The organism is Chloroflexota bacterium (assembly GCA_026706485.1).
Lineage (GTDB): Bacteria > Chloroflexota > UBA11872 > UBA11872 > UBA11872 > JAJECS01.
Map to the genome: position 1 here is coordinate 1 of JAPOYR010000011.1, position 114,601 is coordinate 114,601.

Consider the following 114,601-nt stretch of genomic DNA (forward strand, 5'->3'; position numbering starts at 1 on the left):
AGGCGGGACCAGTGTCCCGGATGACACCGGAGCTACTGGTCGAGTCCCATTAGGGGCGCCCCTACAAGTACCTCAGACCTCGTGCCGGCAGCCCGTTTAGGGCAGGTTTGAAACCTGCCCCTACCGAACCCAGGGAGCCGCCCCGATTCGGGTACCCCACAAGACCGGATCGGGTGCCGAATGACCACGAGAATCCCGTGCGCCGCCGGGTCACATGAATGGTGGATTCCCGCCTTCGCGGGAATGACGGATGGGGTGTGAGGTTTCTCGAATGGGCAGGTTTGAAACCTGCCCCCACCGGTTCAGTTGTAGGGGCGGGTCTCAGACCCGCCCGTCCCCGACCTCGTCCACCGGGCAAAGCGACGTCGGTCGGCCTAGTCCGTACATCCCAGCAGCGCGCGCCGCACCGGATCGGTCTGGCGGGCGATGAACTCCGGCGTGTGGTGCCATTCGGGGCGCACGTCGTAGACCTGGGTGGACCACTTGTAGACCACCCACACCAGGCGGCGCGGGCGCGACGAGCGGTTGGGCATGGCGGTGTGCCAGATGTTGGTGTCGTTGATGAGGCACGTGCCCGCCGGCGCGGTGAGCGGCACCATGCCCGGCAGCGCCCGTGGCTGGTTGTCGTGATTGGCCCACGGGGGTGGACGATTCGGGTCCCTGTGACTGCCGGGCACCACCGCCGTCGGCCCGACCTCCTCGGTCACGTCGTCCAGGTAGATCGTGAGGCGCATGTAGGGTCCGCCGTCGCGGTGCCACAGCGTCGCGGCCGGCGAGTTAGGCGCCCGGTAGTTGCCCATCCCACTCGACAAGAGGACCACGTCGTGGTTTCGCGCCGCCTGCACGATCGGCAGCACAGTGGGCAGGTCCATGAAGTCCTCGAACAGTGGATCGAGCTCGAAAAAGCGGTGGAGGTCGATCGACCCGAAGCCCTTGACCGACGTCGACGCGCCGTCCACCACCGCCGACGGCACGTTTTCGTAATCGGCGATCAGCGCGTCGAAGCGCTCGCGAATCGGTTCCAGGCGCTCGGGGCTGATGGCGTTGGGCACCGCCGTGTAGCCGACGTGCTCAAGCCGCCACACGTGCATGAACAGCTCGTGCACGCTGGGAATGGGTTGCATCGCCGCTCCGTCTGCCGAGCGCATCGCCGTCGAACGCGGCCCCAGGATACGCCGCCGGGATGCACGCTATTCCCGCAGGCTGAGCACGGGCAGGTTTGAAGCCTGCCCCTACGCCAATCGCTCCAGGTCCACCGCGCGTCCCAGGCGCATGGCCTCGTAGAGTCCGTCGGCCAATTGCACGGCCCGCACGCCGTCGGCGCTGTTGGCCAGGGGCCGGCCGCCGCTGCGCACGGCGTCGATGAATGCGTCCAGCATCGCGGTGAGGCCGGCTTCCTGGTCCGGCGGCTCCGACGTCTCAGCCACGACCCGCTCACCTTCGAACACGCGGACTCCCGTCAGGTCGTTCCAAAGCTCGGCGCGGCGCGACCCGTCGTCCACCGCGCCCCAATAGGTTCCACCGTGGACGGTGCGCCCGAATTCGCCAACCACCACCTGCGCCACGCCGCCACTCGCAAACTTGATGGTCGCCGTCAGGGTGTCCGGCAGCCCCGAACGGCGCACGTAGCGACCGCCGGTTCCATAGACGCGCAGCGGACGCGAGCCGGACAGATAGGCGGCCATATCGAGCACATGGCTGCCGAACGTGCCGAGCACGCCGCCGTGCTCGGCCTCGCCCTCCCACCGGTCGGCCAGCGAGTCGACCGTGGCGCGCACCACAACCGACTGCGGTCCCGGCACCGTGGAGCGGACCAGAGCAACGCCCGGCGCCGCGCGCAACGCGAAGTCAACGCCGGCCACCACGCCCGCCTGGCGCACCGCCGCATGCGCGTGCAGCGCGTCGGGCAGCTTGGTCGCCAGCGGCGCCTCCACGAACACGTGCTTTCGGGCGCGGGCCGCCGCCGCCACCAGTTGCGCGTGCGAGTCGGGTCGGGTCGCGACCAGCACGGCCTGGACCTGGGTCCGGTGAAGCGCCCCGTCGACATCGTCGTCGGCCCTTGGGCCATCCAACTGGGCCGCCAGTTGCATGGCGGCCTCAAGATCACGATCGACGCACCACAGCAGCCGGCAGTCGGATCGCCGCGCCACCGCTCGGGCCAGGCGACCGCCCATTACGCCACACCCGATGAGAGCCAATTGCAAGGGACCCGCGGCGGCGCCCGCCATGGTTGTCACGGATTCGGGCAAACCGCGCGTAACGTCATGCCGGCGAATGGCGATCTATCGCGCGAGACATTCCATGCTCCACAGATTTAGATTTAACGTCGTACGCGCCCACCGCAGCCATTTCCTGTCGTATAGTGGACGCCACAATTCGACATAATGCCTAACCGCCTGATGCCCGACGGTTCCGAGCGCCTCGCCAGGCGTCTGCACCGCGCCGAAATCATAAGCCTCAGCGCCTCGTTGGCGGTCTTCGTCGTCATCGGCGTCATTGGGCTGTTCGTGTGGCGCAGCAACAGTGCCGAGCCTGTCACTGCCGCGCCTCAATCAACCCCCACCGTCGTGGCGCGTCCGGTCGCCACCGAGCCGCCGCCGGCGCCCACCGCGGCAACCCCCGCACCAACCGAGGCAGTCCAGGTGGACATCGAACCGCCCCCGGTCGCCGAACAGGTGGAGCAGCCCAATCCGCTCGACCTGATCCAGACGTGGCCCGGCGATCGGCCGTTCTCCCTGCTGCTGCTGGGTCTCGACCAGCGGCCCGGAGAGGCCAGCGGTCGCACCGACGCCATGGTGCTCACTCGAATCGAGCCGGCCAACAACTCCGCGGCGCTGATCTCCATCCCGCGCGATTTGTGCATCGCCACCTGCCGCACGGACCCCTACCGCATCAACTCCGTCTACCAGAATGAGGGTCCCGATGTCCTCCGACAGCGCGTGGGAGAAATCGTGGGGATCAAGGTGGACTATGTGATGGTCTTCGACTTCTACGGCTTCCGGCGGCTCGTCGACTTCTTTGGCGGCGTCGAAGTCGACGTGACCACCACGATCTACGACGAGAGCTATCCCAACGCTACCGACACCGGGTTCGAGCCCCTGTATATCCCCGCCGGCGTCAACCACTTCGATGGCGATATGGCGCTGCGCTACGCGCGCTCGCGCCATCAGGACGGGGCCATCGCCCGCGATCAGCGGCAACAGCAGATTCTCCTCGCCCTGCGGGATCAGCTATTGACCCCGCGCACGATCTTGCAGTGGCCCAACTTCCTGGAGCGCCTGCGCGACACCTTCAAGACCGACGTGCCGTTCGAGCTGGTCCCCTCCATGCTCAAGCTCGCGCTCTCGATCGACTCGTCGCGCGTGGTTCAGGGCGCGGTCGGGTTCGATCGCGGGCTATCGCGCACGGTTATCGCCGAAAACGGCGCCTACGTGCTCGAACCCAACGTGCCCCTCATCCAGGCCTACGCCGCCGAGCTGATCCGCAACGGCGAGGCCCTGCCGGCAATGGAAGGCACCGCCGCCAGTCCCGAATTCGCCGACCGGCAGCACCTGGAGCCGTAACGAGGGTCTAAGAGACCTCACGTCGTGGCAGGACGGTCGTTGGCCATTCGCGATGCGCGGCCACACGAACCCATTCCGAACGCCAGCCGCTGACCCCCATCCTGACCTTCCCCCTTCCAGGGGGAAGGGACCAGAACTGAGCCTCCCTAGCACCTCACTCCGGGGACCGGCGAGCCACGACGTAGATTTCGGACGGCTCATAGGCGACCTCTAGCGCCCGCCGCAGGATGGCCGCCACCCGCGTCAACTCGTCGCGCGTGTGCTGCAATTCGGCGCTCACCGCGTGCAGCGCCGCCTCCAGGTCCGCCGCGTAGCGCGACCGCGCCACGCGACCGCCCAGCCACCGCGTCACGCGGTCTTCGTCGGGCGGCGCGTTGCGATCCGGTGGCGGATCCTCCGTTATGTCAAGATCGCCGAGCGTTACCGGCAGGCCGCGCGCGGACGTTGGATTGACCCCGGACGCATGCACGTCGAGTCCCGCGTCCCGGCACAGGAACTCGAGCAACTCCAAGTCGTAAGGCCGCACGTGGGTCGGGTCCTTCCAGAACTCGTGCGCAATTGTCGGCAAGCTGCCCGGATTCGGCGTGGCCACGATCAACGATCCACCGGGGACCAGGCGGCTTCCGCCGAGCCGCACCAGCGCCGCGCCTTCGTCCACCGGAAAGTGCTCGATGACGTGCAGGGCGCTCACCACGTCGAACGTCTCGGGCGTCGCCTGCAGATAGTCCAGCGCCTCAGCCTCGATCACCCGGTGAGTCGCGGCGTGCGCCAGCATGGCCCTGTCCAGGTCGACGCCGTGGGTTTCCATTCCAGCGGCGGCCGCCACGTCCAGAAACTCGCCCCGACCGCAGCCGATGTCGAGGATTCGCCCCGCCGACGGGAGGAATTGGGCGTACCACGCGCGCGCGTCGCGGACCATCGCGGGGTCGAACCCGCGGAAGGCGTACCAGTCGGACGCCATCAGGACGTGTAGCGGTCGCGGCGCAAGGCGGCAGGTGAGAAGGTGAACATGGCAATCAGGAGCGAGGCGCGGTCCCGTCGCGACCGTACAATACTGGGCCGCTTGTCAGGTCACCGCCCGTGCGCAACGACGACGTCGAAATCTTCGCCATCGGCACGGAGCTCGTGACCGGGCTGATTCTGGACACCAACTCGCACTGGATCGCCGGCGAGGTGGCCGTGGCCGGGGGCGACGTGCGGCGCATCACCGCGCTGGCCGACGACTTTGACGCCCTCACGGCCGAGTTGCGCGCTGCGATAGCCCGCCGCGCTCGGGTAATCATCACCACCGGCGGCCTGGGCCCCACGCCCGACGACCTGACGGTCGAGGCCGTGGCCGAGCTAGCCGGCTGCGGCGTGCACACGCCCCATGAGGTGCTGGAGGACTACGCGCGCCGGCGCGGCATCAGCCTGGAAGAGGCCTCCAGCCCGCCGCGACTGAAGATGGGCACCGTCCCGGCCGCCGCTCGGGTGCATCTCAACCCGGTGGGTTGGGCGCCCTGCTTCATGGTGCCAGTCGAAGACTCCAGCATCTGGTGCATGCCGGGACCGCCGCGCGAGGTCCAGGGCTGCTTCAGCGCCCACATCAAGCCCGTCGTCGAGCACCTGTTTGCCGGTCAGTCCGCGCGGATGCGCGTGTTCATCGACGCCCACGAGTCCGAGACCTCGCCGCTCATGCAGTCGGTCATGCGCCGCATTCCATCCGCCTATCTCAAGGCATATGTCGGCATGTCCAACCCCGAGGGGCTGCCGGTCGACATCGTCGTGCGCAGCACGGACGGCGCGGCGCCCAATGAGCTGCTCCAGCAGGCCTACGACGAGTTCTGCGCCGTCGCCGCCGCGTCCGGCAAGACGGTGTCCCTGGAGGCGCCGGCCGCGTCGTAGTGGCGTCGCAGTAGACTGCCCGCGCCTGATCGAAACCCCGGTCGAGCTCACATGCAATCCCGCTGGTCCGACGACGACGCGCGAGGCCTCGACCCGATAGGTCTCAGGGTCTACACCTCGCGGCTGATCGGCGCGGAAGCGGCGCTGGTGCTGCACGGGGGCGGCAATACGTCCGTCAAGCTCGACGACCACGACCACCGCGGACGCCCCTGCCGCGCCCTGGCCATCAAGGGCAGCGGGTCCGACCTGCGCACCATCGAGCCCGGCGACTTCGCGCGGCTGCATTTGGACGACCTTCACGCATTGCGTGCGCGGTCGGAGATGTCGGACGACGAGATGCTGGCCTACCTCGCACGCAGCTCGCTCGATCCCGATGCCCCGCGACCGTCGATCGAGACGCTGCTCCACGCGTTCCTGCCCGAGGCGTGGGTCGATCATTCGCATGCGGACGCCGTGCTCGCGCTCACAAACCAGCCGGACGGCCACCGCCTCGTGCGCGAGGTCTTCGGCGACCGGGTGGCGGTGGTGCCCTACATCCTGCCCGGATTCAAGCTGGCGCAGCTCACCGCCGACGTGTACGACGCGAATCCCGGAGTCGAGGGCCTGGTGCTCGACATGCACGGGCTGGTGACATTCGGCGCGACGGCGCGTGAGTCCTACGAACGACACGTCGAGCTGGTGTCCCTGGCCGAGGTCTATGTGCGGCCGCACCTGCCGGCGCACGGAAGCACGCCCGGCGACGAGGCGGCCGCGGCCAAGCTGGCGCCGGTGCTGCGCGGCACGCTCTCGACCTCGAAGCGAGTCCTGGTGCGGTGTGACGGCTCGCCCCGCGTGCGTGCGTTCGTCGACCGGCCCGATCTCGAGCAGATTTCCCAGCAAGGCCCGGTCACGCCCGACCACGTGCTGCGCACCAAACGGCTGCCGCTGGTGCTGCGCGCCACCGATTCCGACGGCGTGGGCGCCGCCGTGGCGGGGTACCGCGCGGCCTACGAGGGCTACGCGCGCGAGCACGGCGGCGCCGACGCGTTTCAGCACGACTCCGCGCCGCGCGTGGTGCTCGTTCCCGGCATCGGCATGTTCACCACCGGCGCTTCCTGGCACGAGGCGGGCATGGTGGCGGACATGTACCGCCACAGCATGGATGTCATCGAGGCCGCCCGCGCCATCGGGACCTATCAGGCACTGCCGGCGGATGATCTCTACGACATGGAGTACTGGCCGCTCGAGCTCTACAAGCTCACTCGCGCGCCGCCGGAGCGGGAGCTGGCCCGGCGCGTGGCGCTGGTCACCGGCGCCGGGCGCGGCATCGGACGCGCCATCGCGCAGGCGCTCGCGGCCGATGGGGCGTTTGTCTTCGTCACCGATGTCGACCTCGACGCGGCGACCGCCGTCGCCGAAGGCATCACCGCCGACGGCGATCGAGCCCAGGCGCTGCAGTTGGACGTCACGTGCGAACGCCAGACGGCGAGAGCGTTCGAGGCCGTGGCCAGGAACGCGGGCGGCGTGGACATCGTGGTCTCCAACGCCGGGATCGCAGCCGCCGCGCCGCTTGACGACCTGGAGCTCGACACCTGGCAGAGCAGCCTGGACGTCAACGCCACCGGGCACTTCCTCGTCTGCCGCGCCGCGTTGCGCCAGATGCGAGCCCAGGGACTGGGCGGCAGCATCGTGCTCATCTGCACCAAGAACGCGCTCGATCCGGGCGCCGGATTTGGCGCCTACAGCGCCGCCAAGGCGGCCCAGCTTCAGCTCGGCCGCGTGCTCGCCGTGGAAGGCGGGGCCGATGGCATCCGCGTCAACATGGTCAATCCCGACGCCGTGTTCGAAGGCTCCGGGCTATGGGACGCCGACCTGCGGGCCGGGCGCGCCGCCGCGCACGGCGTGGCAGTGGAGGACCTGGAATCGTTCTACTCACGGCGCAACCTGCTGGGGCGGCGCGTGACGGGTCCAGACGTCGCCGCGGCCGTGTCGTTTCTCGCGTCGGATCGATCCGCCAAGACGACGGGGGCCGTCATCCCGGTCGACGGCGGGCTGCGGGGCGCGTTTCCGCGGTAGGGCGCACTGGCCGTTTCGGGAATCTCTCCGTTGCCGAGTCCTTTGGGCAGGGGCGACGCATGCGTCACCCCTAGGCGTGAGTGAACAGATGGGGGGAACTGGATTCCGGCCTCCGCCGGAATGACGGAGGGGTAGCGCAAGGGTTTCTCGATGGGAGAAAGTCACCGGCGGTGCGGGCGCCCACAAGGGGCGCCCCTACACGGGCATGCAAAGGCCGCTTGACGCGCAGGGCGCGAGTGAGCCTGCCTATGTATCCAGCCGGCCGTACGCTACTTGCCGCAGGCCCCCGCGGTGACGCCGGACCCGTCGGTGTTGAACGAGCTGCCGCAGCCGCAGGTCGTCTGGGCGTTGGGGTTTCGGACCGAGAAGCCGCGACCCATCATGCTGTCGATGAAGTCGATCTCGGCTCCTGCGATCAGGTGCGCCGTGTGCCCATCGATGTAGACCTCGACGCCGTTCGACTCGGCCGTGATGTCGGTCGGCTCCGGCTCGTGGGCGAGCGCCATGGCGTATTCATAGCCCGCGCAGCCGCCGCCGATCACCGCGACCTTGAGCGCGCCTTGGGTGTGTCCCCGCTCCGAGAGGATCTCGCCGAAGGCGCGCGCCGCGCGATCGGTGACCGCCACCGGCGAGGGCGGCGGCGGGGCAGCCATCGGCAGCCCGATCGGTTCGTCAGCCGGGCCATCCATCGGCAGCGAGATTCGGCCGTCGGTTTGCACTGCACTCATCGTGCGTCATTCCTCAATTGCAGGGCGTTTGCAGCCTTCCCCCGAAGCTAGCACGAGGGACGCTCGGCGGCGAGCCAAGCAGGAGTGTCGCAGCCCGGTCAAAGCCAAGACTACGCGCGCACAAGTCTCGGAAATGCGAATGCCAGGCGCAGGTCTTCTAGGATCACCTGTTACACCCGAACAGCGAAGCTGTGACTCGTTTCACGCGTGGAAGACCTCCCTCCATGACCTACGTCGAGGCCCTGCGCTGGATCTATGGCTTCGCCGACCTGGAGCGCGGCGTGGGCCACGCGGGCCGGGAGGCCTATGCGGCGGGCCCGGCGCGCACGCGGAGGCTGCTGCGCGCCCTCGGCGATCCACACCTCGGCCTGACCTGCGTCCACGTCGGCGGCAGCAAGGGGAAGGGCAGTGTTTGCACGCTGGTGGCGAGCGCGTCCGAGGCCGCCGGCCTGCGGACGGGCGCCTACACCCAGCCGCATCTGCATTCGTTCCGCGAACGCTTCGCCATCGACGGTCGCGCCATCGAACCGCAGGCCTTCGCCGACCTCTGTCAACGGCTCGCGCCCCACGTCGACTCCCTGACGGCCTCCCATCGCCAGGACGGTCCCTACTCGACCTTCGAGCTGGCCACCGTGCTCGCGCTGCTGTGGTTCGCGGAGCAGGAGGTTGACCTGGCCGTGATCGAGGTCGGGCTCGGCGGACGGCTGGACGCGACCCGCGTGATCGAACCGGCCGTGGTGGGCCTGACGACCATCGTGCTGGAGCACACGCGCGTACTGGGCGACTCGCTTGAAGCCATCGCGAGGGAGAAGGCCGGCATCATCAAGCCGCGAGTGCCGGTCGTCGCCGCCGCGCAATCCGATGAGGCGCTGGGAGTGTTCCGGGCCACGTGCGAGGCCCAAGGGGCTCCGCTGGCCGCGGTGGAACCGCTGGACTGGGAGGACGCGGCCTGGCACGAGGCGCGACTGCTGATGATGGTTCGCGCGCCCGACGGCGACGGCAGCCTGCCGGTGGGACTCGTCGGCCCGCACCAGCGTCAGAACGCCGCCGTGGCGTGGCACATCTGCCGTGAGCTGGCGGACCAGGGACTGTCGTTCGACCGCGGCGCCATCCGCGCCGGATTCGGCGCCGCGGCGTGGCCCGGACGGCTGGAGGTCGTGGCCGGCGATCCGCTGACCATTGTGGACGGCGCCCACACCCCGGAGGCCGTCGAGGCCGTCGTGACGGCGCTGCGAGAAGTCTTCGGGGTGCAGCGCGGTCCCGTGATCTTCGGTGCGCTGCGCGACAAGCGCGTGCCGGCAATGCTGGAGGCGCTGCGCGGATATGCCGCGCCGTTGATCCTGGTCGAGCCGGAGCACCCACGAGGTTGGGCGCCCGAGCGCATGGTCCGGCGATATCGGCTCACCTCGGAGATGGAAATCGCGCCGTCGGTCACGGCGGCCTTGCGTGAAGCGCGTGCGGCGCACCGGCCCGGCCAGGCCGTGCTCGCCACCGGCAGCCTGGCGGTCGCGGCCGACGTGCGCGCGGCCGCCGGCGTGCCGCATGAAGTCGACCCTGAGCCGTGGGCAGGGCCGTAGGGTGGAGGTTGGATCTGCTTCGCGCGTTGGTGACTTTAGGGTGGATTCCCGCCTCCGCGGGAATGACGGACCCGAATTGCCCGCGGCCGGTATTGTCCCAGGCCCTCTCGGCAGCCAAGCTGAGTGACGATGACCGGACACAGAGAAGGCGGGCGCCCACAAGGGGCGCCCTTACAACTCAGTCAGGCGTTAGTCGCCGTATGACCAGCGACGACGTGCGTCCGATCCGACGGCGTGTTGAGCAGGCCATCGAGCAGGCCGTCGCCGAAGGCGCGTTCGACAACCTGGCGGGAGCTGGACTCCCGCTCAAGTCGGAAACAGGAATCGTTCCAAACGAGTTGCGGGTACCGTTCAAGGTGCTGGAAAACGCCGGCATGGCTCCCGCCTGGGTGGAGCTGGCCGCCGAGATCGAGCGGCGTATCGACGAGTTCCGTGCGGCTCGGCACGACCATGATCGGCGAATGCGCCGGGCGTGCGCGCACGCGCTGGCGGGGACGGCCGGCGACTTCGCCGCGCGGTTCCGTGCCGCGGGCCACGCCCACCAGGAGCTGCGCGACGCGCTGGCAAAGGACGTGAGAGGCATCGTGCGCCTGATCGACCGGTTCAACACCATGGCGCCGGCCAGTGCGCCGCGATTCGGCTTTCTGGCGCGCGCCGAGCTCGAAGCCGTGGACGCCATATGGCCATGGCCCGCGCCGGGCGGCGACCGGGCGTGAAGCGGCAAGCCCGGGCACTCCTCGGTCGGCTCGTCGCCGCAATCCTCGTTCCGCCGTTCGGCGCACTCGCGCTTTGGCGCAGAGCGTTGGGAGTTGGAAGCGATCGCGGCGAGCCTCAGTCGGTGCTGCTGGTGCGACTCGACCTGATGGGTGACGTGGTGAACGGGCTGTCGGCCGCCCACGCGGCGCGGCAGCGGTGGCCTCGGGCGCACATCGCCTTCATGGCGCCGCCTCAGTGGCGAGCGATCGTGGAACGCTGCTCGGCGGTGGACGAAACGATCGGCCTTGATCCCGCGGTCGTCACGCATTGGCCCGCCTGCCTGAATCCGGGGCGCTGGTGGAGTCTGCTGCGAGCGCTCCTTGCCCTGCGCCGGCGTCGCTTCGACCTGGCCGTGAGCATCTACGGGCCGATTGCCGGGACGGTGGTGGCGCTGAGCGGCGCCCGCGAGCGCCGCGGCTACGAACGCGAGGCCCCGCCGTTCAGCTTCGACCGGGCCTTCGCCGGTGAACGGCGTAACGGCGGGCCGCACGAGACCGAGCTGGCGGCGCGCCTGATTGGTGACGAGCTTCCGCCCTGGCGCACCATCGACCGCACCGACGACCTTCCCATGCCGACGGCCCTGACCGGAGCCGGCCGGCCGCTGGTCGTGGCGCACGCCGGCGCGGCGCACGGTGACGCCAAGCGTTGGCGCGAGGAACACTGGAAACACACGCTGGCGGAACTAGCGGCCGGTGGTGCGACGGTCGCGCTCGTCGGGCTGGCTGGCGACCGCGCGCTGGCTCGGCGGCTGCAGGAGTCAGTCGATAGTCTGATCGACCTCACCGGCGAAACGTCGCTCGAATCGCTCATGGGCACGCTCCTGGCGGCGGACCTCGTGATCTCCACGGACAGCGGTCCGGCGCACCTGGCGCGGGCGCTGGGAACCAGAGTGATCGCCTTGCACGGGCCGACCGACACCGCCCTGCACGGACCCGGCGATCCCGCGTGCGCGGCCCTGCGCCTGGAGATGCCGTGCGGGCCTTGCTACGACTTCCGCCGCATGGCGACCTGCCAGTTCGGCGATACGCTCTGCATGGAATGGCTCCATCCCGACCGCGTCGTCGGCGCCGCGCGCTCGATGCTGCCCACATGAGCGGCGCACCCGCCGCCGAGACTCAGGCGCTTCAAGCGCTCGAGTTTCGCGTGCTCGGCACGCGCGTGCACGGCGTCGACCTGGGCCAGGCCACCGCGTGGATCGACGCCTGGGCGCAGGCGGGCGCGCGCGCGCACATCGCCACCGTCAACCCCGAATTCGTGATGCTCGCGCGCCAAGACGCCGAATTCAACGACCTGCTGGAGCGCACCCGGCTCAACGTGCCGGACGGGGTCGGCGTCGTGCTCGACGGACGCCTGGGCGGCGCGCGCGTCCCAGGCCGCGTAACCGGCGTGACGCTAATGCACGAGGCGATGCGGTTGGCCGCGGTCCGGGAGTGGCCCGTGGCGCTCGTCGGCGGCGCGCCGGGCGTGGCCGAGGCCGCCGCCGAGCGGCTGGTCCACGACGTGCCGGGACTGCGGCCGCCGCACACCTATGGCGGCGCGCGCGGACCCGAGGGCGACGCCGCGGCCCGGGATTTCCTGCGAGACGTGCGCCCGCGCATCCTTTGCGTCGGCTACGGCGCGCCGCACCAGGAGCTTTGGATCGATCGCAACGTCAGCTCGGACGCGGCGTGCGTGGCCATTGGCATAGGCGGGACGCTGGACTATCTGAGCGGCCGCGTGCCGCGCGCGCCGGCCGCGCTGCGATCGGTAGGCCTCGAATGGGCCTACCGGCTATGGCGGCAACCATCGCGCTGGCGCCGCATGCGGGTGCTGCCGGTCTTCGCCGCGCTGGCAGTCCGCGAGATTCTTGACCGCAAGACCAAGGACGCCGCCGAATGAGCCGCGTGGTCGTGGTCGGCAGCCTCAACCTGGACATCGTCATGCGCCTGCCGCGCATTCCGCGTCCAGGCGAGACCGTGCACGGCGGGCGCATCGGCCGCTATCCCGGCGGCAAGGGCGCGAATCAGGCCGTCGCGGCCGCGCGCGCCGGGGCGGCGGTGGCGATGGTTGGCGCCGTGGGTCGGGACGATGCCGGCGACGCGTTGCTCAGGTCGCTCGCCGCGGCCGGCGTGGATCGGGCCGATGTGCGCCGGAACACCGACGCCGCCACCGGCACCGCCATGATCGTCGTCGACAGCTCGGGCGCCAACGCCATCGCCTTGGCGGAGGGGGCCAATCTGGCCGTGCGGCCGGAGGACGCGGCGCGCGCGGTGACCGCGCACGATCCCGCCGTCGTCGCGGTCCAGCGGGAAGTGCCGGACGCGGCTGTTCGGGCCGCCCTGAGCCATGCGCCCGCGGGGGCCATCCGCGTGATGAATGCCGCGCCTCTGGAGCCGGACGCCATCCTGCCGCTCGACGTGATCGACTTGCTGGTCGTGAACGAGATCGAGGCGTCGGATTTGTTGGGATCGCCGGTCACGAGCGACGACGCGCCCGACGCCGCGCGACGCCTGGCCGCCGGCGTCACGCGGGGATGCGTGATCACGCTGGGCGGCGACGGCCTGGCGGCATGGGTGGACCGTCAGGCGCTGCGCCTCCACGCCCACCCCGTCAACGTCGTCGACACGACCGGCGCCGGAGACGCATTCTGCGGCGCCATGGCCGCCGCGCTGGCACTGGGCAAACCGATGCCGACCGCGCTCGCCTGGGGCAACGCCGCCGGTGCGCTGGCGGCCAGCCGGCCCGGCGCGCAGCCGTCGATGCCCACCCGTGCGGAGATCGCCGCGCAGCTGGCCACGTCCATCGTCTAGCCAGCAGTCACGGTCGCCATGGGGATGGTCTGAACGATTCTTCGCGATGGTGGTGTTCGCAGCCGTCACGCGGAGGGGTCAAACAGCCCCTCCGGCAGCGCCAGCCGTTGACCCCCATCCCAACCTTCCCCCTTCCAGGGGGAAGGCGCTCTAGCAGTGCTCTTCTGGAGTTCAGGCCGACGCCGGCGATGGCTCGACCTGCTCGCGGCGCGGCATCCAGGGCAGCACCGCCAGCACCACCAACTGCGCCAGCGCCATCCCGGCGAACGCCACGTTCAACCCCGCCGCGTCGCCGATGATGCCGGTGACGTAGTTCCCCACGGCGCCGGCGCCGAAGGACAGGCCGAGTACGACGCCGCTGGCCGCGCCCATGTGACCCGGCAGCAGCCGCTGCACCATCACGACCGTGGGCGTGAAACCGGCGCCAAGGAATGCCCCCATCACCGCGCCGAGCGGAATGTGCCACGGGCCGAAGGGCAGGAGCCCGAAGGCCAGCATCGCAGGAATCATCACCAGGGATGACACGGCGAGAATCCGGCGCACGCCGAAGCGGTCGGTGGAGACGCCGCCAGCGAAGGCGCCCACCGCGTGGCCGACCAGATACGCCGAAAGCACGATGCCCGCGCGCACGGGGTCCGGCCGGTCGGGCGACACGAAAACGGGGACGAAGGTCACGAGCGCGGCGTAGGCCCAGCCGCGCACCACGGCCACCAGCAAAAGTCCGACGAGCGCCGCCGAAATCCCACGAAACGCGGTCCGCCCCACGGCAACGCTGACGCTCGGCTGTTGCGGGGCCCGGAAGTTGCGCAGCGACTAGGCCATGAACGCCGACACCACCAGCACCGGCGCGAGCACCACCGGCACCCAGTCGGTGCCGCCGGCCTCCAGCACGCCGCCCAGGATCAGCGGCGCGACGGCGAACGCGGCGTGTCCACCCAGGAAAAACAGCGCAACGTTCGTTCCGGTATTGCGGCCCTGGGCCTCGTTGGCAATGGCCGCGCCCTGGGGATGAAATGCCGCGACGCCGACGGCAGCCACCACCAGGTACACCACCAGCAGCGGATAGCTGGGCGCAAACGCGGCCACGGCCACCCATACCGCAATCCAAGCGGGGCTGATCGATGCGAGCCAGCGCCGTCCCATACGGTCGCCGATGTAGCCGAACAGCGGCTGAATCACCGAGGTCGTCAAGGCCCAGGCGAGCGCCGCCAGACCGATCATGCCGTAGGACATCTCCAGCCGCACGGCCAGGATGGGATAGAGCATGCTCGGCCCCAGGGCGGAGAAGTCCGACGCGAAGTGGCCCAGCGCGACGGTGATCACGGCCTGCCGGCCGGCAAGGATTCGCGAGGCGGTTCGACCTTCGAGGCCTCGGCGCTACAGCCGGGACGGCCCCGTGACGGTGGTACATTCGCAGGCCAAGCGTACGCACCGTCGGCGCACCTCGCATGCCTCCCCCTGCCGCCGTTATGTCCAAGTGGGTCTATCCCTTCCGCGAGGGCGGCGAGTCGATGCGGAATCTGTTGGGTGGCAAGGGCGCCGGCTCGGCCGAAATGACCAAGGCCGGCATGCCGGTGCCGCCCGGATTCACCATCACCACTGCCGCGTGCCTGGAGTACTACGCCAACGACAAGGATTTCCCGGCGGGTCTTGACGCCCAGGTCGAGGTGGCGCTGGCCGAGGTTGAGTCAGCGGTGGGCCGGCGCTTCGGCGATCCCGACAACCCGCTGCTGGTGTCAGTGCGGTCCGGCGCGCGCGTGTCCATGCCGGGAATGATGGACACGGTGCTCAACCTGGGCCTGAACGCGGCGACGCTCGAAGGACTGATCGCCGCCACCGGCGACGCGCGCTTCGGCTGGGACGCCTACCGCCGCTTCATCCAGGGGTTCGGCTCGATCGTGCTGGGCGTGGAAGGTCACGCGTTCGAGAGCTGCATCGACGATCACAAGGCGCGGCTCGGCGTGGACCAGGACACCGAGCTCAGCGCCTCGGACTGGCAGGTGGTGGCGGACGACTTTCGCCAGATCATTCGCGACGCCACGAACGCCGAGTTTCCGGACGATCCGCGACAGCAGCTCGACCACGCCATCCGCGCGGTTTTCGATTCCTGGTTTGGGCGGCGCGCGGTGGACTATCGCCGCGTCCACGGGCTGCCCCACGACTGGGGCACGGCGGTCAACGTTCAGACCATGGTCTTCGGCAACATGGGCGAGACCTCGGGCACCGGCGTGGCCTTCACGCGCAACCCCAACACCGGCGAGCGGGAACTCTTCGGCGAGTACTTGCTGAACGCGCAAGGCGAGGACGTGGTGGCCGGCGTGCGCACGCCGACGCCGATCGCGACGCTCGAAACCTCGATGCCGGAGGTCTTCGGCCAGTTCGAGGACTACGCCACGCGGCTGGAGCAGCACTACCGCGAGATGCAGGACCTCGAGTTCACCATCGAGTCCGGCAAGCTCTACATGCTGCAAACGCGCGCGGGCAAGCGCAGCCCGGCGGCGGCGGTAAAGATCGCCGTGGACCTGGTGCGCGAGGGCGTGATCGATAAGACCACCGCCGTGCAGCGGGTGGAACCGGAGCAGGTGGGCGCGGTGCTGCATCCGCGCGTGGATCCGGCGCACTGGGACCATCCCATTGCCACCGGGCTCAACGCGTCGCCAGGCGCGGCACACGGGCGGGTGGTGTTCACCGCCGACGAGGCCGCGGAGCAAGCCAGTGCGGACCACCCGGTGATCCTGGTGCGTCCCGAGACCTCACCCGACGACTTTCACGGCATGGCCGTTTCGGCGGCCATTCTGACGGCGCGCGGCGGCGCGACCAGCCACGCGGCCATCGTGGCCCGCCAGCTCGGGATTCCGGCCGTCGTTGGCTGCGACGCCCTGCGTCTCGACCTCGACGCCAAGCAGTTCACGGCTCACGGCGTCACGGTGAATGCCGGCGACGTGATCACCGTCGACGGCACGGACGGCGAGGTGCTGACCGGCGCGCTGCCGCTCATCCCCGGCTCGATGACGCCCGAGCTGGAGGAGCTGCTCGGCTGGGCCGACGAGATCCGGCGGCTGAGCACCTGGGGCAATGCCGACACTCCGGAAGAGGCCGAGCTGGCCCGCGAGCACGGCGCGGAGGGCATCGGGCTTTGCCGCACGGAGCACATGTTCCGCGAAGGCGACCGCCTGCCGATCGTGCAGGAGATGATCCTGGCCGAGACCGTTGAGGAGCGACAGAAGGCCCTCGACCGGCTGCTCCCCATTCAGCGTGAGGACTTCGTCGGCATCCTGCGCGCCATGGACGGCTTTCCGGTCGTGATTCGGCTGCTTGATCCGCCGCTGCACGAGTTCCTGCCGGACCACGAACCGCTCGCCGCCGAGCTGGCGACGCTGACCGCCGACGACGCCGATCCGCAGCGCCGGGCGCATCTCGAACGCATGCTGCGCCGCGTCGAGGAGATCCAGGAAGTCAACCCCATGCTCGGCCTGCGGGGCTGCCGCCTGGGCATCCAGCAGCCCGAGGTCTACGAAATGCAGGTGCGGGCAATCATCGAGGCGGCGCTGGAGCTGAGCGCCGCCGGCCTGCAGCCGCGGCCCAAGATCATGATTCCGCTCATCAGCCACGTGAACGAATTGCGGAAGGTGGAGGGGCGGCTGCACGCAGTCGCGGACGAGGTGGTGCGCGCCAAGGGCGCCTCGGTTGCCTACGAGTTCGGCACGATGATCGAGGTCCCGCGCGCCTGCCTGACGGCCGGGGCGCTCGCGGAGGTCGCGGATTTCTTCAGCTTCGGCACCAACGACCTCACGCAGACGACCTACGGCATCTCGCGCGACGACGCGGAGGGCAAGTTCCTCATTGATTATGTCGAGTCGGAGATCCTGCCCGCGAATCCGTTCCAGGTGATGGACCCGGACGGCGTCGGGGCGTTGCTGCGGCTGGCCGTGGAGCAGGGGCGAGCCGCCGATCCCGACATCGAGATGGGCATCTGCGGCGAGCACGGCGGCGATCCGGACTCCATCGGGATCTGCGAGCAGCTCGGCCTGGACTACGTCAGCGCCTCGCCATTCCGCGTCCCCGTCTCACGCATGGCCGCCGCCCACGCGCGCCTGGCCGAGATCGAGAGGGATCGCTAGCTTCAACGGCGTGACCCAGAATCTCCAATCCGACCCGAATCGGGCGGCCTAATCCATGCCGAAGGTGCGGGACGCAATCCGGATGGTGGAGCGCGACGGCTGGAGCCACGTGGCCACGCGGGGGAGCCACCGACAGTTCCGACACCCGGTGAAGCCGGGCAAGGTCACGATTCCTGGCAAACCGAGCGACGACGTGGGGCCGAAGCTCTGGGCCAGTATCATGAGGCAGGCTGGCATCGAGAAAGAACGTCGATGAAGCTCACGTACGCTGTCGTCTTCGAGCAGACGCCCAACAACTACGCCGCCTACGTGCCGGACGTCCCGGGCTGCGTCAGCACCGGCAAATCGTGGGACGAGATGCTCGCGATGATCCGCGAGGCGCTGGTGTTTCACATCGAGGCGATTCTGGAGGATGGCGAACCGCTCCCGGAGCCGAGGATGTCCATCGACGAGGCCATTGCGAGCCACAGCGAACCGATCGCCGATCACGTGCTCGACTCCTACCGGGAGTTCGGCGAGCCCGCCCCCACGATCTCGACCCGGTTTGAGATGGTTGAGATCGAGGTTTCCGCCCCGCAGGCCGTTCAGGCGGGCTGACGTACGTCCGGCGCCGATCGTCGGCGGCTAGGGACTAGAATCTACGACGACCTGAGACACGCGTGAGGAGGCCGCGTGGCCTCGCCCGTTGAGGACATTAAATCCCGGCTCAATGCCGCCGAGGTCATTGGCCGCGACGTGCGGCTGCAGCGCTCGGGGCGGTACCTCAAGGGGCTGTGCCCGTTTCATCAAGAGAAGACGCCGTCATTCTTCGTCTTCGGCGATCGCGGCACGTTTCGCTGCTTCGGCTGCGGCGAGGGCGGCGACCTGTTCACCTACGTCATGCGGCGGGACGGCAGCAGCTTTCCCGACGCGCTGCGGCTGCTGGCCGGCGAGGCGGGGGTGGAGCTGCGCGCGCAGGACCGCGACCCCGAAGCCGACCGGCAACGGCGGAGCACTCGGGCCGCGCTGGATGAAGCGGCCAGCCTCATGCACCGGCTACTGCGCGAGTCGCCCGAGGCCACGGGGACGCGCGCCTATCTGGAGGAGCGCGGAGTATCCGAGCAGATGCTCACGACGTTCCGCCTGGGCTACGCGCCGGCGCGCGGCTCGCCGGTCACGAAGCACCTGCGCCAGCTGGGTACCGACGCGGAGGCGCTGAGCGCCACGGGCCTGGTCCGCGACGACGATGGACCGCCGCGCGACTACTTCTTCAACCGCTTGATCTTCCCGATCAGCGAGCGGCGCGGGGCGGTGATCGGGTTTGGCGCGCGGGCGCTGGGCGACGCAACGCCCAAGTACCTGAACTCACGGGAGAGCGACACCTTCCGCAAAGGCAACCATCTCTACGGCTTCAATCTGGCGGCGGACGCCATCCGGCGCGAGCGTGAGGCGGTGCTGGTGGAGGGCTACATGGACGCCATCGCGGCGCACCAGTTCGGATTCATGAACACCGTGGCATCCATGGGAACGGCACTGACCCACGAACAGGGTCGACTGCTCGCCGGATCGGGCGCGCAACGCATCGTCCTGGCGCTGGACGCCGACACCGCCGGAGCCGCCGCGACGCGCCGGGGCGTGGACGTGCTGCGCGACGCCGGTCGCGACGCTGCCGACGCGGAGGTGGACTTTCGCGGATTGATTCGACACGAGGCGCGGCTTTCGATCGATGTCGCCGTGGTCGAGCTGCCGTCGGGCGAAGACCCGGATTCCGTGATTCGTGCCGACACGACGCGCTGGCGCGCATTGCTCGAAGCGGCGGTGCCCCTGGCGGACTACTACTTCCGCTGGGCACTCGAAGAGCATGACGTGTCGTCGATCGTCGGGCGGCGTCGGGCGGTCGCCGACCTGACGCCGGTCATCACGGAGATCAACGAACCCGCCGTGCGAGCGCACTACTACGAGCGCCTCTCGCACGTATCCGGTGTGCCGGTCGAGGAGCTGCGCCGCGCGGCCCCGCGCCGTCAGCGCCGCATGGGCGCGGCTCCCGCAGCCGCCAGTCAGCCTGTCGACCGGGTGGAGGAAGGGTTGCTGGAACTGGTGCTCCAGGCGCCGCCCGAGGCGGCCGGCGCGGTCGCGGGACTGAACGCGTCGAACGTATCGGATCCGTCGCTGCGCTACGTGATCGAGGCCCTGGCGCGGAGTGCTGGAGAGCCCTTAAGCGACTCCTGGGAGTCAGTTCTCGAAGGACTCGATGACCAGTCGCGCGAGCAGGTGGAAGCCGTGCACGCCCGCGTGGCCGGTTTGCCAGCGCTCGAGGGCGAGGCGTTCGACAGCGCGCTGCAGGTCACGATACTGCGGCTGCGTGAGCGGCGCATCCTCGAACAGCTGCGAGAGGTCGGCGCGATGGACGACGGCGACGCCGCGGCCGCGCGCTCGCGCGAGTTGGGCGCGCAGAAGCGCAGCGTGGAGATGGCGATGCGCGAGCTGTCGGTCCTCACCCACGGACCGGCGCCATAGCGCCGCCGGCGCGGGACCTGGGTGCTACGCGGCGAGCGCCTGGTCGATCTGGCTCTTGATGTCCGCCTTGGGGCGAAAGCCGACGATGCGACCCACTTCGGCGCCGCCGCTGAAGATGATCAGCGTGGGAATGCCGCGGATGCCCAGTTGCATGGGCGTGTCCGGGTTCTCGTCCACGTCCATCTTGGCGAACGCCACCTGGCCGTCGTAGTCCTGCGCCAGCTCTTCGACCACCGGCGCCACCATCTTGCAAGGCCCGCACCACTCGGCCCAGAAGTCCACCAGCACGGGCGTTTCGGCATCGAGCACGGTCGATTGGAATTCAGCGTCCGTCACCGCCACGGGAGCCGCCATGTGATCCTGTCACCCTTCGCGTGCGCCACGAAATCGCGCGCCCGAGACTAGGAACGACGCCGTAGTCATGTCAACGGCAGATGACCCGCCGGGATCCGCGGCGGCCTCGGCGGTGGTGCTCGCCGGCGGCGCCAGCCGCCGCATGGGGCGCGACAAGCGGCTGTTGCCCTGGGGAACGGACGCCGACGGACGGCCACGCACGCTGTTGCAGGCGGTCGTCGACACGCTGGCGGCAGTCACCGACGACGTGATCGTGGTGGCGAATGACCGGCCCGATGTTGGGCGCGCCCGTGTGGTGCCGGACGCGATCCCGGGCTCGGGCAGCTTGGGCGGCATCCTGTCGGGCATCGAAGCGGCGCTGCACAAGCGTGTGTTCGTGGCAGCGGTCGACATGCCGTTTCTGAACGTGGCGCTCGTGCGCGATCTGCTGGACCGACTTGGGGGTCACGATGCGGTCGTGCCGGTCATTGGCGGCCGACCCGAGCCACTGCACGCGGTCTACGGTCCCGCCGTCGCAACCGCGGCCCGACGGCAGATCGCCCAGGGGCAGCTCAAGATCGCGTTGGCCTACGAAGGACTTGAAGTCGTGCGGGTGCCGGAGGCGGACCTTCGGCGGGTGGACCCGGAGCTGCGCTCGTTCCGAAACGTCAACACGCCGGAGGACTACACGGGTGCTCGGACGGATGCCGCATTGCCGAACACTGATATGTCATTCCGAGCGAAGCGAGGAATCTAGGGCGCGTGTCGCCTCAACCAGAGCGGCGGTACTACGTTTACATCATGACGAACCGCGTCAGAACGCTCTACGTCGGTGTTACCAACAATCTGGTGCGGCGGATGTACGAGCATAAGCGGAAGCTGGTGCCTGGCTTCACCAGCAAATACAACCTGACCTGGCTGGCCTACTATGAAGAGACTTCGGATGTTGCGTCGGCCATTGCGCGAGAGAAGCAAATCAAGGGCTGGCGCAGGCGCAAGAAGATCGAATTGATCGAGTCAGTAAATCCACGCTGGAGAGACCTGTCGATGGAATGTTTTGACGATGGTCAATCAAAGCTCTAGATTCCTCGCTGCGCTCGGAATGACAGGGTGGTGGGATCGAATGACAGGGTGGTGGAATTGGAATGACGGAGCCGCGGGAATTGACATGGAGGCAGGCGGACCATGATGGAATACGAGGGCTACCGAGCCGTAGTGACGTACGACAACGAGGTTGGGGTTCTTCACGGCGAGGTCGTCGACACGCGCGACGTGATTACTTTTCAAGGCACGTCGGTCCCCGAGCTTCGACAGGCGTTTCGCGAGTCGGTGGACGAGTACCTGAAGGTGTGCGCAGAGCGAGGCCGGACTCCGGACAAGCCGTTTTCAGGGAACGTCGCGCTTCGGCTCCCGCCTTCCGTTCACCGGGCCGCGACAGCCGCCGCTCGCTCCGCGGACCAGAGCTTGAACGCGTGGATCACGGAAACGATTTCGCGTGCCGCACGCACCACGTGACCGGCGATGAAATCGGCCGACCGCAGGCATCCGCAATCAACCGCGACATTAGGGATCAAACCTCGACGGCATCCCGGGCGCTCCAGGTGGGTCGAGATCCCAGGCTGCACGCAGCCTGGGCCACCGGGCCATACCAGATCGCCTAGTGCGCGATCCCCAGCTGGTGCATGCGGCGGTGGATGGCGTCGCGGGCGGCTAGGAGCGGGCGCTCCAGGTAGGCGGTGTGGTCCGGCTCGCCGTGGTGGTGGGTGACTGAGTCATCGGCTGGCTCGCTGCTTGCGCGGCGGCGGACGTAGCTGAGGTTGCCGTCGATCATGGTGAGCATGTATTCGGCGGTGGCGTCGTTCCACATGCGCCAATCGCCTCCGGTCGACACGTAGACCGGCGACGTGTGGGCGAATCGCTGCCGCTTCCAGCCGTCGAGGTAGTAGGGCGCGTCGTAGTAGTCCGCTCCGCCGGTGCGGGCCGCGAACCACGTGTGTCCGTCCGCGCGTAGCCGCTCGCTCAGCTCCAGCCGCCGAGCGCCGTCGGACGCCACGGTTTCGGCCACGACCCGGCCTTCCTGCACGATCTGCAGGTTGTAGATGGGCAGGCTGCCTTCCGCCCAGGCCTCGACGTGCACCGTGCCGCCGTTGCTTGGCAGATGCACCGTATCGCCGATGGCGTGGCCCTCGACGCTGAGCCCGATGAGCGGACCACTGGACATGAAGGTGCGTCCGGCGCTCATTTGCGCGCGCCAGGCGTCGTAGGTGAAGGGCATGTCCTCGGCAAGCTGGACGTAGGTGCGGTAGATGCCCACGGGCGTGTCCGTGGCCATCTTGTCGGTGCCGCCCACCAGCGGCAGGCGGTAGCCCGCGTTGAGATAGCGGTAGTACTCGTCGTGGTCGAAGGGAACCTGGCGACACATCTCCACGGCGTCGGCCAGCCCCAAAGCGATCAGGGCCACCGGGTCGCCATTGGGCCAGGGGAAGTGCGGCAGCACCACGGTGCCGCCCTGCTCGCGGCAGGCCTCGGCCCAGTGGGACATGGTGGTCTGCAGCGGGCCGCCCAGCTCGGCCTCGCCGGGACCGTCGGTGCACCAGGGCATGATCGGCTCGGTGTGGCCGAGCAGCGTGAGATGTCCGAGAAAGTGCTGCCGGTTCTCCTGGCCGAACGAGACGATGGTCTTGCCGTCGTCCGACACCTGGGGCCGCCCGGTGAAGTCGTCGGTGTTGCTGAAGTAGTGGCCCCACTGCGACTGGAGCACGTTGGCGACGTTGAGGTCCTCGCCCGCCGACTCGAGCACCGCGCCGTTGCCGGCCAGGAAGTGCACGTGCGTGTCGCCGCTGTACCAGCCCTGGGCGTTCATGTCGGTCCAGCGGCCGATGCGCAGCTCCAGGTCCCGCTGCCCCGGCTTGATTTCGACTTCCGTCCGCAACGGCTCGTACTCGAACCCCCGCGCGACATCCACGATCACCCGACCGCGCGGCAGCCAGCCCTGGCAGGCGCCGTCGACGTAGGCGTAAGTGACCTGGTCCATGCGCACATCGCCGAAAGCGTCGCGGCCCCAGGTCGAAAAGCCGGAAAACAGGTGCGGGTGGTGGCCGTAGGGCTGGTAGGGCACGCCCTCGGGCGAGCGGAAGTGAATGCGACAGGGCACTGGTCGACCGGTGTCGGCGTCGAGCACGCGCGTGTGCACCCAGTTGCGGCCCGATTCGGGCAGGCTGAGCCGGAGCCGCGGCGAGGCTTGCACCGTGCCCTGGGCCTGCAGATCGCCGAATCGCGCCGTGCCGAGCACCTCGTCACCCTGCGCCACGCTGACTTCGGCGGACGGGACCGCGCTGACCTCCGTATATGCGGGGCTCGAGGTGAGGTTGTCCGCCTCGCCCCAGCCCTTGTTGACCGCGTCCACAAAGGCCTCGGGGTCCTGCGGCAGCGGCTGGGCGTAGGTCGCCGAGCCCCGCTTGACCTGCACATCCAGATCGAATGGCTTCGCGGCGTCCTCGGGGCGCGTCAACTCGATCCGCACGGGACGGCGCGGCGCGCGCTCCAGCGGGTCTTCGTCGACGAAGCCAGCCGAGACGCCACCCAGCACCCACGGCAGCGGGCCGCCGCTGATTTCGATGCTCGCGATCGCGTGCTCGGGATGCGGGTTGCGCCACGTCCAGAGGAAGAACGACCGCAATCGTCCCGTGGCGACCTCCGTGATCCGCCGCTGCTGCTCGTCGTAGGGGCCTTCGTAGCGCGGTTGCATGCCGTCTTCGCCGTTGCGCTCGGCCAGATACGGCTGGCCGGGCCGCATCGAGAAATGGCGTGAAATCCAGCCGATTTCGAATCGATCGCGCAGGGGAACGTCGATTCGAGTTCCGTTTTCGTATTTGAACGTGTAGCGACCCACCTCGCCGCCGGGCGCTCCGCCGTGGGCGATGGCCGTGTCCAGCAGCGCGTGCGCAAACGTGAGGGTGTGTACGGCACGACCCACCGGCAGCGCTTTTGGCTCCGGGTGTCCGCCGGGACCGAACTGCGCAATAGTTCCGCGCGCCGGGTCGCCCACGGCGAACGCCAACCCGCGAAAGTCCTGTGCACCGAGCAAATCGGGCGTTTCGGGTCCGGCCACCTCGGCGGGAACGTTGCAGAGGTCAGCGATAGAAATAGGTTCGTAGGGATTCACGCGGCACTACCCCGGCGGACCGGCCGTTCGCATAGTGGCGGTCTGCCTCAGCCCCGGCAACCCAAGGCGCGGCGGATACACTGCCCACGCTGACAGACCGTCAGTCGCCTGCCCCTCGACCGGGCGGCGCGCGGCATCCCATGAGGGCCGGCCATGCACCCCACATTCGGCGTTCACTACGCGCTGGATACCAAGATGCCGATGCGCGACGGCGTGCAGCTTTCGGGCGACATCTATCTGCCCGACGCTCCCGGCCCGTTCCCGACGGTGCTGATTCGCACGCCCTACGACAACAACACGCCGGAAACGATTGCGTCGGCCCGCGCCTTCGCCCAGGACGGCTACGCGTGCGTGGTGCAGGACGTGCGCGGTCGCTGGGACTCGGACGGCGTCTACTACCCCTTTCACAACGAGGCGACCGACGGCTTCGACACCCACGAGTGGATCGGGCGGCAACCGTGGAGCAACGGCCGCATCGGCATGAGCGGCCCGTCGTATCTGGGACTGGTGCAGTGGCTCAGCGCGCCTCGGGGAAGCCAATTCCTTACCTGTCTCGCGCCGCGGGTGGTGTGCCCGGAGTTCCTCGGCGGTCTGGTGCGACCGGGCGGGGCCTTGCAGCTCACCACGGCGCTCACCTGGGGCATGCGCACCAACTCACGCACGGCACAGAGCATCGCGTTTCACAACTGGACCGAGGCGTTTCACACGCTGCCGATCAAAGACCTGGACCTGCGCGCCGGCCGACGACTCGACTTCTGGCACGACTGGCTGGAGCACGACCGCTATGACGACTACTGGGAGGAGATCAGCGTCTCCCACCGCTGGCACGAGATCCGCGTGCCGGCGCTGACCATGGGCGGCTGGTACGACCTCTACGCCGCCGACACGCTGGAGAACGTCAACAACCTGCGGCGTTTCGGGGCCACGCCGGAGGCGCGCCAGAGCCGCGCGATCGTCGGTCCCTGGCCACACCGCCTGGCCGAGTCCACGCGGCTCGGCGACGTCGACTTTGGCGTCGATTCGCTGGTGAGCCTCACGCAGCTCGAGCGGCGCTGGTTCAACCTCTGGCTCAAGGGCGAGGACGACGGCTTGAGCGAGGAGCCGCCGCTGCGCCTGTTCACCATGGGTGTCAACGAATGGCGCGACGAGCACGAGTGGCCGCTGGCGCGCACCGACTGGCAGACCTGGTATCTGCACTCGGAAGGCAGCGCCAACACGGCGCGCGGCGACGGCACGCTGACGACCGCGGCTCCGGGCGAGGAGCGGCCCGACCGCTACGTCTACGATCCCCGGTTCCCCGTGCAGTCGCTGGGCGGCACTACCTGCTGCACGCCGGAGATCGTCGCCTGGGGGCCTTACGACCAACGCCCCGTCGAGGCCCGGTCGGACGTGCTCTGCTACACGTCGGAGCCGCTGCCAGCCGATCTGGACGTCACAGGACCCATCACGTTGGTGCTATATGCCGCCACCGACGGCCGCGACACCGACTGGACGGCCAAGCTGGTGGACGTGTCGCCCAGCGGCTACGCCATGAACCTTTGCGACGGCATCGTGCGCGCCCGCTACCGCGACGGCATGGCGGAGCCGGCGCTGCTGGAGCCGGGGAGGGTCTACCGCTACGAGATCGACGTGGGCGTGACCAGCAACGTCGTCCGCGCCGGGCACCGCATCCGGCTGGAAGTCTCGTCGTCGAATTTCCCGTGCTACGACCGCAATCTGAACACAGGCAACGACCTCGCCAGCGACACCGAGATGCGCGCCGCCTCGCAGACTGTGCTGCACGCGCACTTGCATCCGTCGCACCTGCGGCTGCCGGTGATTCCCTCCTAATGACGCGGGCGGCCACGAGGGCCGCCCCTACACCGAATCGACGGTTTCGAATTCCGGCCCGCGTTCCGGATCGACGTGGCGCAGGCGAACACGTGCGCCCAGGGCACGCCCGGCATCCCCGATCAGTCGTCCCATGGTGCGCAAGCCACAATCCAGCTCGACGATCACGACCGTGTAGGGCGCTTCGTCGGCGTACCGCGTCGGGGGCACGTGGATGGTTGTCCAGACGGCGATCCGTCCGTCACCGGGAATCTCGTGCGGCTCCATGTCATAGCGCCCGCACGTGGGGCAGGCATCGCCGCGCGCCATAACCAGCCGACCGTCATGACGACAGCGATAGACCGTGAGCTGCGGCTGACTAGTCACGGGCGAGGATGTGCACGGTGGCCGCCGCGCCGCAGCCACCCATGCTGTGCGCCAGGCCGATGCGGGCGCCGGCGACCTGATTGGCGGCCTCGCCGCGAAGCTGCAGCGCGAGATCGTAGATCTGCCCGACGCCGCTCGCGCCCACCGGGTGGCCCTTGGCGATCAGCCCTCCGCTGGGGTTGACCGGCAACCGGCCGTCCACGGCGGTCTCGCCGGATTCCACCGCGCGTCCGCCCTCCCCGCGCGGAACCAGGCCGAGATCTTCGGTCGCCACCAGCTCCGCAATGGTGAAGCAGTCGTGCACCTCGGCCACGTCCACTTCACCGGGTCCGATTCCCGCCTGCCCAAATGCCTCGGACGCCGCGCGTATCGTGGCGGGAAACGATGTCAGGTCATCCATCCCGCTCAGCGCCACCGGCCCCGACCCCTGACCCGAGGCGAGAATGCGCACGCCGCGGCTGGTGTACTGACGCGCGATTTCCGCAGTGCAGACAACCGCCGCCGCCGCGCCGTCGCTGATGGGCGGACAGTCGAAGAGCCGCAGTGGCTCGGCGACAAAGCGTGAGCTGACCACCTCGTCTATGGTCGTCGGCTTCCGAAATTGAGCCTTGGGATTCGCCGCGCCGTTGTCGTGGTTCTTGACCGAGACGGCGGCAATCTGCTCCCGCGAGGTGCCGTACCGCGCCATGTGCGCCTGCATCACCATGGCAAAGGCTCCCGGAAACGTGAGGCCGGTTCGCATTTCGACGTCCTCGTCGCCGGCGGTGGCCAGCGCGGCGGTTACCTCGCCGGTGGAAATATTCGACATCTTCTCGACGCCGGCCACGAGCACGACATCATGAATGCCTGCGGTGACGGTCAGGTAGCCGTGCCGCAGGGCAATGCCCCCGGACGCGCAGGCGGCCTCAACCTTCGTCGCGGGTATGCCGTCGAGACCGAGACGCCGCGCGACGATGGGCGCCAGCGCCCCCTGGTCGGCCAGGCGCTCGCCGATGAAATTGCCCAAATACAGCGCCTGCACCCGGTCGCGCGGGATGCCGCTGTCGTCGAGTGCCGCGCGGCAGGCCTCGGTCGCCAGCTCGACAATCCCGCTGTCCGGCAGCTTGCCGAACGGAGTCGAGCCGACGCCGGCGATGCTTACGTCGTGCAATCCAGTCTCACCACTGCAACGGACCCAATATCGGTCTCTATCATGCGACCATACGCCTCCGAGATGGGAGTGACCACCGCCACGGCCGCGCACCTATGAGTCAGCTTTCGCCGGAAATCCTGTTCGACGTGCTGGTAATTGGCTGCGGGCCGGCGGGGACCCAGGCCGCGGTGAGCGCGGCGCACCAGATGCGGCACGTGGCGCTGATCGACGGCGGGGCCGTGAGCCTGCGCCGCGGCCGGCACTTCTGGTCGAAGTCGGTCGAGTTCGTGGACGCGCCGGTATTTCCGGGCATCACCGGACCGGCGTTCAACCGGGCGCTGAAAGAGTGGACCGAGGCACAGCCGGAACATGAGGTCACCATCGACGGCGAGTCGCGGTACATCGGCATTCGCCGCATCCCCGGCTATGTCACCGATATCGAAAGGGTCCAGGACGGCACCCTGGCAGTGACCATGTCGACGGCGATGCTGCCCCGCGACGGCGCGGCGCCACCCACGGAGACGGTCCGGGCGCGCACGGTGGTCGTGGCCTCGGGGTTCGAGGACGCCTGGCCCGACATAGAGATCGAATCTTCGGCGGAGCGGGCCTATGCGCGCTACGGCGTGGTGTTTCGATTTGCCGGCAATCACCGCGGGTGGCACGTCTGCGTGCGCTGCGACGGGCACCTGCACACCGACCAGGAACTCGCCATCGTCGGGGTGGGGGACTATATCTTCGACGTCGTGCACGGCGCGCAGGATTTCACCCACCGGATGACCGTGCTGACCAACGGACGACCCCACGGCATGTCGGACGCGGTGCTGGCGGAAATGGCGCGCCGGGGCGTGCGGCTCGAGACCGAGCGGATCGAAGCCCACATCGGCAGCGGACGGGACCTGCTCGGGCTGCGCCTGGCCGACGGCCGGGAGCTTTTCTTCGACGGATTCTTCGTGGACGAGGGTCTCGTGCCCAACGACGAGTTTCTGTCCAGGTTCTCGCCGCAGCATGACGATGAGGGGCTCCTGGTGTGCGACGAAGACCACTGCGTATTGGACGTTGACGGCAATCCCATCCCCGGCGTCTGGGCCTGCGGCGACATCGTTGCCGGCGAGCGCAATCTCATCGCGTCCGCGTTTGCCAGCGGGCAGGACGCGGGTCTGGAAGCCAGCGACAGCTTGCGCCGGTGGGCGCCGGTCAAATGAGCGAGGAGTTGGGTACGGACATGGACGCTTTCACCGTCACCACTGAGCAAATCGATCTGCCCCGCACCGCCACGCCGCAGGCGCGTCGCGTGGCCGTCGCCTGGCGCGGCCGGCCCATCTGCGCCTTCACCCAGGGCGTGCATCGTTGCTATCTGTACCCGTTGTATTCGCCCGGCGGCGTGCCGCTGACCGCGGAGAGTCCCGTCGACCATCCACACCACGACTCGATCACGGTGGGCGCAGACATGGTCACGGCCAAGTTCCCGCCGCTGACGCCGGCCATATCGCCGCTGTCCGAGTCCGGCACCTACAACCTCTATGCCAACAACGTGTTTCAAGGACGCTCGCCGGGCCGCACCTGGTCCGTGGACGTCAACGCGACCGAGCTGGCACCGGATCACTTGCGCGTGGTGCAGACGGTCGAGTGGCAGGGACCGGAGGAGTGGGGGGCCGCGGACGGCCGGCGCGTGCTCGCCCTGGAAACCAGGACCACGGACATCCGTCCCGGCGAGGTCGTCAACACGGTCGACATCCGGTCGCAACTGCGGCCCACGGAGTGGGACCTGACCATCGGGCCCACCCGCCACGCCTATTTCACCGTGCGCCTGGCCTATGGGATTCGGGTGGTCGACGGCGGCACGCTGGTCGACGCCGACGGACGCAGCGGAGGGGCGGCGATCACCAATTGCGCGTCAGCCTGGGTGGATGCGTCGGGTCCGGCGCCGCACAACGCCAGGGCGGGCCTGAGCATCCTGGGGCACGCCTCTACGGCGCACGTGCCCTGGGTGGCCTACGACTGGGGCACGGTCAACGTGAACCCGTTGGCCCGCGAGGCGGCCACCGTGCCGCGAGGCGACACGCTGGATCTTGGCATTCGACTGCTCGCGCACGACGGCGACGCCGTCGAGGCGGACATTGCAGCCCACGCCGCGACGTTCGCGGCCGAAACCGACGCCGGTGCTAGCATTTCGAGCGTGGCCAGCCGCCCCTAGGACGCCCCATGCTTGAAACGACGACGCGCGATGCGCTGGTCTCGGCGGACATTGAGCATCTGATCCATCAACTCACGCGCGCCGGTCACCACGCGCGCACGGGTCCGGTGATCGTCGAGTCGGCGAGCGGCGCCACCCTGCGGCTGGCCGATGGGCGGGAGATTCTGGACGGCACGTCGGGCCTGTGGTGCGTCAACGCCGGTCACGGCCGCGCCGAGTTGGCCGATGCGGCGGCGGATCAGATGCGGCGTTTGGCCTTTGCCCACACGTCAAGCGGGTTTTCCCACCAGCCGGCCATCGAACTGGCCGCGCGTCTGGCGTCGTTGACTCCCGGTGACCTTACCGCGGCCTACTTCACCTCCGGCGGCGCCGAGGCCAACGAGACCGCCTTCAAGTTCGCACGCTACTACTGGCGCTTGCGGGGACAGCCGGGCAAGGCGCTAGTGCTCTCCCACGTGCGCGGCTATCACGGGCTGACGCACGGCGCGCAGTCGGCCACCGGGCTCACCGAATACCACGGCACCTTTGGCGACCTGGCCGAGGGCTTCGACAAGGTGCCGCCGCCCTATCCCTACCGCTGGGAGGAGTACGCACCGGCCGACATCGACGCTGACGACATCGCCAGTGCCGTTGCCGTGGCGCGGCGGATCGAGGAGGTCGGGCCGGAGCGCGTGGCCGCCGTGATCATGGAGCCCGTGCTCGGCACCGGCGGCGTGATCGTGCCGCCGGACGGCTACTTGCGCGCCGTGCGCGAGGTCTGCGACCGGTATGACGTGCTCATGATCGCCGACGAGGTGATCACGGGATTTGGCCGCACGGGTACCTGGTTCGGATCCCAGCACGAGGACGTGGTCCCCGACATGATGACCTTCGCCAAAGGCGTCACCAGCGGCTATCTGCCCCTGGGCGGTGTGATGCTGCGGGAACACCTGCGGGACGCGATGCGCGACGCGCCGGGCGACCCGCCTCTCATGCACGTATTCACCTACTCAGGTCATCCGGTGCCGTGCGCCGTGGCGCTGGCGAATCTCGAGATTCTCGAGAACGAGGGCATCGTGGACGGCGTGGCGGCCAAGGGCCGCCGTCTGCGCCAACGCCTGGACGAGCTGCACGACCTGCCCGAAGTCGGCGAGATCCGGTCGGCGGGCCTGATGTCCGGCGTGGAGCTGGTGCGCGACGAGGACACCAGGGAGCCGTACCACGTCAGCGAGCGACCGACCGCCGTGGCCGCGGCGGCGCTGGAGCGCGGGCTGGCCACGCGCGCCCTGCTGGGCGGAACGATGCAGCTGGCCCCGCCGCTGATCATCAGCGACGAGGAGATTGATCGCGCGGTGGGAATCCTGGCGGAGTCCATCGTCGCCACGCGCTGAGCGGGCCCAGGTTTTACGATTCGCGTCATGGACCCAAATTGCCTGGCGCATGTGCTGACGGCTGGCGAACGGGATCGCTTCGACGCCGAGGGCTACCTGGTGGTCGAAGGCGCCCTGAGCGACGCGGAGGTGACAGCGCTCAACGCGGTGCTCGATCGGCTGCGCGACGCCGACCGGCTGGCATCACCCGAACGCTACGCGGGCATCGACCAGCGGGTGCTCCATCTCGGCTTCATCACACTCGATCCGGCCTTCATGGACCTGATCGACCATCCCCGGCTGTTCCCAAAGGTGTGGGGAATCCTCGGGCCGAACATCTATCTCTACAGCACCCATCTCATCATCACTCCGCCGCAGACCGACGAGTTCGACTCCGCGCGGGACACGCTCAACTGGCACCAGGATTCGAGCTGGATGGGCCGGGACATGCCCGAGATCGCCGTGCCGGCGCGCCTGTCGGTGAAAGTGGCGTATCTCCTCACCGATCACTCGCAGCCCGGCAGCGCCAACCTGTGGGTGCTTCCGGGCGCGCACACGCGGTCCTCCATCGACGTCCCGCCGGACGGTGAGGGCCAGCCCGCCGGCGCCATCCCCGTCTGCGCGCCCGCCGGCAGCGCGGTGATCTTCGACCGGCGGCTCTGGCACGACGGCAGCCCCAATGCCGCGCCGTGGTCGCGCCGGGCGCTGTTCTACGGCTATGGCTATCGCTGGATTCGGCGGCGCGACAAGGATGCAATGCCGGTTCCACCCGACTTGCTCGCCGATGCCGGGCCGATCCGCCGGCAGTTGCTGGACTACCCGAGCGAGGGCCACGAGCCGCTGCAATTCATCGGCGGCGAGTCGCCGCTGCGCGACTGGTTGCGGCAGCACGGTCAGCTTGCCTAGGGTTGATACGAGCCCATTTGGGCGCTCGGATGTCTGCGTCGAATCTGCAAATAGCCTGCATGGCCGGCGCATGCGCCCGACCTACGCTGACATGCCAAGAGGCACCGTCGATAGGCCCGATTCGACCGGGCCGATAGGAGTTTGGTGATGCGCGGAGGACTCGTGCGGTGGCTGGTCGTCGCCGCATTGCTTGGCGTGGTCATCGCCGGCGTGGCCTACCTGCTGGTCTTCATCACCGGCGGAACCGGCGAGGCGAGCGAGCCCATCAGCGCTCCGCAGCTGTCGTTGCCCGCCGCTACCGCGACCCCCGAACCTCCGGCACCAACAGCAACCGCCGCCCCAACGCCAGCCGCGACGGAAGACCCGACGCCGGTGGCAATGTCAGATTCCGAGCCGACGCCAACCGCGGCGCCCGAGCCGACCGCGACCCCGGCGCCGACGCCTGCCGCGACGGCAGCCCCGACGCCAACTGCGGCCCCCACGGCCACCGCGGCCCCGGCGGAGCCGGCGGCGGACGGCGTGCCCTCCGGTGCCGTCCTCTTTCGCATCGTGCCGGAGGAGTCGGAAGTCCGGTTCGAGATCGACGAAATCCTGCGCGGGGCCCCGACGCTGGTCGTTGGAACCACCAACCAGGTGGCCGGCGACTTCATCATCGACTTCGCCGATCTCGCGGCCTCGCAGTTGGGCACGGTGCGCATCAATGTGCGCACCCTGCGCACGGATGAGGAGCGGCGCGACCGCGCCATTCGCTCGCGGATCCTCGAGTCGGCGAGCGATCAGTATGAGTTCACCACGTTCGAGCCCGTGCGCTTGGAGGGGCTTCCCGGGTCGCTCGAGCTGGGACAGACCGTGCCGTTCCAAATCGTCGGGAATCTGGCCATCCGCGACATCACGCGCGAGGTCGTCTTCGACGCCGAGCTGACTGTGGTGTCCGCCGACCGCGTCGAAGGCACGGCGGTGACGACCATTCTGCGCGGGGATTACAGCCTCACGATTCCCAACGTGCCGTTCGTCGCGTCCGTGGACGAAGATGTGCTGCTGGGAATCAGCTTCGTCGCGGTGGCGGTCAGCGAATAGCACCCGAGGCCGCGATTGGGGGGTCGGCCCAATCCTGGCAAGCGTGTCGCAATCCGTTCGTGGCGAGTCCTTCGACAGGCTCAGGACAGGCTCGGTCGAACCACGACGGCGTCCTTCGACGCTGCTCAGAGCCTGCCCTGAGCTCACCGAAGGGACGAACGCGGACAACTCGTGGCGAGCTTGCCCCGAACTCGATACGGCAGCGAACGGACTACGAGTATTCTCGCGTGTGGAGACCATTGCAGAATCCAGCCGGACTTGGGAATGACCGGGCGCATCCTTTCCGCCCCAGGTTCAATGAGGGGTGGATTCCCGCTCCCCGCCTGCGCGGGGACAGGCTTCGCGGGAATGACGAATGGTTACGCAAGGGTCTCCACGTGCGTGAAGTGAATTCCGCAGTTGGTGGCAAGACTGAACGGATCTTCTCCTGGCCGACGAGAAACTGCCTCCCCCGCTACCGCGCAAGTAGAATCCGCGCATGCTTGCCAAGGTACATAGCTGCGCGCTGGTGGGCCTCGACGGCGAGCTCGTGGACGTCGAGGTCGACGTAGCCCAGGGACTTCCCGCCTACACCATCGTCGGCCTGCCCGACGCCGCCGTGCAGGAGGCGCGGGAGCGCACGCGCGCGGCGATTCGCAACAGCGGCGCCGTGTTCCCCAACCGCCGCCTCACCGTCAACCTGGCGCCGGCGGACGTGCGCAAGGTCGGACCGGTGCACGACCTGTCCATTGCGTCCGCCATCCTGGCCGCCACCGGACAGCTGGGCGATATCACCGAGAACCGCGCGGTTTTCCTGGGCGAACTGTCGCTCGACGGCGCCCTGCGGCACACCGACGGGATTCTGCCAATGGTGGCCGAGGCGCGCGCAGCGGGCATGGAGCGCGCGTTCGTTCCCGCCATGAATGGAGCCGAGGCGGCCGTGGTCAGCGGCATCGAGGTGCTGCCCGTGACCTCGCTGCAGCAGCTGATCGCGCACTTCAGCGGCTTGATCCGAATCGAGCCGCTGCCGGCCACCCAAACGACTGTCGATCGCTCGAGCTATCCCGTCGATCTCGCCGACGTGCGCGGACAGGCCCACGTGAAGCGGGCACTGGAAATCGCGGCCGCCGGCGCGCACAACGTGCTGATGATCGGTCCGCCCGGCGCCGGCAAGACGCTGCTGGCGCGCTGCGTGCCGTCGATCCTGCCGCCGCTGGAGCTGGAAGAGGCGATCGAGGTCACCAAGATCTACAGCGTGGCCGGCCTGATCCCGCAGCGGACCTCGCTCATCGCCGAGCGGCCGTTTCGCGCCCCGCACCACACCGTGTCGCACGTTGGTCTGGTCGGCGGCGGCGTGACCCCTCAGCCGGGGGAGATCAGCCTGGCCCACCGGGGCGTGCTGTTTCTGGACGAGTTCCCGGAGTTCAGCCGGCAGTCGCTCGAAGCCTTGCGGCAGCCGCTGGAGGACGGCACCGTCAGCGTCGTGCGCGCCAACTACTCGGTCACGCTGCCCGCTCGACTCATGCTCGTGGCGGCCATGAACCCGTCGCCCGGCGGCTACGCCGAAGGCGGCGACGGAAACTCCACTATGGCCGATGCCGCGCGGCGCTACCGTCGGCGCATCTCCGGCCCGCTGCTGGACCGCATCGACGTGTATGTCGAAGTGCCGCAGATCCCCTATGAGGACATGGCGGGCGGCGACCGGGGCGAGTCGTCCGAAGCCGTCCGCGAGCGCGTGGAAGCCTGCCGGGACATCCAGGCGGCCCGCCTCAATCCACACGATCTGCGGGTAAACGCCGAGATCACCGCGCGCCTGGTGCCGGAACTCTGCGAGATCGACAAGCGCGCCGAATCACTGCTGCGCGGCGCGCACGACCGGATGGGCCTAAGCGGGCGCGGGCATCACCGCACGCTCAAGCTGGCCCGCACCGTCGCCGACCTGGACGGCGCGGAGGTGATCGGGGCGGCTCACGTGGCCGAGGCGCTGCAATACCGCGCCCGCCTCGACGACACGTAGATTCAGCTCGCGGTGCGCCCGCCGCCGTTCGTGGTGAGCCCGTCGAACCATGAACGGCGCCCTTCGACGTTGCTCAGGGCGAACGGAGAAAACCGCTCCGCGTTGCTACGGAACTAGAACCTCGTCAGCCGCCCGCCACCTCGCGCAGCACGTCCTTCCGCAGCTTGCAGATCATGGTGTAGGCGGGATCGAACATGTTCCCCAGGTCGTACTCGACCATGCGGCCGAGCAGCAGGTGCGCCTCGCGGGTTGTCAGCCCGTAGTCCGCTTCGAGCCAGCGCACCATCTCGGACGTGGCGTGCTGCACGGCCTGGTCGAGCGGTCGGAGGTTGCCGGCCGTCATGATGTGGGTGTCGTTTTCGAAGTGCGGCCACTCGATAGTCTTGCCCTTGATGAGGTCCAGCGTGAAGGTCACGTCCAGGGGCACTTCCACGCCCGTGCCGTCCATCTCGCCGTCGCCCTGCAGGGCGTGACCATCGCCGGTGTGGAACAGCCCGCCGGGCGCGAACACGGGAAAGTAGAGCCGCAGCCCCTCGACCACGCCGTTGTAGTCCATGTTGCCGCCGAAGGTCCCGGAGGTGGCGGTCGAGATGTGCTGCCGTCCAGGCGGCGCCACCGCCACGCAGCCGATCATGGTCCGCAGTGGCAGCGCCACTTCGTGGATGCGGTTCCGCGCCGGCGTGGGCTCTCCCGCCGGCGCACGCTCGGGCGGCTGGAGCCGGACGGTGCCGGCCTCTTGGTCGATGTCCCAGAAGGATCGGTCGGCCTCATCGCTGAAGTCGGGCACGTCGTCGAACTCGAGCACGTTGGCCGCCAACGCCGACGAGCTGAATCCCCATGGGCGCGTGATGCGCACCTTGTCGAGCGTGACGACCAGCGTGTCGCCGGGCTCCGCGCCGGCGACCGCGAACGGCCCCGACTGCGGGTTTCCGCGATTGGCGACGGTGTTGCCATGCCGGTCGCCGCCGCGAGCGTCGACGGTGCTCGTGCGCACGCTGTCGCCCGGCTGGACCGTCAGCGGCGGCTCGTGCCAGCCAAAGGTGTTGTGATAGGTCGTGGGCTCGAATTCGTGATGCGCCATGTCGTGTTCTCCCGTCCGGGGGCAGGGCGAGGGCGGCGGCTCGCGGTCAGTTTCTCACTCGCGCGCCGAAGTGGCGCATGGCGCTGGCCGGCATGAGGATCCCCTTGCAGCCGGAACGGCGTCGCCGTCGAAGAACCGCCGAATCGGCCTGCCGCGGTCGGCAGTTGCCGGGACGCATGGGTGGTTTCAAAATTGGCCTCGGGTATTCGTGGTAAATCCGTCGTCCGCCGGGAGACGCAGCATGCGGCGACTTATCGGAGCGCTCGCTGGTGCGGTTCTGATTGGGACCGTGACGGCCGGGCTAGTTCTCGCCCTCAACTACGACGGCGAGGACTACTGCCAGGACTATCCGGCGTGGCCCAACGGGACCTATCTGGGTCAAATGCATCCGTACCACTCGAACTTCTACGCGGGATTCGCCGAACGTCGCGGGTTGGATCCGTGCGTGACCTGGGCTCAGAACCAGCGGGCTTCAGCAGCCCGCGGGCTGCGCGAGCTTGGATACACCGTTGTCGAGCCTCCGGGGGGCTCGCCGGCATTGACCTCGACACCGACGCCCGACCCCGCGCCGACGCCCCCGCCCGTGCCCGCGCAGACTGCGCATGCAACGACGACGTGGGTCTTGGACACGAGCGTGTACGACGAGGCCACGGGAGCCAAACGCTACATTGCCCTTGCCGCACAAAATCGGCGGGTCCTCGCGGTTCGTTGCCAAGACAACCTCATTGACACCATTGTCTATTTTGGCGAAGACGCGCATCTCTCAGGCGATATCAATGGTCTGGTGGCGACACAATGGAGATTCGACGCCAAACCCACGATTTCAGGCGTCTGGGGGACAGCGACGAACAAGGAGTTCATTTTCTCAGGCGCCGCCGTGGCGATGGCACGGCAGATTTTCGCAGCCAGCCGATTCCGCATTCAGGCCACCGACCTGCTGAGCGGCAACCAGTACCTTGCGGACTTCACCCTCGATGGGCGCAGCGATCCGAACCATCCGGTTCGGCGCGTTTTCGGCGAGTGCGGTCTCACTATCGGTGAGAGCTACGTGGGCGAGGCCTTCTGTCGGGACACGGCGGCCTGGCCCAACGGCACCTACCTGGGCCAGATGCACCCCTTCCATGCCGACTTTTACACGGGCTTCGCGGAGAGGCGCGGGTGGGAGCCGTGCGAGACGTGGGCAACCGACCAGCGCAACTCGGCGATACGCGGCCTGCGTGCGCTTGGGTATACGGTCTACAGGTAGCTCAACGAATCCCGCGGCGGACGATTGCCGAAGAATCCGTAGTCCCGGCGGCCGCCTGAATGGCTATGCGCTCTTGACCAGTATTCGTACTGCTCGAACTGCATGCGGGAGTGGGTCAGGGTGAGGGGGCGGCCGGTAGTCCTCTATGACGGCCGGTGCGCCTTCTGCCGCGTCTGCGCCAGAGTCCTGCGATGCCTCGACCGAGGCGACCGCCTTGACCTGTTGGACTTCAACCGTCCGGAAGCCGAAGCCCTCCTGGCACCGCTCCCGGCAGCGGAACGCCGCACCGCTCTCCACATCGCGGACACTGAGGGCTCGGTCCACTCCGCCGGCCCGGCGCTGCGCCGGGCGCTGGCCGAAGCCATCGGTCCAGGTGCGGAGCGGGTGCTCACCAACGCGGCGGTCGCGCCGGTGGTCGACGCCGCCTATCGCGTCGTTGCCGCACGGCGCCACCACCTCGGGTGGACCGAGCGGTTCACGCGCCGGCACGATGCGGGCAATTGACCCGTGGCGCCGGTATTGAGAGTGGACACGGCGCGGATATGCCCGGCCGGCAAGCGACCGGTACGCTACAGCCCAATTCCCGCCTGCCGTTCTCACTGAGGAGTCCCGCCCTTGAGTAATCGACTGAAGGTGATGATCACCGGCGCCACCGGCGTGATCGGGCGCACGCTGATGGAGGACCTGGACGGCGTTTTCACGCTCACCGGCACCTCGCGCCAGCCGCAGGACGATCCGCGGTTTCGGGTGCTGGACTTCGACGACATCGACGCGGTGGCCGAGGCGTTTGCCGGGCAGGACGCGGTGGTCCACATGCACGCCAAGTCGAACCACGACACGGACGAGCTGGAGCCGTATCTGCAGCCAAACGTCGTCGGCGTCTACAACGCCTACGAAGCGGCGCGGCGGGCCGGCGTGAAGCGCTTCGTGTTCGCCAGCTCGAACCACGCCACCGGCTGGTACGAACTCGTGGGCGAGCGTTGCGACGCAGAGTCCACGCCGCGTCCGGACGGCATGTACGGCGTCGCCAAGGTCTGGGGCGAGGCGGTGGGCCGCTACTACTCGGACCGCTTCGGGATGGAGGTCGTCTGCCTGCGCATCGGCAGCTATAAGTACCGCCTGAAGCCGCCGGAGTGGGACTCCGGTGCGCGCATCCTCTCCACCTGGCTGAGCGACCGCGACCTGGTCAACCTGGTGCGCCGCTCGGTGGAGGCGCCGGGCATTCGCTGGGGCATCTACTATGGGATTTCGGCCAACGCGCGCGCCTACTGGGACATCACCAATGCCGTCACCGAGCTGGGTTTCCGCCCCCAGGACAACGCGGAGGAATTCGCGGACGAGGTGCTGGCGAAGGGCGGCGAGTACGACCTCTGGGGCTACACGACCGAGGGGATGGTCTAAGGGACGCCCATGACCGAAAGCACGACGGCGACGCTGCCGGCGCGGCCCTTTGGGCGTCATTCGGACCGGGTGTCGATCATCGCCCTCGGCGGCGGTCACATCTCGCGACCAGGGGTAACCGACCAGGAAGCCGAGCGCATGATCCGCACGGCGCTCGACAACGGCGTTACCTTCTTCGACACGTCCTGGGACTATGCCGAGGGCCTCAGCGAGCGCCGCTACGGCCGGGTCCTGCCCGACCATCGCGACGACATCTTCCTCATGTCGAAGGTCTGCGACCGGACTCGCGATGGCGCCCTGGAGCAGCTCGACGAGAGCCTGCGCCGCCTGCGCACCGACTATCTCGACCTCTGGCAGTTCCACGAGATCAACTACGACAACGACCCCGAGTGGATCTTCGAGCCCGGCGGCGCCGTCGAGGCCGCCGAGATCGCCAAGGCCCAGGGCAAGGTGCGCTACGTCGGCTTCACGGGGCACAAGAGTCCGCACATCTTCAAGAGCATGCTGGCCGCCGACTACGAGTGGGACTCCTGCCAGATGCCGGTGAGCGTCTTCGACCACCAGTACCGCAGCTTCATTGCCGAGATTCTTCCCGAGCTGAACCGCCGCGGCATCGCCTGCATCGGGATGAAGTCGCTAGGCGGTAATGGGCAGTTCATCACCGAAGGCGGGCTGACGGCGCAGGAGCTGCGGCGCTACGCGCTGTCGCAGCCGATCACATCCCTGGCCTGCGGCGCGGTCACCCACGCCGATGTCTTGCAGGACCTCGAAATCGCCCGCACGTTCACGCCGATGACGGAGGACGAGCAGCAGGCGCTGCGCGATCGGGTGCGGCGCCAGGCCACCGACGGCCGCCACGAGTGGTTCAAGACCTCGACCTACTTCGACTCGCCCTATCACGCGGATGCCCACGGGTTCGGCAGCCACCTGAGGATTCCCCGCTTGCCGTGACGGCCGCGACAGTCCCTCGTCACCCCGGTGCCCCGGCCCCTCACCCCAACCCTCTCCCCATGGGAGAGGGAGTCGGACGCCGGAATGACGGAGGAGTACTCCCCGGCCTCCGTGTGCGAAAGTGAAGGGCGCGCTTGGCCAACTGGATGTGTCGATGACTGACGAGATCGACCGGCTGGTATGCGCGGTGGTGCACAACGACGACGCCAACCGCGTAAATCAGGCACTGGTCGACGAGGGCTACGGCGTCACCCGCATCACGGCGCAGGGCGGATTCCTGCGCCGGGGAAACGCAGTCTTCGTCATCGGCGTGGCCCAGTCGGCGGTCGACGCCGTCATCGACGTGCTGAAACGGAGTGCACACCAGGCAGCCGGTGCGGACGCCGGCGGCTCGGCCTACGGCATCGTATTCGTGGTGCGGGCCGGCCAGTTCGCGAGGCTCTGACGTGACCATGACCGCCGGCGGGAACGACCGCCTCGCCATCGCCGTGGTGCAGGACGCGGACGCGATGCGCCTATCCAACGCGCTCAACGACGCCGGATTCGCGCACACGCGGATTCCGACGCGCGGAGGATTCCTGCAGCGCGCAAGCGAGGCCATCATGGTGGCCTATTCGCACACACGCCACGAGACCCTGATGGAGCTGATCGCCAGCCAATGCCAGACCCGCAGCGAGATGCAGATCGTCTCGCTGGCCGGGGACACGATGCTGCTGGCGGAGCCGGTGGAGGTCGAGGTCGGCGGCGCCACGGTCTTCACGCTGGAGATCGAGCGCTTCGTCCGGCTCTAACCCGCGCGGCGCCTGGCGCATAATGCGCGCGCCGATCCGCACGCGAAACGCCTGATGACCGACCAAATCATCGACGTATCCGGGCACTTTGGCGCCGTGCCCTTCGCCCGCGCCGCGTGGACTCCGGCGGAGGTCGTGGACCGCGCGTCGGCCGTGGGGATCACTCACACCTACGTCACGGCGCTCAGCGGGATCTACCACGAGGCGGGCCTGGGCAACGCCGACGCCCTCGCCGCGGCCGCACGGCATGGCGAGCTGACGGCAGCCGCAGTGGTCGACCCGCGCTCCGGCAGCCGGGTGCTGGACCAGGTCGAGGAGTCGATTGACGCCGGCGTGCGGCTGTTTCGCGCGTTTCGCGGCGCGCAAGGCGCCTGGCCGCCGCACGAGGCGACGTTTCTGGCCGCCGCCCGCCGGATCGCCGACGCGGGCCTGGTGCTGATGGCCGACCTGGGCAACCCCATCGGTGAGCTGACGGAGTTCATGCACGCGCTGGGCGACCTGGATCTGACGATCGTTTTCGCCAACGTGGCCTACGCCACGCTGGGCGAGGCGCTCACGGTCATGCGGAGCGATCCCCGAGTCCACCTGGAGAGTCACCGGCTCTGCCGCCCCGACACGCTGGAGCTGATCGCGTCTGACGTGGGCGCCGACCGCGTGCTGTTCGGGACCTCCGGGCCGCCCTTCAACGCGCTGTCGGCGCTCAACCTGGTGCGACACGCCAACCTGCCCGAACCGGACCGCCGGCTCATCCTGGCCGGCAACGCGCTGCGGTTAATCGAAGGCCGCGAAGTGGCCGACCGGGCGACTCCCGGTCTTACGCCCAATCCGTTCGGCCCGCCCGTGCGGGGTCCCGAGACCGTGCCGATCATCGACATTCACGCGCACAACGGCGCCTGGCCGTACGCCGACGCCACCAGCCGCGACAACCACGGCATCACCACGCTCGAGCGGCTGATGGTCAAGTACAACGTGGAGCAGACGTTCGCCTCATCGGCGCTGGCCATCACCAACGACTTCCGCCGCGGCAACCGGGAGCTGGTGGAGAGAAGCCGTGGACGCGGCACCATCCGCCCGCTGGTGACGATCACGCCCCACGACGTCGCCGGATCGTGCGAGGAGATGGACCGGTGGTATCCCGAGCCGCACGTTGTGGGGGCCAAGCTGCACACACAGTTGTCCCGCGTGCCCATCGGCGATCCGCGAATGGCCGCCCTGTTTCAAGAGGTCGCCGCTCGTGGCAAACCTGTGGTGAATCACGTGATGGCGTTGGGCGGATTCGATCCGCCGACCGAAACCCAACAGGTGGACGGCATCGTCGAGCTGGCGGCAACGCATCCGGACCTGACCGTCGTGGCCTATCACGGAGGCGGTCTGGATTGGGAGCGGATGCTGGAGCTTGCCGCGCCGCTGCCCAATCTTTATGTCGAGTACGCCAGCTCGTGGCCGCAGGACAACCCGGTGCGCGCGGCCGTCGAGCGGCTGGGACCGAGTCGCGTGATGTTCGGAACGGACATGGACCTGCTCTCGCCGTCGCTCATGGTCGGGCTGGTAGACAGCGCCGGTCTCGATCCCGCCGCCTACGCCGCGGTGATGCACGGCAACGCGAGGCGGGTGTTCAGGCTGGGGCTCGCGAGGTCGCCATAAGGGCGAATGCGACGGGCGGCGTCGCGGCTATTGCGAATCGATGCAGCCTCGATATAAGCTTAGCCTAGCTTAGCTAAGGCAGGAGTATCGCCATGCAAGTCAACATGCACGAGGCCAAGTCGCAGCTCTCGCGACTCGGCGAGCGGGCCTGGGAGGGCGAAGAGGTCGTCATCGCGAAGGCGGGCAAGCCGTATCTGCGGCTGGTGCCCTTCCGGCCAGAGAACAAGCCGCGAAGGCTTGGCGACCTCAAGGGCCAGATCTGGATCGCTCCCGACTTCGATGAGACGCCCGAGGAAGTCATCAAGGCCTTCGAAGGCGACTTGTGAGGCGCCTGCTGATGGACACCCATGTGCTCCTGTGGGCACTTGGGGCCGAGCAAATGCTTGGAAACGACGTGCGTCAAGCCTTAACCGATCCGCGGAACGACGTATTCGTCAGCGCGGCTAGCGTCTGGGAAGTCGCTATCAAGAGCGCGCTCGGGAAGCTGCGAGCCCCCGAGCACTTGGCCGCGGCGGTTGAGGCAGCCGGATTCACCGAGCTTCCGGTGACGTTCATTCACGCCGAACAGGCGGGGAGCCTGCCCACGATTCATGGCGATCCGTTCGACCGGATGCTGGTGGCGCAGGCGCAGATCGAAGGGCTCACCCTGGTGACCGCCGACGCCAACATGCTGCGCTACCCCGTCCGCACGATGGCGGCGCGGGACGGCGTCTAGCAGCAAGCGATTTGCTGGAGCCGACGGTGGGATTCGAACCCACGACCTGAGCTTTACGAAAGCCCCGCTCTGCCAGCTGAGCTACATCGGCGAACGGAGAAAAGCCTAGCACTGGCACTCCAGCCGCCCCTTCGCAAGGTGTTGCACTTCGTTTGTGGACTTGGGGAATCCAGGCCGGTTGACTCCGGCCCCGCAACATCGACCCTGGACCCCGGCTTCCGCCGGGGTGACGGACCGGGAGGACTTGCGCCCCCTTGAAGGACGGGCTCGGTCAGACGCCCCAGACATCCCGCATGACCTGCCGCACGGCCGGCGGCCCTTCGATGGTGGCCACTTCGTCGGCGGCCACCTGCACGTCGGGCGGAGCGTGCGACATGGCGACGCCGCGGCCGGCCCATTGCAGCATCTCGATGTCGTTGCGGTCGTCGCCGACGGCTACGACCTCGGAAGCGTCGATTCCAAGCTCGCCGGCCAGCCAGGCCACGGCTTCCCCTTTCGTCCCACCGGCGGGCAGGGATTCCAGGCCTCCCGCACCGAGCCGCTCACTCCACCAGGACACCGTCGAGACGACCTCGGCAAGTTCCTCATTGATTCGGCGTTCGGCGCCGGCCACGGCTTCACGGTCGCCGAAGGCGAACACCTCGACGGGCGGCGCGGCAATTGCCGTGCTGGGCATGGGGCGAATGATCGGCAGCTTGGTCGACAGGTAGAGCCGCGTCGGGGCATGGGTCCACCACGCGCCGTCGCACAGGTAACGCTCGCCGGCGAAGGGAGTCTCGACCCAGATTCCGGCCATGCCCCAGTCTCGATAGACCCCGAGCACCGCAGCGGCGGCGGCGTGGGTCATGTGCCGGCCTCGCAGTACGTGCCCGTCGCTGACGCACCGTACGATGCCGCCGTTGTTGAGGACGGCATAGGCAGAGCCGGGAAGCTCGCGCACGACTTCGGCGGTGGCATATGTCCCGCGGCCAGTAGCGACGACAACCGTGACTCCCTGCGCGGCGACATCGCCGAGCGAGCGAATCACGTCTGAATCTGGTCCCACGCCGGGCCACGTCAGCGTGCCGTCCACATCGAGCGCGAGGAGTCGGGGGCGCAGGCTAGTCCTCATCGAACGCGTCGCCGCCATCGTCCAAGTCGGAAGCCACGTCCTCGAACTCGGCGTCGTCGGGCATTTCGCCGGCCTCCATGCGCCGCAACATGGGCTCGAATTCGTCGGGCAATGCTTCGCCCATCTCCTCGCTCATTTGGCGCGTCATGCGGGCGAGGCTGCGCGGATCGCCGGACTCCAGGCCTTCCATGGCGGCGTCCATACCCGAGAAATCTTCGTCGCCCGCGCCGTCGTCCGACGCACCGCTGCGGACGATGGTGACGCGCGACAGCAGGCGCTCCAGCCGATCCGAGCCGCAGTGGGGACACGGCGGATCCTGCACAGCGGCGAATGTCTTGAAGAGCTTGGTGGAGCGCCGCCGGCAGTCGGGGCAGCGGTAGTCAAAGACTGGCACCGGAGGGTGGAGGCCGCGCTGGAACAGCCAGCGCAGGGACGCCGCAAGTGTACGGCGCGCCGCAGTTTGCGGATGCCCGCGGTGCTAGGCTCGGTGCTGCAATTCGACCGCGCGAGCTCGTTCGAGCGTGCTGCCATGAGGCGTTGGGAGCCCAGCAAAGACTGGCGCCGCCGCCATGGCTTGCGAGCGCACACGGTCACGGCGCTGTGCCGCGCGGCCGCGCTTGTCATCCGTCCCGCGCCACCCGGCGTTCACGCGCTGCCGCCCTCGCCATTCTCCGCGGTCGTCATCAAGCCGCTGGCGCTAGGCGACGTGCTGCGGACGACCCCGTTCCTGCACGCCCTGCGCCGGGCTCATCCCGACGCACGGATCACCTATGCCGTCGGCGACTACGCCCGGCGCACGCTCGAAAACAATCCCCACATCGACGACATGCTGGACATGGGACAGCTCGGAACGCCACGCCGGTACGACGCGCAGGCCTATCTGGGTCTCGCCCGACGGCTTCGACAGGGCCGATTCGATGTGGCCGTGATCTTGGACCGCTCGCCGCTCATGGCGCTCTTGCCCTACCTCGCGCGCATTCCCTACCGCATCGGCCTCCACAACAAAGGGCGCGGGTTTGCGCATACCACGCGGGTCCCCATCGCCGACGACGAACACGAAGTCGATGCCTACCTGCGAGTCGCACGGGCCATGGGGATCGATACCAGCGACGTTCGCTGCCACTTTCGCCCCTCGGTAAGCGACGAAGCGGCCGCCGACCGTTTGCACCAAGAGTTTGGCGCCGCGCCCGGATCCCCGCTGGTGATCATGGCTCCCGGCGGCGGCTTGAATCCGGGCGCGGTGGACGTCTCGAAGCGCTGGACCGCGGCGGGCTATGCACATGTGGCCGACGCGCTGATCGAACGCCGCGATGCAACCGTGGTGCTGGTGGGCCTGCCGTCGGACGCCAGCTCCAATGCCGCCGTGCGCTCGGCCATGCACGAGCCGGCGATCGACCTGAGCGGGCAGACCGGGTTCGGACAGCTCGCGGCGCTCATCGGGCGCGGCGACCTGTTCGTGGGCAACGACTCGACGGCGGCGCAGCTCGCCGCCTGCGTGGGCACGCCGTCGGTCACCGTCTTCACCACGACAGAGCCGTGGGTCTATGGACCCTACGCCCCAAATGCGGTCTGGGTGTATCGCGGCAGCCCCACGAGCGGCTTGGTGGAGAGCCCGGACGTCGCCGAGGTGGAACAGGCGGCCCTGGACTTGTTGCCGAATCGGACCGAGGGGGCCGCAGGCTAGCCTCTCACGAGTCCGTCGCTGCCGCCCGACGCGGCGTAGCCCCCGATCCGACGCGATAGCCTGCCGTGCGTTCGGCCGCCATGGGCACGCCGTCGACGCGCCATTCGGCCACGGGCGGACCGCCCGCGAGGTCACGGCAAAGCTTGCGCAACGGACACCGGGGGCAGTCCGGCACTCGCGCCGTGCACACGGTGGCGCCGAGGTCCATGAGGCCCTGCCCGTAGTCGTAGAAGCGCCGGGCCGGCGTCAGCGCCTCGGCAAGCTCCGTCAGCCTGCGGGAATCGCGGTAAGCCGAGCCCTCGGCCGGGAGCCCGACGGCCCGGGTGTAGACCCGTGCAATGTTGGTATCCACCAGTGGCGCGCGTTTGCCGTTGCCGAAGGTGTGCACGGCAGCCGCCGCGTACGGGCCGAGGCCAGGAAGGCGCCGCAGTCCCTCGAGCGAATCCGGCATGCGGCCCCCGTGGTCCGCGACGACGACGGCCGCCATGGCCTTCAGCCACTTGCCGCGAATGTGATAGCCGAGCGGGTCGGTCAGCGCGCTGACCTCCTCGGCAGGCGCGCGATGAAGGTCCTCGATGGTCAGGTAGCGGCGCACGAACTCGCGGTATACCGGCGCCACCCGAGACGCCTGCGTTTGCTGGAGCAGCAGCTCGGACACGGCCACGTGGTAGGGATCGCGAGTTTCACGCCACGGCAGGTCACGCCGATGCGCGCGGTACCAGCGAATGAGGCGGTCCTGAAACGCCGTCCGAAATCGGCGTTCGATTTGCAGATGGCTAGTCACGGAACGCCCGCCTGATTCGCTATGCACATGCACTGTCGCTCCGCGAGCCGATGGTACGGTCAAAAGGATCGTGCGCCGCACGAGATTTCGATTCTCCAGCCCGCCACGCCATTGATCCGACTCCTGGCGCGCGCCCTCACCCCAATCGCCATCGGCATGCTGACGGTCGCCGCGTGCGGCGACGCGACGCCTGGGCCAGGCTCAGCCACAACCGCGATCGTGGTCGTGGCGCCGACGCCCGAGCCGCCCGTGGCGCCAACGACCACCGCCATCGCTCCTGCCTCGCCGTCGCCGCAGCCGACGGACACGCCGAGCGCCACCGCCTCGCCGGCGGCGTCGCCCACGGCCGCGACCCCGCCACCGGCGATCACGGGCACACCGACACCGCTGTCGACACCTGTGGCCCCAACGCCGGAGCCGACGGCCCCAGTTGACGTCACGCCGGCGGCCGGGGCGGCCACCCCAAATCCAGGACCCGCGGAACCCGTCCGGCTGCCCACTGCCGTGACCGACCTGCCCGGGGTCGAGCAGCGCGTCACATTCCTGCTGTTGGGCATCGACCAGGCAGACTCATTCGAGGGCAACACGGACGTCATCATGCTGGTCAGCCTGGACCCCGAGAGCGGTTCGGCTTTGGTGCTCTCGATCCCGCGCGATCTCTGCCTGGACACCTGCGACACGCACTCCACCCGCGTGAACGAAATCTTCAAGCGCCAGGGCATGGAGCCGCTTCAAGCGACCCTTCACAACATCACCGGCCTTCCCATCGACTATTTCCTGCTGGTGAACTTCTACGGCGTGGAACGCATCATCGATGCGCTGGGAGGCGTGAACGTCTGGTCGCCGCGCGAGTTTGACGAACGGTTCGTCTACCTGGACACCGACGAGGAGATTCGCCTGGTCCTGGAGCCGGGCTCGAACACGCTCAACGGTCGGGAGGCCGTCGCCTACGGCCGCTCGCGCAAGTACGACCCGGGGGGCGACTTTGCCCGCATTTGCCGCCAGCAGCAGGTGATGCGCGGCCTGCGTGAGCAGGCCTTGTCACCGGCGCTGATCGTGAACATCCCCGCCGTGCTCGAGGAGCTCGGCGGCGCGTTCCGCACTGACTTTCCGCTCGAGCAGCTCCCCGCGCTGGCCGACTTGGCCCTTCGGACCCCTCCGCAGCGGGTGCACTCGTTTGCCGTGCACAGCCGCGGCGGCGAGCTGCTGCAGTGGTTCACCGGCGAGGACGGAGCGTTTCTCCTCCGACCCGATCTGGTCTCGATTCGAGACTTTGTGGCCGACGCGTTCGCACGATCCTTGGAAACCCCGACGAACGCGGCCGGCGAGCCGGTCTTCATCGCCGACAACTGCGAGGCCTACTACCCGAGCTAGCCTTCGGCGGTCCCCAAGCGGGGAAAGTTCCGGGCCTCCCCGCTGCGCACGAAATCGGAATCGAGAAAAGCCGGCAACATCCGCCACGCACCGTCGGGGTACTTGCGGTTTCGCAAGGCATCGCCAAGCAGCCGCAGTTGCACCGAATCGCCGGAATGGGGCCAGCTCTCGAAGACGGCGTTTTGGAAGTACTGGCGGATCACGCCAGGCTCGGCGCCTGGAGCAATGATCGTGCCGGGGGCGCCGGTGTCCACACGCGCCTCCGTCCGCGGAGCGCCAAACGCCAGCGCGCCGCCGAATTGCTCGAAGAAGTCGAGAAAGCCCGTCACTGTGCCGTCGACCGCGAAGTTGGACACGCGATGACCCCACGTGCCCACGATCATGCCCTCCTGATCGGAAAACAGGGTGGGCTCGATGCCGAGATTGGGCGCGCCATCGAGACCGCCGCCGATGAGATCCCACGCGGGGCGGGAAAACACTTTCCGCTTGCCTGAAAAGGTGTCGAGGTTCCAGTCCATGACGCCGCGCTGGAACCACTGCGAGATGACGCCGGGCACTTCGCGCCAGGGATCGGACGTGGGATAGCCCCACCGTCGCAGGCCGCCCGTGGCTCCGAAATAGGTGGCGAAGCCCGCCGTCAGCAGTTCGCCGTCCAGCCGCACGCGCCAATCGGTCAAGCTGTGTTGCAGCGGTCCAGGCGCCGCGTCGTCCAGCGCGATCCCGACCGCCAGATCCTCGGCCTCCGGCGGCGGCGCCGTTTGGCTGAGCGGCGACTCGAACACCTGCACGCGGCTGTTGAGACTATCGGCGACGTATATCCGGCCGTCGTCATCCACGGCGATGCCCTGCGGGAATCGAAACTCGTTTTCCTCGACGCCTTCGCCGCCGAATCTCCCGACCAGTGCGCCGTCGGGCTCAAACACGGCCACGCGGTGGTCGGCTTCTTCGGTGACGTACAGCCGCTCCGCCTGGTCGACGGCCACGCCCACGGGGTTGCGGACCGCCGGCGCGGTTACGGCGAACCGCCAAAACTCCCCGGTCGAGCTGAAGACCTGCACCCGGTCCCGAAACGTATCGGCCACGTACACCAAGCCCGAAGGCCCAACGGCGATGCCATTCGGCGTGCTGAACTCTCCCGGCTCCTCGCCGCGGCTGCCCCACATGGCGACGAACGAGCCGTCGGGCCCGAACTTCTGGACGCGGTCGTTAAAGCCGTCGGCGACGTAGACGAAGCCGTCGGCGTCGACCGCGATACCGCGCGGCGCGTTGAACTGGCCCTCACCGCCGCCTTGACCGCCCCACTGGCTGCGAAACTCGCCGTCCCGCGTAAAGACCTGAATGCGTCGATTGCCGCCGTCGACCACGTAGAGCAGCCCGTTGGGTCCTAGCGCGACGCCTTTCGGCCTGGAGATGGACCCAGTGTCACCCTCCTCATCGACGAGAACCAGAAGCTCGAAGCCATCCGGAGAGATTCGGACGATGCGGCTGGCGCGTGAGTCCGAGGCGAAGAGAAACCCGTCGTCGTCGACGGCGACGCCCCACGGCGAGGAATCGCGGCCCACTCCACGGATGGCGGCAAGCGTGACCGCCAAGGGCTCGTCGTCGTCCTGCGCGGACACCGTTCGCACCGCCATTCCGGCCAGCGGCGCCAGCGCCAGGCCGGCAAGGAGCGTGCGTCGACCGAAGGGGCGAGGAATCATGGCGTGCGCGTGGGGCAGGGACGATTGGCTGCTGCCAGTCTAGCGGCGGCCCAACGCGCCAACCCGAGCTGATCCGCACCGTTCACGCTCATGGCTCTTGATTCCATCGGGGTTGCAGACGCACCGGTGTGACGGTCACATGAAGAACGGCGCCCGCAGCGGATTCATGACGCCGGGGCGCGTATGCTGCCGCGCATGAGATCCCGGCGCACCGTGGAGCGCGTTCCCATGCTCGCGTGGGAAAAAAGTCGCGCCGATTTGCGCAACGTTTTGCGTCCGAGCCGCGATGTATGTTCGGCGGGTCCGGACGTCCAAGGCAGCGGTCCTGCGGGAAGCTCGGACTCGCCTCCCTCCCCATGAGCCTGGGCGCCAACGGCATAGGATTCGTTGCCGTTGGCGCCCTGCTTGCTGTCGCGGCGACGGTCTACCTCGGGCTTCTGTCCGCGCGGCGCTTGACTCGACCGACCGCGCGCACGCAGGTCGCCGAACAGCGGCGGTTCGCGCGCAACGCCATCACGCCGGTTGCCGTCAGCCTGGCCGACCGAGCCCTGTTTTGGGTGTTCATGGTCGTCGTGCTCCGGTTCATCGGTCCGGAGGGCAACGGCCACTACGCCTTCGCGACGAATCTGCTGGCCTATTTCGCCGTCATCGTTGACTTCGGCCTCGGCACCCTGGTGACGCGCGACGTGGCCAGGGACGCGGCCGGACTGGAGCGCATCTTCCGGTCGGCTCTGGCCCTGCGTGCGCGGCTGCTGGCCGTCAGCATGCCCGCCATGGTGGGCATCGCCCTCATCTATTGGGCCGCCGGCGCCATTGACGGGCTGGCGTTGCTTACCACCGCGGTGCTGGCGCTCGGACTGCCGTTGACCGCGGTGAACCAGGCCTATGCGGCCGTCTATGGCGCCTGGGAGCGCATGGATCGTCGCGCGCTCGTGGTGGCCGGAACCTCGGCCTTGACCGCCGGCCTCGGTCTGCTGCTGCTTGCGGCGGGACTTGGAGTCGTGGGCGTTGCGCTCGCGGGGCTGCTCTCGAGTTGCGTCACCCTGATCGCGATTGGCCGGCCGGTCGGATTCGGGCTGCTGCGTCGAGCCTGGGGCGTTCCGCGGGACGAACTGCGCGGCCTGGCGCGAGATGCGCTGCCACTCATGCTGAACAGCCTGCTGGCCACTGCGTTCATCCAGATCGACATCCTCATCCTGCAGCCCCTGCAGGGCACGGCGATCGTGGGGCACTACAACGCGGCGTTCAAATTCCTCAATGCGCTCAACATCTTGCCCTCGGCCATCGTGCTTGCCGCCTTCCCGCTCATGGCCCGCGCGTCCGCCGACCCGGCGGAGCTGACGCGTTGGTTCACGCGCGCGTGGCGGATTCTGGCAACGGCGGCCGCGGCCGCCGTGTTGCTGCTCTTCGTCTTCGCCGAGCCGGTCGTCGAAACGCTGCTCGGGTCGGAATACCTCCCGCAAACCGCCACGGCGCTGGCGATCCTGATCTGGTTCCTGCCGCTGAGCTACCTCAACGGGACGTTGCAATACGTCGTGATTGCCTCGGACCGCCAGTGGCGGCTCACCCCGGTGTTTCTGATTGCCACGCTGTTCAATGTGGGGCTCAATCTGGCGCTCGTGCCCATGTGGGGCTTCGTGGCGGCCGCGGCAACGACGATCGGGAGCGAGGTCGTCCTGCTGGCAGGCCTGGGCTGGATCCTGCGCCGGGACCGGCTGCTGAGTCGCGTGCTCGAGCCGGGCGCGCGTCCGGCAGTGGCTGCCGCGGTGGCGGCAGTGGTGGCGGTGTTGCTGCGCGACCTGTCGTGGATCGGCACGGCGCTGGCGGCCATGGCCGCCTACGTCGCGGTGCTGTTCGTCATCGGCGGGCTTCGGCTTGCCGCAATCCGCGACTCACTGCGACTGTCTTGACACGACGACTCCCGAGAGGAGCGCCGTGCAACAGCTCGCCGGCCGAAGCGTCTGCCGTCAGCTCGGCCCGGCTCAACGTTGCCCGTCGAGTGACGGCGGCACAAAGACCGTCCGGCCGAGCCACAAGCCCTTTTGGCCGACATACGACCGCAGGGCGAATTCACCTAACACCGGCAAACCCTCGCCCTCGGGTCCCACAAAGCCCATGAAGGTCTGGTAAGTGCCGGGAGGCGCGTCGGCTGGAATCCAAAGCCCGGTTCGGACTTCGTGGATCTCGCCGGGCGACCAGGCCGAGGTGCGTTGCCCGGCAAAGTTCTGCGCGTGGAATTCCTTGGAGTAGACCGCGCCGGTCGGGCCTTCCACCCACACGCGGATCCGCAAGTCGTAGTCGACCGGCGCCGGCATCTCCAAGCGGATGCTGAATCGCATGCCGTCGCCGGCCTCCCGCGGACCCTGGTCTTTGCGATGGCCGGTGAACCACATTTCGGCCATCTCGAAGTCGTCGTTGACATTGATTTGACCAACGCGCTCTACGAAGTCGTAGACATGCGTCATGTACAGCTGGAGCACGCCGTTGCGGTAGACCTCGGAGCGCGCCTGCCACAAGTGGCGCGTGAGCCAGGTCTCCGTGAGATTCCGGGGATCCGCCTGCTCCAGCCCCGCCAGCACCACCCACACGCGGTTGTGGTTCCGAGCCGCCTGCCCCAGCTTGCGTTCGACCTCCAAGAAGTCCACGGCCGGCGGCACCTCGTCGGGGAGGAGCCAGACATCGACCTTATCCAGGAAGTCGGGGAAGTAGTGCCGCCAGAACCACCCCTGCCACGGACCGGCAAGCACGACGGCGTCGCGGAATTTCGTCTGGTCAATGCCGGGGCGCCCGGGCCGCGCGAGACTCTCGATGGTCGTGGTGATCGATCGGTAGTCGCCCCGCACGTAGTCGGTGAAATAGGCGCGACTCGCCACGACCGGCCCGACCAACACCACCAGCGCGACTCCCGTGGCGGCCAGACTCCGCAGCGGAATCCGCGGCGCGGCGTCGAATGCCGCGGCCACGAGCACGCCGATCGCAGGAATCGCCGGTAGGAGATATCGCGGCTGATAGGGCTTGTCGAAGATGAGCAACAGCGCGAGAAAGGCGACCACCGACGCCACGAATCCGATCACCAGCCCTCCGCGGCGGCGGATGACGACGGCGGCGACGCCGACCACGGCCAGCGCCGCGGCGCCGAGGGCAAATGCGGTCGAGAGCCGTCCGCTGCGGACCTCCTCCATGCCGACCAGTAGATCGAGCCAGGCCATTCGGCCAATCTCGACCAGCAGGCCGCGTGTGAGATCGCCGGTTCCAAAGGCCGGCAGGCTGTCGTGCAGCCCCCGCGCCAGGATCAGCCAGGGCAGCAGAACGGCCAGGCTCGCGGCGCCCACGGCGACGAAGACCAGCACGCGGCGCCGACGCTGCCGCCAATGCCAGGGCAAGGCCAGCACCATGGCGGCAAGCGCGATCGCCACGGTGAAGTCGATGTAGCTGCCCGCCGCGACGCAGACGGCCATCCCCAGCCAATCGCGACGCCGTCCGGAGCGCATGGCTCGCTCGAATAGCCAGAGCGAGAGCACGGCGAAGAGGGCCGCGGGTGCATACATTCGCGCCTCGCGGCTGAAGAACACCAGCAGCGGCGACGTGGTGACGACCACGGCGGCGACCACCGCCGGCCAAGCGGCGACATAGCAGCGGGCCAGGCGGTACGTCGCCGGGATCAGCAACAGTCCGAACGGGATCGAAAAGGCCCGCGCGATCGGCTCGGATTCGCCGAACCACCCAATCCACACGTGCAGCGCCAGGTAGTAGAGCGGGGGATGCTCAAACGGCGCCGCGGCCAGATCGGCCACGATATCGAGCAGGCCGGCACGCGCGTACCAGATGGCGGCGACCTCGTCGAAGTCGAAGTCGCCCAACCCCTCCAGGTTCCACAGGCGCAGGCCCGCCCCCAGCACCACGAGCAGTAGCACCGCTCGCTCGGGCGTGACCAGGGGCGCCATCCGCCGACCCCAGGTCGAGGCCGCGGCAGCCAGGCCGACGCTAGCCGCCGTAGGCATCGAGCGTCTGACGGGCGATGCGGCGCCACGAATAGCGGCGGGCCACGGCTTGTGATCCCGCCTCAAGCGTCGATCGGTACTCAGGGTCGTCTCGAACTCGAACCAGCGCCGCCGCCAGTGACTCGGGATCGCGCACCGGCGTAAACGCCACCTCGCCGGGGCGCACATCCAGCAGGTCGGGCCGCACGGGAGTCGTCGTGACGACAGGCAGTCCGTGAGCCGCGGCAACCATGAACGATCCACGGCGCGTCGAGAGTCCATCGTCATAGGGCAGCGCCGCAACGTCGCAGGCGCGCAGCCACCGCGAGATGTCGGGAGCCTCCAGGTACCCCGGTTCCAGCACACTCACGCCGGCAAACGTGGACGGCGGCACCGGGGCTGCCGCCCGCCGAGCGCCGATATCCGGGCCGGCGCCCCCGATCAGCGCGAGCCGCGCGCCGCATTTCGTTAGGGCCGGATTTCGCATCGCGGCCGCCAGCACTTCCAGCCCCTTCCCCGCCTGCCGGAAACCAAAGAAGCCGATGAGAAAGGCGTCCGCCGGCAGGCCCAGGTCGCGGCGAGCCTCGTCACGCGTTCCCAACGACGGTGGGGGCTCAATGGTCGGTCCCGCCGGAATGTACTGGGATCGACGCCACTCGCCCGGGATGCGAGCACTCACGCACGCGCGATCGAGGGCGTCGACGTAAATGCAGACGTCCGCCCAGCCGCGCAGCAGATCCACGACCCGTCGGCGCAACCGGCCCGCGCGGGGAAACACAAACGGCTCTGCCAGATCGTGAAACGTGACGACGACCAATCCGCCAAAGCCCATCAGGCGCAGCGCCCAGGGCATGAGCGGCGCTTGCAGCGCCGAGTCGAACGCCCCGGCCTGGTATTGAATATGCACGATGTCGTTCCGAAATCGCCGGACCAGCCGAAGAACACTGACGATTTGGCGGCACCAGGGATTCGGCGCCAGGCGGTAGACGCGGTCGACGGGACTGTCCTGCGACACGGCCTCGGTGGCAACGTAGGTCCGCGCGCCCAGATCCTCGAGCGACGAGCGCAGGCGGATCACGTGATCGGCAATCCCACCGCGGCGCGGTGGGAACTCGGCGGTGACGAAGAGAATTCGGCGCGTTGGCGCGGGCACTAGCGTCGACTCCTCGGTGAGACGCCGTCGGGCGGCACTGCCACTACCGGCGCCAGCCGAACCACTGCCACAGCGTGACGCGCGCGATGCGCCCAGCCTCGGCGCGCGGTGAGGGCGCACCGCGCCCCAGCAGCAACCGCAGGAGCTGCTCGGCCAGCCTGACAAGATTCACGAGGGCCACGAATAGGCGCAGAAACACGGCGAAGGGGCGCCCCCACATCTTGCCCGCAAACCGATAGCGACTCCGGAAGAAATTGCGCTCACGGGCCACAAGATCGCGTCCCGCCGACGCGCTGCCCACATGCCGCACCCGAGCTGTTTCCTCGACGGCGCAGATCCATCCAGCCGCCCGCAGCGCCCGGTGCAGATCGAGCTCCTCCGAATACATGAAATACCCCGCGTCGAATCCGCCGACATCGCGCAAGGCGCGCGCGCGGAACGCGAGACAGGCGCCGTCGAGCCAATCCGGGGGCGCGTCGGGCACGGCGGCGTCGCGATAGTAGGACCGCAGCACGGCCGAGCCTCGCAGCCAGCGCTCCAGCATCGTGCCGTCCGCAAGCGCGGCGCCGATGGAGGGAAACGCGCGGGCCGGCGAACGGCTGCTGCCGTCGGCGTCAAGGTGAACCGGACTCACGCACCCGAGGCTGGGGTCGGCCTCGAGGCGGGCTCGGACGGCGGCGATCGTCCCGCGCTCGATGATCGCGTCGGCGTTCAGGACCAGGATGGGATCGCCGGTGACAAGGCCGATGCCGATGTTTGCAGCGGCGCCATAGCCGATGTTCCGGTGGGTGACGTGCAGCGTCACCGCCGGAAACTGCGCGCGCACCTGTTCGGCGGTGCCGTCGCTTGACCGGTTGTCAACCACGATGACTTCGAGCTCGCCAGCACCGTCGGCCTGCAGCGCCTCGAGGCACGCGCCGATATGACCCGCCGATTGGTGCGTCACCACAACCGCGGACGCCCGCATGGCGTGGGTCAACCCGATGCGGCGCGGCGGCGCCAGCACCGGGCCAGTCCGCGCTGGAGGCGCCACTCGTATTCGGCCATCAGCAGCGCCAACTGCAGGCCCACCCAGCCGTCGCGATAGCCGTTGTATTCGACCAATCGGCGCCGGATTTCACGCAAGGGTTGCGCCACAACCGCCGTGCGGCGGCGGCGCACGCCGGCCCGGTACAGGCTATTTGCCTCCATCCGCGCGTAGCGCCGCTGCCGGCGGCGAAACTCGCGGATCGTGCGGTAGCTGTGGTGAACCAGCGGCGCCTCGATCACCCCGATGCTACCGTCGACGTCGGGCACTTCATGCACCGCGCGCTCGACCGGGTAACTCACACGTCGACGGTCCATCACGCGCAATTGATGGTCGGGCGCCCAACCGCTGCCGCGCATCCAGTGGCCAAAGATTCGATTCAGGCGCGGGACGTCGTAGGCCGCGTGGGCCTCGCGGCCCGCGCGGGCGCGCACTTCCGCGGCCAGCGCGTCGGACACACGCTCGTCGGCGTCGACGAAAAACACCCAGTCGTAAGCGGCGCGGGCCAGGGCGTCCTGCCGCTGGGCCGCGAACGTGGTGAAGCGGCGTTCGACCACGCGGGTTCCGGCCGGGGCGGCCGACGGCGTGCCGTCGGCGCTGAACGCGTCCAACACCAGGCGCTCGTCGCACCAGGCAAGCGTTCGCAGGCACGGCTCGATGTTGGCCGCCTCGCCCGCGGCGATCACGATTGCGCTCAGCGGCGCGGGGCGACTCACGATTCGTCGAGGGCCTCTAGCGCGCCGCGGACGCCAGTCACCGACCGGCCGGCGGCTTCATCCATGGCCGATCTTGCGCGCAGCCCCCAACGCATCGCCGCCAACGCCATCCCAGCCACCGGCGGCGGCGCGTGCGTGCGGTACCAGCGCACCCGGCTCCGGTAGAGCTGCGCCAGCATGCGATCCGGCTGTTCACTGGTGCTCGCGCCGCCGACATGCCACACCCGAGCCGCCGGCAGGTGCGCCACGCGCCAGCCGTAGTCCTTCAGCCGCCGGCAGAGGTCGATCTCCTCGCAATACAGCCAATAGTCGGGCGAGAAGCCACCGATCAAGTCGACAGCCAGCCGCCGCAGCAGCATGCAGGCGCCCAGCGGATGATCGATGTCCACGGGGACGCCATCCGCCGCGACGCGCCCGTTCAGACGCCCGCGCCGCAGCCACGCCGGCGCGGGCCAGGCGTCGATGGCCGCTTGCGCCACGCCGGGGAAGCGAAACGCCCCCTCCTGAGGCGATCCGTCGAGATCCCTGAAATCGGGGCCGACGCACGCGACATCAGGCGACGATTCGGCGTGCTTCACGAGGTGCTCGATGGCGTCGCCATCCACGAACACGTCGTCGTTCATGACGAGCACGTAGGCCGAGTCCGTGGCGGCGATGCCGTCATTCGCGGCCGCGCCGTAGCCGGGGTTGTCCGGGCGCGCGATGGAGGTCACCCACGGCCCGGCGTCGCTCACCGCCGCCAGCGCGGCGCCGTCGGCCGACGTGTCGACGAGCGCGATCCGCCCCGGCGGCCGCGAGCTGTGGCGCAGCGCATTGATGCAGCGGCGCGCTCGAGCGCCGCTGCCATGGGCCACAACGACCGCGTCAACCATGGACGGCCTCCCGAAGCCGCCGGGAGGGGCTTAGCGCAGCTCGGCGGTGGCGCCCACCTCGGCAAGCTTGGCGACGATCTGGTCGCCCTCGTCCTTCGAGACGCCTTCCTTCACCGGACCCGGCGCCGCGTCGACCACGCCCTTGGCCTCGCGCAGGCCCAGTCCCGTGATCTCGCGCACGGCCTTGATGACCTGGATCTTCTGCTGACCGGAAGACTCCAGGTGCACGGTGAACTCGGTCTGCTCCGCCTCGGCCGCCGCGCCGTTGGCGCCATCGGCCGCCGGCGCCGCGGCGATAGCCATCGGCGCTCCGGTGACGTTGTATTTCTCCTTCAGCGCCTCCACCAGCTCGCTGAGCTCGATCACCGTCATGGAGTCGATCGCGCTGAGAATGTCGTCCTTGCTGATCGTGGCCATCCGTCACGCTCCTTCCGCGTGTGGTTGCAGTTGTTCGACGCGTTCCTGCAAGGCGTAAACCAATCCGTGAATCGTGCCGGCCAGGGTGTGCACCAGGCCGGAAATCGGGCTTTCGATTGACCAAACCAACTCCGATTGCAACTGCTCGACCCCGAACAGCGAGGCCAGCCGCGCGATGCGATCGGTGTCAAGCGCCTGCCCTCCGGCCACACCGCCGCGAATCTCCATCTTGGGATTCGAGGCAGTGAATCCCCGCAAGGCCCGCGCGGTGCCAATGACGTCCTCGCCACTGAACGCGAACGCGGTCTGGCCGTGAAAAAACGGCTCCAGGTGCTCGGCGTTACTCTGGCGCGCCGCCAGGATCGCCAGCGAGTTCTTCACCACGCGAAACTTCGCGCCGGTTTCGCGCATTTGGCGGCGCAGCGCCTGCATGTCCGACACCGTGAGCTCGCTATATCCGGCCACGATGCTCAGCGGCGCGTCCGCCAGCGCCGACGACAGCGCGTCGACGATTTCGACCTTTTCGGCCTTGGTGGCCATGCGTGTCAACGTCCTTTCCTCGAATGACCTTGTGCCGCGGCGTCGGGCGGCGCGCCGTGACACGCGCCGCTCGCGTGGTCATTCGCGCCTCGGCGGGCGTCCCCAAGGGAGCTTATGCAGCGCACCCGCGGTCTTCGGCTGACGGCAAAGGGGTGTGACTGGTGGGCTGGGCGCCTCAGGCGGCCAGCGCGGCGGCCTCCTCGTGAATGCGGGACACGTCCATCGAGACGCCCGGTCCCATGGTTGTGGTGAGCGTGGCGGAGAGCAGATAGGTGCCCTTGGCCGCGGCGGGTCGAGCCTGGACAATGGCGTCCACGATCGCCGCGATGTTCTCCTTGAGCGCTGCGGCGCCCATCGACACCTTGCCGGCGCGCACGTGCACGTTGGCCAAACGCTCGACGCGAAACTCGACGCGTCCGGCCTTGAGGTCCTTGACGACCCGGCCCACGTCGTTGGTCACGGTGCCCGCCCGCGCGTTGGGCATGAGCCCGCGCGGACCGAGAATCCGCCCCAACGGGCCGATGATGCGCATGGTGTCGGGCATGGCGACCGCCGCCTCGAAGTCGAGCCACCCGCCTTGGATGCGCTTGGCCAGCTCGTCGGTGCCAATCTCGTCGGCCCCCGCCTCACGCGCTTCCTCGGCCCCATCGCCGGTGGCGAAGGCGATCACCCGGATCGACCGCCCCGTGCCGTGCGGCAGGGACAGCGTGCCGCGCACCTGCTGATCCTGGTGGGTGGGGTCCACGCCGAGCCGCATGTGCAACTCGACGGTTTCGTCGAACTTGGCGGGCGGAAACTGCACCAGCTGATCGACGGCGTCCGAGATCGAAAGCCTGGCCTCGGAGTCCACCATCTCCGCCGCCTGCCGGTAGCGTTTGCCGTGACGCGGCATGGCTAGCCCTCCACCAGCACGCCCATGCTGCGGGCGGTGCCTTCGATTACGCGCTCGGCGGACTCGACGTCATAGGCGTTGAGGTCAGGCATCTTGGTCTCGGCAATCTCGCGCAGCTGGCGCCGGGTGATGGTGCCGACCACTTCCTCGTGCGGAACGGCCGCGCCCTTCTCAACCCCTGCGGCCTTGCGCAGGAGATCGGACACCGGCGGCGTCTTGGTGATGAAGGTAAACGAGCGGTCCTCGTACACCGAGATCTCGACGGGTATCACCGAGCCCATCTGGTCCTTGGTGCGCTCGTTGTACTGCTTGGTGAACTCGACGATGTTGACGCCGTGGCTGCCCAGCGCCGGACCAACCGGCGGCGCCGGCGTGGCCTGCCCCGCGGCAAGCTGCAACTTCACAATGGATCGGAGCCTTCGCGCCATGGTGTCTCGAGCCTAGCCTCCGGCCCCGGCCACCGGGCCGCCGCTTTGCTTCTCCACCTGGAGAAAGTCCAGCTCGACCGGGGTTTCGCGGCCAAAGAAGGATACAAGCACGCGCAAGCGCTCCTTCTCGTCGAGCACTTCGTCCACGGTGCCGAAGAAATCTGTGAACGGGCCGTCGATGATCTTGACGCGCTCTCCGGCCTGGATGCGGACCTCGGGACGCGGGGTCTCGCCCTCCATCTGCTTGAAGATCACGTCCGCTTCCTCGGGCGGCAGCCGCGTGGGGCGATTGCCCGAGCCGACGAAGTTCACCACGCCCGGCGTATTGCGCACGACGAGCCACGACTCGTCGTCAAGCACCATGCGCACCAGCACGTAGCCGGGATACATCTTGCGCTTCACGCGGCGGCGCTGGCCGTGCTTGACCTCTTCGATTTCCTCGGTCGGCACGATCACGTCGAAGATCTTGTCCGAGGCGTCCATGGAGACTACGCGGTGCTCCAGGTTGTCCTTCACCTTGCCCTCGTAGCCCGAGTAGGTGTTGATCACGAACCAGCCGTCGTCCTCACGGGCGGCGGTCGTCACGGTCTTGGCAGGTTCAGGCGATGTAGCCACGACTATCCCCCTCTAGGCCACGACGACGTCGAACAGCTCGGCGAATACAAAGTCGGCCAGCCCGAGCAGCATCGCCATGAGCAGGCTGATGGCGACCACCAGTCCGGTGAGCCGGATGGTCTGCTCGCGGGTGGGCCAGTGCGCCTTGCGCAGCTCGGCGTAGGCGTCGCGAATGAACGCCCCGCCCGGAAGCCGCGCCAAGCGGCTGGGCGGCGCCGTGCGGCGCCGTGAACGGCCGCCACGGGCAGCCGTGCGGTTGGATTGTTCTCTAACGAGTCTCACGATGGCGTCGATGTTCGCGGCAGCGCGCGCAGTACTTGCTCAGCTCCATGCGATCCGGGTCGTTGCGCCGGTTCTTGCTCGACACATAGCCACGGCTGCCGCAGTCCGTGCATTCGAGCGTTATGACAAGTCGATCACCGCGTCGGGGCATCAGAGCGTTCCGCAAAGCCGGGAGGAACGATGCGCGTGCCCGGCCTCACCACGCGCACGCCCAAGGCACTGGCCAAGGGATAGCGCATTGTACACCGCTCAGCAGGGAGTTCGGTCGCACGGGAGCGGGCGACTTTGACATCTGAGCGCCGCATGGCGACGCAGCACCGGCGGGCGGCCTCGATGCGCCGCTTGACTTCCGGGGTGGATTCCCGCCCCGTATCGAGTACGGGGCAGGCTCTTCGCGGGAATGACGGACTCAAGGTGGTCCACTACCCGGCGTTTCGGCTCAGACGCGACAAGCTGGCCGCGGCCCTGGCGATGGGTACCATTTGGCGCGTCGCCGGCATTGCGGTGGTCGTCGAGATGGTGCGGTTCTCATGATGGCGCTATTTGGGGCAATCTTCGCCACGGTTGGCCTTGCCGCGCGCCTGATCGCCCGCGGCCTCTGGCGTGTCCTCGACGTCGTAGTGCAGGCGCTCGGCAACATCGCCCGCTACCTGATCCGCGTCCTCTGGTGGATCATCCGCGTCGGAGTGCCGGCGCTTGGGCGGGGCGCCCGCGCCTCCGGACGATTCGTCGGACCTCGATTGGTGTTCGCCTTCGCCCTGCTTGGCTACGGGACAGCCCGCGCCGGGACCTGGGTGCGGCGAAAGATCACCCGCGCGAACGACTCGCCATCACCCCCGACCGCATAGGGCAGCGGGCGCTTAGATCCCTCCGAACGCCCGCGCCTTGGCCTTGAGTGAGAGGTAGATGGCCTCGAGCGCCGGGGTGGGCACGCCGGCCTCGCGGCCGCGGCGGACCACCGCGCCGGTGAGGTATTCGAGCTCGACGCGGCGTTGGTGGCCGAAGTCGACCTGGAGCGAGGTCGTGTTGTCCGCCGGGGCGGATTGCAGCAGGGCCACCAGGTCGTCGCTGGTCGATTCCGGCAGATCGACGCCCAGCGCGCGCCCAACGGACGCCGCTTCGTTGAACATCAGGCGGTAGAGATCCTCCATGCCCTCGGTGGAAAGAATGTCGCCGAGCGGAAGCTGGCAGGCGGCGCTCATGCCGCCGTGGACCGAGAGCAACACGATCTTGCTCCAAAGGATCCGGGTGATGTCGTCGCTGACCTCGGTCTCGATGCCGCAGCCGCGCAGCGCCTCGGCGATGGTCTCCACACGGTCGGATATTCCGCCGCCAGGCTCGCCAATGGCCGCGCGCACCAGCGCGTCCTGGTACTCGATGACGCCGGGCCCGGCGATGTGGGCGGTGAGCCAGGTGGCGCCGCCGATGACGTGCTCGGCGCCCAGCACGGACGACAGCATCGGCACGCTGTCGATGCCGTTTTGCAGCGTGAGCACCGCGGTCTCTTCGCCAACGGCGGGGACCAGGAGCTCGGCGGCCGACTGGGTGTCGTAGGCCTTGACCGCGAACACGATGAGGTCGAACGTCGCCCCGGCATCCGCCGGCCGCTCGACGACGTCGACCGGGAGGAAGCGCCGCGATCCGTCTTCGCTGAGCATGCACAGACCGTGCTCGCGAATGGCCTCCAAATGCGCGCCACGGGCGACGAACGTCACGTCGTGGCCGGTATCGAACAGCCCGGCGCCGACAAAGCCGCCAACTCCGCCCGATCCCATCATCATCACGCGCATGCTGCGCTCCTTTTCTTACCGAGGTTTCTGTGTTGGCCGGTCAAGTGCGGCATTTGTGAAACACGGCCGTGACGGTTCCAGGTTAGGTGGGGGTGGATTCTCGCGTTTGGAGACTCTTGCAGGACTGGTCGACAGCCCACGCTCATGCGCCGGATCACCCTCACCCTAACCCTCTCCCTTCCAGGGAGAGGGGACCGGACTGGATTCCCGCCTTCGTGGGAATGACGGACGGCGGCGCGGAAATAACGGAGGGGTGCCGCGCCATCTCCCGCCACCGCAATTGAACGTCTGAGATTCCTCGCTCCGCTCGGAACGACAGGCTGGTGCGTGGTCGGAATGTCGGAGGGGTTGCGCGCAGGTCACTTTGCCGACTATCCCGAACCGTTGCCCACGGTCACCAGCGCCTCGGTCACGGGGCCTCGGCTTTCGCCGTCCACGCGGATTTCGGCCGTGAGAATGCGACGGATGTCCGAATGCCCCGGTGCCGTGGCCGTGAGCGTCAACTCGCCGCGGGCGCCGGCCTCGAGGTCCAGGGACTCAAATGCCTCGCTCGTGCGCCACCCATCGGGAGCCAGCAGCCGCGCTTCGAGCCGCACGGCTCGCTCGGCGTTGTTGCGGAGCATCAGACGATAGCTGCACGCCTCGCTGGGTTCGACGTGGCGCAGATAGGGAATCAACCGCGCCCACCAGAGGTCCACGCCCTCGTCGGCCGGTTCGTCCAGCAGGTCCCGCACCACGCGCTCCTTGCGGGCGATGAAGTCGCGGTACTCCGCCGCGCGCCGCGAGTCCCACGGGATCAGCTCGCGATGCCCCGGACAGACCAGATCGGGCTGCACAAGGTCCATTACGTCCGCGCAGCGACGATGCATCCACAGCTGCAAGCTGTTGCGCAACACGGTCGTCTGGTAGAGCTGCGCGGTCATGTCGCCGGTGATGCCGGGCGCCAGCTCCAGAAAGATGTTGTCGCCGGTGAACGCCACCTTTTGCCCATCGACGTGGGTGGCGAGGACCGAGTGGAACTCCGTCTGGCCCGGCGCGTGGTGGACCTCGAACTCGAATTCCTCCCACTGAAACCGCTCGCCGTCGCGCAGCTTGCGTTCGATCGGGATCGGGGTCGGCATCGTGCACGGCGTGCTGCACCAGCCGGCGGGGTCCTCAAGCACCTGCGCCACCTCGTCCAGCGCCCAGACGCGTGCGCCCTCGTGCCGCACCAGGTAGGGAATGCCCGCCGTGTGGTCGTCGTGGATGTGCGTGACGAGCACCATATCCATCTCGCGCACGCCGTAGGTATCCCTCAGCTCGTCGAGGTGGTGCACGACGAAGCGCATCGTGTCCCCGTCCTCACGTTCCTGAGCGACGCCCATGTGCGCGAAGAACGAGTGCCCGTAGTCGATGAAGCACGCTTTGCCGCTGTCGGACAGCAGCACGTAGAAGTTGGAGCAGGTGTGCGGTCCGCCCCAGAGCAGATGGCGCGACACCTGGATGAACTTCGGATCGGGCAGGAGGTCGAGCCCGTGTCCGCCGTCGCGGCCCAGAAAGCGCATCCCGGCGCCCAGCCGCGCCAACGCCATCAGCCGATCTTCCAATCGCGCGCAATCGCCGACCGGGTCCTCGATCAGGTCTCCGTGGGACGGCAGCGCCACGTCGGGCGCGTGCCGCCGCAGCGCCTGGAGCGACTCCAGCGTGAACAGCGCGCCCTGCTGATCGGCGTAGCCGTATTCCAGCGCGTGGTACTGATAGAGCACGCCGCCGGCGCATAGCAGGTCGCCGGTGAACGCCACGCGCCGGCCGTCGATTTGGCCGATGAGCATGCTGCTGCCGTGCGTGTGGCCCTTGGCCGGGATGATCTCCAGCTCAACGTCGCGCCAGGTGAACGTCTCGTAGTCCTCGAGATCGGCGTCGACCGCAACGCTCTCCGCCAGCGCGAAGAAGGTGTTGCGGTCGTTGTAGTTGTCGTAGACGCGCTTGTGCTGCCAGAAGAGCTCAACCTGATCGAAGAGATGCCGCTCGTGCTCCGGCACGGCAACCTTGGCGCCGTGGGCCTTGAGGCGTCCGGCGCCCCAGGACTGGTCGCGGTGGTGGTGCGTGTGGAGTACCCACTCGACCTGCCGCACGCCGATGTCTTCGAGGCGGTCGACCACGGCGCCCGATCCGGCGTCGATCAGAAGTCCCCGGTCACCCGCGGTCACGCAGTAGACATTGCAGGTGTCCGACCAGCGAAAGATGCGCGGGGAAATCTGGACCCAGGCCATGGACGCCTCAGTCAGCTTGACGCGGCGAGGGCAGCGTACGGGACGGCGGTCGCGACACGCGAATAGGCGGCGGCTTCAATACGTTTCTTGGAATTGGCCAGTGACGTAGAGTGCGAGCGCTCAACATCCGTTCGCCCTGAGCCGGCCAAATCGGGAGACGTGGTTCGACAAGCTCACCACGAACGGGGACTGACTCTCGCCACGAAGGGGATCTCGCCCCCGCCGAGTGTTGCTGTAGTCTGAACGGGCCAGCCAACCAGCCTTACCCACCATGCCTGAAACCGGCGCGATTGCCGTCTTCAACGGAATCCGAGAGCCTTTCGACCTGCGGGAATTCCCGGTTCCGGACCCGGAGCCGGGCGCGGCGGTGATTCGCATGCGGCTCGCCAACGTGTGCGGTTCCGACATGCACTACTGGCGCGGCGACACGGACCTGGTCGCGCGCGGCTTCAACCTCCCGGGCACCCTCGGTCACGAAGGCACCGGCGAAATCGCCAAGCTGGGCGCCGGTCTTACGGTGGATACCGCCGGGCAGCCGCTGCGCGAAGGCGACCGGGTGGTCTTCGGGTTCTTCCACCCGTGCCTGCGCTGCCCGAACTGCATGAAGGGACACACCTATGCGTGTCCGACGCGGCAGACCAATCGGATGACGCTGCTGGACGAATGGCCCTACTTCCGTGGCACGTTCGCCGACTACTACTACCTGTTCCCGAAGCACGCCATCTTTCGGGTCCCCGATCACCTGGATGACCACCTCATCTCGGGCGTGAACTGCGCCCTGAGCCAGGTGGTCTCGGGGCTCGACCGGGCCGGGCAAACGGTCAACGAAACCGTCGCGATTCAGGGCGCCGGCGGATTGGGCGTCTACGCGGCGGCCGTGGCCCAGGCGCGCGGCGCGGCCCGCGTGATCGTGATCGACGGCGTGCCGGAACGGCTGGAGCTGGCCAAGGCGTTCGGCGCGGACGAGACGGTCGACATGCGCGAGTTCGAGACTCCCGAAGCGCGCGTGGCCCGCGTCCAGGAGCTCACGGACGGCCTTGGCGCCGACGTGACCATGGAACTCGTGGGACATGCCGCGGTCTTCGCTGAGGGCGTCGCCATGACCGCGCCGGGCGGGCGCTACGTCGAAATCGGCAACGTCTGCGTCGGGCACACGGCGAGCTTCGATCCGTCGACCATCGTCTTCAAGAGCATCACGGTGCTGGGCGTGGCCCACTACCGCTGGCGGGACCTGAAGCAGGCGCTGGACTTCGTATCCCATAACGTCGACAAGCTGCCGTTCGACCGGGTGCTCTCCCACACCTATCCGTTGCACGAGATCAACGAGGCGTTTGAGCGCCAGGACGAAGGCCACGTGACCCGCAGTGCGCTCGCCCCCGGATCCTGATGCCGCTCAGCGCCAGGGGGTCACTAATCCCAGGCTGCACGCAGCCTGGGCCACCGGGCACTCGGCCTGGGCCACCGGGCATTGGGCCACTGGCCTGTCATTCCGAGCGCAGCGAGGAATCTATGGCGCTGCCCTTCGCCCTCAGCGGCTCCGGGTTGGACGACGGATGGACTCCCGCCTTCGCGGGAGTGACGAGGAACTTCTCAAACGGTCTCGCATGAGCGCGACTCAATGACGCCGCCCGAGCCCGACCTGCTCGACCAGGTGTTTCCGCTCGACACCGCCCGCGACGACGCCGGCGCGCTGGTGATCGGCGGCGCGAGCTGCGAGGAGTTAGCGAAAGACTTCGGCACGCCGCTCTACATCTACGACGAGGCGACGCTGCGGGCGGCCTGCCGGGGCTATACCCGCGCGCTGGCGGACCGCTACCCCGACGCCCTGGTGCTCTACGCCGGCAAGGCCTATGTCGATCCCACGCTGTTGCAGGTGGCGGCCTCCGAGGGCCTCGGGATGGATGCCGTCTCCTCGGGTGAGGTGCGCGTGGCGCAGGCGGCCGGATTGCCGCTGGAGCGCGTGGTGCTGCACGGCAACAACAAGCTGCCGCGCGAGATCGACCTGGCGCTGGAGGTTGGCGTGGGGCGCATCGTCGTGGACGCGCTGGAAGAGATCGAGATCATCGATGAGCTGGCGCGGCGGCGCGGCCTCACGGCGCAGGTGCTTCTGCGGCTCACGCCGGGCGTCGAGGCGCATACGCACGAGTACATCCGCACCGGCGCCGTGGACAGCAAGTTCGGGCTCGGTCTCGACTCCGGCGCGGCGGAGGAAGCCGTGGCGCGCGCGATGCGGGCGCCGAATCTTGACGTGATGGGGCTGCACGCCCACATCGGGTCCCAGATCTTCGACACCGAGCCCTACGCCGACACCATCAACATCACGCTCGACTTCGCCGAGCAAATGCGCGCAGCTCACGGACTGGACCTGCGCGACCTGAGCCCAGGCGGCGGCGGCGGCGTGCGCTACACGCTTGACGACGATCCACCCGACCCAGCCGACATCGTCGAGGCCATCACAACGACTGTGCTCGCGCGTGGGCTGGCCCACCCGCCGCGGCTGCTCATCGAGCCCGGACGGTCGATCGTGGCGCGCGCCGGAGTGGCGCTCTACGCCGTGGGCACGGTCAAGCACATCCCCGGCGTCCGCACCTACGTCTCCGTCGACGGCGGCATGGCCGACAACCCGCGTCCGGCGCTCTACCAGTCGAAGTACGCCGCGCTCCTGGCGAACCGGCCGGGCGACGGTTCACCCGAAACCCTGACGCTTGCCGGCCGCTATTGCGAGTCCGGCGACGTGCTGCTGCGAGACACCGTGCTGCCGCCGTTGCGCCGGGGCGACCTCATCGCCGTTCCCGCGTCCGGCGCTTACCACATGAGCATGGCCAGCACCTACAACATGGTCGGCCGGCCCGCCGTGGTGATGGTCGCCGAGGGTCAGGCCCGCCTCACCCGCCGCCGCGAATCCGACGAGGATTTGCTGGCGGTGTTTCCCTAAACCTGCCCGGTGGCCCGGGCTGCGTGCAGCCTGGGCCTTCTCACGTCCGCACGCTTCGCTAGCCCCACGTGTCGTCCCGGAGCGCCGTGGGACAAGCTGATGACCGCGATTCACCCAGAGACGTCGATCCACGCGACCGGTCAGCTATCGCAGCGGGTCGATGACCTCCAGGAACGGGAAGCGGTGGAAATGGGTGTCGCGGGTGCAAATGCGGCTGACGCCGTGCTCGCGCATCACCACCGCCGTGTGCAGGTCGTGCATCAGGTTGCCGCGGACGTCCGGCAACTCCGACAGCGTCTGCGAAAGGACCGCCTGGTGGCGGTCGGTTGGTCGCAGCAAGGCGAAGCCTGGGGAGTCCAGCACGACGTTGAGGAATCGCCACGCGTCACTCGGGCGCCACGGCGAACGGAGCACGCGCGGATGCGTGCTGACGCGCAGAAACTCGTAGCACACGTTCCACGTGAGAAAGGTTGGCGTCGGGTCGACTCGCCACTGGTTCAGGCGCTCCCGGCAGGCCGCGTGCGGTTCGGCCTCTTCGTCGGCCGCGTAGACAAGGACATTCGTGTCTACGGCGAGCACTCAGTCCTCGTCCATCGCCGCATATAGCTCGTCTCGGTTGGCGACATCGACCAGCGCGCCGCCACTGTTCCAGCGCGGCAGCTCCGGCAGCGCATCCCGCTCGACAACATACGGCGGCTCAGGTTCGAGCACCCGCATGATGCCGGCCTCAACCAGGGCCGTCATGGTGGTGCCGCGCCGCGCGGCCTCTTCGCGCAGACGGCGCATCACCGTGTCGTCGAGATTCAGCGTTGTCTTCACGTGGCAATCCCTGCGTCGTGGGTATATGGCAAACCATACCGAATATATGGCTATATGGTCAACCCGTGTTTCGCTTCACTTGTCGGGGCGGAGCGAGACCGGCTTATCCCGCCGCGTAGCCGTCCAGGATGCGCGCGGCGCTGGAGCGCCGCAGCTTGGACAGCGCCTGGGCTTGCAGCTGCCGGATGCGCTCGGCAGTGAGGCCGAGGCGGTTGCCGACATCGACCAGGCGCAGCGGCTCGCGGCCTCCCAGACCGAATCGCAGACGCAGGATCGTCCGCTCGCGCACGTCCAGCGTGGCCAGGGCGCGGTTGATGTCGGCGCAGAGGAACCTGGCGCGCAGCTCGTCGAACGGCTGCGGCGCAGGGTCCGCGTCGGGCGGCGTTGCCGACGCGTCATCGTCGCCAGTCGCGCTATCCAAAGAAATCGTGCGCCCGGCGAACCGGCGCAGCCGCGCCAGCTCGGCCGTGGGCAGCCCGACGCGGCGCGCCACTTCGCCGTCCTCGGGATCGCGGTGCAACTCGGCCCGCAACTCGTCCCAGATTCGCCGCGAGGTCGCCAGCTTGCGGTGCAGGTAGTCGGGAAGCCGCAGCGGCAGGTCAGCCTCGGCCGCCGCCCGCGCGATGGGTTGCTGCACCCACTGCATGGCGAAGCTGCTGAACCTGAAGCCGTGCCGCCAATCGAATCGCTCCACGGCGCGCATGAGCCCCGTGTTGCCCTCCTGGATGAGGTCGAGCAGGGGCGCGCGTCCGTCGGCGAAGCGACGCGCCACCGCCACCACCAGCCGCAGATTCGCGGTAATCATCTGCTGGCGGGCCCCAGGCTCATTGCGCTCGATGCGCTGCGCCAGTTCGACTTCCTCGCGGGCCGTGAGGCGCGGAAAACGGCCAATCTCGCTCAGATAGGCGCGCAGGCTCGACGCTTCGTCCAACTGGGCGGTCGGCCCTATTCCTCCATGTTGGGGGGACATTGGGAGCTTGTCGGCGCTGCCTCTCGGGGCCGGCGGATATTCGACGCGGCAAGTATACGCGGGGGCGCAGCGAACTAAGCCATGCTTTCGAGCTGCTTGACGGTGACTTCATGCCGCAGCGGCAGGCCGTTCAGGTGCCGCTCCAGCTCGTCGAGCATCGCGTCGGTCAGCCTTGAGCGCCGCTCGGGGGTGAGCCCCGCGACGTGGGGCGTCAGGAGCACCCGCCGCATCCCGAGCAGCGGATGGTCGGTCGGCAGCGGCTCCTGATCGAAGACGTCCAGGGCGCAGTCGAAGCGCTCCTTGGCCAGCTCGGCCACGAGCGCGTCGGTGTCCACGAGGGCCGAGCGCGCGTTGTTGACCAACACGGCGTCGTCCTTGATCAGCGCTAGCATCCCGGCGTCGATCATGTGGTGCGTCGAGGGCAACACGGGCGCGTGAATGCTGATCACGTCGCTGGTGCGCATCAGGTCCGGCAGCTCCAGCTTGTGCACGCCCAGCCGCTGGGCGTCGCTCTCGGTCAGATAGGGATCGGCCACCACGATCTGAACGTCGAATGGCCGCAGCAGCGGGATCAGCCGCCGTCCGACCTTGCTCGCGCCGACGATGCCGTAGCGCTTGCCGTAGAGCTCGCGGTCGACAACCGGGCCGATACCTCGCCAGCGGCCGGCGCGCATGGCGGCGTCGAATTCGCCGGTTCGACGCAGCAGCGCCAGCACCACGGTCAGCGTGTGCTCGGCGACGCCCATGGCGATGAAGTCGGCGGCATGGGCAACGCGCACGCCGCGCTCGAAGACCGCCGGGGGCGCCACACCGCGGATGGTGCCCGCCGCGTAGCAGATGATCTCCAGCTCCGGCGCGGCGTCCAGCAGGTGCTCGTCGTAGGCGCACGAGCCCCACGAGGCCAGCACAGCTGTCACCCCGCCAATGCGCTCTCGCACCGCCGCGGCGTCCCAGGCTCGGTCGTCGTCGTTGAACGCCACCGACTCGGCCATATCCCCAAGCCGCGCAAGCGCCTCAGGCGTTGAGATGCGCCGGAGCAGCGGTCGCTCGACCGTGACCAGCACGCGCGGCGCCGACATCGAGCCGCTCCTCGGTAGCTATCGCCCTGCGCTGGCATGATAGGCGCGCACCACGCAGTCCTGGCGGAGGCGCGGCACTCCCGATGCAAATCATCCTGTTCACCAAGTTCTTCGAGACGCTGGAACCGCAGGCATTGGGCGAGCACGTCGCTGGCCTGGGCTACGACGGGTTGGACCTGACCGTGCGCCCCGGATACCCGATCAATCCCGACAACGTGCGGACGACGCTGCCACCGGCGGCGCGACTGTGGGAAACGCTCGGCCTCTCGTGCCCAATGATCACCATGCCGACGGACTTCAACGACCCGACGCACGCGGAAGCGATCGCGATTTACGAGGCGGCGGCGGAAGCCAGCGTGCAGGTCATCAAGACGGGCTACTTCATCTTCAAGCCGGGCATGGACTACTGGCAGGCGGTGGACCATGGGCGACGGCAGCTCGAAGGCTTCGAGGCGCTGAGCGCCCGCACCGGCGTCAAGTCCCTCCACCACACGCACAGCGGCGCGGTGCTGGGCTCGAACTGCGCCGGCCTAATGCACCTGCTCCAAGGTCGCGACCCCGCCCACGTCGGCGCTTACATTGACCCGGGGCACCTGGCGGTGGATGGCGAGGACATCGACATGGCGTTCGCCATGTGCGACGAGTACCTGGCCGCCGTCGCCGCCAAGGACGCCTGCCACCTCCCGGACTCCCGGCCCGACGCCCCGGCGGCCTACGGTCCCGCGTTCGTATACGTGGGTGAAGGCGCAGCGCCGTGGGGGCGCGTGCTGGAGCTTCTGGCCGAGCGAAATTTCGACGGACCGCTCACGGTGCACACGGAATACACCGCGCGGCAAGACGTGATTGCGACGGTGGGCGGCAAGGACCAGTCGGCGGACGCCGACGCCATTCGCGCCCGCGGGGCGCAGCAGGACCTGCAGTTCCTTAGATCGCGCTGGGCGGCGATCCAGCAAGCGAGCGACGGGGCGGCGTCGTGAGCTCATCGCGCGTGGCGGCGGTGTTTGGCGCCAGCAGCGGCATGGGTCGGGCTTCGGCCCTGGCTCTGGCCGCCGAGGACATGGACGTCGCCGTGCTGGCGCGGCGGAAGGCCGAACTCGACGCCGTGGCGGAGGAGATCCGCGAGTGCGGACGCCGCGCCCACGTGGAGCCCGTGGACCTGACCGACGGCGCGGCGGCGCGCCGGGCGGTGCAGGCGGTCGTCGACAGCGTCGGCCGAATCGACGTGCTGGTGTATGCCGCCGGCTGGAACATTCCCAAGCGGCGGCTGGAGGAGCTCAGCGGCAACGACTGGGAAACCATGCAGCGCGTCAATCTCTGGGGCCTCTACGACGTGGCGCAGGCGGCACTGCCGGCGCTGCGGGAATCACGCGGACGGCTGGTCGTCATCTCATCCGCTGCCGCGATCATGCCCGACGCCTCGGGCGTGGCCTACCAGGCGGCCAAGAGCGGCGAAGCGGGCTTCACCCTCGGCATGATGCAGGAAGAGGCGGAAAACGGGGTGCGGGCCACGGTCATCTATCCGGGGCTGACCGACACGCCACTGCTGGAGCAAAGGCCCACACCGACGCCGCCCGAGATCGTGGCCCAGGCGCTGCAGCCCGAGGACGTGGCTCGCGCGGTCGTGTTTGTGAGCACGCTGCCGGAAAGGGCCTATGTGCCGGAGCTCAGCCTGCTGCCGGCAGCCGTGCAGCAGCGCTGATTCGACGCGCCGCTCCTTTCTGTCATTCCGAGCGCCAGCGAGGAATCTAAGGGGCGCAAAGCATGCACCAACGTCCTTAGATTCCTCACTTCGTTTCGGAATGACATGGAGAGGTGGCGCGAAGCGTCGCCTGCCCTCTGTCCGGTGCCCCGCCAGGTCTCTGGACGGAGACCCACCAAGCCACCGCGTCTACCGAAACGGGTCGTAGACCAGTCCCAAACTGCGGTCGGGCAGCGGCAGGTCGACGCGCACGTTGCCGCGGCGGTGCGACTCGTTGAGGGCGATCTCGATCTCCATCGCGTTCCGCACGCGCCGCCCGCTGGCGCGCGGCTCGCCGCCGTTCTCCATGCACGTGATCAGGTCGTCGATGCCGTAGATCACCGACCAGTTGCGGGCCAGGCGCGGCTCGGGGAACGGCACCTCGACACGCTGCGTGCCGGAAATGGTCTCCACGTCTTGCCACAGGCGCAGCTCTTGCCAATCGAAGGTCAACTCGCCGGTTTCGCCGGTGATTCGCACCCACGGCGCGCCCGGACGCAGGCAGACGGGCAGGCCGCTTTGCAATCGGATGAATCCGGAGCCCTTGAACTCGCGCCCGTCCTCGACCTTGGCGTCGTCGTCCGCGACGCCGATCACCCATTCGCCCGGCGAATCGAGCAGGTAGTTCCACGAGTTGTGCTGCGCCATCACCAAGTTCGTGTCCAGGCTCAGGAGGGGGCCAATTGCACCCTCGTCCAGCAAACGGCGCGCGTTGGCCACCGCCGGGTGATTCATGCTGACCGCGCCGACCACCAGCGGAACGCCCGCCGCCACGCACACGTCGACCATGTCGTCGGCGCCCTCAAGGGTTGGCGCCATGGGCTTCTCGGTGATCACGCCCTTGGCGCCGTGCTCCACCGCCGCGCGGGTGGCCTCGGGCCGGAGGGCGGCATTCGAGGGGATTCCCACGATGTCCAGGCGCTCGCGGGCGATCATTTCCCGGTAGTCGTCGTAGAGGGCCACGCCCGGATAGCGCTCACCAAACGCCTCTCGACGCGGATCCGAGAGCTCGCACGCGGCCACAAGCTCCGTCGCCGGGTGCAGCACCAGCGCGTCGGCGAAGCCGCTCGGCAGGCCTTCCCGGCCCGGGTGCGCCGTGGGTGGCGGGTCGCGGTCCGGCCGCAGCGGCGGCATGGGCGTGTCGCGCCCGGCGCGCCCGTAATTCGCCTGCTGTCGCGTCGCAACGTCGTACAGCCAGCCCATCCATCCCAGACCGATGAGCCCTGCCCGGTAGGTCGCCATGACATTCGCTCCACCGCCTCAACGCCGACATTCATGGTACGCCCGGCGGCAGGCTGCGTTGCAGGCGCGGGCCGGTTCTGGTACTCACCATGGCAACCGGCCCCTCGCCGCATGAGAGCAGGCCAATGACCCAAGTGATGCAGGGCGCACAGACACCTTCCCGCCGAGCCGTCGGGCAGTGGATTTGGATCGAGGGCGAGGCCAAGCCCTACAACTTCTATCTCTACGCGCGTGGGACGGTCGACGTGGACGGCGCGCCGGCGGCCGCGAAGCTGCACGTGACGGCGTCGGACCGCTACATGCTGTATCTCAACGGCGCCTACGTGGGCCGGGGACCGGCCCGCAGCGATCCCCGCTTCAAGACCTACGACACCCACGACGTCGCCGCCGCGCTGCGTCCGGGCCGCAACGTCATCGCCGTGCGCGCCTATCACTTCGGCCAGCCCGTGCAGGGTGAGGGCTGGAACAGCATGAGCGGCAACAGCTTTACGGTGGGCGAGCGCGCCGGGCTGTGGGCGCAGATCGAGATCACCGACGTCGACGGCGCCACGCAGGTCTGCGGCACCGGTTCCGACTGGCGGCTGCTGCCCTCGCCGGCCTGGGATCGGAGAACCCCACTGGTCAATTGCGGAATGATCGGATCGAACGAGATCTACAACGCCGCGGCGGACATTCCCGACTGGACCGGGGTCGAGTTCGACGACAGCGAGTGGACGCGGGCGTGGCTGGTGCCGCACTCCGATAAGCCATGGCACCTGCTGGAAGCTCGCGACATTCCCCTGATGCGCGAAACCATTGTGCCGCCCGCTCACGTGGCGCTGGTCGGCGAGCTGATCGACATGGCAAACGCGCGGCAGACGGACATCTACCAGTTGATCCTGGAGGGGCTGCACTTCCCGCTGGAACACGCGATCGCGGACAACGTCGAAGCCGTCCTGAACGACGGTCCGGATTCGGCGCGGTTCCAGGGCGTATTCGCGCCCAAGAAGGGCATTCGCGCGCCCTACGTGATCGTCGACTTCGGGCGTCAGGTGTTTGGATTCCCGCGCGTGCGGCTGGAAGCCGAGGCCGGCGCCATCCTGGACCTGACGTACGGCCAGCAACTCATCAACGACCGCATACCCGGCGCGCTGTCCTATGCCGACCGCTACATCACCCGCGACGGCGACCAATCGTGGGAAGCCGCCGAATACAAGCAGTTTCGCTATCTCTTCATCGCCATCCGCAGCACCTACAGCCCGGTGCGCATCCGCTCGATTTCGCTCAACGAATACACCTATCCCGCGCCGCTGCGCGGCAGCTTCGAGTGCGCCGATCCGGTGCTCACCGCTCTCTGGAAGGCCTGCGTCGACACCACCGATCTGCATCTCGAGGACACGATCGTCTGCGACGCCTACCGCGAGCGAATTCCGTGGAATACCGGCGATGGGAGCCACGGCATGCACGGCGCGTTGATGGCCTACGGCGACATCGCGCTCCATGACCGGTTCCTGCGGCAGTTCATCACCACCGATCGCGGCGACGGCAGGCTGCAAATGGTGTTCCCGCGGGACAACCCGACGAACCATTGCCACCCGCAGTTTCTGTTGCAGTGGTCCACGCGCATCCGCGAGCACTACGAGTACATCGGGCGGCGCACGCTCCTGGAGCAGACCTACCCGAGCGTGCGGCGGCTGAACGACTGGTTCGAGCCGTATCGCGGCGACATGGGCCTCCTGCACGACATTCCCGAGAACCAATGGATGGACTGGACGCCGGTTGATCTGCGGGGCACGAACTTCAGCACCAACGCGCTTTATGTCAACTCGCTGGAAGACGGCGCGTGGCTCGCCGCCCAGATGGGGCGCGAGGACGATCGGGCTCGCTGGCAGGGCATCGCCGACGAGGTGCGCGCCGCGCTGCGGGAGCACTTCTGGAATGCCGATCTCGGCGTGTTCGAGGACAGCCATTACCGTGGCGAACTCACCGGCGTGACCGGCGAGCTGGCGCAGGGATTCGCGCTGCTGTACGGCATCGCCACGGACGACCAGGCGGCGCGGATGTGCGAGAGCCTGGTCGGGCGCGGCGCTGAGCTGTTCGAGGCGTCGCCCCTGTGGTACCCCTACGTGCTCGAAGGCATGTTTGCGCGGGGATTCGGGGCGGAGGCGCTGCGGATCATTCACAACCGCTACGACTGGATGATGTCGGCCCACGACAATCCGACGCTCTGGGAAGGCTGGGACCCGTTCACCGCCGGCTCCGCGATCAAGACCGACGCGGACTTCGAGCTCCGGCACACCGCCCACAAGGTCCGACCGGCGGGCGTGCGCAGCCTGGTGCACTCCGGCGGCGTCTACGTCGGCTGGGTGCTCTCGACGCAAGTCCTCGGCGTGCGCCCGGCCGCGCCGGGCATGTCGCACCTGCGGGTGCACCCCCGCACGGGCAACCTGGCCTGGGCACGCGGGACGTTTCCGGCTCCCGGCGGCGACGTGCAGGTGGAGTGGCGCCGCCGCGCCGGCGCCACGCAGGTGACGCTAGTGCTTCCGGAAGGCCACACGGCGGATGTCGTGCTGGACCGAACCGACGATGCGCAGCGGGTGGTCAGTCACAACGGGCAGCGGCTGGAAGCGCCGGACACGGGCTCGACGGTCGTAGTCGCCGTGGGCCCTGGCCGGCACACGGTTGAACTGAGCGCGGAGTAGCTGCGGTGTCGGCGAGATTTCATTCGCCGTGCTCGCGGACGCACGGCGGAGTTCAATCGGGGACAATAGGGTTGTGATTCGGACATTGCTTAGGGCCTGCCGCTTGCCTGATACGGCGGGCGGGTTTGAAACCCGCCCCTACCGGGTTGCGCCGAGAACTCTTGAACACCGAGATCTCGCGGCTGCCCGGTACCGCGATACGGGAGCCAGCGTCATCCGACGCATGGGCGTGCGCTGTCGAATACCTATTCGAGGGCTTTTGCGGCCATTGATCGTCGCGCTGATCGTTGCCACAGCCGCGATTGTCACGATGGCGTGCGATGTCGGCGGCGACGAACCGGCGACGCCGACTCCCGAGCCCCTTCCCATCGCCACGCCCACGCCTACCGCGCCGCCCGAGCCGACCGCCGTGCCGACGCTCAGCCCCGAGGAGGCTTATCTGGCGATTCTCCGCAGCATCGTCACGACGCTTCGCGCGATCACGCCGGAGGCTCACGACCTCCTGAACGCGCCGCGCCTGGACGATGGGTTCTGGAACGTGGAGATTCGGGAGATGGCCCTTGGGCTGTCCAGCATCTTCGATCGCCTGGTCGGGCGAGATCCGCCGGATGACTGGGTGCGCTATCACCTGACGCTGGTGTCCGCCCTGGGATCCACGGCGGAGAACGTGAACCTGGTCGTGACCTCGCTGAATTCGCTCGACTTTCAGACCTTCACCACGGCGCTGGGAGTGAGCATCCAAGCGATCGATCGCCTCCTGGAAACCCTGCAGGAGTACGAGACGCTGGACCCCGGCGCCGTTCCGCCCATGCGCATGCCGACGCCTTTTGACGGGTGAGCCGCCGTACGACGCAAGCGCTCTGCAACTCCGGAAAGTACGTCGCGTAGAAGCCGCGGTCGCGGGTGAGGAATGTGTCGGCCTCGATCATCGGCCTCGGATTTCCTCGATGTACTCGTCGACATCGAAGCCGGCACCATCGAGGATTCCGGCGAATTGATCCACCGGGTGCTTCGCGGCCGTTCGTCTCTGGATGAGGAGGCCTTGCCCGGTCGGAATGAGCTCGACTTAAACGCCGGGGCGCAGCCCAAAGCGATCTCGCAGGACCTTTGGGATTGTGATTTGTCCGCGCTTGGTGATTCGCACGCTCCAGCCAGTTTGGACGGCGCCCGAGGAATCTCCTTCCGCACCCGATAGCGCCAGCTAGCCGACGCCCGCGACTTCCAGGTCAAAAGCCAATCGCAACCTCCTTGTAGAAGGGCACTTGCAGCCCAAACACCATCACTCGTCGTCGATAGAATCATGTCCCCGCAGTGGTCGATTCCCGCGAGGAACCGGCGCGAAAGGCTCGTGACATGCGTCAGGTGGTGAAGGCGGTCGGGGCCACGACAGCCGAGGTCGTCGAAGCTCCAATTCCCGAACCGGGTCCAGGTCAGGTGCGCGTCAGGGCCGTGCGGAGCCTCATCAGCCGCGGCTCGGAAACCGGGCGGCTCACAATCGGCCCCGACGACGAGCGCTACTCGCCCGAAGAAGCCGCCGGGCAGCCCGTGCCATTGGGGTATTCCCTGGCGGGCGTGGTGGATGCACTTGGACCCGGCGTCGCGCGCCACTGGCTCGGCAAGCGCGTGGTCGCCCGCGAGCCGCATGCCGAATACGTGGTGGTCAGTCCGCCGGCGGGACCGAGCGATCAACCGAACGTGTTCCCGATCCCGGACGGCATGTCGCTTGAGACGGCCGCCTACTGGATCCTGGCCGCTGCCGCGGCCACGTGGGTCGAAATTGAGCGCGTGCAACCACGGGATTCCATCGTGATCCTCGGCCAGGGGTTGGTGGGAAGCCTGATGCTTCAGGTTCTGAAGGCGGCCGGCCACGGGCCGGTGGTGGCGGTGGACGCCCTGGAGCTGCGGTGCGATCTGGCCGACCGCCTGGGCGCGGACATCGTGATCAACGCGGCCCGCGAGGACCCCGTCGTGGCGGTGCACAGCATCACGGCCGGTGTCGGCGCGGACATTGTCATCTACGCCGTGGGCGGCAGCCACGGCGCCAAGGCCTTCCTCCAGGCGCTGGACATGCTCGCCATCGGCGGACTCCTCCATCTCATCGGGCTCTGTGAGCCCGAGCCGCTGCCGCTGCCGTCCACAAAGATTCAAGGCCGGCGCCTGCTCGGGGGGTACTACGGGCGCGCCAACGACGCCTGGACGGCACGTATGGGGATGGATTTACTTGCGTCCGGTGCGATAAACACCTCGGCCATGACCACGCACCGCTTTCCCGCCGACCGCGCCGGCGACGCTTTTGCCCTGCTGCAAGAACGACCGGGCAACACCCTTGGCGTGATCCTGGAGTGGGACGCGGACTCGGCCTGAGCGCCACTCAGCTGAAGCCCGTGACTTCCTGTTCGAAGACTGCTTCGATGAGCGCCCGATACTCCCTGTTGATGGTCCACAGGCCCGCTTCCGACGCCTGCTCCGAGGTGGTCTGGGCGTAGTCGTAGCGCGGGGCGTCGGCCAGGCGGTAATTGATGAAGCCGTTCACTTCGTGCGGATGAAAGAAGAGATCGCGGCAGCGCGCCACGCGCTCCGGCCAGGTTGATTGGTAGCTGACGTCGCGCTTCACGTCGTCGGGCTGGTTCGCCATGATCGACGGGTCGTTCATCAGGTCCCACGCCGAGGCCAAGTCGCCGTCGGCCTTGCGGAAATACACCCCCATGCGGGGATCCACATAGGCCCACGTGCCGACGAAGACCTCCGCCGTCACGTGCCCGCCGATGACGTGGTAGAGGATTCGCCCTGGAATGCCCGCGACCTCGCACAGCGGAACGTAGAGCCGCGAGAGTCCCTCGCAGAGCCACTCGCCCTTGGCGATCAGCTCCTCCTCGGTGCCGCCGTAGACGTAGTCGTCATGCGAAGGCTCGCGTCCGGCCTCCAAGTGCGCGTCGCGGCAGAACCGCATGAGCGCCAGTGCCTTGTCCGCCGGCGTTTCGGCCCCACGCGTCGCGCGGCGCACGACGTCCTCCAACTCGGGTCGCGAGCCGGCGACGTAGGCCGTGCGTTCGGGCGTATATGTGCGATAGAGAAAATCGGCAGTCTGCGGGCAGAGCAGCACGAGTTCGCGGCGCAGCTGAAAGTCGACCGTCCCGGTGTAGTTCACGTCGAGCTGGTTGTAGTTGACGATGTAGGCGGCGCGCCGGTCCGAGCCCACGATCCGCTCAGCGGCCGCCAGTCCGGTGTACGCCCGCAGGTCCACCCAGGAGTTGGCAGTCGGACCCTTGAACATCTCGCCCATCCGAGCGCTCCCCGCCAGCGTGTGACCACCGTCGCCGCAGGATAGTCGGATTGGCCGTTGCGGTGGGCAGCTGAAGCCATGCCCGCGGGTATCATCGCCGGCCGAAACACTCCTGCGGAAAGGCCCCTCGGTGTCGAGTCGCTCATCCAACACGGGCGCGTCTCACCTGGTGGCGGCGCTGATCGAATCCGGAGTCGAGCGCCTGTTCTCGCTGTCGGGCAACCAGATTCTCTCGATTTACGACGCGTGCCTCGATGCGGGGCTCGAGATCATTCACGTACGCCACGAAGCCGCGGCGGTGCACATGGCCGACGCCTGGGGCCGGTTGACTGGGCGTCCCGGCGTTGCGCTGCTCACCGCGGGTCCCGGTCATGCGAACGCGCTGTCGGCGCTGTTCGTGGCGCGGCAATCCGAGTCGCCGCTGGTGGTGCTCAGCGGGCAGAGCGCGCGCGGGGACGACGGCCGCGGCGCCTTTCAGGAGATGCCCCAAGCGCAGCTGGCACAACCGCTCGCCAAGGCCGCATGGACGGCGGAAGACTCCGGATCGCTCGGCCGTGACGTGCGCTGCGCGCTGGACCTGGCGGGGCAGGGCCGCCCCGGTCCGGTGGCCGTCAGCGTCCCCAGCGACGTGCTCGAAGCGCAGGCCCCGCGAAGCGACGGCGCATTTGCAAACCCAGAGCGACCGACACTGACCGATTCCGATCGGCGTCGCATTGGGGAGCTACTCGCCACGGCCAATCGCCCGCTGATCCTGGCCGGCCCGGCCATGATGCGGCCCCCGGCGAGCGTTGACCTGGAGCAATTGGAAGCGACGACGGGCGTCCCGGTCGTGGCAACGGAGAGCCCGCGGGGGGTGAACGACCCGAGCCTGGGCGCGTTCGCCGAAGTGCTGGTGCAGGCCGACGTGGTGCTGCTGCTGGGCAAGCGCCTGGACCACTCGCTGCAGTTTGGCGCGTCGCCGTTCTTCGCCGCCGACGCGTGTTTTGCCCAAATCGACGCCGACTCCGCCGAGCTCGACCGCACCCGGCGAAACATACGGCCACCGCAGCGGCTGGAAATTGCGGCACAGGCGCATCCGGGACAGGCGGCACGCCAACTCGCCTCCGCCGCCGGAAGCGCCGGCCACGATGGCTGGCGCGACGCCGTGAGAGCCGCCGTGGCCCACCGCCCGGCGGCCTGGGATTCTTGGCAGTCGCCGTCCGACGGTCCGCTGCATCCGATCGAGGTTTGCCAGTCAGTCGGGCCGTGGGTGGATGACGGCATTGTCGTGATCGACGGCGGCGAGTTCGGCCAGTGGGCCCAGGCGTTGCTGAGCGGTCGTCGACGGGTCATCAACGGTCCGGCCGGATCCATTGGCACGTCCGTCCCATTCGCGCTGACAGCCCGTCTCTTCGACCGAAGGGCACCGGTCGTCGCGATCCAGGGCGACGGCACGATCGGATTCCATCTGCTCGAGTTCGACACCGCGGTGCGCCATGGCCTGCCGTTCGTCGCCGTCGTCGGCAACGATGCCGGGTGGAACGCCGAGCGCCGCTTGCAGGCGCGAACGTATGGCGACGACCGGATCTTTGCCTGCGATCTGCTCCCGTCGCGCTATGACCTCGCGGTTGCCGCCCTCGGCGGTCACGGCGAGCATGTGACGAAACGGGCGGACCTGGACGCCGCGCTCGAACGGGCCTTTGCGTCGGGGCTGCCGAGCCTGGTGAACGTGGCCATCGAGCCCGCGGAGGCGCCGATCGTGCGCCGCAACGGGGCTCCGGCGCCCACCGGGCACTAGTCCGCCGTCGGCTTGGGCTTGGCCTGAACGTAGGTGCCCGGCCAGGGCACGTCGACGCCGAGTTCCGCGGCGGCGTGAAGCGGCCAGTAGGGGTTGCGCAGCAACTCGCGTCCGAGGGCGACCAGGTCGGCGCGACCGCTGCGCACGACCTCATCGGCCATCTGGGCGTTCTCGATCAGCCCCACCGCGATGACCGGCCCGCCGGCCACGCGGCGGATAGTCTCCGCCGCCGGCAGCAGGTAGCCGGGGTAGACCCTGGGAACGCTGGGCGTCACGCCCCCGGCGCTGACGTGGATCAGGTCGGCCCCAGCCTCGCGCAGGCAGGCGGCGCCGACGGCCATGTCGTCGGCGGTGTTGCCGCCGTCCACGAAATCGGTGCCCGAGACTCGCACCGAAATCGGCATCCAGTCCGGAATCGCGGCTCGCACGGCGGCTACGACCTCGCACGGCATGCGCGACCGCTTCTCGATGCTGCCCCTGTATTCGTCGTCGCGGCGGTTGGTTAGCGGGGAGAAGAACTCGCTGAGCAGATATCCGTGCGCGGAGTGAATCTCGATGGCTTGGAAGCCGGCCTCCACCGCGCGCCGCGCGGCGGACGCAAAGGCGTTCACGACGCCCTGGATTTCGGCCACGCTGAGGCTCACCGGTACGCGCCAGCCGTCGTCGAACCGCAGCCGACTCGGCGCCACGAGCCGGTGCCCGGAATGGCCTCGCTCGTCGTAGTAGGCCTTGCGACCCGCGTGGCCGAGCTGGATGCCGATCACCGCGCCCTGCGAAGCGCAAAAGGCCGCGATGCGACGCAGCGGCTCGATTTGCGCGTCGTCCCAGAGTCCCAGATTGACTGGATAGATCACGCCCCGGGGTTCGACTGCCGTGACTTCGGTGAAGATCAGACCGACACCGCCGACCGCGCGCGAGCCGTAGTGCACCACGTGCCAGTCGCCGGCCGACCCACCGTCCACGGCCGCCAGCTGGTCCATCGGGGCCATGACGACGCGGTTGCGCAGCGTCACGCCGCGCACCTGCAGCGGATCGAAAAGGCCCGGCATTGAATGCTCGCGAAGAGAGGCCGCGCCGGATTCTAGTGGGCGGATCGCTCGAAAGCGTCGCGATGCTCACCGGTCTCCGCCGCCGGGCGCCCACCAGGGGCGCCCCTACACGGAGGGGGCTTCGCGACGCCCGCGGGCACGGGCCGGATACCATGGCGCCGCGTCGCACAGCGGAGCACGTGACACGGACAACCACCAGCCGGTCCTCGAGTGCCGAGACTTACGCAAGAGCTTTGGCGAACTCGCCGCGGTCGACGGCGTGAGCTTTCATATCGCCGCCGGCGAGACCTACGGCCTGCTGGGCCCCAACGGCGCGGGCAAGACCACCAGCATCTCCATGGCGGTGGGCCTGATGCAGCGTGACGGCGGCCAGGTGCTGTTGGACGGCGAGCCCCTCGATCCCGGTACGACCAGCCTCAAGGCCAAGATCGGGCTGGTGCCGCAAGACCTGGCCATCTACCCCGACCTGACGGCGCGGGAGAACCTGCGGTTCTTCGGCCGCCTCTACGACATGCCGCGCACCGAGCTGCGCAGCCGCGTGGACGAGGTGCTCGAGATCATCGGGCTGAGCGACCGAGCCGACGACCGCGCCGACACCTTCTCCGGCGGGATGAAGCGCCGGCTCAACATCGGCATCGGGCTGTTGCACGCCCCGCGCCTCCTGGTGCTGGACGAGCCGACCGTCGGTGTGGATCCGCAGAGCCGCAACGCCATTCTGGAGAGCATTGAGCAGCTGGGCAGCGAGGGCCTGGCGGTGCTGTACACGACCCACTACATGGAAGAAGCCGAGCGACTCTGCGACCGCATCGGCATCATCGATCGCGGGCAGATCAAGGCCGAGGGCACGCGCCGCGAGCTGGCCCAGATCGTTCGCGAGCACGACCGCGTGCGCCTGAGCGCCACTGGTTCCCTTCACACTGGCGCCGAGGCCATCGGTGGCATCGCCGGCGTGCAACAAGTTGACGTCGTCGACGGCGGCATCGAGGTGCTGGTCGAGCAGGCCGGCAACTCGCTGATGGCGATGCTGTCGGCGATGGACGAGGCCGGCGTGTCGATCACCGGCGTCGAGATCGACGAGCCGAATCTCGAAGCCGTATTCCTGCATCTCACCGGGCGCTCGCTGCGCGACTGAGCATGCGGTCCGCCCTGGTCATCGCCGGAAAGGACCTGCGGCAGCGCGCCCGCGACCGCTCGGTCTACGTGTTTGCCATCGTCGCTCCGCTTGGCCTGGCGGCCATTTTCGGCTTCGTGTTCAACCCCATCAGCGATGCCGACTTTACGGCGACGTTCGCCGTGGCCAACGTCGACCAAGGACCACTCGCGGCCCCGCTGGTCGACGGCGTGCTCGGCGGTCTCGCGGACGACGGCAACGTCAACCTGGTGCACGCGGCGAGCGCGGAGGAGGCCACACGCCTCGTCGAGGGCGACGGTGAACGAGCCGACCAGGATGTCGACGCGGCCATCATCATTCCCGCCGGGTTTTCCGCCCGCGTGCAGACCGGTCAGCCAGCGGAGCTCCGCGTCGTCCAGAATGCGAACGCGTCTCTCGCGTCAACCCTTGCCCTGGCAATCGTCCAGGAATATGCCCGCCAGCTCGACTATGTGCAGGGCGCGCTGACAACCGTGATTTCGTCGGATCCCGCGCGCCTGGTCGACGCGGCCGCCATCGCGGAGCGGGCTGGGGCCACACCCAGCCCGGTCTCGGTGCAGGACGTATCCGCGACCATCAAGCAACTGGACAGCACGACGTTCTACGCCGCCGGCCTGGCCACGTTCTTCCTGTTCTTCACGGTGCAATTCGGCGTCAACAGCCTGCTGGAGGAGCGCCACGCGGGCACGCTGAGCCGCTTGCTGGCGGCGCCCGTGCCGAAGGGGTCGATCATCCTCGGCAAGGCAATGACGGCGTTCGGCCTGGGCGTGGTGAGCATGCTGATCATGATCGTGGCCACCAGTTTCATCTTGGGCGCCGATTGGGGCAATCCCGTCGGCGTCGCGCTGCTGGTCGTCGCGGCCACAGCGTCGGCGATCGGCGTCATGGCCATGGTCAGCGCCCTGGCGCGAACTTCGGAGCAGGGCGCGGTGTTCTCGTCCATCGCCGCCGTCGTGCTGGGAATCCTCGGCGGGACGTTTTTCCCAATCAATCAAGCCGGCGGCGTGCTCGCGAGCCTGCGATTCGTCGCGCCGCACGCGTGGTTCCTGCAAGGACTGGGCGACCTCGCCGGCGGCGCGCTCGGCGACATCGTGCCCGGGGTCGCCGCGTTGCTCGTGTTCACCGTCGTGACGTCGGGCATCGCGCTCGTGCTATTGCGGCGGAGGCTCAACCCGTGAAGGCGCTCGCCATCGCCGCCTCGAACCTGCACCGCTTCGCGCGCGAGCGATCCAACGTGTTCTTCGTCCTGATTCTGCCCATGCTGCTCATCCTGGTGCTGGGCTCGGTGTTTGGCCGCGGCTTCGAACCGCGCGTGGGGCTGGTGGCTCCCGGGACCGGGGATCTCACGAACGCCTTGATCGAAGGGCTGGAGGCACATGAGGAGTTCGCGGTGCACCAGCACACCGACCGCGATACGGTGGTCGGCGCCGTCGAGCGCGGCGAGTTGGAGGCCGGATTGATCCTTCCGCCCGACTACGACGATGCCATTCGCGCCGGCGACACGGTCGAGATCGACTTCATCGCTCGTCCGGGACAGGACTCGTTGAGCCTGCGTCGCACCGTCGACGCGCTGCTGGCGGAGCAGATCGCGCTGCCGCGCATTGCCGCGTTCGTTGCCCGGGAGGGCGAAATCCCCTACGACCAAGCTCTGGCCCAGGCGGCCGCGGTTTCAGGCGAAACCGCCGGAGTGCAAGTCGTGTCGACGGTTGCTGGAGAGTCGTTCATCGGCCGCCGCAGCTGGGGACAATTCGATCTCGGGGCGCAGCAGCAGCTGATGCTGTTCATGTTCCTCACCTCGCTCGCGGGTTCGGCCGCGCTGGTGCAGACGCGGCGGCTGGGCATCGCGCGCCGCATGTTCGCCACGCCCACGACCGTGCGCACCATCCTGCTCGGCGAGGGACTGGGGCGATTCGGCGTCGCCCTGGTGCAGGGCGTCTACATCATGCTGGGCACCATGGTGATTTTCGGCGTTCGTTGGGGCGATCCGCTCAGCGCCCTGCTGATCGTGGCGGCCTTCGGCCTCGTGGGCAGCGGGGCCGCCATGCTCATGGGCGCGCTCTTCAGCAACGACCAGCAGGCGGCGCCGGTGGGCGTGTTCCTGGGTCTGGGCACCGCGGCCCTCGGCGGCTGCATGTTGCCGCTCTATGTGATGGAGCTGTTCGCCCCCGCCGTATGGACCGCGGCGCACGTGATGCCGCACGCCTGGGCACTGGATGCGTTCGAGATCCTGGCCCTCCGCAATGGCGGCGTGGGCGACGTGCTGCCGTTCCTGGGCATCCTGCTCGGGTACGCCGCGGGGTTCTATGTACTGGCGATCTGGCGGCTGCGGGCGGTGCTCACGCGCTAGGACTAGGGGCTATCAGGCGGGTAGCCCCTGGCGACGACCGCTGGGTTGAGAGTTTGGGGCGACGCATGCGGTGCCCCTACGCTTGGATTCACAGCTCGAATGGCCGCCGGGTTCCCGCCTTCAGCAACCGTTGCAAAACCCGGCCAAGCCGGCGGATGTCCGGGCGAATCCTATCCGCCTCCAGATTCACTGATGGGTGGATTCCCGCCTTCGCGGGAATGACGGCGGGGTTACGCCGGGGTCTCCAGCAGAGCGCTGATTGGCGCGCGGGGAACCCTATCGCCCGATGCTGCGGAGATAGTCGCGCGAGATGCGCGCCCGTTCGCGCGGCGGCTGATCGACGAGCCGCCCGCCGTGGCAGACGACCCAACCGTCGTACTCGATTTCGTCGAGAGTGTCGAAGATGGCGGGAATGCTGGGAAACAGGTCGCCCGCCCCGACGTTGACGTAGCGCCAGCCGCGGTAGTCCTGCAGGTGGACATAGGCGAGCCGCCCGCCGAACTCGCGCAGGCACTCGCAGGCGTCCCAGCCGATGAGCTGCGCGTGCGATACGTCGATGCACAGCTTGAGCTCGGGTGCAGCGTCCAGGACCTGACGAATCTCGCGCTCGGTCTGCACCAGTTGCCCGGTGTGGAAGTGGAACACGACGGTCGTGCCCTGGTCGACGCCAAACTTCCGCAGCGCCTCGGCCGCAGCGGCGAAGCGGTTGATTTCATCGGTTGACGGCGGACGATTCTCGTGACGCTCCGGCGCCATGATCACGAACGCGTCCGCGCCGACGTCCGCCGCGAACTCGATGCGCCGGCAGTTGATCTCGAAGACCACCGGATCGTCGTGGAAATCCCAACCCTGCCCGCACACGCCCGCCACCGGCAGGCCGGCGTCCGTGGACATCGCGGCTACGCGCGCGGCCGAGCCGAGCCAGTCGAGCGACTGCCGCACCTCCCACCCGTCCCAGCCGGTCTGCTTGATCTCCGCGAGCATTCGCGCGAGGTCGGGCGTCGATCCCCACTCGAGCGTGTTGTAGGCGAGCTTCACAGCAATATCAGCTCTCCGATGTGCTACGCGTTCAGGATGAGCTGCACGGTCACATCGGTGAGGCGTTGCAGCTCGTCGTGCGGCATCGACTCGGCCACGGAGTGCACGTCGAGATACCCGACCGACAGGATTGCCGTCGCAATGCCCTTTTCGTTGAAGTTCTGCGCGTCGCTGCCGCCGTAGGTCGAAATGTGGCGCGGCGTGAGGCCGGCGGCGGCGATGGCGGTGTCGGCCAACCGAATGGCTGGGTGGTCGTCGGCAAAGCTCGTGGCCTTGAAGCGGCCACGCTGGGTGTAGTCGACCCGGCCGCCAAGGTCCGCCGCGGCGTCCTCGCAGGCCTTGCGCATGGTCGCCATCTGTCGCTCCAGCGCGTCCTGATCGAGACTGCGCGCCTGGCCGACGAGCTTGCACTCCGGCGGCACGATGTTGGCCGCCTGGCCGCCCGACACCACGCCCACGTTGGCCACGGTCACGTCGTCGACCTGGCCCAGCGGCATGTTGTCCACCGCCCGCGCCTGCATGGCGATGGCGTTGATGCCGTCTCCCGCGGCGATGCCGGCGTGCGCCGCCCTGCCGTGAAAGACCGCCTCGAAGCCGAATGATCCGGCCTGGTGGGTGACGAGATCGCCGACGGGACCGCCGGCATCGAGCACGAATGCCACGCGCGATTCGATGTCGTTCGGGTCGAAGGCATCCGCGCCGAACTGGCCCACGTCCTCGCCCACTGTGAAGACCAGCTCGATGGGTCCGTGATCCGCTCCCGCGTCATGGACGGCGAGCACCGCCTCGACGATGGCAGCCACGCCGGCCTTGTCGTCGGCCCCCAGCACGCTCGAACCGTCGGAGTAGACGGCGTCGGCCTTGACGATCGGCACCATGCCGGGCGTGGGCTGCACGGTGTCCATATGCGCATTGAGCATGATCGGCGCGGACTGCTTGCCCTTGGCCGGCCACTTGCCGATGAGATTGCCGATCTCGTCCCGTGAGCAGACCACCCCAACGTCCTCCAGCAGCGGCTGCAGGATCGCCACCACCCGGTCCTCGTTGCCCCAATAGCTGTCCACGCTGAGGATGTCGACGAAGATCTTGAGCAAGCGGTCGTGGTCGGCAGCGACCGGGGCGGTTGGCGATGTCATCGTGAGGTTCGTCTCCAGGTGTCGAGGCGTGGCCGCATGCCGCGCAGTGTGGCATTCAACGTGCTAAGGCGTGCGCATCGTACGGCCCTGCGCCGCAACCGTCAGAGTCCTGGCACGAAGGCGCCGGCGAGCGTCGGCACCCAGCGAAGAGTCCCGTTCAGCACGCTTCGCTGCCGGGCTCTCACGATGTGTTGGGATTCGAGACGTTCTGTGGCACCAATGCCGCCGGTTCACGGAACGACCGCAACCTCAGCGGCGGCGGCCGCCGCAACAAGATCGGCATCGAGGGTTGCGAGTGCTGCCCGACGCCTTTGCGCCAGCTCCAGGTAGACGGCGTCGTAGATCGATATGCGATGCGAACGTGCGAGCGCGACAACCGCGTCGAGGTCGGGCTCGGAGTCAGTGACGACTGGGAGTTGCCGCAGCGCACGCAGGCGGTCGGCCATCCCCTGCGCCGTCAGGCGGCCGCGGCGCTCGGCGGTGACGAGTGCGTTTCGCACCTCAAGCTGCCAAAGCTGCGGCACCAGCGCCCCGTCTTGTGACACACGCCCGGCCACGCGCACGGCCCGTGGATCGAGCTCATCGTCCAGAAGCCAATCGCAGGCCACGGACGCGTCGAGGACGAGAGTTGTCACATGCGATGCCCGGCGTGACGCGCGGCCAGGATCTCGGCACGCGACATTCCAGTCGGTTGCCATTGCGAGCGGGCCTGCATGAACCGATCCATCGCCTCCCGCCAGCGGGCGCGCTGGCCGACGGGCACTGGAGTGAGATGGGCAACCGCCGTGCCATGACGTGTGATCGCAATGGTTTCGCCGGCCTCAACCTGGCGCAGGATCTCGGCCAGATGCGCCTTGGCATCGGTTGCTCGCACTTCACGCACGTCGGGCACGCCATATAGTTATTATGACCATTCGAGGCTATCACATTGAGGCCACCCGAGAGGCAGCGGCAATCTGACTGTCGTGATGGACTTGGTAGCGACGGCAATGCAATCTTGGGATCGGGACCAGGGGGTTCCGCCAGGCATTAGGCGAGGTCAACGTCACCGAAAACAGTCCGGACGAGGGATTGGAGCGGCGTCGACGCCCCCGGGTCGCCGGGTGCCACAGCTCCGACAACCAGGCGGCCCGGAACACTCAGCGGGCGTCGCCGGACGCCGCGTTCTCAGCAACCCCTGACCTCGCCAGTTCCATTCGCGAGCGATTCGCGCCGCTCGGCGGCGTCGAACTCGAGCTGCCGCCCCGCGATCCGATACGCAGTCCGCCACAGTTCGACTGATCGTCCGGTGGCCACGCCAGCGGTCAGTGATTGCCAAGGTTGCAGCATCGATGTGCTCGACCCCTGGGCTGCGGACGGCTGAGCGGCGCCGACCATGTACGACGTCGTGATCGTGGGCGCGGGCGTGATGGGCAGCGCGACGGCCTATTGGCTCAGCCGGGCCGGCAAGCGCGTGGCGTTGCTGGACACATACAGCCCCGGTCACGTGCGGGCGTCGTCCGCCGACGAGTCCCGCATGGTGCGCTATCAGTACCGCGGGCAGACGCTCTACACCGAGATGGTCGCCGCCGCGGTGGAGCTTTGGAAGGAGTTCGACCGCCGGATGGGTGCCAGTTTCTATCGCGAGCAGGGCGCCCTCGCGTTGCAGGCCCAGCCGGACAACGCGCCGTTCATGGAGGGCTATGAGGGGCTGCTCGATCTCGGCTACGAGCCGCGGTGGCTCGACGGGGGCGAAGTGCGACGACGGTATCCCCAATTCACGAACGTCGACTCCGGATATCTGCTCGAGGGCCTCGGCGGCTATGTCGCCGCGGGTCCGGTCACGCAGGCGCTTGCCCAGGCGGCCGCCGACCTTGGCGCCGACCTGCAGACGGGCGCCGAGGTCACGGAGTTGCAGGCACCAGGCGGCCGCACCGCGCGCGCCGTCACCCGGGACGGACGCGCGTTCGAAGCCGAGGTCTTCGTGATTGCCGCCGGACCGTGGACCCCGAAGCTGCTACCCGACTTGCCGATCCCCATTCGGTCCACCGCCGAACGGCTTCACTACCTCACGCCCCCGGACACCGACGCCTACTCCTACCCCCGGCTGCCGCCGTTCTTCGTAATGGACACGAACTTCTACGGCTTTCCGGTGCACTGGCGCGGCTGCGTGAAAGTGGCGGACGACACCATCGGCGCGAGGTTCGATCCCGACCGCGATCGCGAGCACGAAGACCCCGAAGCGCTGGCGAAGCTGCGGGCATTTCTGCACCACCACATGCCCGACCTCAGCGAGGCGGAGGTGGTCTATAGCAAGACCTGCATCTATTCGATGACGCCCGATACCGACTTCGTGATCGACCATTTGCCGGATATGGAAAACGCGATCGTGGCGGCGGGATTCTCGGGGCACGGGTTCAAGTTCGGGATCTTGATCGGCCAAATCCTGGCGGACCTGGCCATTTACGGCCGAACCCGCTGGGACCTGACCCGCTTTCGCCTCGACCGCGAACCGGTGTCCATGGACGGGCACTGGTAGCCGGACGTCCGCCCGCGCTCAGTCGTCGCGCCAGACCTCGCCGAACAGCCGCAGCCAGTTCCCGCCCAGGATCTTGCGCGCCGCGTCCTCGCGATAGCCGCGCCGCAGCAGGCCCTCGGCGACGTTGACGAACTCCAGCGGGTTGGCGAAGCCTTGCAGCAGGCGGAACGGCTGGGGCACGTCGCCTGACGAGAGGAAGGGCTCGTGGCCGTGCGACGCCCCAATCCAGTCGAACCACTCCAGCGTCCGGCCCATGCAAAAGTCGGTGCCAACGGCCACCTGGTCGTCGCCGACCATGTCCACCAGGTAGTCGATGGCGTCCAGGTAGTCGTCCAGCGTCGAGTCGTAGCCGTGGCGATGGTGAGCGGGAAACGCGTTGGCGCCGACCACGCCGCCGCGGCCGGTAAGGGCGCGAATCGCCTCGTCGGTCTTGTTGCGCGGATAGTCCGTCTGGGACCGCGCGTTGGCGTGGGTGAAGGCCACCGGCCGCTCGGAGTGCTCGATCGTCTCCAGCACCGTGCGATCCCCGACGTGCGAGAGGTCGATCAGGATGCCGAGGCGGTTCATTTCGCGAATTGCCGCCAGGCCGATGACGCTAAGGCCGTCGTCGTGTCGCTCCCAGCAGCCGTTGCCGAAGAGATTTCGTTCGTTGTAGGTCAACTGGACGATACGCACACCGAGCGCGTGAAAGAGCCGGAAGCGCCGCACGTCGTTGCCCACCGGGGCCGCGTTCTGCCAGCCAAGAATGATGCCGGTGCGTCCCTCGGCCTTGGCGGCGTGAATGTCGGCCACGCGCCGCACCGGTCGGATGTAGTCGGCATAGTCCTCGAACCAGCGCAGCCAGGCGGTGATATTGGCGAGGGCTTCCTCGAATCCCTCCCAGATCGCGCAAGTAGCGTTGACGGCCGTGACGCCGCCATCTCGCAAGTCGCGGAATATCTTTTCGTCGCCCCAGTTGCTGGTGTCGAGACCGTCGATCACCACGGCGTCGTCGAAGAGGCCGCGGGCCGCGGCGCTCGCGACCCATGGTTGGGTTGTCATGGCGTGCTCCTTCCCGGTCGGCCGCATCGCTTCGCTCGTCGTGGGCGAGGATAGCGGGCTTCCGACGGGCCGGGCGATAGGGCGGTGCGCGCCTGGTCTCCGGCTTCCGCTGGACTGGCGAGGCCAGCAGATGTCCGGGATCAAGCTGAGGCATGGACCCAAACGGCACCGATCGCTCGCCGGAAAACACCAATCGAGACTCCATATCTGTAGTACTCTGGCGCCCGCATCCGCTACGGGCGAGAGCAGCCGTACGATGGCTGCTCGGAGGGGATTCGAGCATGGTGCCGACAAAGGGGTCTGTCGCCGAAATTTCCAAGCCAGCAAGCGCCCGGGCGGCGCTTCGCTTGGTTGCCGTGGCAGCCGTCGCGGCGTTGCTCGCCATGGCGTTCGCGACGTTCGGCGCCGGACGAGTCTCGGCGGGCCAGCCGGATTGCCAGTTCGTTCTTGGCTTCGAGGCGCTTCAGGCCGCGATTCCGGACGCCGTCGGCGACTGCCTGGAAAACGAGAATCACGATCCGAGCGACCGGATTACGCGCCAGCAAACCACCGGCGGGACGCTGGTCTGGCACAAGGCCTCCAACTGGACCGGCTTCACCGACGGCTACCGCACGTGGGTAATCGGTCCGCGGGGTCTGCAGCAGCGGCTGAGCATCGAGCGGTTCGCGTGGGAGCCGGCGTCGATCGCCGTGGGGGCCGACCTCGAGGCAGACGCGCAGACGCTGGCGTATGTTTCCGCGGCCATCGCCAAATACGACGAGGACGGCCTGGCGGCCACCGTCGACTTCTACAACAGCGAGGCGAGCATCGAGGACGGCCGCTCCCTGCTCATGGTCGACCGATCTAGCTTGACCGTCTTGGTCGCGCCAATCTTCGGCAACCTGGTTGGGGCGACGCTGCCACCCGCTCACTCGCTGACGCGGCTGGTCCGCGGCGTGGCCGATAGCGGGTGGATCAACCACTTGCAGACGAATCCCGCGACCGGCCAGCGAGATTCAAAGCGCAGCTACTTCGCGCTCCACGACGGCGTCGTCTTTGGATCTGGACACTTCTCGGTCCGGGCGAACCTCGCGGGAATCATTCGCGAGTACGTGAGCAACGCCATCGGGCACTACCGGACGGAAGGCCTGGACGCGACCATCGACTTCTACAACAGCCGCGAGAGCGTTGACGGCGAGCTGTACCTGTTCCTGATGGATGCCGACGACATCTATCTCGCCCATCCGATCTTTCCCCGCCTGATCGGCACGGACGTGAAGGACGTCGTGGGATCCAACGGCTACGAGCTCGGTATCGAGATTGCCAAGGCAACCGCCGAAGGGCACTGGGTCGAGTACTTGTGGCCCAACCCGGTGACGGGTCGGGAGGAGCCGAAGACCACCTGGGTCGTGCGGCACGAGGGTCTGATCTTCGCCTCCGGCTACTACACGCCGGATCCCATGGCAGAGCCACCGGCTTGGCTCAACGCGGATCCGCGCGAATACACCGTCGAGTACGTGCAGCAGGCCATCGAGCGCTACGAGCGCGACGGCCTGGAGTCGATGACGAACTTCTACAACAGCACGGCGGCCTTCGAAGGGCAGTTCTACCTGTTCGCGATGGATGCGAACGATATCTACTTCATCCATCCGCTCTTCCCGCGCCTGATCGGCACTGACATCAAGGACGTGGTCGGGTCCGACGGCTTCGAGCTGGGCAAGGCGATCGCGGAGGCAACGGAGGAAGGCATCTGGGTCGAGTACCTGTGGCCTCACCCGGTGACGCTGCAGGAAGCCCCCAAGGTCACCTTCGCCATCCGACACGACGGACGGATCTTTGCCTCGGGTTACTACCCCGCGGCCGACGATCCGGAGGCGCACACGATGGCCTACGTGCAGGCGGCGATCGACCGCTACGAGGCCGACGGCCTGGAGGCGACCGTTGCCTACTACAACAGCTCAGAGAGCTTTGACGGCGCGTCGTTCCTGTTCCTGGTCGACGAGAACGACCTCTACCTGGTGCACCCGTTGCTGCCGCAGCGGATCGGCACGGACGTGAAGCTGGTGAGGGCGCGCGGGCTCGACGGCGCGGTCTTCAACTACGGCGAACAGATCGCCGGCGTGACCGAGGAGGGACGTTGGTTCCACATCTTGCGTCCGTCGGCCCAGGGCACGGGCAGCGTGGCGCACGCGTGGGTGATTCGACACGATGGGCTGATCTTCGGGTCGGCGTACTTCGACGATGAGTAGCTCCTAGGCGGACACTCGGCGACATCGGGCGTCCGATGGAGCGCCGCGCCGGCGGTCAATGCCGTTGGCGCGGCGCTCTATCGCTTCTTCGCACCGACTCGCATTGGGCAGTCGGTGCGGAATGCCGAGATGCGGCGAGGCTGGTCGCCTTCCGGGAGGTTGGCGGCCGCAACAACTGCCGCAGGCGTGTAGCTCGCCTACTGCTCCACGCGGCAAGTGATCACGTCGACGCCATGGTATTTGCGATGGTGGACCGACGACGCGAAGTGCCGCAGGAGCCTTGTCGACAGTTGCTGCGCGTCGTCAAATCCGGCGTGGTCGCTCACCAGAGCTAGTTGATCTTCGATATTGCCGTCGCTGTCTTCACGCGAGTAGACCACCAGCTCAACCTCGGCGGCGTCGCCGTCCGCGTGCACCGAGGCCACCAGCCGGCGCCGGTGGTCGACCTCACCGTCGCCGCCCTGCTCCAATAGCGTGAGCACCGCTTCCTCGACCGCCAGGTTGAGGCGCGTCGTTGCTGAATCGCTCCATTTGTTCTGTGACGCAAAGCGATTCAAGAACGCGCCGATATCCGGCAAGGCCGCGTGGGACAAGTCCGCATGCAGCTTGCGTGGCCAGAGCCCGCGAAACTCCGTGACCGCGGTCATCACGATCGCGGTCACCGCGCCGAGGATCACCGTGTTCCCGACCAGCTCACTCCAAATGCCCTCACTCAACTGGCCGATGCTTCCCGCCGAGAGGCCGAGCACCAGCGATACGCCCGTGATGACAGACTTCCTATTGTTCAAAGGACCGGAAAACACCCACTTCGCACCCTCAATGAAGAGCAGCCCGAAGACCATGATGTAGACGGCGCTCACGACTGAGTTCGGCGTTGCGGCAAGAGCGGCAATAATCTTTCCGAACGGTGCGATCAATAGCGTGAGCAACCCAAGGTAGATTCCGACGGTCCTGGCGGCGATGCCGGTGAATCCGATGTACACGGCGGTGGATGACCAGGGTGCGGATACAGGCAAGGTGGCCAGAAGGCCCGTGAGCAGCGTCGTGCCCCCATACACGTTCAAACCGCTTTGGATCGTCCTGAAGTCCAGCGCACGCGGCTCGCGAAATGAAGCCCGCTTGATGACCGAAAGATCGCCGACGACCTTGAGGAACGCCGTGAGCTTTACGATCAAGAACGCCGGCAACATTGACCAGAACCGCACTCCGAAGTCGAACTCCCACTGCGGCCACTCAAGATCGCCAAAGCTCAGCCAGGAAGCCTCCTCCACCGGCCCACCGTCATACAGTCCCATGGGGATGGCCACGGCCAACCCCGCAGCGACAGCGATTGGCAGCGTCCACACACGGCGCGCGGCCGAAGCTTGCACCGCGCCCCACAGTCCGGCGCCGAGCGCGACAACACCAGGAATGACGACGAGCGCCGATTGATCGTGGGATTGCGCGATCGTCCGGTCCACGATGAATGGAACGGCGGATACGGCCACGAGCATGATGATGATTCCGCTGACCGTAGGCGTGAATATTCGCCGCAGCGACGAGAGGCGCGAGACAAGGACGAACTGCAAGAGCGTCGACGCGATGACCAGGGTTGCCAGCAGGCCCGGACCGCCTTCGGCAAGCGCCAACACCGACATCGCCAGCAGCGGCACATTCAGGTTCGTGACGACCAGTCCCCCCGAGCCCAAATGGCGAAACGGGAAGGCGTGCAGAATCATGCTCAAGCCGGAGATTGCCAGCCCGGTAAAGGTGACCCAGGCGAGGTAGCTATCCGATTCGCCGGACGCTCGGACGACGAACGTGGTGAGCAGAATGATGCTTATCGTATTCGGAATGAAGATAAGTAGAGCCGCGCCAATCGCCTGCCGCAAGGGGGGCTTATCCGCCGGCTCGTAACGCATATTGTTCACCCGGTTCGGTGCGTCAACGGTGACGCAGCGGCCACAATGCTATACGGAGTTTCCTGAACTCCGGCGAATCGTATCAGTAGCGTTTAGCCCTGCGCGCCGCGCGTATGGCACTCGCCGCATCCAGTCCAGCGGCCCCAACGACCGCTCGGGAGCGCGGCTGCTCGCAACCGCGTCCGATCGCCACTCCTGGCGAGGACTCCGATTCACCCGGTCACGCCGGCAAAGTCCTCCAGGGCATTCGCAGCGGCCTCGATGTCCGAGCCGTCGTTGAAGGCGTGGAAGGAAAAGCGCACGGCCGTATAGCCGTAGGCGGCCCGGCACAGAATGCGGTGGGTCTTGCGGCAGTGCTCGGCCAGCGGCATCCCCGGCGCCCCCTCTAGGCCAACCGTGAAGATTCCCGATCGCGCGGCACCCTGGTCGGGCGTCTTGATTTGCGCGCCGGGCATGTCGCTGAAGACTCGGCGGGCATCCGCCGCAGTCGCCGCACAGCGCTGCTGTATGGCTTCCAGCCCCAGGTCGCTCACCAGCTGAATCGAGGAGCGCCAGGCGGCGTAGAGCGCATAGGGCCGAGCGCCGAACTCGTAGCGCTCGGCCGTCGGATGAAAGCCAAAGCTGCCCGGAGGGAATTCGGCCTCGGTCACCGCCCCTCCCCCGCTGCCCGATGGGAGCAGACGTTCCTGAGTATCGCGCCGCACGTACATGGCGCCGATGCCGTAGGGCCCCATGCTCCACTTGAAGGCCGGGAAGGCCATGACGTCGCAATCGAGCAGGCGCACGTCGGTTGGGCGGGAGCCGAAGGATTGCGCGGCATCCACGACGGTCACAATTCCGCGTTCCCGAGCCAACGCGGAAACCTCGTCAACCGGCAGCACAACCCCGCGCTCGGTGGTGACGTGGCTGAGACAGATCGCGCGCGTATTGGGCGTGAGCGCCGCCTCCAGGTCTCGCAGGAACGCATCGTCGTCGCCGTTGACCTGGACGGCGACCAGCTCCAGACCCAGGCGATCCCGCAGCGTGAGCCACGGCAAATAGCCGCTTGGGTGCTCCTCGGCGGTGAGGATCACTCGGTCGCCGCGCTGTAACTCGAGGGCTGCGGCGACCCACGAGATGGCCTCGGAGATTGCGCGGATCAGCGCGATCTCGTCCGAATCCGCGCCGATTAGCGCCGCAATCTCGCCGCGTAGGGCGGCCAGCTCCGCGGTGTAGACCTGATAGAGCTCGGGATTCGTGGTCGTCATGACCGCTTCGCGGTCGTAGAAGGCTTGCTGCAAATCCAGCGTCGCCTGCGGCGTGGGCGCCACGCCGCCGGAGTTCAAGCAGCGGTAGTGGCGCAGGGCCGGCAGCACCTCGCGTAGCTCAATGAAGGCGTTGGCTTCAGTCATTAGTTCCGATTATGTCAAGCCATCGGGTCGCGTCCAGTGTCTCACGAATTCTGCCACTGCGCGGTATCTCCTCCTAAATCCCCACAGCAGAGTAGGCGGCGCTGCGGCGGTTCCCCAAATCGAACCCGCACGCCAGCATCCAGGCACACACACGCGTCAAGAGTTCAGACGTGAATGCCTGGAGGCTCCGGTTGAATTCGCGTCGCAGCCAACGGCGAATATCGCGAATGTCCGCCGGCACCCAAATTCCTCCGCTCGATCCATTCCGCTTCTCTCGTCGGCCTGTCGGGGCTACTGATGACAAATTTCGGCAATGTTTCATCTCTACCGTCAGCAGCGTGAAGGACGTTTCACGGCGGGAGCGACGAGATGCGCTTCAAAGAACTGACGACGAAAATGATCCCGGCTGGCGCGATCTTGGTCGTCCTGCTCGGCGCGGTCGTTCTGATCGGCTGCGGCGCCACCGGCGCCGTCAACGGCTTGGCGACCGGCAGCGCAGCGGCAGGTCTTGGCGCCGGACCGTCAGGCGGCGAAGCCGCCGGCGAGCGTCGCGCCGGAGGGGAGCAGGGTGGCGGCGGAGCCAAGGGCGGCCCGTCACCCGGTGAAGGTGGTGCGGAAGGCGCCGGAGGCGAGGGACACGGTCCCGGCGGCGAGGTCGGCGCCGGCAATGAAGCGGCCATGGAAGCCGCGATGTCGAGCCCGATTACCCCGCTCAATCAGCCGTGGACCGGCGTGCTCGGCGGGCTGGAGGTTTCCGCCCGGTACGACGCGGCGACTCAATCGGTCCAGGCCACGGTGCAGAACACGCTGTCGCAGGTCCTCTGCTACGTGCAGTCGGAACCGCACCTGAAGCGCGGGACGACAACGGTGGGCGAGCTTGGTCCCGACGTGCTCGGGCATCTGAGCCCCGGTCAGCAGGCAACGTCCAGCGTGTCGGTGGCCAGCGAGCCGAGCCTCGCGGGAGTCGCATTCGACGGCTACGTCGTTCACCTCGAAGTGTTCGATTGCGGCGGGGCCGGCCCTGTGCCCCACACCGGAGGCGGCGGCGGTGAAGGCGCCGGCGGTGAGGGACACGGTCCCGGCGGCGAGGGTGGTGACGAAGGCGGCGGTGGCGAAGAAGGCAGCGGGGCCAATACCCTGCCGCCGGACCAGACCTTCGACCAGGTTCGCGGCGGCGCCCGGCTGATCCTGAACTACGACCCGGCAAGCAATGCCTTCCGGGGCACGATCGAGAATACGACCAACAGCGTGTTGACCCGAGTGAGGATCGAAGTGCACCTGTCCAACGGCACGGAGCTGGGTCCGACGACCCCGATCGACCTGGCGCCGGGCCAGGCGGCATCGGTCAACCTGCCGTCAACGCCGGAGTCGTTCACCGGCTGGGTCGCGCACGCCGAGGTTGGCAGCGGCGAAGGCGGCCATACGGGCGGCGAGCACGATGGCCGCGGTGGATCCGGCGGCGAGCACGGCTCCCGTGGCGAAGGGGGCAGAGGCGGCTAGAGTCCATTGGAGCCAGCCCACGGACGGTGGACGCGGAGTCTCTGCGAGGCGCCGCGTCCATCGAGGCTGCGTCTCCGACTTGACTCCCTAAGGGATTGGTGATGAGCGGCACGGTCTTGATCATCGAAGACGACACGAGGATCGCGCGCTGGGTCAAGGTGTACTTCGAACGCGCCGGATACCTCGCCGAAGTTGCGCCTGATGGCAGGGCCGGTTTGGACCTGGCCCGCGATCTGGCTCCGGACTTGATCATCCTCGATCTGATGCTGCCGCGCCTCGATGGCGTGGAGCTGTGCCGAATCCTGCGCCGGGAATCGGACGTACCGATCATCATGCTCACGGCACGAGAAGCCCCCGCCGAGCGAATTGCCGGGTTGGAAACCGGAGCCGACGACTACATTGTCAAGCCCTTCGATCCCGAGGAGGTCATTGCACGCGCCCAGGCCGTGCTGCGTCGCGTCAAGGGCAGAGTGCAGCGGGTCTTGACATGCGGGCACATCAGCCTGAATGCGTCCACCCGCAGCGTGACAATCAACGAACAGCCCGTCACCCTCAGTCAAGCGCAGTTTGCGCTGCTCTCAACGTTCATGCGTCACCCCAACCAGGTGCTCACCCGCGACCAGCTGATCGCGATGGCACTCAATGACGGATTCCAGGGGCTCGACCGTGCCATCGACAGCCAGATCTCGCGCCTCCGGAAGCGGATCAGCCGAGACGGCGCCCAGCCGATTCAGACCGTCTACGGCGCCGGCTACCGGTTTGTGGTGGAGGACGACTAGTGTCGCTGCGTTGGCGAATCATGGGGGCGATGGTCACCGTGATCATCCTTGCCATCCTCGTCAACATTGGCGTGGCGTATTTCGCTACACAGGCCCGTCTCGGAGTGTTTGTCGACGAGATTGGCGACGATGGGGCGCAGCAACTCGCCCAGAATCTGAGCCGGGAATACACGGCCGCCGGCGATTGGGAAACGGTGGACCGGCCGCTCACCGAGGCCGGGATCCTCTACCAGGGCGCCCAGCAACAGGAGCAATCGCACGAACGGGGAGGGGAACACCTTGGGTCTTCCGATCACGACCAGATTCGAATTGTTGTCGCAGACGTCGATGGCCGGGTGGTGACCGACACCTCGTCCGAACTGGCACCGGGCACACTCGCCCCCAATCTGGACGGACGTCGTGAACCGGTGGTCGACCTCGCGACAGACGAGATCGTCGGCTACGTCAACGTGGACGTTGATCGCGAGTTCCTATCGACTGAGTCACATGGCTTTCTTGCGACGCTCCTCGCCATCACGCTGATTGGAGGAACGCTGACGGCCGGCGCGGCCATCCTGCTGGCCGCCTGGTGGTCCCAGCGAATCACGGCGCCGGTGAGGGCCTTGACCGAGGCAACGCAGGGAATTGCCCAGGGAGATGCGGCCCAGATTCCCGTCACCTCCTCGGACGAGTTGGGCCGGATGAGCGCGGCATTCAATCGGATGGCCACCGCCCTGGAGTCGCAGCGGGAGCTTCGCCGGCGACTCATCAACGACGTCGCCCATGAGCTGAACACGCCGCTGAGCGTCATCCAGCTGGAGGCGAAAGGGCTCCGCGACGGACTGCAGTCGCCCCGGTGCGCGTCCGACCAGATCACCCAGGAAGTCGAGCGGCTGCGCGGACTTGCCACCGATCTGAGCTGGCTGGCCGAGACCGACTACGGCGAATTGAGGCTTTCGCTCGAGGCAAGCTCGATTCGCGAGCTAGTCATCGCCGAGGCGGACCGCTGGCAGCCGCAAGCGCAGGCTGGACAGGTGAAGCTGTCGCTGGAGGTAGCCGCCGACCTTCCGGAAATAGCTCTCGACCGAATGCGCATGAGCCAGGCACTGGGAAACGTCCTGAGCAATGCGCTGCATGCCACCGACGCCGGCGGAAGCATCGTGCTCGGGGCGGAGCTCGACAGCGACGAGTCGCTGGTGATCTCGGTCACCGATGACGGGATCGGCATCGAGGCGGCGGACCTGCCCCATGTCTTCGACCGCTTTTACCGCACCGACCAGGCTCGAAGTCGTGGGGCAGGTGGCACGGGTTTGGGATTGGCCATCACCCGAGCCATCGTCGAAGCCCATGGGGGCGAAATCGCCCTGGCAAGCGAGGGGCCCGGACACGGTGTCACCGCGACGATTCGCCTTCCCGTAAACACGTAAACCACTGCCTCGATCGCTGGTCGTGGATTGATGGCCCGCGCCCCGACATCATTTGAGCGACGGTCCGTGACGAAGCCCGTGGATTCAATCGCACCGCACCAACGGCGGATCGCACCGTTACACTCGGACCTATTCGCGCGGCTTGCGGCGACGGCGAACCCTGGGCGGGCCGTTACGCCGTGAGAGCCATAGGGCGTGTTCACCCACAGGCGACATGGCAGACTGTCGCTGACGAAGGTGAATGCGTCACGAGGTACAGCCTTGCTGGATGGCGAAGACCTGCGGTTCGAAAACGAGCGCCTGCGATCCCGACTGTCGCGGCTCACGGAGGCGATCCTTCGGATCAGTCAGGATCTGGAACTCGACACTGTGCTGCAGGAGATTGCCGATAGCGCGCGCTCGCTCACAGACGCGCGCTACGCCGCGATCACCACCCAAGACGACGACGGCGAGCCCCAGGACTTGGTCTTTTCCGGACTGACCTCTATCGAAAGCCAAGAACTCTTGGCGATTCCGAATGGCCCGGCCTTGTTTCATTACCTCAGCGGGTTGAAAAGGCCGCTGCGCACCCGGGATTTCGGCGCCCACATCAGCTCGGCCGGGTTTCCCGATCTCAACCTGTCAATTGGCACGTTTCTCGGCGCGCAGATTCGTGATCGGGGCAACCAGATCGGACACATCTACATCGGCGAGAAGAAAGGCGGCCTAGACTTCACCCTCGACGACGAAGAGACCCTGGAGATGTTCGCCGCCCAGGCGGCGACCGCCATCACAAACGCCCGGCGCTACGGCGACGAGCAGCGGGCCAAGGCCGACCAGGAGGCTCTCGTCGACACCTCGCCCGTGGGGGTGCTGGTCGTCGACGCCAAAACGCGGGACGTCGTGCAGTTCAATGAAGAGGCGCGCCGCATTTCCGGTGGCTTGCACGGGCAGGACCGTTCACTCGAACAGGCGCTCTCGCTATTCACCTTTCAACGCTTGGACGGGCGAGAGATTCCACGCGCTGAACTGCCCGTGGAGCGAGCGCTCGGCGGCGAAACCGTGCGCACCGAAGAAATGGTCATCCACCGCCCGGATGGTGAGACGGTGACGACGCTCGTGAACGCAACCCCAATCCATTCGGACGACGGAGAAATCGTGTCGGTGGTGGCCACGGTCCAGGACATCACGCCGCTGGAAGAGCTGGAACGCCTGCGCGCGGAGTTTCTCGGCATGGTGAGCCACGAGTTGCGCACACCCTTGACGTCCATCAAGGGATCCGCCGCGACTGCGCGGAACGCCTCGGTTCCAATGGACCCCGCGGAGACTCGGCAGTTCTTTCGCATCATCGAGGAACAAGCCGACCACATGCGGGACCTCATCAACAATCTCCTTGAATTGGCCCGGATCGAGGCGGGCACCCTTTCGGTTGCTCCCGAACTCACAGACATCGGGAGCGTGATTGACAGCGCGCGCGACGCCTTCCTCGGCAGCGGCTACCGGAACAGCATCAAGGTGTCGGTCGCACCGGAAATCCCGCGGATCCCGCTGGATCGACGGCGTGTGAGCCAAGTCCTCTACAACCTCTTTTCCAATGCATCCAAATACTCGCGCGAGTGGTCCGCGATACGCGTCACCGCCTCGCTTCAGGACCTGCACGTGGCCGTGAGCGTCACGGACGAGGGACGGGGAATCTCAGCCGAGCAACTCCCCCGCCTGTTCAGCAAGTTCTCGCGGATCGACTTCGAGCATGGTCCAGAAATCGAGGGGACCGGCCTCGGCCTGGCGATCTGCCGCGGCATCGTGGAGGCGCACGGCGGCCGCATCTGGGCCGAGAGCGACGGCGAGAGCCGGGGCACACGCTTGACATTTACGCTGCCTGCGGTCGACGCGATGGCGGAACCGTCCGCGAGCCCCGCCGCGGCGAGCGCGCCCGGAGCGTCCGCCGGGTGGCAACGCGTGCTCGCCGTCGACGACGATCCGCAGGTATTGCGCTACGTGCGGAACGTTCTCTCGGAAGCCGGCTACTCGGTCACCATCACCAGCGAGCCGGATGAATTTGACCGCCTCCTGCAAGCTGAGCAGCCTCATCTCGTCCTGTTGAATCTGACGCTGCCGGGGAGCAGCGGCTTCGAGTTGATCAAGCGCATTCCCAATGTCTTCGAGGTCCCGGTCATCTTCGTGTCCGGTCGCGGCAGCGAGCAGGACTATTCCACCGCCTTCGATATGGGCGCCGCCGACTATCTGGTCAAACCGTTCGCGCCAACCGAGCTCGTGGCACGGATCCGGGCGGCACTGCACAAGCGGTCCGTCTACCGACAGGCCCAGGCGGTCGAGCCCTTCCGCATAGGAAACCTCACGATCAACTATCTGGAACGCACGGTCACCGTGGCGGGCCGTCCAATCACGCTTACGCCGACCCAATTCAAACTGCTGGCGGAACTTTCCAACAATGCCGGACGGGTCCTCACGCACGACGAGTTGCTGCGAAGCGTCTGGGGACCGGGGCACTCGGCCGACCAGCCGCTCCTGCGGTCGTTCGTCAAGGGCTTGCGCAGCAAGCTCGGGGACAACGCCAGAGACCCCGTCTATATCTTCACCGAGTCGGGAGTCGGCTACCGCCTGGCGAAGCCGTAGCGACGCTCGGCGCACGGCCAGCTAACCTGTCCTCTGCCCGAGATGTAGCGACGGGTGGGGCTCATCTGGACGACCTGTGCGGCCACATTTTGGCAGCTCCAAGGACTTCGGCGGGATGGCAGTCTTGGGTACGGCGGCCGGTGCGCGCGCGGTCGTGGTTGTAGTAGCGGAGGTAGTGCGCCAGATCGGCACGGAGGGCCGTGAAGCGGGGGATCAAGGCACGGGCGAAGGTGGGGCGGAAGCACTCCTCCAGGATGGTCTGGTGGACGCGCTCGACGCAGCCGTTGCTCTGGGGCTGGCCCGCGCGGATCCGCGTGTGACGCACACCGTCGTGGGCGAGGGCCTGCCGGAATTCCTCGTCAACTCTTTTGGGGCGCGTCCACACGACTGGTATCCGGATCATCGAGCAATCCGTTCCGCACGGCCCAGACGACGATCTCCTGTTTCGAACTGTAGCCCAACTTTTCCTGTATTCGATACATGGCGTTCCTGATGGTCAGGGGACTATTGCCTCGAGCCTTGGCAATCTCGGCATACGCCTTGCCGTGCGCAAACATGGTGAGTATTTCACGCTCTCGCGCCGTGAGCTCCTGGGATTGCACCGGGCTGACGGACGGCGACGGACTACGCAGATCGGCGAATACCCGGCGAACGATTTCGATCGGTAACCGCGAGCCGCCTTCGGCCACTTCGCGAACGGCCGCTAGAAAGTCCTCCTTGCCCGTGAATTTCTGCAGGTATCCGGTTGCGCCGGCGGCAACTGCGTTGATGACCGCCTCCTCCTCCGTCGAAGCCGTCAGGATCAGTACCCGAGTCTCCGGCAATGCGCTCATGATTTCCCGACACGCTTCAGCGCCATCCATGTTTGGCATGAGCACGTCCATGATCACGACATCCGGGACCAGCCGCACCGCCGCCTTCACGGACTCTGCTCCATCTCCGACTTCTCCCACCACTCTGAAGCCGGTCGAATGTTCCAGAATCTCACGCAGCCCCTGCCGGACGATCGGATGATCGTCGACAAGCAGCACCTTGATCTCTTTCGCTTGCAACTTGTCAATCCCCCTCTATGCCACGCTGTCTCGGAATGAGACAGATGACCGACGTACCGCCACCAGCTTCACCAGATTCCACGGAAAGACTCCCTCCAATGCGTTCAGCGTCCAGGCGCATATTCGAGATTCCATGCCCACCCTCTTCGAAGTCTTCCGGAAGACCCTTGCCATCATCGGCCACCGTGAGCTGAATACGCCCACGCGAAAACTCCAGACCGACCGTCACATTCGATGCTTCGGCATGACGAAATGCATTGGTCAACGCATTGTGGGCAATAAGGAATAGAACCGACCGAGTCTCGACGTCCAACAGCGGCTCTTCCCCCGACTGCTCCAGCTTCGCAGGAACCGAGGTGATGGCCGTGAATGTGCGAATATGCGTACCCAAGACATCACTGATCATCTTGCCTTCGAAGATGCCTCCCATGTTGAGCGGCCGACGCAATTCCCACATCGCAGATTTTGCGAGCGCCAAGGTCGCCCCGAGTGTCGACATCAATCTCTCGTTGGATTTGTCAGCGAGGTCAAGCGCCGTCTCGATTCCAAGACTCACCATATAGGCCGACTGCGCTGTCGTATCGTGAATGGTTCGCGAGACGTCCATACGCTCTTCAAAGAGAATTCGTTCGCTTCGCACCGCCGCCCGCCTCCGCATCCTTTCGATTCGGCTTATCAGATTCACTGTAATCACCACAATATACATTGCTAATATCCTAGCGAATAGCGTCTTCTCATTCCGCATGCTCAAATCGAGGCCTTCGCCGGCGTAAACACTGATCAATGCATATAGTATTGCCACTAACGTCGTCCAGATTACCCACACCGCGATCGAGGTCGACGCGACCGCGATAAGCGCTAGCGCCGGATAGTAGGCGACAAAAAAGAAGTGTTGAAATCCTCCTCCCACGACAATTACACTTGAGATCAACAACGCGTCAATCGCGCTTGCCGCGAACATCCAGCGCCACGTGATTGTCTTTCGCAGGAGTATCGCGCCGTGCAACCCAGCGTTGAACCCTACAAACACGATTAGAAGACCCGCAAGCAGCGCGTATGGATAGGTCTCATGACTAGGCCGATATACAAGGAGCACAATGCAACCAAGCGCGAATGTCCATCTCGCCCAGACAGCTATTGTTGCGGCGTGCCTAATCTCATCTGGATGCGTTCGGGCATTGCTTTCAAGCCACGATCGAATGTAGAGAGGATATTCCTTCAGCCTAACCAACGCTATGCCCGCTTATTCTCGCGGTTCTACCACGCAACTCGGGAATCATCGATACAATCGACCTTCGACTCACACCACAGATCCAACTTGCGGACAAGGCAATGCGTTCAGATCTAACTTGTGGCGTGGTACGATTCCTCCAGCCAAATTAGACAGTCCCATTCTACTGCGCACAACAAAATGTGAAAAGGTCTGAAGATACCTATCGAGAAAGGTATCCAAAGACCCCATAGCTAAGGCGGAAAGCCACAACCGGCGGTCGAGCGCGATGCACGCTGCATTGGCTTGAACGGCCACGGCAATGAGTGGATGAGAATCGCGACGCATCGATTGGCCAGTACCAGATTCGTACTCCAAATTGCAGCTATCTTCCCCATCCGAGATTGGGTCGCCGTGGACAATTCTTCAGTAGTGAACTCAACGGTCTCGTTAGCTACCCAAAGCGTCTCGGTAGCAATCGATACGAAGTCGGGGCGGCCGGGACCAGGCGGTTTCCGCAAGCGATCCCGTACGGCATGCGCCGTCCGGTGTGCAATTGCGCCAGCACCGGTCCTGATTGCGGCCCGGCGCGCGACGCCTGACACCGCGACCGCAGCGCAGCCGCGTGCGCTCCGCGCTGGTCGGCAGGCGCGTGACGTTCCGCTTGCAATTTGGGGGCGGTGAGGGTCGGCTAGACCTCGGCGCAGCGGTTGCGGGTGGACGTGGGATATCGAAGCGAGGAATGGCTCCACCAGTGGTCAATGCGCCTCACGCCGCCCCCCCGCGTCGGCGTGCTCCACCAGCCCGCCCTCCGTTGACGGGCCAGATCGTTTGGCCTGATACTTATTCGGCCCACGGCAAATCGGCATCGAATTATTCACCTTGCGGTGAAATGCCGCGTATCGTGGGCGCCCGCCGGCGCACGGGTCCAATCCGAGCATAGGCGTAAAGGGAGGACTCAAATGGGACGAGCAGTTGAATCTGGGATGACGCGTCGGCAATTGCTGCGCGCCGCCATGCTGGGCGGCGGATCCGCCACGTTGGCCGCCATTCTGGCGGCATGCGGCGAGGCCGAAGTCGTCGAGAAGACGGTGACGGTGACGGTCACCGAAGTCAAAGAGGTGGTGAAGGAAGTTCCGGTCGAGACGGTCGTCACCAAAGAGGTGATCAAGGAAGTCCCGGTTGAGACGGTCGTCACCAAGGAGGTCATCAAGGAAGTCCCGGTCGAGACCATCAAAGAGGTCGAGGTCGAGAAGGTTGTCGAGAAGGAAGTCATCCGCGAAGTCGAAGTCCAGAAGGTCGTCACCCGCGAGGTCGAGCGGCCCGTTGACGTTCGTCGTGGCGGCACCCTGATCTTGCGCCACACGCGGGACCCACAGGTTGGTGGGATCGAGGGGCCACAGGCTCTCGCCGAAGTCGACAAGAGCATCGCCTTCATGATTTCCGAGACGATGCTCAAGTTCGACTTCGAGAAGGTCGAGCCCGTCCCCTGGCTGGCCGAGGCCTTCGAGATCTCGCCCGACGGCACGTTCATCGACCTGACGATCCGCGGCGGCATCAAGTTCCAGGACGGCACCGACTTCGACGCGGATGCCGCGGTCTTCAACTTGAACCGCGTGTTCGACGCCGATCATCCATTTCACGCGACCGGCGTGTATCCCTACACGAACTGGGCCTTGCTCAGCCACGCCGAGAAGGTGAGCAGCGATGTCGTGCGGGTGTTCTCGGGACTCGACGCCGACCCGATTCTTCACTGGCGGCTGACGACCGAGGCTACCTACATGACGAGCCCGGCCGCCATCGAGCAGTTTGGGGAAGACATCGATCTCAACCCCGTGGGCACCGGGCCGTTCACCTTCGATGCGTTCGAGCCGGGTGTTCAGCTGAGCCTTGTCCGCAACGAGGGCTACTGGAACCCGGACAACGCGCCGTTCCTCGACAAGGTCATCTACCGCATCATTCCCGACGCCCAGGCGGCAGCCGCCGAGTTCCGGGCGGGGAACCTCGATGTGTTCCCGTTTGCGCTGACGCCGGACATCCTGGAGCTCAGGGACGACGCCAAGTTCCGGCTGCAGCTGTTCGCCACGAACACCTACTTCTACCTGTCGGCCAACAACGCCATCGATCCGTTCGACAACCCCGAGTTCCGCAAGGCGCTGGCCCATGCCTACGACTGGAAGACCCGGATCAAGGAGTTGGAACCGTTCAACGACTACCTGCCCACGCCGTGGTACCCGCACGGGTTTGCCTATAACGGGGACGTGCCGACCTACGAGTACGACCCGGAGAAATCCAGGCAGATCCTGGAGGACCTCGGCTGGAAGCTGGGCGACGATGGCGTACGCGTGCGCGAGAGCGACGGCAAGCGCGCCAGCTTCACCATCGCCGCCTGGCTGGCGGCCGGCACGCCGGTGGACGACAACCGCCTCTTCATGCAGCAGAACCTGAAGGACATCGGGATCGAGACGGAATTCTGGATCATGGACCCGTCGGTGGTGTTCGACGACGTGGAAGGCATCCGGAACCCCGACAAGCTCGAGCTCTACCCGCTGGGCTGGAACACGGCGCTGCCGGACCCGAGCTTCCTGCTGGACCCGACGTACCTATGCGAGGAACGCCCGCCGGCCGAGAAGGCGGGCGCCGGCTGGAACTTCGCGCAATTCTGCGACGCGCGGGTGGACGAGCTCTTGACGCAAGCCCGCAAGGACATGAATCCAGAGACCCGCGCCGCCGCCTACCGCGAGGTTCAACAGATCATTGCCGAGGGCGCGATCATGCAATGGGGCGTGCTCAGCCGATTTCCGGTGTTGATCAAGTCCGATGTCCATGGGCTCTTCTACCGACCCTATCGGGTCAACGAGCTCGAGCGCGTCTGGCTCGATCGGTAGCCCGTCCCCGTCCTCGCCAGGGAGGCCAACTCCCCGTTGTGACTCTCCCGGGACCCTTCGGGGGTCCCCGGGAGGGCACGGGAACGAATGGTTGGGATTTGTCTAGGGTGGGATATGGATCGGTCGCGACGCCCGGGATGCACGCGCCGGTCGCGGTGCGGCCGGCGGGACGCTGACGGTCTATGACTGGCTTTCTGCTGCGACGCCTCGGGGCCTCGCTGTTGGTAATTGTCGGCGGCAGCATCCTCGTCTTCGGCACCTTGCGAGCGATTCCCGGCGATCCCATCCAGCTGATGCTGGGGACCCAGGGCGTGACCAATCCCGAGTTGGTCGCCAGGTACACCGAGCGATTCGGCCTCGATCTACCGGCGCCCGTCCAGTATCTGTACTGGGTCGGGCAGCTGGTCCGCGGCGACCTGGGGGACTCGATCGTCCAGCCGCAATCGGTTGGGGACTTCATGCGGATGCGGGCGATCAATACGGCCATCCTTGGCGCGACGGCATGGGTCATCGCCGTCCTGGGCGGAACCGGGATCGGCATCGTCGCCGCCCTGCTCGTGCATCGCCGCATGTGGGTGGCGGACTATGCGCTGTCCGGCTTCTCGGTGGTCATGATCAGCATTCCCTCGTTCTCGCTCGCGCTGATCTTGATGATCATCTTCGGAGTCAATCTCGGGTGGCTGCCCGTGCTGGGCATGCAATCGGTCGAGGATTCCGGCCTTCTCGACCGGCTGCGGCACCTGGTGCTGCCAGCGGTGACGCTGGCCACCGTGCCCGGCTTCGTGCTCGGGCGCATCGTCAAGGCTGCGATCACCGACGCCCTGCTCGGCGACTATGCGCGCACCGCCTATGCGAAGGGCCTATCCGAGCGCCGGGTGTTCCTGGTCCACGTGCTGCGCAACGCGATGGTGCCAATCGTCACCAACACCGGGCTCATGTTCGGCGGTTTTCTCTCCGGTTCGGTGCTGGTGGAGTTCATGTTCGCCTGGCCAGGTCTTGGGCGTGGGCTGGTGAACGCCATCCTCGCCAGGGACTTCCCAATCGTGCAGGGCATCACGCTGCTCATCCTCGTGATCTTCACGCTCGTCAATCTCCTCGTGGACCTTTCCTACGGCCTCATCGATCCCAGGATTCGCTATGCGCGGGACTGAGCCGGTGGACGCGGCGCTGAGCGCCGGCAACCGCGTCAAGGTGCCGGGAGCCGGTCGCGCCGCCGCCCTTGCCGCGTGGGTCGGCGCGAACCGATGGATATCGGTCCTGCTGGTCATTGCCGTGGCGATGATGGTGTTCGCGATCGTCGCCCCCTGGATCGCGCCGGGCGATCCAACGGAGGTCGTGCTGTCGGAGCGATACCTGCCGCTGTGGTCGGAAGGGCACGCGATGGGAACCGACCACCTGGGCCGCGACTACCTCAGCCGGCTGATCGTCGGCGGGCGGCTTTCGATCATGGCCGGGCTCATCCCGGCGTTCGGAGCGATGGTCGCCGGCCTGGTCATCGGCATGACGAGCGGCTACTTCGGAGGCTGGGTGGATTCGGTGCTCATGCGGATCATCGACGTGCTGCTCGCATTTCCGTTTCTCTTGCTGGTGATCCTCATGGTCGCCGTGCTGGGCACGGACATTCGAAACGCCATGATCGCTCTGATGATCGGCGGCACTCCGGGAACGGCCCGGACCCTGCGCAGCCTGGTGCTTTCGATCAAGCAGCGTCCGTTCGTCGAGGCGGCGGAGGTGTCGGGGCTTGGCGGCTGGCGGATCATCCGGTACGAGATATTTCCGAACGTGCTGCCGCTGGCGGTAGCGCTCATGACGATCCAGATGAGCTGGATGATCGTGGCGATCGCCGGGCTCAGTTTCCTCGGCTTGGGCGTCCGGCCGCCGGACGCGGACTGGGGCACGCTCATCGCCGAAGCGCGCGGCCACATTTTCCGGGCCCCGTATCTGGCGCTGATTCCGAGCGTCCTGGTGGCCCTGGTTTCGTTTGTATTTTTTGTGCTTGGCGACGCTCTGCAGCGCACGCTGGGCGAGGAACGGGTTCGGTAGGCCCCGAATCGGCAATTGCAGCCGATTGGGGAGCTTGGAGGCAACGATGAACCGGCAGGCGGGAGGAGGCGCTGAGCAATGAGCGTCCGTACGCACGAGGCGGTGCGTCAGGCGGCGCTCGACCGCATTGAAGCCATGCACGCCGAGACCGTCGGCCTGCTGGGCGAGTTGCTTTCCATTCCAAGTCCGACAGGCTCGGAAGCGGCCGCCCAGGCTTGGGTAGCCGAGCAATTCTCGGCACTCGGCCTTGAGGTCGACGTGTTCGACTGCGACCCGGAGGCAATGGCAACGCTGCCCGGCTGGACGCCGTCCAAGTGGTCCTACGAGAACCGTCCCAACGTCGTGGGCGTGTGGAAAGGCAGCGGGGGCGGCCGCTCGCTGATCCTCAACGCGCACATCGACACCGTCCCGGCCGAACCCGTCGAGCTGTGGACCCACGATCCGTGGGGGGCGACGATCGTGGGCGACCGCATGTACGCGCGCGGTGCTATCGACGACAAGGGCGGGATCGTCGACATCCTGGCCGCCGTGCGCGCGCTGCAGGAGGCGGGATTCGAGCCCGCGGGCGACATCATTCTGCAGAGCGCCATCGACGAGGAGGCCGCCGCCAACGGCACGCTGGCTTGCATGGCGCGCGGATACACCGCGGATGCGGCTTGGATGGTCGACGGCTCCCCGCTGGGTCGCGCCTACACCAACCATTCAGGGCAGGTGCAGTTCGTCGTTCGCGTCTATGGCAGCGGCGGATCGCCGGTGCGGTGGGATCGCGAGACCGACGCCATTCACCTGGCCATGCAGGTGGCCGAGGCGCTTCGCGGACTGCGGGACCAAAAGCGCGCCGCGCCGCTTCCCGGCGGCTGGAACGCCATCGAAAACGAGCTTCACTTCTCCGTCGGTCGCATTCGCGGCGGGGAGTGGTACTCGAACATCCCGGCAAAGTGCGAGATCGAGTGCTGCATGGCCTTCAACCCCCCGGACTCGCTGGAGTCGATTCGGCAGGAGATCCGGGAGACGATCGACGCGTTCGCGCGGCAAGACCCGTGGCTCCGTGACCACCCGCCCGAGGTCGAGTTCGAAGGGTTGGCGACCGAACCGGTCTGGCTGCTGCGCGAGGACGCCCCCTTCTATCAGACCTTTGCCCGCGTGCACGAGGAGATTGCCGGCATCCCCGTGCGCTGGATCACCGTCAACGCCTGGTGCGACATTCGGCACTTCAGCTTCCACAAGTACACGCCGGCGCTGATTCTCGGCCCCGGCAGCGGCGGCGGGGCCCATGCTCCCGACGAATACATCGAGCTGCCGAGCATGGTGCCCGTGATCCAGTTCGTGGCAGCCATGGCCATGGAATGGTGCGGAAGCGAGTTGCCGGCATGACTCCAGTGATTGACACACACGCCCATCTCATCGACCGGCAGGAGCCCGGCTACGAAGGGGTGGCGCACAAGTGGGGCGGCGCGCGTTGGGGCGGGGGCGTTGACGACCTGCTCGGGCAGATGGACCAGGCCGGCATCGACTACGCCTGCCTGCTCACGTCCACGATCATCGACGTGATGGAGCACTTTCACCCTGATGTCCGCGACGACATCCTGGTCAGCTTCGATCCGTTCATCAACAAGGCCTGCTACTGGCGCGACTGGGCGGCGCACAAAGATCGCTTCTTCCTGTTTGCCGACTCCATCGATCCGCGCGTGCCGGGCTACGTGGAGCGGGCGGCGCGCGACCTGGACAACGGCGCGACGGGTCTCAAGATCCTGCCCGCCTTCACAAACTCGACCATCGACGAGCCGGGGTGGCGGCCCATCTTCGAGCTGATGTCGGACCGGCAGGTGCCGTGCATCATCGATCTCTCGTATTGGTATCTGCATTTCCCATGGTTTGCGCCGCGGCTTGTCGGGAAATACCGATCGTTTGGAGAATTCGCCGAGACCGTCCACACGGTGGCCGAGGCGTATCCGGACGTGCGGATGGAGATCACGCACTACGGGACGCCAATCCTCAGGCGAAACGAGCTCAAGAGCATTCAATATGGCGAGGCCGAGCCAAAAGCACTCGCCGATGGAGAAATCGATTACGAGCTGCTGCAAGGGCCGATCGACATGATCGCGCCGCACCAAAACCTGTTTTGCGGGCTATCGGCTTATCAACATGTCATCCCCGCAACCGAGGCGTATCCCTACCGCAGCGCGCTGCGGATCGTTGAAGTGCTGACGCAAGGACTCGGCGCCGACCGGATCATCTTTGGCACCGATTGGCCCTATTTGGGGCACGTGGGATATCCAGAGCTCATCAGGTCGATTCGCGAGGCGCCGTTCCTCAGCCCCGAGGAGTCGGCCATGATCCTGGGTGGGACCGCGTGCCGGTTCCTGTGGGGAGATGATCCGGATGCGTATCCGGCGGGACGCTGAGGCGCTAGGCGCGGCGGGCTAGCGTGATGCCAGCGGCTGGAACGGGAACCACGGCGGGACCTACGGAGGATTCTGCCGTGGCCGGCTCCGCGCAGCATCCAGACGAGCGTCCTCGGAGCGACTCCGTGCTGCTGAGCGTCGAGAACCTGCGCACGCAATTCCATACCAAGAATGGACTCGTGCGAGCGGTCAATGGCGTGTCGTTCTCCATCCGTCGCGGTGAGGTCGTCGGCATTGTCGGCGAGTCGGGCTGCGGCAAGAGCGTCACCGCGCTTTCGATCCTCGGCCTGATCCGGCCACCGGGCGAAATCGTGTCCGGACGCGTGCTGTTCGAGGGACAGGACCTGGTCGGCGCGTCCAGCGGGACGCTGCGCCAGATTCGGGGCAAGGAGATCGCCATGATCTTCCAGAACCCCCTCAGCTCGCTCAACCCCGTGCTCACCATCGGCTTCCAGATCCAGGAAGCGATCCTCGAACACGATCGGATCGGTCGCCGCGCGGCCCGCGAGCGCGCGCTGGACTTGCTGCAGCGCGTGGGGATTCCGGAGGCCGAACGCCGCCTGCACCAATATCCCCATCAATTCAGCGGCGGGATGGCCCAGCGCGCCATGATCGCCATGGCGCTGGCCAATCGGCCCAAACTCCTCATCGCCGACGAACCGACAACCGCGCTCGATGTCACCATCCAGGCCCAGATCATCCGGCTGCTCCATCGCCTGAGCGGTGAGCTCGGGATGGCCGTCTTGTTCATCACTCACAACATGGGCCTGGTGGCGGAGAACTGCCACCAAACGCTGGTGATGTACGCGGGCAAGATCGCCGAATCCGGCGCAACCAACGACCTGTTCGCGAGGCCGCTCCACCCGTATACGCAGGCGCTCCTGGCCTGTGTGCCCGAAGTCAAGGGCGAGCGCCACGATCTCATTCCGCTCGAAGGGTTTCCGCCGGACCTGACGGTTGAAAGCCGCAGCTGCGCATTCGAGCCCCGCTGCGCCCAACGCTTCGACCGATGCCCGATCGAGGATCCGGAGCCCCGCGGCGTCGAGCCCGGGCACTCGGTTCGCTGCCACCTGTACTGATGACTGCCAGTCCCGAGCCCCTGCTTCAAGTTCAAGGCGTGGTCAAGGTCTTCGACCTCCCGCATCGAGGCTTCTTCGGGGCGGCGCGCCGACTGCGCGCCCTGGCCGGGGTCAGCCTCGACATCTACGCCGAAGAGACCCTGGGCTTGGTCGGCGAAAGCGGCTGTGGCAAGACCACCCTGGGCCGCATCATCGTCCGACTCGAGACAGCCACTGAAGGCCGCGTGCTGTTTCGCGGTCGCGAGGTGCACGCTGGGTCCGGGACCGCCAGCCACGAGGACCGGCGGTCCATCCAGATGGTTTTCCAGGACGCGACCGGATCGCTCAACCCGCGTCGTCGCGTGCGCGACATCGTGAGTCTGCCGGTCCAGGCCGGCGGCGTGGTGGCCTCCAGCCTGGTCGATGACCATGTGAGCCAGGTGCTCGAGGAAGTTGGGCTGCCGAGTGAACTCGGCGGCCGCTACCCAGGACAGCTGAGCGGCGGTCAGCAGCAGCGGGTGGCGCTGGCGCGCGCCATTGCCCTGGAACCCGCGGTTC

106 protein-coding genes and 1 tRNA gene (1 of these 107 cut by a window edge) are annotated in these 114,601 nt (G+C 67.5%); 60 read left to right on the forward strand and 47 right to left on the reverse strand.

The genetic code is table 11. From position 1 onward, the window contains the following. Positions 1-374: 374 nt before the first annotated feature. Together OXG79_09475 and OXG79_09480 are read right to left on the reverse strand one after the other, a co-directional pair. The gene (locus OXG79_09475; GenBank protein MCY3784001.1) at positions 375-1,124 is read right to left on the reverse strand and encodes a phytanoyl-CoA dioxygenase family protein; all 750 of its coding nucleotides are present in this window, start codon (positions 1,122-1,124) and stop codon (positions 375-377) included. Between the two features lie 108 nt (positions 1,125-1,232). Further along, entirely contained in the window at positions 1,233-2,228 is a 996-nt protein-coding gene (locus OXG79_09480) for a Gfo/Idh/MocA family oxidoreductase (protein MCY3784002.1), read from the reverse strand. 156 nt (positions 2,229-2,384) lie between these two features. On the opposite strand from OXG79_09480, the gene OXG79_09485 reads away from it, so the two are divergent. Next, a complete protein-coding gene (locus OXG79_09485; protein MCY3784003.1) occupies positions 2,385-3,563 on the forward strand; it encodes an LCP family protein in 1,179 nt (392 codons plus the stop codon). Positions 3,564-3,717: 154 nt separating this feature from the next. Here the strand turns inward: OXG79_09485 and OXG79_09490 are convergent, their stop codons facing one another. Continuing rightward, positions 3,718-4,524 (reverse strand): class I SAM-dependent methyltransferase, encoded by an 807-nt coding sequence (locus tag OXG79_09490; protein MCY3784004.1) that lies wholly within the window; start codon positions 4,522-4,524, stop codon positions 3,718-3,720. 119 nt (positions 4,525-4,643) lie between these two features. Between OXG79_09490 and OXG79_09495 the strand changes: the two genes are divergently transcribed. Beyond that, entirely contained in the window at positions 4,644-5,447 is an 804-nt protein-coding gene (locus OXG79_09495) for a molybdopterin-binding protein (GenBank protein ID MCY3784005.1), read from the forward strand. A 51-nt stretch (positions 5,448-5,498) separates the two neighbouring features. Beyond that, positions 5,499-7,502, forward strand: coding sequence for a bifunctional rhamnulose-1-phosphate aldolase/short-chain dehydrogenase (gene rhaD / locus OXG79_09500; protein ID MCY3784006.1), 2,004 nt, complete (start codon positions 5,499-5,501; stop codon positions 7,500-7,502). 269 nt (positions 7,503-7,771) lie between these two features. Here the strand turns inward: rhaD and OXG79_09505 are convergent, their stop codons facing one another. Then, positions 7,772-8,230 (reverse strand): iron-sulfur cluster assembly accessory protein, encoded by a 459-nt coding sequence (locus tag OXG79_09505; GenBank protein MCY3784007.1) that lies wholly within the window; start codon positions 8,228-8,230, stop codon positions 7,772-7,774. A gap of 224 nt (positions 8,231-8,454) precedes the next feature. Here OXG79_09505 and OXG79_09510 point away from each other — a divergent pair, with 224 nt between their 5' ends. From OXG79_09510 to OXG79_09530, 5 genes are all read left to right on the forward strand, one after another. Next, positions 8,455-9,807, forward strand: coding sequence for a bifunctional folylpolyglutamate synthase/dihydrofolate synthase (locus tag OXG79_09510; GenBank protein MCY3784008.1), 1,353 nt, complete (start codon positions 8,455-8,457; stop codon positions 9,805-9,807). A 200-nt stretch (positions 9,808-10,007) separates the two neighbouring features. Further along, a complete protein-coding gene (locus OXG79_09515; GenBank protein ID MCY3784009.1) occupies positions 10,008-10,523 on the forward strand; it encodes a DUF1992 domain-containing protein in 516 nt (171 codons plus the stop codon). Positions 10,524-10,609: 86 nt separating this feature from the next. Further along, positions 10,610-11,656, forward strand: coding sequence for a glycosyltransferase family 9 protein (locus tag OXG79_09520; GenBank protein MCY3784010.1), 1,047 nt, complete (start codon positions 10,610-10,612; stop codon positions 11,654-11,656). After that, positions 11,653-12,441, forward strand: a complete 789-nt coding sequence (locus tag OXG79_09525; GenBank protein MCY3784011.1) for a WecB/TagA/CpsF family glycosyltransferase — start codon at positions 11,653-11,655, stop codon at positions 12,439-12,441. The genes OXG79_09520 and OXG79_09525 overlap by 4 nt, the downstream gene beginning before the upstream one ends. Continuing rightward, a complete protein-coding gene (locus OXG79_09530) occupies positions 12,438-13,352 on the forward strand; it encodes a ribokinase (protein MCY3784012.1) in 915 nt (304 codons plus the stop codon). The genes OXG79_09525 and OXG79_09530 overlap by 4 nt, the downstream gene beginning before the upstream one ends. A gap of 171 nt (positions 13,353-13,523) precedes the next feature. Here OXG79_09530 and OXG79_09535 read toward each other — a convergent pair whose 3' ends face one another. Together OXG79_09535 and OXG79_09540 are read right to left on the reverse strand one after the other, a co-directional pair. Continuing rightward, positions 13,524-14,117, reverse strand: a complete 594-nt coding sequence (locus OXG79_09535) for an MFS transporter (GenBank protein MCY3784013.1) — start codon at positions 14,115-14,117, stop codon at positions 13,524-13,526. Between the two features lie 48 nt (positions 14,118-14,165). Then, positions 14,166-14,675 (reverse strand): MFS transporter, encoded by a 510-nt coding sequence (locus OXG79_09540; protein ID MCY3784014.1) that lies wholly within the window; start codon positions 14,673-14,675, stop codon positions 14,166-14,168. A 125-nt stretch (positions 14,676-14,800) separates the two neighbouring features. On the opposite strand from OXG79_09540, the gene ppdK reads away from it, so the two are divergent. The 4 genes from ppdK (at position 14,801) to dnaG (ending at position 19,969) form a co-directional block, all read left to right on the forward strand. Further along, on the forward strand, positions 14,801-17,473 hold the full coding sequence (gene ppdK, locus OXG79_09545) for a pyruvate, phosphate dikinase (protein MCY3784015.1): 2,673 nt from the start codon (positions 14,801-14,803) through the stop codon (positions 17,471-17,473). Positions 17,474-17,528: 55 nt separating this feature from the next. Continuing rightward, positions 17,529-17,729, forward strand: a complete 201-nt coding sequence (locus tag OXG79_09550) for a type II toxin-antitoxin system HicA family toxin (protein ID MCY3784016.1) — start codon at positions 17,529-17,531, stop codon at positions 17,727-17,729. Next, entirely contained in the window at positions 17,726-18,070 is a 345-nt protein-coding gene (locus OXG79_09555; GenBank protein ID MCY3784017.1) for a type II toxin-antitoxin system HicB family antitoxin, read from the forward strand. The genes OXG79_09550 and OXG79_09555 overlap by 4 nt, the downstream gene beginning before the upstream one ends. Before the next feature lie 75 nt (positions 18,071-18,145). Beyond that, entirely contained in the window at positions 18,146-19,969 is a 1,824-nt protein-coding gene (dnaG, locus tag OXG79_09560; protein MCY3784018.1) for a DNA primase, read from the forward strand. Between the two features lie 24 nt (positions 19,970-19,993). On the opposite strand, the gene trxA is transcribed toward dnaG, so the two are convergent. Continuing rightward, positions 19,994-20,323: a thioredoxin gene (gene trxA / locus OXG79_09565; GenBank protein MCY3784019.1), complete on the reverse strand. Its 330-nt coding sequence runs from the start codon at positions 20,321-20,323 to the stop codon at positions 19,994-19,996. Positions 20,324-20,390: 67 nt separating this feature from the next. Here trxA and OXG79_09570 point away from each other — a divergent pair, with 67 nt between their 5' ends. The 3 genes from OXG79_09570 (at position 20,391) to OXG79_09580 (ending at position 21,817) form a co-directional block, all read left to right on the forward strand. After that, positions 20,391-21,059, forward strand: a complete 669-nt coding sequence (locus tag OXG79_09570; GenBank protein MCY3784020.1) for a molybdenum cofactor guanylyltransferase — start codon at positions 20,391-20,393, stop codon at positions 21,057-21,059. Positions 21,060-21,064: 5 nt separating this feature from the next. Further along, positions 21,065-21,385: a GIY-YIG nuclease family protein gene (locus OXG79_09575; GenBank protein MCY3784021.1), complete on the forward strand. Its 321-nt coding sequence runs from the start codon at positions 21,065-21,067 to the stop codon at positions 21,383-21,385. Positions 21,386-21,487: 102 nt separating this feature from the next. Further along, positions 21,488-21,817, forward strand: a complete 330-nt coding sequence (locus OXG79_09580; GenBank protein MCY3784022.1) for a type II toxin-antitoxin system HicB family antitoxin — start codon at positions 21,488-21,490, stop codon at positions 21,815-21,817. A gap of 142 nt (positions 21,818-21,959) precedes the next feature. On the opposite strand, the gene OXG79_09585 is transcribed toward OXG79_09580, so the two are convergent. Continuing rightward, positions 21,960-24,467: a CehA/McbA family metallohydrolase gene (locus tag OXG79_09585; GenBank protein MCY3784023.1), complete on the reverse strand. Its 2,508-nt coding sequence runs from the start codon at positions 24,465-24,467 to the stop codon at positions 21,960-21,962. Between the two features lie 153 nt (positions 24,468-24,620). Between OXG79_09585 and OXG79_09590 the strand changes: the two genes are divergently transcribed. After that, positions 24,621-26,297 (forward strand): CocE/NonD family hydrolase, encoded by a 1,677-nt coding sequence (locus tag OXG79_09590; GenBank protein MCY3784024.1) that lies wholly within the window; start codon positions 24,621-24,623, stop codon positions 26,295-26,297. A gap of 27 nt (positions 26,298-26,324) precedes the next feature. Here the strand turns inward: OXG79_09590 and OXG79_09595 are convergent, their stop codons facing one another. After that, a complete protein-coding gene (locus OXG79_09595) occupies positions 26,325-26,663 on the reverse strand; it encodes an OB-fold domain-containing protein (protein ID MCY3784025.1) in 339 nt (112 codons plus the stop codon). Beyond that, the gene (locus tag OXG79_09600) at positions 26,656-27,813 is read right to left on the reverse strand and encodes a thiolase domain-containing protein (GenBank protein MCY3784026.1); all 1,158 of its coding nucleotides are present in this window, start codon (positions 27,811-27,813) and stop codon (positions 26,656-26,658) included. The genes OXG79_09595 and OXG79_09600 overlap by 8 nt, the downstream gene beginning before the upstream one ends. 95 nt (positions 27,814-27,908) lie before the next feature. Between OXG79_09600 and OXG79_09605 the strand changes: the two genes are divergently transcribed. The 6 genes from OXG79_09605 (at position 27,909) to OXG79_09630 (ending at position 35,317) form a co-directional block, all read left to right on the forward strand. Continuing rightward, positions 27,909-28,997, forward strand: a complete 1,089-nt coding sequence (locus OXG79_09605) for an NAD(P)/FAD-dependent oxidoreductase (protein ID MCY3784027.1) — start codon at positions 27,909-27,911, stop codon at positions 28,995-28,997. Further along, the gene (locus OXG79_09610; GenBank protein MCY3784028.1) at positions 28,994-29,989 is read left to right on the forward strand and encodes a PmoA family protein; all 996 of its coding nucleotides are present in this window, start codon (positions 28,994-28,996) and stop codon (positions 29,987-29,989) included. Before OXG79_09605 ends, OXG79_09610 begins: the two co-directional genes overlap by 4 nt. Before the next feature lie 8 nt (positions 29,990-29,997). Beyond that, positions 29,998-31,359, forward strand: coding sequence for an aspartate aminotransferase family protein (locus OXG79_09615; protein ID MCY3784029.1), 1,362 nt, complete (start codon positions 29,998-30,000; stop codon positions 31,357-31,359). 27 nt (positions 31,360-31,386) lie between these two features. Then, the gene (locus tag OXG79_09620; protein MCY3784030.1) at positions 31,387-32,244 is read left to right on the forward strand and encodes a phytanoyl-CoA dioxygenase family protein; all 858 of its coding nucleotides are present in this window, start codon (positions 31,387-31,389) and stop codon (positions 32,242-32,244) included. Positions 32,245-32,391: 147 nt separating this feature from the next. Beyond that, a complete protein-coding gene (locus OXG79_09625; protein ID MCY3784031.1) occupies positions 32,392-33,321 on the forward strand; it encodes a YceI family protein in 930 nt (309 codons plus the stop codon). 478 nt (positions 33,322-33,799) lie between these two features. Further along, positions 33,800-35,317, forward strand: a complete 1,518-nt coding sequence (locus OXG79_09630; protein MCY3784032.1) for a YifB family Mg chelatase-like AAA ATPase — start codon at positions 33,800-33,802, stop codon at positions 35,315-35,317. Positions 35,318-35,441: 124 nt separating this feature from the next. Here OXG79_09630 and OXG79_09635 read toward each other — a convergent pair whose 3' ends face one another. Then, the gene (locus OXG79_09635) at positions 35,442-36,398 is read right to left on the reverse strand and encodes an acetamidase/formamidase family protein (GenBank protein ID MCY3784033.1); all 957 of its coding nucleotides are present in this window, start codon (positions 36,396-36,398) and stop codon (positions 35,442-35,444) included. A 241-nt stretch (positions 36,399-36,639) separates the two neighbouring features. On the opposite strand from OXG79_09635, the gene OXG79_09640 reads away from it, so the two are divergent. From OXG79_09640 to OXG79_09680, 9 genes are all read left to right on the forward strand, one after another. Then, complete coding sequence (locus OXG79_09640; GenBank protein ID MCY3784034.1) at positions 36,640-37,644, forward strand: hypothetical protein; 1,005 nt, start codon at positions 36,640-36,642, stop codon at positions 37,642-37,644. Between the two features lie 102 nt (positions 37,645-37,746). Beyond that, a complete protein-coding gene (locus tag OXG79_09645) occupies positions 37,747-38,148 on the forward strand; it encodes a DCC1-like thiol-disulfide oxidoreductase family protein (protein MCY3784035.1) in 402 nt (133 codons plus the stop codon). A gap of 111 nt (positions 38,149-38,259) precedes the next feature. Further along, the gene (locus OXG79_09650; GenBank protein MCY3784036.1) at positions 38,260-39,045 is read left to right on the forward strand and encodes an NAD(P)-dependent oxidoreductase; all 786 of its coding nucleotides are present in this window, start codon (positions 38,260-38,262) and stop codon (positions 39,043-39,045) included. Between the two features lie 9 nt (positions 39,046-39,054). Further along, on the forward strand, positions 39,055-39,996 hold the full coding sequence (locus OXG79_09655; GenBank protein ID MCY3784037.1) for an aldo/keto reductase: 942 nt from the start codon (positions 39,055-39,057) through the stop codon (positions 39,994-39,996). Between the two features lie 154 nt (positions 39,997-40,150). After that, a complete protein-coding gene (locus OXG79_09660) occupies positions 40,151-40,441 on the forward strand; it encodes a cyclic-di-AMP receptor (protein ID MCY3784038.1) in 291 nt (96 codons plus the stop codon). 7 nt (positions 40,442-40,448) lie between these two features. After that, entirely contained in the window at positions 40,449-40,787 is a 339-nt protein-coding gene (locus OXG79_09665; protein ID MCY3784039.1) for a cyclic-di-AMP receptor, read from the forward strand. Positions 40,788-40,841: 54 nt separating this feature from the next. Beyond that, a complete protein-coding gene (locus tag OXG79_09670) occupies positions 40,842-42,431 on the forward strand; it encodes an amidohydrolase family protein (GenBank protein ID MCY3784040.1) in 1,590 nt (529 codons plus the stop codon). 92 nt (positions 42,432-42,523) lie between these two features. Continuing rightward, a complete protein-coding gene (locus tag OXG79_09675) occupies positions 42,524-42,757 on the forward strand; it encodes a type II toxin-antitoxin system prevent-host-death family antitoxin (GenBank protein ID MCY3784041.1) in 234 nt (77 codons plus the stop codon). After that, a complete protein-coding gene (locus OXG79_09680; GenBank protein ID MCY3784042.1) occupies positions 42,754-43,146 on the forward strand; it encodes a type II toxin-antitoxin system VapC family toxin in 393 nt (130 codons plus the stop codon). The genes OXG79_09675 and OXG79_09680 overlap by 4 nt, the downstream gene beginning before the upstream one ends. Positions 43,147-43,161: 15 nt before the next feature. Here OXG79_09680 and OXG79_09685 read toward each other — a convergent pair. The 3 genes from OXG79_09685 to OXG79_09695 form a co-directional block, all read right to left on the reverse strand. Then, a tRNA-Thr gene (locus OXG79_09685) sits at positions 43,162-43,237 on the reverse strand. Between the two features lie 180 nt (positions 43,238-43,417). After that, positions 43,418-44,257, reverse strand: coding sequence for an HAD family hydrolase (locus tag OXG79_09690; GenBank protein MCY3784043.1), 840 nt, complete (start codon positions 44,255-44,257; stop codon positions 43,418-43,420). Beyond that, positions 44,247-44,651 (reverse strand): zinc ribbon domain-containing protein, encoded by a 405-nt coding sequence (locus tag OXG79_09695; GenBank protein MCY3784044.1) that lies wholly within the window; start codon positions 44,649-44,651, stop codon positions 44,247-44,249. Before OXG79_09695 ends, OXG79_09690 begins: the two co-directional genes overlap by 11 nt. Positions 44,652-44,786: 135 nt before the next feature. On the opposite strand from OXG79_09695, the gene OXG79_09700 reads away from it, so the two are divergent. Then, positions 44,787-45,941: a glycosyltransferase family 9 protein gene (locus OXG79_09700; GenBank protein MCY3784045.1), complete on the forward strand. Its 1,155-nt coding sequence runs from the start codon at positions 44,787-44,789 to the stop codon at positions 45,939-45,941. 4 nt (positions 45,942-45,945) lie between these two features. Here OXG79_09700 and OXG79_09705 read toward each other — a convergent pair whose 3' ends face one another. Both OXG79_09705 and OXG79_09710 read right to left on the reverse strand, forming a co-directional pair. Then, a complete protein-coding gene (locus tag OXG79_09705; GenBank protein ID MCY3784046.1) occupies positions 45,946-46,725 on the reverse strand; it encodes an A/G-specific adenine glycosylase in 780 nt (259 codons plus the stop codon). A 59-nt stretch (positions 46,726-46,784) separates the two neighbouring features. Next, the gene (locus tag OXG79_09710; protein MCY3784047.1) at positions 46,785-47,186 is read right to left on the reverse strand and encodes a hypothetical protein; all 402 of its coding nucleotides are present in this window, start codon (positions 47,184-47,186) and stop codon (positions 46,785-46,787) included. A gap of 43 nt (positions 47,187-47,229) precedes the next feature. Between OXG79_09710 and OXG79_09715 the strand changes: the two genes are divergently transcribed. Continuing rightward, on the forward strand, positions 47,230-48,099 hold the full coding sequence (locus OXG79_09715) for an LCP family protein (GenBank protein MCY3784048.1): 870 nt from the start codon (positions 47,230-47,232) through the stop codon (positions 48,097-48,099). Here OXG79_09715 and OXG79_09720 read toward each other — a convergent pair. Then, complete coding sequence (locus OXG79_09720) at positions 48,096-49,799, reverse strand: NHL repeat-containing protein (protein ID MCY3784049.1); 1,704 nt, start codon at positions 49,797-49,799, stop codon at positions 48,096-48,098. The two genes, OXG79_09715 and OXG79_09720, sit on opposite strands and share 4 nt — an antisense overlap. Positions 49,800-50,155: 356 nt before the next feature. Here OXG79_09720 and OXG79_09725 point away from each other — a divergent pair, with 356 nt between their 5' ends. Next, entirely contained in the window at positions 50,156-51,709 is a 1,554-nt protein-coding gene (locus OXG79_09725; GenBank protein ID MCY3784050.1) for a flippase, read from the forward strand. A gap of 72 nt (positions 51,710-51,781) precedes the next feature. Here OXG79_09725 and OXG79_09730 read toward each other — a convergent pair whose 3' ends face one another. From OXG79_09730 to rpmG, 12 genes are all read right to left on the reverse strand, one after another. Beyond that, entirely contained in the window at positions 51,782-53,800 is a 2,019-nt protein-coding gene (locus OXG79_09730; protein MCY3784051.1) for a glycosyltransferase family 39 protein, read from the reverse strand. Next, complete coding sequence (locus OXG79_09735; protein MCY3784052.1) at positions 53,784-54,932, reverse strand: glycosyltransferase family 4 protein; 1,149 nt, start codon at positions 54,930-54,932, stop codon at positions 53,784-53,786. The genes OXG79_09730 and OXG79_09735 overlap by 17 nt, the downstream gene beginning before the upstream one ends. A 43-nt stretch (positions 54,933-54,975) precedes the next feature. Beyond that, positions 54,976-55,938 (reverse strand): glycosyltransferase family 2 protein, encoded by a 963-nt coding sequence (locus OXG79_09740; protein MCY3784053.1) that lies wholly within the window; start codon positions 55,936-55,938, stop codon positions 54,976-54,978. Beyond that, positions 55,908-56,675: a glycosyltransferase family 2 protein gene (locus tag OXG79_09745; protein ID MCY3784054.1), complete on the reverse strand. Its 768-nt coding sequence runs from the start codon at positions 56,673-56,675 to the stop codon at positions 55,908-55,910. The genes OXG79_09740 and OXG79_09745 overlap by 31 nt, the downstream gene beginning before the upstream one ends. Next, a complete protein-coding gene (locus OXG79_09750) occupies positions 56,672-57,547 on the reverse strand; it encodes a glycosyltransferase family 2 protein (protein ID MCY3784055.1) in 876 nt (291 codons plus the stop codon). Before OXG79_09750 ends, OXG79_09745 begins: the two co-directional genes overlap by 4 nt. Before the next feature lie 30 nt (positions 57,548-57,577). Next, positions 57,578-57,964: a 50S ribosomal protein L7/L12 gene (gene rplL, locus OXG79_09755; GenBank protein MCY3784056.1), complete on the reverse strand. Its 387-nt coding sequence runs from the start codon at positions 57,962-57,964 to the stop codon at positions 57,578-57,580. Between the two features lie 3 nt (positions 57,965-57,967). Further along, a complete protein-coding gene (gene rplJ / locus OXG79_09760) occupies positions 57,968-58,504 on the reverse strand; it encodes a 50S ribosomal protein L10 (GenBank protein MCY3784057.1) in 537 nt (178 codons plus the stop codon). A gap of 175 nt (positions 58,505-58,679) precedes the next feature. Beyond that, positions 58,680-59,396, reverse strand: coding sequence for a 50S ribosomal protein L1 (gene rplA, locus OXG79_09765; GenBank protein MCY3784058.1), 717 nt, complete (start codon positions 59,394-59,396; stop codon positions 58,680-58,682). Between the two features lie 2 nt (positions 59,397-59,398). After that, the gene (rplK, locus tag OXG79_09770; protein ID MCY3784059.1) at positions 59,399-59,824 is read right to left on the reverse strand and encodes a 50S ribosomal protein L11; all 426 of its coding nucleotides are present in this window, start codon (positions 59,822-59,824) and stop codon (positions 59,399-59,401) included. A gap of 12 nt (positions 59,825-59,836) precedes the next feature. Next, the gene (gene nusG / locus OXG79_09775; GenBank protein ID MCY3784060.1) at positions 59,837-60,409 is read right to left on the reverse strand and encodes a transcription termination/antitermination protein NusG; all 573 of its coding nucleotides are present in this window, start codon (positions 60,407-60,409) and stop codon (positions 59,837-59,839) included. Positions 60,410-60,451: 42 nt separating this feature from the next. After that, positions 60,452-60,640 carry a preprotein translocase subunit SecE gene (secE, locus tag OXG79_09780; protein ID MCY3784061.1) on the reverse strand — a complete coding sequence of 63 codons (189 nt, stop codon included), beginning with the start codon at positions 60,638-60,640 and terminating at the stop codon, positions 60,452-60,454. 67 nt (positions 60,641-60,707) lie between these two features. Then, positions 60,708-60,872 (reverse strand): 50S ribosomal protein L33, encoded by a 165-nt coding sequence (gene rpmG / locus OXG79_09785; GenBank protein ID MCY3784062.1) that lies wholly within the window; start codon positions 60,870-60,872, stop codon positions 60,708-60,710. Positions 60,873-61,006: 134 nt separating this feature from the next. Here rpmG and OXG79_09790 point away from each other — a divergent pair, with 134 nt between their 5' ends. Further along, positions 61,007-61,255 (forward strand): hypothetical protein, encoded by a 249-nt coding sequence (locus tag OXG79_09790; protein MCY3784063.1) that lies wholly within the window; start codon positions 61,007-61,009, stop codon positions 61,253-61,255. Then, positions 61,252-61,569, forward strand: coding sequence for a hypothetical protein (locus OXG79_09795; protein MCY3784064.1), 318 nt, complete (start codon positions 61,252-61,254; stop codon positions 61,567-61,569). Before OXG79_09790 ends, OXG79_09795 begins: the two co-directional genes overlap by 4 nt. 12 nt (positions 61,570-61,581) lie before the next feature. On the opposite strand, the gene OXG79_09800 is transcribed toward OXG79_09795, so the two are convergent. Next, positions 61,582-62,511 carry a 2-dehydropantoate 2-reductase gene (locus tag OXG79_09800; GenBank protein MCY3784065.1) on the reverse strand — a complete coding sequence of 310 codons (930 nt, stop codon included), beginning with the start codon at positions 62,509-62,511 and terminating at the stop codon, positions 61,582-61,584. A gap of 371 nt (positions 62,512-62,882) precedes the next feature. Continuing rightward, the gene (locus OXG79_09805; GenBank protein MCY3784066.1) at positions 62,883-64,763 is read right to left on the reverse strand and encodes an MBL fold metallo-hydrolase; all 1,881 of its coding nucleotides are present in this window, start codon (positions 64,761-64,763) and stop codon (positions 62,883-62,885) included. A gap of 271 nt (positions 64,764-65,034) precedes the next feature. Between OXG79_09805 and OXG79_09810 the strand changes: the two genes are divergently transcribed. Both OXG79_09810 and lysA read left to right on the forward strand, forming a co-directional pair. After that, entirely contained in the window at positions 65,035-66,150 is a 1,116-nt protein-coding gene (locus OXG79_09810; protein MCY3784067.1) for a zinc-binding dehydrogenase, read from the forward strand. A gap of 231 nt (positions 66,151-66,381) precedes the next feature. Beyond that, the gene (gene lysA / locus OXG79_09815) at positions 66,382-67,698 is read left to right on the forward strand and encodes a diaminopimelate decarboxylase (GenBank protein MCY3784068.1); all 1,317 of its coding nucleotides are present in this window, start codon (positions 66,382-66,384) and stop codon (positions 67,696-67,698) included. Between the two features lie 144 nt (positions 67,699-67,842). Here lysA and OXG79_09820 read toward each other — a convergent pair whose 3' ends face one another. From OXG79_09820 to OXG79_09835, 4 genes are all read right to left on the reverse strand, one after another. Continuing rightward, positions 67,843-68,277 carry a PIN domain-containing protein gene (locus OXG79_09820; GenBank protein ID MCY3784069.1) on the reverse strand — a complete coding sequence of 145 codons (435 nt, stop codon included), beginning with the start codon at positions 68,275-68,277 and terminating at the stop codon, positions 67,843-67,845. After that, positions 68,278-68,517, reverse strand: coding sequence for a hypothetical protein (locus OXG79_09825; protein MCY3784070.1), 240 nt, complete (start codon positions 68,515-68,517; stop codon positions 68,278-68,280). It lies immediately after the preceding gene. A gap of 103 nt (positions 68,518-68,620) precedes the next feature. Further along, positions 68,621-69,448, reverse strand: a complete 828-nt coding sequence (locus OXG79_09830; GenBank protein ID MCY3784071.1) for an RNA polymerase sigma factor RpoD/SigA — start codon at positions 69,446-69,448, stop codon at positions 68,621-68,623. Between the two features lie 113 nt (positions 69,449-69,561). Next, on the reverse strand, positions 69,562-70,566 hold the full coding sequence (locus OXG79_09835; protein MCY3784072.1) for a hydroxyacid dehydrogenase: 1,005 nt from the start codon (positions 70,564-70,566) through the stop codon (positions 69,562-69,564). 83 nt (positions 70,567-70,649) lie between these two features. Here OXG79_09835 and OXG79_09840 point away from each other — a divergent pair, with 83 nt between their 5' ends. Next, positions 70,650-71,543: a TIM barrel protein gene (locus OXG79_09840; GenBank protein ID MCY3784073.1), complete on the forward strand. Its 894-nt coding sequence runs from the start codon at positions 70,650-70,652 to the stop codon at positions 71,541-71,543. Then, positions 71,540-72,265: an SDR family NAD(P)-dependent oxidoreductase gene (locus tag OXG79_09845; protein ID MCY3784074.1), complete on the forward strand. Its 726-nt coding sequence runs from the start codon at positions 71,540-71,542 to the stop codon at positions 72,263-72,265. Before OXG79_09840 ends, OXG79_09845 begins: the two co-directional genes overlap by 4 nt. 189 nt (positions 72,266-72,454) lie before the next feature. Here OXG79_09845 and OXG79_09850 read toward each other — a convergent pair whose 3' ends face one another. After that, the gene (locus tag OXG79_09850; protein ID MCY3784075.1) at positions 72,455-73,546 is read right to left on the reverse strand and encodes a Gfo/Idh/MocA family oxidoreductase; all 1,092 of its coding nucleotides are present in this window, start codon (positions 73,544-73,546) and stop codon (positions 72,455-72,457) included. A 125-nt stretch (positions 73,547-73,671) separates the two neighbouring features. On the opposite strand from OXG79_09850, the gene OXG79_09855 reads away from it, so the two are divergent. From OXG79_09855 to OXG79_09865, 3 genes are all read left to right on the forward strand, one after another. Further along, the gene (locus OXG79_09855; protein ID MCY3784076.1) at positions 73,672-76,227 is read left to right on the forward strand and encodes an alpha-L-rhamnosidase N-terminal domain-containing protein; all 2,556 of its coding nucleotides are present in this window, start codon (positions 73,672-73,674) and stop codon (positions 76,225-76,227) included. A 259-nt stretch (positions 76,228-76,486) separates the two neighbouring features. Then, positions 76,487-77,065 (forward strand): hypothetical protein, encoded by a 579-nt coding sequence (locus OXG79_09860; GenBank protein ID MCY3784077.1) that lies wholly within the window; start codon positions 76,487-76,489, stop codon positions 77,063-77,065. Between the two features lie 515 nt (positions 77,066-77,580). Further along, positions 77,581-78,591 carry a zinc-binding dehydrogenase gene (locus OXG79_09865; protein ID MCY3784078.1) on the forward strand — a complete coding sequence of 337 codons (1,011 nt, stop codon included), beginning with the start codon at positions 77,581-77,583 and terminating at the stop codon, positions 78,589-78,591. 7 nt (positions 78,592-78,598) lie between these two features. Here OXG79_09865 and OXG79_09870 read toward each other — a convergent pair whose 3' ends face one another. After that, positions 78,599-79,510, reverse strand: a complete 912-nt coding sequence (locus tag OXG79_09870; protein MCY3784079.1) for a hypothetical protein — start codon at positions 79,508-79,510, stop codon at positions 78,599-78,601. 130 nt (positions 79,511-79,640) lie between these two features. On the opposite strand from OXG79_09870, the gene OXG79_09875 reads away from it, so the two are divergent. Continuing rightward, positions 79,641-81,287 (forward strand): thiamine pyrophosphate-binding protein, encoded by a 1,647-nt coding sequence (locus tag OXG79_09875; GenBank protein ID MCY3784080.1) that lies wholly within the window; start codon positions 79,641-79,643, stop codon positions 81,285-81,287. On the opposite strand, the gene OXG79_09880 is transcribed toward OXG79_09875, so the two are convergent. Continuing rightward, positions 81,284-82,336, reverse strand: a complete 1,053-nt coding sequence (locus OXG79_09880; protein MCY3784081.1) for an NADH:flavin oxidoreductase/NADH oxidase — start codon at positions 82,334-82,336, stop codon at positions 81,284-81,286. The two genes, OXG79_09875 and OXG79_09880, sit on opposite strands and share 4 nt — an antisense overlap. Before the next feature lie 259 nt (positions 82,337-82,595). Between OXG79_09880 and OXG79_09885 the strand changes: the two genes are divergently transcribed. From OXG79_09885 to OXG79_09895, 3 genes are read left to right on the forward strand one after another with little or no spacing between them, the layout of a single operon-like run. Continuing rightward, positions 82,596-83,468, forward strand: coding sequence for an ABC transporter ATP-binding protein (locus tag OXG79_09885; protein ID MCY3784082.1), 873 nt, complete (start codon positions 82,596-82,598; stop codon positions 83,466-83,468). 2 nt (positions 83,469-83,470) lie between these two features. Continuing rightward, positions 83,471-84,664, forward strand: coding sequence for an ABC transporter permease (locus tag OXG79_09890; protein ID MCY3784083.1), 1,194 nt, complete (start codon positions 83,471-83,473; stop codon positions 84,662-84,664). Beyond that, a complete protein-coding gene (locus OXG79_09895) occupies positions 84,661-85,833 on the forward strand; it encodes an ABC transporter permease (GenBank protein MCY3784084.1) in 1,173 nt (390 codons plus the stop codon). Before OXG79_09890 ends, OXG79_09895 begins: the two co-directional genes overlap by 4 nt. Positions 85,834-86,109: 276 nt before the next feature. On the opposite strand, the gene OXG79_09900 is transcribed toward OXG79_09895, so the two are convergent. From OXG79_09900 to OXG79_09915, 4 genes are all read right to left on the reverse strand, one after another. Then, a complete protein-coding gene (locus OXG79_09900) occupies positions 86,110-86,871 on the reverse strand; it encodes a sugar phosphate isomerase/epimerase (GenBank protein ID MCY3784085.1) in 762 nt (253 codons plus the stop codon). Between the two features lie 23 nt (positions 86,872-86,894). Beyond that, positions 86,895-88,007, reverse strand: coding sequence for a M20/M25/M40 family metallo-hydrolase (locus OXG79_09905; protein ID MCY3784086.1), 1,113 nt, complete (start codon positions 88,005-88,007; stop codon positions 86,895-86,897). Between the two features lie 230 nt (positions 88,008-88,237). After that, complete coding sequence (locus OXG79_09910; protein MCY3784087.1) at positions 88,238-88,642, reverse strand: type II toxin-antitoxin system VapC family toxin; 405 nt, start codon at positions 88,640-88,642, stop codon at positions 88,238-88,240. Beyond that, a complete protein-coding gene (locus OXG79_09915) occupies positions 88,639-88,890 on the reverse strand; it encodes a type II toxin-antitoxin system prevent-host-death family antitoxin (protein ID MCY3784088.1) in 252 nt (83 codons plus the stop codon). Before OXG79_09915 ends, OXG79_09910 begins: the two co-directional genes overlap by 4 nt. A gap of 492 nt (positions 88,891-89,382) precedes the next feature. On the opposite strand from OXG79_09915, the gene solA reads away from it, so the two are divergent. Then, positions 89,383-90,525, forward strand: coding sequence for an N-methyl-L-tryptophan oxidase (gene solA / locus OXG79_09920; protein MCY3784089.1), 1,143 nt, complete (start codon positions 89,383-89,385; stop codon positions 90,523-90,525). A gap of 18 nt (positions 90,526-90,543) precedes the next feature. On the opposite strand, the gene OXG79_09925 is transcribed toward solA, so the two are convergent. Further along, positions 90,544-91,566: a membrane dipeptidase gene (locus OXG79_09925; GenBank protein ID MCY3784090.1), complete on the reverse strand. Its 1,023-nt coding sequence runs from the start codon at positions 91,564-91,566 to the stop codon at positions 90,544-90,546. 356 nt (positions 91,567-91,922) lie between these two features. Here OXG79_09925 and OXG79_09930 point away from each other — a divergent pair, with 356 nt between their 5' ends. Beyond that, complete coding sequence (locus OXG79_09930; GenBank protein MCY3784091.1) at positions 91,923-93,794, forward strand: cache domain-containing protein; 1,872 nt, start codon at positions 91,923-91,925, stop codon at positions 93,792-93,794. A 197-nt stretch (positions 93,795-93,991) separates the two neighbouring features. On the opposite strand, the gene OXG79_09935 is transcribed toward OXG79_09930, so the two are convergent. Then, complete coding sequence (locus tag OXG79_09935) at positions 93,992-95,665, reverse strand: hypothetical protein (protein MCY3784092.1); 1,674 nt, start codon at positions 95,663-95,665, stop codon at positions 93,992-93,994. A 242-nt stretch (positions 95,666-95,907) separates the two neighbouring features. Next, on the reverse strand, positions 95,908-97,086 hold the full coding sequence (locus tag OXG79_09940) for an aminotransferase class V-fold PLP-dependent enzyme (protein MCY3784093.1): 1,179 nt from the start codon (positions 97,084-97,086) through the stop codon (positions 95,908-95,910). Positions 97,087-97,455: 369 nt separating this feature from the next. Here OXG79_09940 and OXG79_09945 point away from each other — a divergent pair, with 369 nt between their 5' ends. The 4 genes from OXG79_09945 to OXG79_09960 all read left to right on the forward strand — a co-directional run bounded on the left by OXG79_09945 (position 97,456) and on the right by OXG79_09960 (position 103,387). Continuing rightward, a complete protein-coding gene (locus tag OXG79_09945) occupies positions 97,456-98,586 on the forward strand; it encodes a hypothetical protein (protein ID MCY3784094.1) in 1,131 nt (376 codons plus the stop codon). A gap of 101 nt (positions 98,587-98,687) precedes the next feature. After that, positions 98,688-99,365, forward strand: coding sequence for a response regulator transcription factor (locus OXG79_09950; protein MCY3784095.1), 678 nt, complete (start codon positions 98,688-98,690; stop codon positions 99,363-99,365). Then, a complete protein-coding gene (locus tag OXG79_09955; protein MCY3784096.1) occupies positions 99,365-100,771 on the forward strand; it encodes a HAMP domain-containing sensor histidine kinase in 1,407 nt (468 codons plus the stop codon). The genes OXG79_09950 and OXG79_09955 overlap by 1 nt, the downstream gene beginning before the upstream one ends. A gap of 261 nt (positions 100,772-101,032) precedes the next feature. After that, positions 101,033-103,387, forward strand: a complete 2,355-nt coding sequence (locus OXG79_09960) for a response regulator (GenBank protein MCY3784097.1) — start codon at positions 101,033-101,035, stop codon at positions 103,385-103,387. 359 nt (positions 103,388-103,746) lie between these two features. On the opposite strand, the gene OXG79_09965 is transcribed toward OXG79_09960, so the two are convergent. Continuing rightward, the gene (locus OXG79_09965) at positions 103,747-104,439 is read right to left on the reverse strand and encodes a response regulator transcription factor (protein ID MCY3784098.1); all 693 of its coding nucleotides are present in this window, start codon (positions 104,437-104,439) and stop codon (positions 103,747-103,749) included. 4 nt (positions 104,440-104,443) lie between these two features. Next, positions 104,444-105,400, reverse strand: a complete 957-nt coding sequence (locus tag OXG79_09970; protein ID MCY3784099.1) for a histidine kinase — start codon at positions 105,398-105,400, stop codon at positions 104,444-104,446. 1,235 nt (positions 105,401-106,635) lie between these two features. Between OXG79_09970 and OXG79_09975 the strand changes: the two genes are divergently transcribed. From OXG79_09975 to OXG79_10005, 7 genes are all read left to right on the forward strand, one after another. Further along, on the forward strand, positions 106,636-108,537 hold the full coding sequence (locus OXG79_09975) for an ABC transporter substrate-binding protein (protein MCY3784100.1): 1,902 nt from the start codon (positions 106,636-106,638) through the stop codon (positions 108,535-108,537). A 182-nt stretch (positions 108,538-108,719) separates the two neighbouring features. Continuing rightward, positions 108,720-109,688 (forward strand): ABC transporter permease, encoded by a 969-nt coding sequence (locus OXG79_09980; GenBank protein MCY3784101.1) that lies wholly within the window; start codon positions 108,720-108,722, stop codon positions 109,686-109,688. After that, positions 109,675-110,580 carry an ABC transporter permease gene (locus OXG79_09985; protein ID MCY3784102.1) on the forward strand — a complete coding sequence of 302 codons (906 nt, stop codon included), beginning with the start codon at positions 109,675-109,677 and terminating at the stop codon, positions 110,578-110,580. Before OXG79_09980 ends, OXG79_09985 begins: the two co-directional genes overlap by 14 nt. 78 nt (positions 110,581-110,658) lie before the next feature. Further along, positions 110,659-111,954 (forward strand): ArgE/DapE family deacylase, encoded by a 1,296-nt coding sequence (locus OXG79_09990; protein MCY3784103.1) that lies wholly within the window; start codon positions 110,659-110,661, stop codon positions 111,952-111,954. Beyond that, the gene (locus tag OXG79_09995) at positions 111,951-112,985 is read left to right on the forward strand and encodes an amidohydrolase family protein (GenBank protein ID MCY3784104.1); all 1,035 of its coding nucleotides are present in this window, start codon (positions 111,951-111,953) and stop codon (positions 112,983-112,985) included. The genes OXG79_09990 and OXG79_09995 overlap by 4 nt, the downstream gene beginning before the upstream one ends. A 77-nt stretch (positions 112,986-113,062) precedes the next feature. Continuing rightward, positions 113,063-114,064: an ABC transporter ATP-binding protein gene (locus OXG79_10000; protein ID MCY3784105.1), complete on the forward strand. Its 1,002-nt coding sequence runs from the start codon at positions 113,063-113,065 to the stop codon at positions 114,062-114,064. After that, positions 114,064-114,601, forward strand: partial view of an ABC transporter ATP-binding protein gene (locus OXG79_10005; GenBank protein MCY3784106.1) — the 5' portion only. It continues 434 nt past the right edge of the window; the window shows 538 of its 972 coding nt (coding positions 1-538); it begins with the start codon at positions 114,064-114,066; the stop codon falls past the right edge of the window. Before OXG79_10000 ends, OXG79_10005 begins: the two co-directional genes overlap by 1 nt.

What these genes read in the sequence shown, in the direction of transcription:
- OXG79_09475 (MCY3784001.1), bottom strand. Translation starts at nt 1,124, where the DNA reads ATGCAACCCATTCCCAGCGTGCACGAGCTGTTCATGCACGTGTGGCGG.
- OXG79_09480 (MCY3784002.1), bottom strand. Translation starts at nt 2,228, where the DNA reads ATGGCGGGCGCCGCCGCGGGTCCCTTGCAATTGGCTCTCATCGGGTGT.
- OXG79_09485 (MCY3784003.1), top strand. Translation starts at nt 2,385, where the DNA reads ATGCCTAACCGCCTGATGCCCGACGGTTCCGAGCGCCTCGCCAGGCGT.
- OXG79_09490 (MCY3784004.1), bottom strand. Translation starts at nt 4,524, where the DNA reads ATGGCGTCCGACTGGTACGCCTTCCGCGGGTTCGACCCCGCGATGGTC.
- rhaD (MCY3784006.1), top strand. Translation starts at nt 5,499, where the DNA reads ATGCAATCCCGCTGGTCCGACGACGACGCGCGAGGCCTCGACCCGATA.
- OXG79_09505 (MCY3784007.1), bottom strand. Translation starts at nt 8,230, where the DNA reads ATGAGTGCAGTGCAAACCGACGGCCGAATCTCGCTGCCGATGGATGGC.
- OXG79_09510 (MCY3784008.1), top strand. Translation starts at nt 8,455, where the DNA reads ATGACCTACGTCGAGGCCCTGCGCTGGATCTATGGCTTCGCCGACCTG.
- OXG79_09515 (MCY3784009.1), top strand. Translation starts at nt 10,008, where the DNA reads ATGACCAGCGACGACGTGCGTCCGATCCGACGGCGTGTTGAGCAGGCC.
- OXG79_09525 (MCY3784011.1), top strand. Translation starts at nt 11,653, where the DNA reads ATGAGCGGCGCACCCGCCGCCGAGACTCAGGCGCTTCAAGCGCTCGAG.
- OXG79_09530 (MCY3784012.1), top strand. Translation starts at nt 12,438, where the DNA reads ATGAGCCGCGTGGTCGTGGTCGGCAGCCTCAACCTGGACATCGTCATG.
- ppdK (MCY3784015.1), top strand. Translation starts at nt 14,801, where the DNA reads ATGCCTCCCCCTGCCGCCGTTATGTCCAAGTGGGTCTATCCCTTCCGC.
- OXG79_09550 (MCY3784016.1), top strand. Translation starts at nt 17,529, where the DNA reads ATGCCGAAGGTGCGGGACGCAATCCGGATGGTGGAGCGCGACGGCTGG.
- OXG79_09555 (MCY3784017.1), top strand. Translation starts at nt 17,726, where the DNA reads ATGAAGCTCACGTACGCTGTCGTCTTCGAGCAGACGCCCAACAACTAC.
- trxA (MCY3784019.1), bottom strand. Translation starts at nt 20,323, where the DNA reads ATGGCGGCTCCCGTGGCGGTGACGGACGCTGAATTCCAATCGACCGTG.
- OXG79_09570 (MCY3784020.1), top strand. Translation starts at nt 20,391, where the DNA reads ATGTCAACGGCAGATGACCCGCCGGGATCCGCGGCGGCCTCGGCGGTG.
- OXG79_09580 (MCY3784022.1), top strand. Translation starts at nt 21,488, where the DNA reads ATGATGGAATACGAGGGCTACCGAGCCGTAGTGACGTACGACAACGAG.
- OXG79_09590 (MCY3784024.1), top strand. Translation starts at nt 24,621, where the DNA reads ATGCACCCCACATTCGGCGTTCACTACGCGCTGGATACCAAGATGCCG.
- OXG79_09605 (MCY3784027.1), top strand. Translation starts at nt 27,909, where the DNA reads ATGAGTCAGCTTTCGCCGGAAATCCTGTTCGACGTGCTGGTAATTGGC.
- OXG79_09610 (MCY3784028.1), top strand. Translation starts at nt 28,994, where the DNA reads ATGAGCGAGGAGTTGGGTACGGACATGGACGCTTTCACCGTCACCACT.
- OXG79_09615 (MCY3784029.1), top strand. Translation starts at nt 29,998, where the DNA reads ATGCTTGAAACGACGACGCGCGATGCGCTGGTCTCGGCGGACATTGAG.
- OXG79_09620 (MCY3784030.1), top strand. Translation starts at nt 31,387, where the DNA reads ATGGACCCAAATTGCCTGGCGCATGTGCTGACGGCTGGCGAACGGGAT.
- OXG79_09625 (MCY3784031.1), top strand. Translation starts at nt 32,392, where the DNA reads ATGCGCGGAGGACTCGTGCGGTGGCTGGTCGTCGCCGCATTGCTTGGC.
- OXG79_09630 (MCY3784032.1), top strand. Translation starts at nt 33,800, where the DNA reads ATGCTTGCCAAGGTACATAGCTGCGCGCTGGTGGGCCTCGACGGCGAG.
- OXG79_09635 (MCY3784033.1), bottom strand. Translation starts at nt 36,398, where the DNA reads ATGGCGCATCACGAATTCGAGCCCACGACCTATCACAACACCTTTGGC.
- OXG79_09640 (MCY3784034.1), top strand. Translation starts at nt 36,640, where the DNA reads ATGCGGCGACTTATCGGAGCGCTCGCTGGTGCGGTTCTGATTGGGACC.
- OXG79_09645 (MCY3784035.1), top strand. Translation starts at nt 37,747, where the DNA reads ATGCGGGAGTGGGTCAGGGTGAGGGGGCGGCCGGTAGTCCTCTATGAC.
- OXG79_09655 (MCY3784037.1), top strand. Translation starts at nt 39,055, where the DNA reads ATGACCGAAAGCACGACGGCGACGCTGCCGGCGCGGCCCTTTGGGCGT.
- OXG79_09660 (MCY3784038.1), top strand. Translation starts at nt 40,151, where the DNA reads ATGACTGACGAGATCGACCGGCTGGTATGCGCGGTGGTGCACAACGAC.
- OXG79_09665 (MCY3784039.1), top strand. Translation starts at nt 40,449, where the DNA reads ATGACCGCCGGCGGGAACGACCGCCTCGCCATCGCCGTGGTGCAGGAC.
- OXG79_09670 (MCY3784040.1), top strand. Translation starts at nt 40,842, where the DNA reads ATGACCGACCAAATCATCGACGTATCCGGGCACTTTGGCGCCGTGCCC.
- OXG79_09675 (MCY3784041.1), top strand. Translation starts at nt 42,524, where the DNA reads ATGCAAGTCAACATGCACGAGGCCAAGTCGCAGCTCTCGCGACTCGGC.
- OXG79_09690 (MCY3784043.1), bottom strand. Translation starts at nt 44,257, where the DNA reads ATGAGGACTAGCCTGCGCCCCCGACTCCTCGCGCTCGATGTGGACGGC.
- OXG79_09700 (MCY3784045.1), top strand. Translation starts at nt 44,787, where the DNA reads ATGAGGCGTTGGGAGCCCAGCAAAGACTGGCGCCGCCGCCATGGCTTG.
- OXG79_09720 (MCY3784049.1), bottom strand. Translation starts at nt 49,799, where the DNA reads ATGATTCCTCGCCCCTTCGGTCGACGCACGCTCCTTGCCGGCCTGGCG.
- OXG79_09725 (MCY3784050.1), top strand. Translation starts at nt 50,156, where the DNA reads ATGAGCCTGGGCGCCAACGGCATAGGATTCGTTGCCGTTGGCGCCCTG.
- OXG79_09730 (MCY3784051.1), bottom strand. Translation starts at nt 53,800, where the DNA reads ATGCCTACGGCGGCTAGCGTCGGCCTGGCTGCCGCGGCCTCGACCTGG.
- OXG79_09750 (MCY3784055.1), bottom strand. Translation starts at nt 57,547, where the DNA reads ATGGTTGACGCGGTCGTTGTGGCCCATGGCAGCGGCGCTCGAGCGCGC.
- rplL (MCY3784056.1), bottom strand. Translation starts at nt 57,964, where the DNA reads ATGGCCACGATCAGCAAGGACGACATTCTCAGCGCGATCGACTCCATG.
- rplJ (MCY3784057.1), bottom strand. Translation starts at nt 58,504, where the DNA reads ATGGCCACCAAGGCCGAAAAGGTCGAAATCGTCGACGCGCTGTCGTCG.
- rplA (MCY3784058.1), bottom strand. Translation starts at nt 59,396, where the DNA reads ATGCCGCGTCACGGCAAACGCTACCGGCAGGCGGCGGAGATGGTGGAC.
- rplK (MCY3784059.1), bottom strand. Translation starts at nt 59,824, where the DNA reads ATGGCGCGAAGGCTCCGATCCATTGTGAAGTTGCAGCTTGCCGCGGGG.
- rpmG (MCY3784062.1), bottom strand. Translation starts at nt 60,872, where the DNA reads ATGCCCCGACGCGGTGATCGACTTGTCATAACGCTCGAATGCACGGAC.
- OXG79_09795 (MCY3784064.1), top strand. Translation starts at nt 61,252, where the DNA reads ATGATGGCGCTATTTGGGGCAATCTTCGCCACGGTTGGCCTTGCCGCG.
- OXG79_09800 (MCY3784065.1), bottom strand. Translation starts at nt 62,511, where the DNA reads ATGCGCGTGATGATGATGGGATCGGGCGGAGTTGGCGGCTTTGTCGGC.
- OXG79_09805 (MCY3784066.1), bottom strand. Translation starts at nt 64,763, where the DNA reads ATGGCCTGGGTCCAGATTTCCCCGCGCATCTTTCGCTGGTCGGACACC.
- OXG79_09810 (MCY3784067.1), top strand. Translation starts at nt 65,035, where the DNA reads ATGCCTGAAACCGGCGCGATTGCCGTCTTCAACGGAATCCGAGAGCCT.
- lysA (MCY3784068.1), top strand. Translation starts at nt 66,382, where the DNA reads ATGACGCCGCCCGAGCCCGACCTGCTCGACCAGGTGTTTCCGCTCGAC.
- OXG79_09835 (MCY3784072.1), bottom strand. Translation starts at nt 70,566, where the DNA reads ATGTCGGCGCCGCGCGTGCTGGTCACGGTCGAGCGACCGCTGCTCCGG.
- OXG79_09840 (MCY3784073.1), top strand. Translation starts at nt 70,650, where the DNA reads ATGCAAATCATCCTGTTCACCAAGTTCTTCGAGACGCTGGAACCGCAG.
- OXG79_09850 (MCY3784075.1), bottom strand. Translation starts at nt 73,546, where the DNA reads ATGGCGACCTACCGGGCAGGGCTCATCGGTCTGGGATGGATGGGCTGG.
- OXG79_09855 (MCY3784076.1), top strand. Translation starts at nt 73,672, where the DNA reads ATGACCCAAGTGATGCAGGGCGCACAGACACCTTCCCGCCGAGCCGTC.
- OXG79_09865 (MCY3784078.1), top strand. Translation starts at nt 77,581, where the DNA reads ATGCGTCAGGTGGTGAAGGCGGTCGGGGCCACGACAGCCGAGGTCGTC.
- OXG79_09870 (MCY3784079.1), bottom strand. Translation starts at nt 79,510, where the DNA reads ATGGGCGAGATGTTCAAGGGTCCGACTGCCAACTCCTGGGTGGACCTG.
- OXG79_09880 (MCY3784081.1), bottom strand. Translation starts at nt 82,336, where the DNA reads ATGCCGGGCCTTTTCGATCCGCTGCAGGTGCGCGGCGTGACGCTGCGC.
- OXG79_09890 (MCY3784083.1), top strand. Translation starts at nt 83,471, where the DNA reads ATGCGGTCCGCCCTGGTCATCGCCGGAAAGGACCTGCGGCAGCGCGCC.
- OXG79_09905 (MCY3784086.1), bottom strand. Translation starts at nt 88,007, where the DNA reads ATGACATCGCCAACCGCCCCGGTCGCTGCCGACCACGACCGCTTGCTC.
- solA (MCY3784089.1), top strand. Translation starts at nt 89,383, where the DNA reads ATGTACGACGTCGTGATCGTGGGCGCGGGCGTGATGGGCAGCGCGACG.
- OXG79_09925 (MCY3784090.1), bottom strand. Translation starts at nt 91,566, where the DNA reads ATGACAACCCAACCATGGGTCGCGAGCGCCGCGGCCCGCGGCCTCTTC.
- OXG79_09940 (MCY3784093.1), bottom strand. Translation starts at nt 97,086, where the DNA reads ATGACTGAAGCCAACGCCTTCATTGAGCTACGCGAGGTGCTGCCGGCC.
- OXG79_09945 (MCY3784094.1), top strand. Translation starts at nt 97,456, where the DNA reads ATGCGCTTCAAAGAACTGACGACGAAAATGATCCCGGCTGGCGCGATC.
- OXG79_09950 (MCY3784095.1), top strand. Translation starts at nt 98,688, where the DNA reads ATGAGCGGCACGGTCTTGATCATCGAAGACGACACGAGGATCGCGCGC.
- OXG79_09970 (MCY3784099.1), bottom strand. Translation starts at nt 105,400, where the DNA reads ATGTTCGCGGCAAGCGCGATTGACGCGTTGTTGATCTCAAGTGTAATT.
- OXG79_09975 (MCY3784100.1), top strand. Translation starts at nt 106,636, where the DNA reads ATGACGCGTCGGCAATTGCTGCGCGCCGCCATGCTGGGCGGCGGATCC.
- OXG79_09980 (MCY3784101.1), top strand. Translation starts at nt 108,720, where the DNA reads ATGACTGGCTTTCTGCTGCGACGCCTCGGGGCCTCGCTGTTGGTAATT.
- OXG79_09985 (MCY3784102.1), top strand. Translation starts at nt 109,675, where the DNA reads ATGCGCGGGACTGAGCCGGTGGACGCGGCGCTGAGCGCCGGCAACCGC.
- OXG79_09990 (MCY3784103.1), top strand. Translation starts at nt 110,659, where the DNA reads ATGAGCGTCCGTACGCACGAGGCGGTGCGTCAGGCGGCGCTCGACCGC.
- OXG79_09995 (MCY3784104.1), top strand. Translation starts at nt 111,951, where the DNA reads ATGACTCCAGTGATTGACACACACGCCCATCTCATCGACCGGCAGGAG.